Origin of the sequence: Paraburkholderia sp. A1RI_3L (assembly GCF_048957895.1) — a bacterium.
Taxonomy (GTDB): domain Bacteria; phylum Pseudomonadota; class Gammaproteobacteria; order Burkholderiales; family Burkholderiaceae; genus Paraburkholderia; species Paraburkholderia kururiensis.
In genome coordinates, this window is sequence record NZ_JARCHA010000009.1 from 225,256 (window position 1) to 335,124 (window position 109,869).

The window sequence follows — 109,869 nt, forward strand, 5'->3', positions numbered from 1 at the left end:
TCGACGAACTGAGCGAGAACGTGGGCGGCAGGAGCCCTGTGGCGCGTTCGCCGTTGAGCGGAAACGCGAGCCACGGAAACGCGAAAAGCGGTGCGCTGCCGAAAAACAGCACGCCGTTGTACGCCACGCCCTCGTTCTCGCCCTGGTCCAGATCGAGGCGCGAAGCGCGCAGATGCCACGCGGGACTTTCGAGGCAATTGCAGGTGGTGTACGTCGCGTCGTAGGCGGTCTCGCGTTGCGCGTCGATCAGGTCGATTCGCGAAGCGCGGCCCGAACCGTTCGTCAGCGTGAAATGGTAGGCGGGCGTGCTCATCGTGCCCGCCGTCTCGCTTACGTGAAGATGGGCATCCGGCCCGCTGAATACGTTGCCGTCATGCGTGATCTGTACATGGCCGTAGGCATCGGCCATGTCGGTGTCCACGTCGTAGTGGAGCGCGTCGGCCTTGACCACGGACGTACCGCTGCGCAAGTCCGCGTTGCCTTTGAGCGCAAGGTCGGTGTTGCTGGTGCCTGTGGCGCTGCTGCCGTCGGTGAATGTTGCAGCCTGTTCGCCGGGTGCGAGCGGGTGCTCCACGAGTTCGGGCGCGAGCTGCAGGCCCCACGGGCCGTCGATGCGGTAGGGCAGCGCAGCTTGCGCCGCGAGTTGCGCACACGCCGAGCCCGGCAGGCACGCCATGCACGCGGGTGCGGCGAGCAGCAAATCCAGAGGAAGCCGAAGCGTCCAGATTCTGACGTGGATCCTGCGGCGGTGTAACGATGCGGATTGCAAATCAATGGGCGAGGCAGTGGCGGATGAATGAGGTCCTGACGCGTCAGAACGACGTGCCAATCTGGAACTGGAACTTCTGATACTGGTCGCCCGCATGCCGCACCACGGGCAGACCGAAGTCGAGTTTCAGCGGACCGATGGGCGAGATCCATTCGAGGCCTATGCCGTAGCTGTAGCGCAGTCCGTTCGCCCCTGTGCTGTTGCCTTCGGAGCCCCACACGTTGCCGCCGTCCAGGAACGTGAACACGCGCAGCGTGCGGTCGTAGCCTGTGCCTGGCAGCGGGAACGTGACTTCGATGTTGCCCACGATCATCTTCGAGCCGCCAATCGGGTCGCCCGTGCTCGTATCGCGCGGGCCGAGCGAACTGGTCTCGTAGCCGCGCACCGACCCGATGCCGCCCGCGTAATAGTTCTTGAAGATGGGGTACGCCTTGCCGTTCAGACCATTGCCGTAGCCGCCCTGGAAATTCAGGCCCAGCACGAAGCCGCGCGCGAACGAGTAGTAGTACTGGCCCTGCACGTCGGCCTTGTAGTACGGCGTGGTGCCGGCGGGTGTGCCGTACTCCGCGTTGGCCTGCGCGTAGTAGCCGCGGCTGGGTACGAGTGCGCTGTCGCGCGCGTCGCGCGACCAGCCGACCGTGAGCGGGATGTTGTTGGAAACGCGGCCGAAGTCCTTCACGTAATCGATATAGGTTTGCGGCGTGGCCGAGTCCGTATCAAGCCGGTCCTGCTCGAAGCCGAGGCCGAAGTAGATCATGTCCGATTCCGAGAACGGAATGCCGAACTTGAGATCGGCGCCGGCCGCGATGATGCGGAAGCTCGAACTGCTCGAGTAGTAGAGCGGCTCCGTCGTGCGGTAATAGACGTCTGTGATGCGCTTGATGCCGTCCACGGTGAAGTACGGGTCGACCTGCGTGACGGTCAGTGTTCGGTACGACGTGGCCGTGTTGACGTTCACCGAGAGCGTGTTGCCGGAGCCGAACACGTTGTCCTGCGTCACGCCCGCGGAAATGATGGGCCCTTCGCCCGAGCCGTAACCAAGGCCCAGCGAAATGGTGCCCGTGGGCTTTTCTGTCACCTTCACGTCCACGTCGACCTGATCGCTCGATCCTTCCACGGGTACGGTCGTCACGTCGACGTCGGTGAAGTAGCCGAGGCGATTGAGACGGTCCTTCGAAAGCGTCAGGCGCGACGAGTCGAACCACGAGCTTTCGAACTGCCGCATTTCGCGACGAATCACTTCGTCGCGTGTGCGCGTATTGCCTTCGATATTCACGCGCCGCACGTACACGCGGCGCCCCGGGTCCACCTGGAGTGCGAGGGCAACCTTGTGGTGTTCCTGGTCGATCTGCGGCACCGCGTTGACGGTGGCGAACGCGTAGCCGTACTCGCCCAGCTTGTCGACGAGAGCTTTCGTTGCGGCCTGCAGTTTTTCCGACGAGAACCGCTCGCCCGGTTTGATGGCGACGAGCTTGTCGAACTCCGCTTCGCGGCCCAGCAGGTTGCCCGCTAGCCTGACGCCGGAGACCGTGTACGGCTCGCCCTCGTGCACCGTGACGGTGAGGTACATGTCCTTCTTGTCCGGCGAAAGGGAGACCTGCGTGGATTCGATGTTGAACTCCAGATAGCCGCGGTTCAGGTAGTACGAGCGCACGTTTTCCAGATCGCCCGTGAGCTTTTCCTTTGAATAGAGGTCGTCTTTCGTGTACCAGGAGAACCAGTTCGGCGTGGACTCCTGCATCTGATCGCGCAACACGCTGTCGTCGAAGACCTTGTTGCCGATGAAGTTCACCTGGCGGATCTTTGCGCTCGGCCCTTCGATTACGGCAAAGAGAATGGCGACGCGATTGCGGTCGATTGGCGTGACTGTCGTCGTGACCTCTGCCGCGTAGAAGCCGCGCGTGAGGTACTGGCGCTTCAGTTCCTGTTCGGCGCGGTCCACGAGCGCGCGGTCGTAGTTGCGGCCCTGCGAAAGCCCCACCGTGCGCAGCGCTTTCGTGAGGTTGTCCTTGTCGAACTCGTGCAGCCCGGAAAAGTCGATCGTGCCGATGGCCGCGCGTTCCACCACGCGCACGATCACGACATTGCCTTCGGTGGCGATCTTCACGTCGTTGAAAAAGCCGGTGTCGTACAGCGCGCGAATTGCTTCGGATGCCTTGTCGTCGGTGAACGTATCGCCCTGTTTGATGGACAGATAGGAAAACACCGTGCCGGGCTCGGCGCGCTGCAGTCCTTCAAGGCGGATGTCCTGAACGACGAAGGGCGTGGTGGCATGCGCTGCGGGCGCTGTGAGGGCACCGATGGCGCCCGCAATCGCGATGTCGACGCGTGGCGTCATGAACCTGGCTAAGAATCTGGACTTCATGTTGACCGGTAAGAAGGCGGCAGAAGGTTCGGGTGATACCCGACCGTTTGCCGCACGAACGAATACGCCTGAGAGGCGGGAGGAACGCAGTGCGGGCGCGGCGCATAGCGGTCAGCGGGAATCGAATGGCGCATGTGAAAGGTTGCGGCGTGCCAGCGGGTTTCGTTCTCGCGGTTGAACGCATCCCTATGCAGGGCGTCTTTCGTGTTGAGCAGCCACACTGTCAGTACACCGGGAATGACACTTCGCACCATGGTCAACTCCAGCGACGCAACAAGGCACATCACCGGCCGTCCGCCGGGCGTCGGTAGCGGGTGGCAGCGGGCGGCAGCGGACAGAAGCAGCACGGCGGACTTTTCTACGCGCTCATCGCTCGTCATCGCCACGCGTGAACGACCTGCAGCGCTCCAACGCAACAGCACTAATTCATCACGGGGTGGGCGGCGAATGCGGCTGGAGCGGGTTGCATTTCAAGCGCGTCGACGAGCTGGCAAAGGCTCCGCGCAGGCAGTGCATACGCCGTCCAGCCCATGCCGGCGTGGCGCAACATGAGCACGGGGCCATCGAAAAGCGGCGTGCGGTCCACGTGCCAGCTGGGGTCCACTTCGAGCGGATAGTTGTGCGAGGGCACGGGCGTCATGGAATGAGCGGGCGACATGCCGGCCCGCAGTTCGACGAGCTTTTCGATGAGCGTGTCCACGTCGGCGGCGCCCAATACGGAAGACCGGCCTTCTATCGTGAAGCGCACCGCAACCGTGCCGGCTTCGTGCACGGGTTCCATTGTCATCAGGTGGTACATGGCAGATGTTCCTGGACGGGGACAGGTAGTCGGCGGCAGTTCACCGTCGAATGAGGCGCAGCATAGTGAAGTTGTTGTTGTGATCGGTTGCCGTTGCGTTACGCAGCGTTAATCGGTTAATAACGCGGCGCGGTCGGCACAGGACCGGCAGAGGGCGGTGTCGCATGGCCCGGCATGCAGTGGAGAGAGTCCAGCGGGGAAGCAGCGTGACGCCAGCCGGCATCACGCATCGCGCTTCCAGGGTGTGCGTCGGCAAGCACAAGGCATTGCGCGGGGAGGAAAGGTAAGGGCTGGTAAGCGGGGGCGGATGCGCCGCGTGGCGGATGGGCTTTCGTGCGCCTGACGGCGAAGCGGTTATCGGCAGACGAGCCGATCATAGGGCGCTTGCGAGGCGCCTGGCATCCCCGACGTTCAACGAAGGTTCAACGAAGGCTCAACTCGCAGGATTGTCCTCATCGCCTTGCGACGGCCCGCCTTCATCGGGCCCACCGATCACAGAAATCTGAAACGTAGGCGTGCCCGCCAGCGATTCGAGCGACGGGTCTTCGGGAATGCGCGCGAGCAGCGGCAGGATCACGGAGCCGCCAATCACCGCGCGCCGGCTGTTGTCGGCGGGACGCAGGCCCCACACGTCCTGATACACCACAGGCACCGCTTTCCCGTCGCGCGTGGTGTTGCCGAGGTACAGCATCACATGGCCGCCGATGTAGATGAGCGTGCGCATCGGCACGCCGTGATGCGCGAGGTAATCGAGGCGTTCTGTGGGCGAGGCATCGGAAAGGTCCGTCATGCGTCCCGCGCTCATCTGCGTGGACGAATGGCGCGGCAGCCACACGCCGAACGCGGCGAAGATGCTTTGGAGTTCAGAAGAACAGTCGTTATAGAACCCCGTATTGCCCCAGCCATACGGGCGGCCTATCAGGTTCTTGAGCAGCATCGCGAGATTGCGCGGCGTCGCGGCGAGCGGCATGGGCGCGATCTGCGATGCGTCGAGCGTGGCCGTGCGAATCACGGCGCGGCCGTCGACGTCGCGTGCGGGCACGAGCACGTTCCACGTGTTGGCCGACGCTGAACCCGCACCTGAACTCGAAGCAGCGGCTTGCAACGGCAGCAGGCTGCCCGCAGGCGCATTGAAGCGGAACGTGCCCTGGCTGTCGCTCACGGGCGCGGATGCCGCGATCACCGCGCCCCACATCTTGCCCGCAGCGGCGCGCCAGGCCAGCACGAAGGCGTCGTCCACCGTACCCACGTGATCGCTTTGCACCCAGCCTTGCAGGTCGGGTGTCTGCACGTAACGCCACGCGCCGTCGGTGCTGCTGCCGAGCACATAGAGCGGTGTGCCCGGACGCACCGCCGAGATTTGCAGGTTGTCGAAGGGATAGCCTTCGCCCGCGATGTGCCAGTCGTAGAACGACGGGTCCATGGTAGGCAGTTCGCGCACCAGCAGATTGCCCGTCGCGATCGCGCGTTGCGAGCCGGCGTAATGCGGCGCGCCCTCGAACTGCGCCACGTTCATGTTCTTCGCAATGGCATCGATCCAGGCACCCGTATGCGGCCGGAAGTTCTGGCCGTAGCCGATATGGCGGCCCGTGCGCTCGCGGTTGTCGAACCAGCTGAGGCGCCGGCGCTGCAATGCGGCAATGGCGTCGCCGCCGTCGCGATAGACGACCTGTTCGATATACGCAGGGTTCCAGGGCGAGGGCGCAGTGGCGTTGGCGGCACCGCTGCCCGTGCTGTTGCCTGAGTTGGCACCTGAGCTGGCACCCGAGCCTGTGCCGAAATAGCGCGCGTAAAGCGCCTCTTCATGCGCACGTTGCTGCGCGGCGGAGAGAAAGGGACGGTCGTAAGCCGCGTCGTGCGGGTCGATCCAGTGGTCCACGTTCTGGTCGTACGCGTCCATCGGGAAGAGGCCGACCACGTCATGCGCCGGCGCGGCTTCAACGGCTGGCCGGGCAGGCGGCGCCGCGCAACCGGCAAGCGTGAGCGCGAGCCAGAAGGCGAAAGCGGCGGCGGGCAAGCGCGCCATCGAACGTCGGGCCATGCAGCGGGACAGCGGGGAACGCACGAAATCAAGAGACATGATGCACAGCACGACGAGAACGGGAAGGGAACCGCTGGACAGTAATGCCGCACGCCGACAGCCCGACGAAAGCCGGCTGCGGCGGCACGCCCGTGATTGTGAGGCAAAGGGCGGCGGGCCGCCATGTTGCACGGCGTCCACAGCGTGCTGGGCCTGCTTGATCCACGTCAACGGGGACGGAACACGCTCGCGCGAGGCTTGAGTCTGTTCAGATGCGAAAACGATGGGCGCGGCGTGCTGCCGTCCCGCAGACCGCATCGCTCGCATCACGAGGAGGCGGTAGCCATGCGCAATCACACATTACGGGCAGGATTGGCCGCGGCGGCGTTCGCGGCATGGGCGTACGGGGCGCCCGTCCTTGCGCAGCCCATTCCCGTGAGCGGGGCCAGCGCGGCTAGCCTGGCCGACCTGACGACGGCTTACCAGAACGGCGCGGACGAACCCGCCGTTGGCGCAACCGGCGATTCCGCGAAGGTCCGCACGCTCGCGTACTCCGAATTCGTCGTGCTGGTGGAGAAGGGCGGTATTCGCAGCGTGCGTATCGAAGGATCGACGCTGAGCGGCAAGCTCGGCAACGGCGGCTCGTTTCGCACCGTCGCGCCGGCCGATCCCGCGCTGATCGACCGCCTGTTGAGTCATCAGGTCCGCATCGAGGCAGCGGCGAACAACGGCATGGGGTTTCTCGACAGTCCGCTCTTCCAGACGCTGTTGATCGGCGTGCTGATGGTGGGCGCGATCCTCTTTACCTCGCGGCAAGGAACCCAGGGCAGCGGCAGCAACAAGGCCGCGAGCTTCGGTCGTTCGCGCGCCCGCCTGATTTCGCCGGATGCGCACCGCACCACGTTCGCAGACGTTGCCGGCATAGAAGAAGCGGCGGTCGAGCTGGACGAGATCGTGCGCTATCTGCGCGAGCCCTCCGCGTTCCTGCGCCTGGGCGGCCGCGTGCCGAAGGGCGTGCTGCTGATCGGGCCGCCCGGCACCGGCAAGACACTGCTGGCGCGCGCCGTGGCGGGCGAAGCGGGCGTGCCGTTCTTTTCCATCTCCGGCGCCGAATTCGTGGAGATGTTCGTGGGCGTGGGCGCCGCGCGCGTGCGCGACCTCTTTCGCGAGGCACGCCAGCATGCGCCGTGCATCGTGTTCATCGACGAGATCGACGCCGTGGGCCGGCACCGCAGCAGCGGCGCGGGCGGCAACGACGAGCGCGAGCAGACCGTCAACCAGTTGCTCGTGGAAATGGACGGCTTTTCCGGCAGCGAAAGCGTGATCGTGCTCGCGGCGACGAACCGGCCCGACGTGCTCGATGCAGCGCTGCTGCGCCCGGGCCGTTTCGACCGTCAGGTGATGGTGCCGGCGCCGGACACGGCGGGACGCCAGAAGATTCTCGAAGTGCACATGCGACCGGTGCCCGTTGCAACGGACGTGGATTCGGCCGTCATCGCGCGCGGCACGCCGGGCTTCGCGGGCGCAGACCTCGCGAACCTCGTGAACGAAGCTGCGCTCATTGCGGTGCGCCGCGGTCACGCGCGCGTTTCCATGGCCGATTTCGACGAAGCGCGCGACAAGGTGCTGCTCGGTCCTGAACGCCGCTCGCTCGCCGTCACGGCGCGCGAACGCGAAATGACCGCGTATCACGAAGCCGGGCATGCGCTCGTCGCGCTGCGCTCGCCGTATCAGGACCCGCTGCACAAGGTCACCATCGTGCCGCGCGGCCGCGCGTTCGGCGTCACGCTTTCGTTGCCCGAGCGCGACCAGCATTCGTTCTCGAAGCGCCAGCTGGAAGGGCGCCTCGCGATGATGTTCGGCGGGCGCGTGGCCGAAGAACTCGTGTATGGCCGCGAGGAAGTCACGACCGGCGCAAGCGACGACATCCGCCAGGCCACGCAGCTTGCGCGCCGCATGGTGACGGAATTCGGTTTCAGCGACACCGTGGGCGTGGTCTGCTGCGAAAGCGGCGTGGACCCGCATGGCATGCCGGTCGCGATGTCGGCGGCCATGGCGGCGACCATCGACAGCGAGGTGCGGCGCATCACGGGCGAGGCCGAAGCCGAAGCACGGCGCATTCTCGTGGCCGAGCGCGCGGTGCTGGAACGGATTGCTGAGGCGCTGCTGGCGCGCGAAACGCTCACAGGCGAGGAGATCGATGCGCTGCTGGACGGTTCGCGTGAGCCGCAGCGTCAAACCCCGGAGGCCGAACACGCGGAACTGGAGCATGCAGAGGCTGCATGAAAGCGGCTGCATGAAAGCCGCTACATGAAAGTGCCTGCTTGCCGGGGCCGCCAGGGCTAACGGGCTGCCCTGGCGACACAGCTTGCGCGGCCCGAACGCGAAGCATCATGTTGGTCCACAGGACCCAGGCGCGCCGCCTATACTGAACCGAGCCGGCTCCTTTCAACGGGGGCCGTACTCTTTCGAAGGCGCACGTCCACTCCCTTCACAGGTGCTTCCGCATGACCTCGTCATCGTTCGCACATCGCCCGCCTGCTATGCTCGACGCGAAGGGCCTGACGGCGCTTATCCAGGCCCTCGCCGCACGCGCGTATCGCGTAATCGGACCCACCGTGCGCGACGACGCCATCGTCTACGACGACATTGCCAGCGCCGACGACCTGCCCGCAGGCTGGACCGACTACCAGGCACCCGGGCGCTACGAGCTGGAGCGCCGCACCGACCAGGCGCTCTTCGGCTTCGCGGTGGGTCCGCATTCATGGAAACAGTTTCTGCATCCGCCTGTCGAGCGGCTCTTCACCGTGCGCAAAGACAGCACGGGTCTCGCGTTTGTCGAGCCGGGCGAGGCCAGTGTGTTCGAAGGGGCCGACGGGTCTAACGGACGCGCGCCGCAGAAATTCGCCTTCATCGGCGTGCGCGCCTGCGAACTGCATGCCATCGCGATACAGGACCGCGTCTTCCTGGAAGGCTCATGGGTGGATCGCGGCTACGCGTTGCGGCGGCGCGATGCCTTCATCGTGGCCGTGAACTGTTCGCAGGCGGGCGGGACGTGCTTTTGCGCGTCGATGCAAACCGGACCGAAGGCCACCGAGGGCTTCGACCTCGCGCTCACCGAACTGCCTGCCGCCGTGGACGGCACGAGCGGTCGCTTCGTCGTCGAGACCGGCAGTGCGGCAGGCGCCGAACTGCTTGCGCAACTTCCGCACCGCGAGGCAACGTCTGCGGAACTCGACGCGGCCCATGCCGTGGTCGCGCGCACGGCGCGGCAAATGGGCCGCACCATGCGGACGGACAATCTCAAGCCGCTTCTGCAAGAGAACCTGCGTCATCCGCGCTGGGCCGAAGTGGGCGACCGGTGCCTCAGTTGCGGCAACTGCACGATGGTGTGCCCCACGTGTTTCTGCACGACGGTGGAGGACCACACCGACCTGGCGGGCACCACAGCCGAGCGCGTACGCAAATGGGATTCGTGCTTCACGCTGGATTTTTCGTGGCTGCATGGCGGCAGCGTGCGGCAGTCCGGCGAGGCGCGCTACCGCCAGTGGCTCACGCACAAGCTGGCGGGCTGGATCGACCAGTTCGGCACCTCCGGCTGTGTCGGCTGCGGGCGCTGCATTACGTGGTGCCCGGTGGGCATCGACATCACGGAGGAAGTGGCGGCCATTCAGGCCACACCGGGCGCCACGAGCACCGCAGGCCAGGCCAATGGAGACGGCAATGGAAGGCCTTGAGCAGATTCTCGGCGAGCATGCGTTTTTCGCCGGCTTTGCGCCCGCGCATCTGCAACTGGTGGCGGGCTGCGCGCGCAATTGCCGCTTCGACACGGGCGACTACCTCTTTCACGAAGGCGATAGCGCCGACGAGTTCTATCTGATTCGCCACGGCCGCGCCGCGCTCGAAATATCGGCGCCGGGGCAGGCTCCGGTGGTGTTCGAGACGCTGGGCGACGGCGAGATTATCGGCGCCTCGTGGCTCGTGCCGCCGTACCGCTGGATGTTCGACGCACGCGCCATGGCGCTCACGCGCGCGGTGGGCATCAACGCCGCCTGTCTGCGCGGCAAGTGCGAGGCCGATCACGACCTCGGCTACGAGATGATGAAGCGCTTCCTGCCGATTCTCACGAAACGGCTTCACGCCACCCGCCTGCAGATTCTCGACGTCTATGGAAAACGATGACGCTCGCCTGACGCCCGCCACGCTTGCGCCCAGTACGTGCGATGCATTCGATCCATTCGTGCCGCAGGCGTATCGCGTGTCCGCGCGGCACAAAGAACTGCCTGACGTCGTGACGCTCGAACTCGAGCCGCTCGCGGGCGCGCGGCCCGCGTTCGCGCCAGGCCAGTTCAACATGCTCTACGCATTCGGCGTGGGAGAAGCGGCCATCAGCATGAGCGGCGACCCGGCGGCACAAGGCGCGTTCGTGCACACCATTCGCGACGTGGGCGCCGTGAGCCATACGCTCGCGCAACTCGCAGCCGGCGCGACGCTCGGTGTGCGGGGCCCTTTCGGTGCGGGCTGGCCGATGCAGGCAGCCGCGGGAACAGACGTGGTCATTGCCGCGGGCGGCCTGGGGCTTGCACCGCTGCGTCCCGCCATCTACGACATCCTCGCGAATCGCAGCCGCTATGGGCGCGTCACGATTCTGTTCGGCTGCCGCAATCCCGCGGGCATGCTGTATCGCCGCGAACTGGAGCGGTGGCGGCAGCGCTTCGACATCAGCGTGGAAGTGATCGTCGATCACGCGGATGCGCAGTGGTTCGGCCACGTCGGCGTGATGCCGGCGCTCATCGCGCGCGCCGCGTTCGATCCGCGCGACACCACGGCGCTGGTATGCGGCCCCGAGGTGATGATGCGCTTCACCGCGAACGCGCTGCGCGAGCGCGGCGTGCCGGACACGGGCATCTATCTTTCGATGGAGCGCAACATGAAATGCGCGGTCGGCCTGTGCGGCCACTGCCAGTTCGGCCCCACGTTCGTCTGCAAGGACGGTCCCGTCATGCGCTACGACACGATTGCGCGCTATCTCGCCGTGCGGGAGGTATGAGATGAACGCCGACGCCAACCCGCCGCGCAGCGCAACGAACAAACGTCCTCGCCTCGCGGTGTGGAAGTTCGCCTCGTGCGATGGTTGCCAGCTGTCGCTGCTCGATTGCGAGGACGAACTGCTGGCGCTTGCCGACGCCGTGGAAATAGCGAACTTCAGCGAAGCCTCCAGCGCCGTTGTGCGTGGACCCTACGATCTCTCGCTCGTGGAAGGGTCCATCACCACCGAACATGACGCGAAGCGCATTCAGGACGTGCGCAAACAGTCGAAATACCTGGTCACGATTGGCGCGTGTGCGACGGCGGGCGGCATTCAGGCCCTGCGCAACTTCGCGGACATCGATGCCTTCATTGCCGCTGTCTACGCGCGGCCCAGCTACATCAGCACGCTTGCCACTTCCACGCCCATCTCGGCGCACGTGCGCGTGGATTACGAACTGCACGGCTGCCCCATCAACAAGGTGCAGTTGCTCGAAGTGATCAGCGCGTATCTGGCGGGACGCAAGCCCGCCATCGCGGCGCACAGCGTGTGCATCGAATGCAAGCAGCGCGGCAACGTCTGCGTGATGGTGCAGGGCACGCCGTGTCTCGGGCCCGTTACACATGCGGGGTGCGGCGCGATCTGTCCTTCGTATCGGCGCGGCTGTTACGGCTGCTACGGTCCGATGGAAACGCCCAACATGCCGGCGCTTTCGCGCGAGTGGCGGGCGCTGGGCGCAAGGCCGCGCGATATCCAGCGTGCGCTGCGCACGTTCAATGCCGCAGCCGAACCGTTCCGCGAGGAGAGCGAGCGTCATGGCGACTAAGACGATCCGCGTGGATTACCTGGCTCGCGTGGAAGGGGAGGGCGCGCTCGATTTGCGCATCCGCAACGGCAAGGTGAGCGAGGCGCGGCTCAACATATTCGAGCCGCCGCGCTTCTTCGAGGCGATGCTGCGCGGGCGCGGCTATGCCGAGACGCCGGACATCGTGGCGCGCATTTGCGGCATCTGTCCCGTGGCGTATCAAATGAGCGCGGTCCACGCCATCGAGAACGCATTCGGCGTTCGTGTAGAAGGGCAACTGCGTGCGTTGCGCCGGCTGCTCTACTGCGGCGAATGGATCGAAAGTCACGCGTTGCACGTGGTCATGCTGCACGCACCGGACTTCCTCGGCTTTCCCGATGCCATCGCGATGGCGCGCGAGCACGGCGACGTGGTGCGCAAAGGCCTCGCGTTGAAGAAGGCCGGCAACGAGTTGATGCGCGTGCTGGGCGGCCGCGAGATTCATCCGGTCAACGTCAAGGTGGGCGGCTTTCATCGCGTGCCTCGCAAGGCCGAACTGGCGCCCGTGGCCGAAAGCCTGAAACGCGCGCGCGACAGTGCAGTCGATCTTGCCCGCTGGGTCGCGACGTTTGCCTTTCCGGACTACGAGTGCGACTACGAATTCGTCGCACTGCGTCACCGCGACGAATACCCCTTCAACGAAGGGCGAATCGTATCGAGCAAGGGTATCGACATCGGCATCGATGCATTCGAGAGCGCGTTCGAAGAGCGCCACGTTTCGCACTCCACCGCGCTGCACGCATTCGTGAAGGAGCGCGGCGCCTATCTGGTGGGGCCGCTCGCCCGTTACGCACTGAATTTCGACCGCCTGCCGCCCGCGGTACGCGAGCTTGCCGCCCAGGCCGGGCTTGAATCGGTATGCCGCAATCCGTTCAAAAGCATCGTGGTGCGAGCCGTCGAACTGGTCTACGCGTGCGAAGAAGCGTTGCGCCTGATCTCAGCGTACGAACCGCCGCCGCTTTCCGCCGTGCCCGCCGAGCCGCGCGCAGGCACGGGCTTCGGCTGCACCGAGGCGCCGCGCGGCATCTGCTGGCACCGCTACACGTTCGACGCCGAGGGCACCGTCCTGGATGCCCGCATCGTGCCGCCCACGTCGCAGAACCAGCCGAGCATCGAAGCGGATCTCGCGGCCGTGGCGCAGTCCGTGATCGACGCCTCGGACGACGTGATACGCGACCACTGCGAACGCAGCATCCGCAACTACGACCCCTGTATTTCGTGCTCGGCGCACTTTCTCAAGTTATCGGTGGAGCGGTCATGACGAACGCGGCAGAAATACATGCGCCCGCGCGCACCGTGCGTGTGATCGGTATCGGCAACGCCGATCGCGGCGACGACGGTGTTGGCGCACTCGTCGCCGCGGCACTGGCGGGGCGTTTGCCCGCCGACGTCTCGCTGCTCACGCGCGGCGGCGACATGATGAATCTGGGCGACGACATGGGCGGCATCGACGCGTTGATCTGCATCGACGCTGCCGCGCCAATGGGCGAGCCCGGTCGCATCCGGCGGCTCGATCTGGCCGCGCAGGCGCTGCCGCGCGAAATGCCGTTCGCGTCGAGCCATGCGTTCGGATTGGCGGACGCCATCGCACTGGCCGAAGCGCTGGGCGTCGCGCCGAAAGACATCGTGGTGTTCGCCATTGAAGGCGCGTGTTTCGACGTGGGTGCGCCCGTTACGCCCGCGGTGGCGGCGGCCGTTCCCGAAGCGGCGAGCCAGGTGATAGCCGAGGTGGAGCGATTGCGTAGCGCGAATCGCCCGCCCAGGGAGGCATTCGATGCATGAGACGGGAATCGTGCGCGACCTCGTGCGCCGCGTGGTGGCCGCCGCACTCGAAGCAGACGCCGAGAGCGTGAGCGAAGTACACGTATGGCTCGGTGCGCTGAGCCAGTTTTCGCCCGAGCATTTTCGCGAGCATTTCGACGAAGAGGTGCGCGGCACGCTGGCCGAACAGGCGACGCTGAACATCGTGACCTCGCACGATGCCGCGGACCCGAACGCATTGCACGTGGTGCTGCAAAGCGTGGCGCTGAACGTGCCCGACGAGCGGAGCGAGGCTCCGTGAACGGCCCGCTGCGCGCGTTCGCTTGCGCAAACGAAGCCAACGCAGCGATGCGCTTGCGCATCACCGCGACAGGCGCCGTGCAGGGCGTGGGCTTTCGTCCGTTCGTGCATCGGCTCGCGGTGAGCGAAGGCCTGCGCGGATTCGTGCGCAATACGGGCGACGGCGCAGTGATCGAAGTGGAGGGCGATGCGCTCGCGCTGGAACGGTTCCTTGCGCGGTTTGATACGGAATTGCAGCCCCCGGCACAGGTGCGCGAACGCCGGATCGAACGCATCGCGCCTTGCGGCGCCGAGGCATTCTCGATTGCTGCCAGCACGCACGAACGCACGCAGTTCGCCGCCGTGCTGCCCGATCTCGCGACGTGTGCCGCATGTCTCGAGGAGATAAGCGACCCCGCCAACCGCCGCTACCGCTATCCGTTCACGACGTGCGTGCATTGTGGCCCGCGTTTCAGCCTGATCGAGCGCGCGCCGTACGATCGCGAACGCACCGCCATGCGGCGCTTCACGATGTGCGCCGCGTGTCAGGCCGAATACGACGACCCTCTATCGCGGCGCTTTCATGCGCAGACCAATGCGTGTGCGCAGTGCGGCCCTCGGCTCTCGTTGCTCGATGCAAGCGGGCAGCCAACCTGCACGAATGACGACGCGCTGACTCGCGCCGCCGAGGCGCTGCGCGCAGGCGCCATCGTGGCGATGAAGGGTCTGGGCGGTTTCCAGTTGCTCGTGGATGCGCGCAACGACACAGCAGTGCGCTTGCTGCGCGAACGCAAGGGGCGGCCGTCGAAGCCGTTCGCCATCATGGTGCCGGGCTTCGACGCAGCGGCGGCGCTCGCGTATATCGGCGCAGCGGAAGCGGCGTTGCTGCGCTCGGCGGCCGCGCCCATCGTGCTGCTGCGGGCTCTCGAAGAAAGGGCGGGCCTCGCGCCTTCCGTAGCGCCTTCGCTTCCCTGGCTCGGCATCATGTTGCCGTACACGCCGCTGCATCACTTGCTGATGCAGCAACTCGGTTTTCCCATCGTTGCCACGAGCGGCAACCTGAGCGGCGAGCCGATTCTCTGTGACGAGCGCGAGGCTGTGCAGCAGCTTCGCAGCGTGGCCGACCTGTTTCTGGTGCACGACCGTCCCATCGTGCATCGCGTGGATGATTCGGTGGTGCGTGTCATTGCGGCCGAACCCGTCGTTCTTCGGCACGCGCGGGGTTATGCACCGCTCGTGCTCGCGATGCCTGCCGTGAATCAACGCGGCGTATCCCCCGTGCTCGCGCTGGGCGGTCATGGCAAGAGCGCAATGGCAGCGGCAGCAGAATGCCAGATCGTGCTGGGTCCGCATATCGGCGACCTTGACGGCAGCGCGGCGCGCGCAGCGTTCGCGCGTGGAGTGGACGACATGCTGCAGCTGTTCCCGATGCAGTCACCGGCCATTGCGTGCGACGCACATCCCGATTACTACAGCACGCAGTTCGCTGCGAAGCTTGCGGGCGAGGTGCGGCGCGTGCCGCATCACGTTGCGCACGTGCTCGCCGCTATAGCAGACCGCGGCCTGGCGGCGGAACCCGTGCTCGGCATCGCCTGGGACGGCAGCGGTGACGGCGGCGACGGTACCGTGTGGGGCGGAGAGTTCATTGCGGTAGAGCGTAACCGCAACGGTTACGTTTATCGTCGCGTGGCGCATTTGCTGCCGTTCCGCTTGCCAGGCGGCGAAGCCGCGATGCGCGAGCCGGATCGTGCCGCACTTGGCGCGTTGCACGCCGTGTTCGGAGAGGCGATGTGGTCGAAGCGCTCGTTGCCACCGGTTGCAGACGCGACGCCCGAGGCTCGGCGCGTGTTCAGTGTCATGCTCGCGCGCGGCGTGCAGGCGCCGCTTACGTCGAGTGCCGGCAGGCTGTTCGATGCGGTGTCGTCCATGCTTGGCCTAGGCCGGCGCAGCAGCTTCGAAGGCGAAGCCGCGCTTGCGCTGGAAGCGGCGGCGAGCCGGTCGTCGCACGCCTTCGTGCTTGCGCCCGCGGTGCTGCGAACCACCGCGAATGGCGGCACGCTCGTGGCTGACTGGGCGCCAACATTGACCTCGCTCGTCGAAGCGCGTGAAGCGAACATCGATGCCGCTACGCTCGCCGCAGCCTTCCACGATGCCCTTGCGCAACTCATTGCGGATGTCGTGGCACGGGCGGCCGTCTCGCTCGTTGGTACACGCCATGTTTTGCTTACCGGTGGCTGTTTTCAGAACGAACGCCTTGCCTCGCACGCGCTGGCACGTTTGCGAAATGCCGGCTTCGAAGGGTCCACGCATGGCCGCGTGCCGCCGAATGATGGCGGGCTCGCGGTAGGCCAGGCATTGTTCGTGGCGGCGGCACTGAATGCGCTCGATGCAAAGCACGAGGAGAAACGCTGATGTGTCTCGCCGTTCCAGGCCAGATTCTCACCGCCGATGGCGACGACCCGCTGACGCGCCAGGGCCGCGTCGATTTCGGCGGCATCGTGAAAGTGGTGAACTTGGCCTACGTGCCCGAGGCGATGCCTGGCCACTATGTGCTCGTGCACGCGGGTTTCGCGATTGCAGTGATCGACGAGGCCGAGGCGCTGAAGACGCTGGCCTCGCTCGAATCGCTTGCCGACCTCGATGCAGGGGAGCGCGAGGCATGAAGCACGTCGACGAATGGCGCGATCCCTCGGCGGCGCATCACTATGCGGATGCCATTGCGAAGCTCGCCACGCGCCACTGGACCATCATGGAAATCTGCGGCGGGCAGACGCATTCCATCGTGCGGCACAGTATCGATCGCATGCTGCCGCCAGGCATCACGCTGCTGCACGGCCCAGGTTGTCCCGTGTGCGTCACGCCTGCGGGCATGATCGACACTGCCGTCGAATTAGCCAGCCGGCCCGAAGTGATCTTCTGCTCGTTCGGCGACATGCTGCGCGTACCGGGTGAAAGCGGCAGCCTGCTGACAGCGAGGGCGCATGGCGCGGACGTGCGCATCGTCTATTCGCCGCTCGACGCCGTGGCGCTGGCGCGTAGTCATCCTGAACGTGTGGTGGTGTTCTTTGCTATCGGCTTCGAGACCACCGCGCCAGCCACGGCGATGGCCGTGCTTCAGGCCGAACGCGAGCAACTGGCGAACTTCTGTCTGCTCGTCTCGCACGTGCTTGTGCCGCCCGCCATCGAAGCAATACTCACGGAGCCGGACAACGGCGTGAACGGTTTTCTCGCAGCCGGCCACGTGTGCACGGTGATGGGTTACGCCGATTACGAGCCGCTCGCGCAGCGGCATCACATTCCCATCGTGGTGACGGGCTTCGAGCCTGTCGATCTGCTGCAAGGGCTCTACCTCTGCATCCGGCAACTCGAAGCAGGCGAGGCGAAGGTGGAGAACGCCTACAGCCGCGCGGTGCGACGCGAGGGCAACACGGCGGCGCGCGCCGCCGTGGCGCAGGTCTTCAGCGTGCAGGCGCAGCGCTGGCGCGGCCTGGGCGAGATTCCCGCAAGCGGCCTTGGGCTTGCGCCGCGCTATCGGCGCTACGACGCACTGACGCGCTTTGCGGACCTCGCCGTGCCCGACGAACACGCAGGCGAATGCATCGCAGGCGATTTGCTGCGCGGCCGGCGCAAGCCCTGCGATTGCCCCGCATTCGGCACCCGCTGCACGCCGGAGCATCCACTGGGGGCGACGATGGTGTCGTCCGAGGGTGTATGTGCCGCGTACTACCGCTATCGGCGCGGGGGCGATAGCCTGCCTGCGACCGGACATGAAATGCACAAGGTGACCGACACCCTATGAGCGAATCGTCCTTTCTTTCGGCGTCCTGCCCGATGCCTGCAAGCAGCAAAGACGTCGTGGAACTCGCGCACGGCGGCGGAGGGCGTCTTACCCGTGAACTGATCGAGAGGCTCTTTCGTCCCGCATTCGCGACGTGCGACGAAGACTTCACGCACGACGGCGCGACATTCGACGCCGGCGGCGCACGGCTTGCCTTCACCACGGATTCCTACGTCGTGCGCCCGCTGTTCTTTCCGGGCGGAGACATCGGATCGCTCGCCGTCAACGGCACCGTGAACGACCTCGCAATGTGCGGCGCCGAGCCGCGTTATTTGAGCGTGGGGCTCGTGATCGAAGAAGGATTCGCGCTCGCTACGCTGCAACGGGTGGTCGAATCGATGCGCGCGGCGGCGCTTGCCGCGAACGTGCGCATCGTGACCGGCGACACGAAAGTGGTGGAGCGCGGCAAGGGCGACGGGCTGTACGTCAACACATCGGGCGTCGGCCTGATTCGCGCGCCTGCTCCTGTGGTGCCGCAACGCGTTCGCGCAGGCGATGCCGTGATTCTGAGCGGCGATATTGGCCGCCACGGCATTGCGATTCTCGCGGTGCGCGAGGGGTTGGGCTTCGAAACGGAACTCGCGAGCGATTGCGCGCCGCTTGCGGCCACCGTGCTCGCACTCATCGACGCGGGTGTCGAACTGCACTGCCTGCGCGACCTCACGCGCGGCGGTCTCGCAACGGGGCTCATCGAAATTGCGGAGGCCGCGAACGTTGCGATCGATCTCGCCGAAGCCGCCATTCCCGTGCTGGACCCCGTGCGCGGCGCATGCGAACTGCTCGGGCTCGATCCGCTCTACGTAGCCAACGAGGGGCGCTTCGTTGCGTTCGTACCTGCCGATGAAGCGAGCCGCACGGTGGACGTGCTGCGTCGCTTCGATCCGCGCGCGACAGTGATAGGACGCGTGGAGGCCGTGCACAACAACCGGCCTGCCGTGCGACTCAACGCCCTGGGCGGCGCACGCGAACTCGACATGCTGAGCGGCGAGCAGTTGCCGCGCATCTGCTGAATTCACGCGATCAGTAGCAGCAAGCATGCGGCAAGCAGCAAGCAAGCCGCGAGGAAGCGAAACGTCATCTACGTTTCGTTTCGTAAAGTGCCCACGTACCCGCTCTTCCTTTCAAGCCCGTCACTGCAATAGCCGTTCGCGAAGCTGGTGCGAACCTTGCGTTCGATACCGTGTGTTCGTCGGCTCGCGGCCACACGTTCCGTGTTGTCACAGCCTCTGCTTCACCACTGCGTCGCACGCGGTTTCGAACTGGTGCAATGGCATGCCCTTGTTTGCGGCATGGCCGGCGCTATCCATGAAAGTCCGCCAGAATTTGCCAAGATCAAAACGGAGCTTGAAAGCATGAAGAAAACCTTGCTGACGTTGACACTCACCGGCGCCTTTGCCGCTTGCGCGCACGCGCAGAGCAGTGTGACCCTGTATGGTCTCATCGACACCGGGCTCACCTACACGAACAACCAGGGCGGCCACAGCGCCTGGCAAATGGCGACGAGTTCCACGCAGAACACCGTGTTCGGCCTGAAAGGCTCGGAAGACCTGGGCGGCGGCCTGCATGCCAACTTCAAGCTGGAGCAAGGCTTCAACCTGAACAACGGCACCCAGGCGTTCCCCGGCGACGGCTTCGGTTCGCAGGCGTGGGTGGGGCTGCAAAGCGATCCGTATGGTTCGCTCACGTTCGGCCGCCAGTTCGACGTGGTCAACGACCTGCTCGGGCCGCTCTCCGCGGAGGCCAACACCTGGGGCGGCAACATGGCTGCGCATCCGTTCGAGAACGACAATCTCGCGGCCAATTCCGTCGTGATCAACAACGCGGTGAAGTACACGAGCCCCACGTTCTACGGCGCGACCTTCGAAGGCATGTACGCGTTCAGCAACAAGGCGGGCGCATTCGCAGACAACCGCGCCTATGGCTTCGCGCTCTCATGGGCACAAGGCCCCGTGAATCTCGCCGCGGGCTATCTGCAATTCAACAACGCGGGCGGCGGCGTGACGGGCACCACGCCGAACGGCGCGATTTCGCAGGGCGACGGCAGCGCGAACTTCGTGGCGCAGCGTCAGCGCATCTGGGGTGCGGGCGGCAACTACACGTTCGGGCCGGCAACGGTGGGGCTCGTCTGGAGCCACACGCAGATCGACAACATGGCGGGCGTGTTCTCGTTCGGCACGGGCGGCTATCTGCCGCTCGCGGGAACGCTGCGGCTCGACAACTACGAGGTGAACGCCAAGTACGCGATCACGCCGGCGTGGAGCGTTTCGGGGGCCTACACGTACACGGATGGCGCTTACGGCAGCGGCACGACGGTCGCGTATCCCGCGTGGCATTCGGTCATGCTGCAAACCGACTACTCGCTCAGCAAGCGCACCGACGTCTATCTGGAAAGTGTCTATCAACACGTGCGCGGTGCGCCGGCCGGCACCGTGCTGAGCGAAGCGATGATCAATACGCTGTCGCCTTCGTCCACCGGCACGCAGGTGGCGGTAACGGTGGGGTTGCGGCACGCGTTCTAAAGGCGCGGTTTGCAGCCGGACTGCAAGAGAAAGGCTGCAAACGAAGCGACGGGCCTGCACGGTCACTCATGATCGCCTCATGAAGCCGTGCGGGCCGCCGTATATCTTTTTGCCGCAGCGTTACTTATGCAATTCCGGCGCGCCTGCAAGCGAGTCCTGCAGCTTCGTGACGGCGTCCGCGGTAGCCAGTTGGGCTGCCAGGCCGAAGTTGCGGCGGAATTCGCTGAATTCCGCGTGACCCGTGCCCGTGACCTTCTCTGTCACAACCTGTTGGCCCGCCGGGTCCGTCACCGTGCACGTGAGCGTGACGGAAAAGTCGGTCGGCGGCCATGTCACGAGGCTCGGCGACGAAGACGTCGTCACGATAGTCGGCACGACCACGTAATCCAGATGCTTGGCGCGAATGGTTTCGGCGTCCGGTGCAGCTTTCAGTTTGGTCACGTTCTTGAACACGTGGCCCAACCCGACATACAGCGGCAACTCGAGATCGCGGTACGGGTGATAGCTGACCTTGTCGCCGCCACCGCCCGGCGTAATGACTTCGCGGCCGGCCTCATCGTCGGTGATGACGAGCGCGACGGTTTTGTCGAGTGGCGCCGTCTGGAGTGCAGGCAGCCTGGTGGGATCGCCCGTCAACGAAATTTCATGCGCGCAGCCGGACAGCACGGCGATCAGGCTGGCAACGGCCACGGTGCGAATCATCGTCATTGTTTTAATCCTCGTTCGTGTGGTTGGTGTATTCAAAACTCGAAGCGGTGTCTTATTCGATCGCCTTGCGGAAGGCCGGGTCGGCATATAGCGCACCGAGCAGCTTCTGCACGGCGATCGGATATTCCTCTCTCGCTTTTGGTACCGCGATCATGGCCGCGAATGCGGAATCCCATTGCGTCTGCGCGCTTACGACGTTGTCGTAGCGAATGTCGCCACTGCGCGTTACCACAAAGCGCGCGGCGAGCTTCGCGCCGCCTTGGGCAAGACCTGCGTCGATGTCGTTCGTGATCAAGGTGGCCTTGATTTCAACGTCGCTTTGCGGCGAGAGCTTGCCTGCCATCGTGAGTTCTCGTGTCATTGCGTCCGCCAGATAGTCGCCGAACGACTTTCCGACAGGCGAGCGCATTGAATCTGCGCGCAGCGGCACGGGGTAGTAATTGGCAGGACCGGGGTTCGAAGAAAATTCGCCAAGCCGCGCATGCGCAGTCGGCATACTCTTCAGGGACTCGATATTGTCGACAGAGGGGGAGTAAGGCGGGGCAACCATTGAACAGGCGCCGAGCAAGACGGCGGGCGCTGCAAGCAACAGGCGCATGCGGCGAATGGGCATGGAGAATCCCTCGTGCGGTGAGCGGTTATTGTTGATCGCCTTGAGGCCGAGGCCGGCCCTGGCTCTTGTGATTTACCGCCCGTATTACGGCCGCATTGTCCGAATCTTTAGCTTTCGTTCTGGACCACTTCGCATTGCGATGCGAAGTGCATAGGCATGCAAACATGCGGCGTCTGCGTGAGAAATGCCCCTTACTGCTCCGATACTGCCCTCGCCCGCGCCAGTAACGCGGGCAACATCTCGAACGAATCGATGAGTCCGTCGCAGGGCAGGGCCTGCGCGCCATTCGGTCCTGCGTAACCGTAGGTGACGATGAAGACGGGTATGCCCGCGGCCTGCGCGGCCGCTACGTCGACGGGCGAGTCGCCCACGAGCACCGTGTTCGCGGCGTCCGCGCCGAGCAGTTCCGCCGCATGCCATAGCGGCTCGGGCGCGGGCTTCATGTGGGGAATCGAGTCGCCCGCCACGAGGGCATCGAGGTGGCGGGAGAGGCCCGTCAGCGCAAGCAGCGGCGCCGCGAGCGACCGCGGCTTGTTGGTGACGCAGGCAAGCGCATACCCCTCGCGCTTCAGCGCGGCGAGCCCTTCCGTCACGCCGCTATAGACCGTGCCCAGACGCCCGTTCACCTGCGCGTAGTAGTGGTGAAACACGGGCTCGGCGCGCCCTGCGCTCAAACGCCGGTCGAGGTGCGCAGCTTCGAGCGAGCGCCGCACGAGTGCCGGCACGCCGCGGCCAATCAGACCGCGTACCGTCTCCAGCGTCAGCGGTTCGGCGCCGAACTCGGCCAGCATGAAATTGACGGCGGCGGCGATGTCCGCCGCCGTATCGACCATCGTGCCGTCCAGATCGACGAGCACTGCGCGCGTCGGGCCGCTCATCGGCGTACCGCCCGGTTGCCTGTGATTCCAGCGGGCGTGGCAAAGCTCGCGGGCCTGATCGCGGCGCCTGGGAACAGCGTGTTGCCGTGCCAGCGGCGCAGTGTGGCCAGATCGACAATCGTGCACGGCTCGTGCGTGGCATGCAGCGCGAGCGGCTGATCCGGGTCGCCCAGATGCGGCAGCACGCGCAAGGCGTCGTCGAAATCTTGATGGGCCGTGTAGGCCGTAGGCGTCACGATGGTGGGAATGCGCGCGGCGCGGGCGGCACGCAGGCCGTTCACCGAGTCTTCGAAGGCGATGCAGTCGTTGCCGCTCAAGGCGAGCCGTTGCAGCACGTCGAAGTAGACGTCGGGCGCGGGCTTCTTCACGGGCGTGGTGTGGCCGTCGCAGATGGCGGCGAAGCGGTGGCGCCAGTCGGTGCCGAACGGCGTGCTGAGCAACGCGTCCAGATTGCCGGGCGTCGTGGTGGTGGCGATGGCCACGGGCACGCCGGCGGCGTTGGCCTCATCGATGAGCCGCGCAATGCCGGGCCGCAGCGGCAGGCCGCCATCGCGCAGAAGCGCCGCGTAGTGGCGCGTCTTGATGGCATGCACGGCGTCGATCACTTCGCTCACACGCGAGCCCGCGGCCTCTTCAGGGTCGGTGACGCGCCAGTAGTGAAGCAGCCGTTCTTTGCCGCCTGCGACGGAAAGCAGCCGCGTATAGAGCGGCTCGTCCCAGTGCCAGTCCAGCCCGGCCTCGGCGAAGGCCGCGTTGAAGGCCTTGCGATGAGCGGCTTCGGTGTCGGCGAGTGTGCCGTCAACGTCGAAAATGAGCGCTTGCATGGGCTGGTCCTGTGAGGGTCCCGCTGGCAGGGGGGTGGGTAGTCCCGTCGGTAGTCCGGTCGGCAGTGCGCGGCGGCGGCTGCGAGCGTGGGTGCAAGCCGCGAGACATGGGCCGGCAGATGAGCCGGTTCATTGGCCGATTCATTGGCCGATTCATGAACCCGACAATAGCGAAGCAGCGCGGCGATGTGAATTCAGACATTCTTTCGTTGCCGATAAGCCGGGGCTTATTTCGGGAAGTTCTCCCGTTTAGCCTCCATTGCCAAACTGCGTGCCGATGGGCTAACTTGGACCATTGAGCTTCGCCGCGCGCGGTCGCGCCACACAACCGCGCGCAACGCTTCCGATACGGACAAGGAGAACAAGATGCTGGAGACACGCTGTTCCTTCCCTCCCTTGAAACCCGCTGCTGCAGAACGAGCCCATCCCGCAAGGCGCCGCGTGCGTCCGCTGACGCTGGCCGTTGCGTTCGCGCTTGCGGCCGGCACGGCGGTAGGGGCTGCGAGTGCTAACGCAGCCGGTGCAGCCGATGCGTCGGCGCCCACGGCCTACGTCACTTCCGAGAAGGCCGGCGTTGGCGTGATCGACCTGAATCAGATGACGCTCGCGAAGACCTTCCCGGTTGGCGCGGACGGTCCGCGCGGCCTGAGCCTCAACGCGGACGGCACGCGCCTGCTGGTGGCGAACAAGAACACGCGCGACCTTGCCGTGATCGATACGGCCACGGGCAACGTCGTGAAGCGCGTGAAGATCGGCAAAAACCCCGAGTATGTGCGCGTGCACAACGGCTACGCCTACGTGACCTACGAACCGGGCGAGGACGGTGGTCCGCCCAATGGAAAACCCGGCAAACCCGACAACCCCGGAAAAACCGGCAAACCGGCTGCGGAAGACGACGACGCGAACAAGCCGCCCGCCGAAATCGCCATCGTCGACATGAAGACGTGGCGCGTGATCCGCTCTGTCACGAGTGGCCACGAGACCGAAGGCATTGCGTTTTCGCCGGATAGCGACGCGATGCTCGTCACCAACGAAGGCGACGACACCGTGTCGGTCTACCACGCCCGCACGGGTCAACCCATTCGCACGGTGAAGCTCACGGCGGGCGGCCGGCCGCGCGGCATCACGGTGTCGCCGGACGGCAAGTATTACGTGGTCACGCTCGAATCGCTGAGCAAGTTCGTGGTGCTGGACGCGCACGACTTCAGCGTGGTGAAGACCGTGGACACGAAGCTCGGGCCATACGGCATCACGTTCGGCCCCGAAGGGCAGCGGCTTTTGGTGGCCGCCGCGCGTGACAAGACGCTGCAGGTGTTCGACGGCCACAGCTTCGAGCACGTTACGGACGTGCCCATCGGGCAGCGCTGCTGGCACTTCAGCTTCACGCCGGACGGCACGAAGCTGATGCTGGCCTGCGGGCGCTCGGACGCGGTCTACGTGCTCGACGCGAAGAGCTATCAGCCCATCAAGCAGATCGGCGACCTGCCGCTTGCCTGGGGCATCGTCACGTGGCCGCGCAGCGACGGCACGATCGACTGAAGACGCATCACGGCATCAAAGCTCACGCGTGCCTCACACGCGTGAGCTTGTCGCTCCACGCATGCAAGGCACGCATGCGCCTGCCGCCTACTTCCACGCGTATCGCAGTCCCACCCACATGCCGCGCGGCGCGCCGGGTCCCACGAACTGTTCGTTCACCGGGTTCGCACCGTCGAACGTGTGGCCGGGCCCGTTGAAGAAGTTTTCGCCCAGCACGCCGTAGCTCGCGTAGCGCTTGTCGAGCAGGTTCGTCACCGTGGCGAACAGTTGCAACTGCTTCGTGGCCTGCCAGGTCGTATCGAGGTCGATCAGGAAGTAGCCCGCAATCTTGCCGTTCACGTCCTGGTTGTTTTCGTCGCCCTGCGCGTAGATGCTGCCGCGCCACGTCAGGTTCGTGCCGATGTTCCACTTCGGCAGCGGCTTGTAATCGAGCCGCAGTTTCACGGTATTTTGCGGAATGCCCGGAATATGGTCGCCGGACTTCACGGTGATGTTGCCCGACGCATCCGCGCTCGAATTGCTCGCGCTGTTTTCAGTCCACGTCGAGCGATAAGTGGCGTTCACGTAGCTGTAGCTCGCGGTCACGGCGAACGGGCCGAACTCGCTGCGCCCCGCGAGTTCCAGGCCTTGGCGCCGCGTTCTGCCGACGTTCTGGAAGAAGCCCTGGTTGCTCGATGCGCCGTTGCTGCTCACGAACTGGATGTCGTTGTCGAGCGTGGTGCTGTAGACGGCCGCACTCCACGTGGTGCTCGCGCCGATGCGTCCGCGCGCGCCCACCTCGAACGTCTTCGAGATCACAGGCTCCAGCGCCGGGTCCGCCACGAATTCGTTCGGCAGCGAGCAGGGCGCGGCAGGGTCCGCGCAGGCGAGTTCGATGGCCGTAGGCGAGCGCATGCCTTCGTTGTACGTGGCGTAGGCCGTGAAGTTGCGCGTGGGATTCCAGTTGATGCCCACGGCCGGGTTGAAGCGTGAAAACGTGTGGTGGCCGTCGAGCTGCGGCTGGATGCCGCTTTCGTCGCCGATGGTGGCCGACGCCCAGTTGTAGCGACCCGCCAACGTCAGCGCCCATTGCTTCGTGAGCGAGAGCGTGTCGCTGAAGTAGACGCCGTAGTTGGCCGAATGCGTTCGCGCGTCGGTCTGCAGCGCGAAGTCGCCAATGCCCACTGTCGCACGCGTCGACGTAAACGCGGCGTCCTGAGACGAAGACGTGTAATGCGAGTTCGAGAGATCGGCCGACACACCCGAAACGAACTGGTTGTCCATGCCCGCGAGCTTGCCGAGCAGCGTGAGTTGCAGACTGCCGCCGTAGCTGCCCGTGGAGACGATGGATTGGACGTTTGTGGCCTCCAGCGTGTTGACAGTGCCGTCCGCGTTCAGCGACCCGAAGTCGGGGTTGTTGTTGCTGCTGAGGTTGCTGTTGCGGAACTGGCGGAAGTAGGCGTTGCCGCTCAGCTCCACGTTGTCGTTGAAGAAGTGATCGCCCGAAAGCGTGGCGTAGCCCACGCTGTTCTTGTTTTCGTCCGGGAACGTGTACGGTTGCGCGGGGTTGCTCAGGAACGAGCGCGGAATCGTCTGGCTGCCGTGCAGGTCGTTGTCCGCGCCGCCAGCGGAAAACGAGAGCGTGGTGTCCGCGTCCGTGTAGCGCAGCTTGCCGAAGGCCTGGCGCACGCGGCTGGCATTTTGCGCGGCCCAGCCGTTGTCGTTTGCGGCGCCGGCGGTCACGTAGTAGTCCAGATTTTGGCCGATGGTGCCGCCCTGTTCGATCTGCGCGGTCTTGCGGCCCCACGAGCCTACCTGCACTTCGGCTTCGCCGCCGGGGCTCGTCTTGCCGTTCTTGGTGGTGATGGCAATGGCGCCGCCCAGCGTATTGAGCCCGTAGGTGGGATTGGAGCCGGGAATGAGCTGGATGGTATCGATGGCCTGCGACGGAATCAGGTCCCAGTTCACGATGTCGCCGAAGGGCTCGTTCACGCGCACGCCGTCCACGAATACCGAGAGCCCTTGCGGCGTGCCCAGCAGCGGCGACGCCGTGAAGCCGCGGTAATTCACGTTCATTTGCCAGGGGTCGCCCTGGGCGTCGGAGATATCGACGCTCGGCAGGTTCTTCGCGAAATAGTCGATCAGCGTGTTGCGATGCTGTGCGTCGATGTCTTTGGCGTGCACCGTTTGCACGTTGGCGGGCACCTGGGCAAGCGGGGTGCCGATGCCGAGCAACGGCGTGGTGCCCACGACGACGACGGGTGCGAGCGTGGTTTCGGGGAGCGGTGTGTTTGCCGCGCTGTTGCCAGCGTCGTCGCCAGCGCTATTGCCCGCGTTGTTGCCCGATGCGTTTGGCGCCTCAGCTGCGGCAGCGGGCCGAGAAGCAGCGGGCTGAGAAGCAGTCGTTGCAGCCGCGGGCGTGGCCTGCGCCCACGCCGCCCCCGGAAGACCCGTCAGCGCACCCGTGATGCACGCACCAAACACACCAAGGCCGGCGCGCCGCATGCGCAGACGCCTGCGGCGCAAATGGATGGGAATGCTCATTGTCTCTGCTCCACCTGTTCGATGTCTTTTGTTGTTCGCCACAGATCATTGCCACGCGCGATGTCTGCGTGCTGAAAGCTTCGCACAAGGCATGGCATGCAGAACCGGGAGCTTTTCCTGATCTTGCCCGGAACCCTTCCCGAAGCCATAAAAGGCCGCTAAAAGACGTCGAAAGCGCCTGTAAAACAGTGCTCGCGCGCGCATGGGCTGAGTACAATCGAGCGGAATGGCACACGACCCAACCGACCTGTCTAGCGTTCCCAAGGCTCCTGATGCGAGCCCGCAGCCGTCACGTTCCGTTGCGTGGCGCGATCTGCTTTGCGTTGTCGTCATCACGGTGGTCGCGTGGCTGCTCGCCATGATGTTCGACTTCAGCGAACTGACCTACCGCTTCACGCGCCACCTCGAACGCTTTCAGCTGGACGAATTGCCCGCCACGTTGTGCGTGCTCGCCGTGGGCCTGGCGTGGTTCTCGTGGCGACGCTATCGCGAAACGCAGCGCGAACTGGCGCGCCGCCGCATGCTGGAAGAAGAGGCCGAACGGCTGCTCGCGGACAACCGGCGTCTTGCGAATCAGGCATTGGACGCGCAGGAACAGGAACGCCGGCACCTCGCGCGCGAACTGCACGACGAGTTGGGGCAATACCTGAATGCGATGTCGCTGGACGCCTCGCGCGTGCGCGACCTCTCAGGCGAACGCGAACCCGAGATTCATCGCATTGCGCTCGCGCTCGTGCAAAGCGCGGGTCACGTCTACCGGCAGATCGGCGGCATGATCCGCAGGCTGCGGCCTATCGGGCTCGACGAATTCGGCTTGCCGAGCGCCCTCGAACATTGCGTGGACGGCTGGCGCGAACGGCTGCCGGACGCGTCGTTTTCGCTCACCATCGAAGGCGATTTCAGCGGACTCTCCGACGTGCTCAACATCACGCTCTACCGGCTCGTTCAGGAAGGGCTCACGAACGTGTCGAAATTCGCGCGCACGTCGCGCGTGGAGATCTTTCTCGTGCGGGCGCCGCGCGATGCGGCGGCGGGACAGGTGAGCGAGGGCGCGCAGGGCGACGACGAGATCATCGTCTCGATGGCGGACAACGGTCCGGGCACGGACCTGGGCGAGCCGCGTGCGGGGCTCGGGCTCATCGGCATGCGCGAGCGCGTGGAAGCGCTGGGCGGCGAGTTTCAGCTGGCGAGCAAACCCGGCGAAGGCTTTCTGTTCTGTGCGCGTCTTCCGGCTCAGGCGGGGCTCGCAGGCCCCGTGAATTGAAGGCCCTGAAGGCCTAAACGGCTCGCCATCTGCGCGAGCTGTACGCCGTTGTCCGCGCCGAACTTCTGGCGAATTACCGACTGGTGATTCGCCACGGTCTTTTGCGAAAGCCCCAGCTTTTCCGCGATGCTCTGCAACGTGTAGCCCTGCACGAGCAGCCGCAGCACTTCGAATTCACGCGCGGATAGTTGGCGTCCCGGCGGACCTTCGCTGAATGCGTGGCGCAACGCGAGTGTTTGCGAAATATCGGGGCTCAGGTAGCTCGCGCGCCTCGCCACTGTGCGCACCGCTTCCACCAGCACGTCCGGTGCGCTGGCCTTCGTCACGTAGCCGAGGGCGCCCGCGTCCAGCGCGCGGCGCACGAAGATGGCTTCCTCATGCACGCTGAAGATCAGCACGCGCGCGTGCGGTTCGCGTGCCAGCATGCGGCGCATGGCTTCAATGCCGCTTGCACCCGGCAACGACACGTCCATCACCACCACGTCCGGTTGCAGCGTGCAGAAGCGTTGGTAGGCCGCAGCGGCGTCGGCCGCTTCGCCGCATACGTTCACGTCGGCGTTGAGTTCGAGCAGACGCCGGTAGCCCTCGCGCACCACGGCGTGATCGTCGACGAGCAGGACGGAAATGGCGTTCTCGGTCATCGCACGGCTCCCGCGGTATCCGATGTGTGGTCGGTGTGCTCTGTCTGCGCGGCCAGCGCCCGCGAGTTGGCGTCGTTGCGAAACAGGATGGGCTGCTCGCGTAAAGACGACGGAGGTGCCGATCGAGCCATTGCCGCCTCGCGCACCACGCTCACCACTTTTTCATGCATAGGCGACTTGTCGCAGACAGGGTCCGCATTGGCCGCGTCGCCCGTGAGCAGATACGCCTGGCAGCGGCAGCCGCCCAGGTCTTTCTCTTTTTCGTCGCAACTGCGGCACGGCTCTTTCATCCACGACGTGCCGCGATAGTGATTGAACGCGTCGCTCTCATACCAGATGCTGCGCAGCGGTTGTTCGGTCACCTTCGGGAAGACGAGCCCCGGCAGGTCGCGGGCCGCGTGGCAGGGCAGCGCGGTGCCGTCCGGCGCCACGCCCAGAAACACCGCGCCCCAGCCGTTCATGCAGCGCTTGGGGCGCCGCTCGAAATAGTCGGGCACCACGAAGAAAATCTTGCAGAGGTCGCCATGCGTTTCGCGATAGCGCTGCACCACGGCCTCCGCCTCTTCCAGTTGTTCGCGCGTGGGCATGAGTTGCGCCTGGTTCGCCTTGGCCCAGCCGTAGTACTGCGTGTTGGCGAGTTCCAGGTACTCGGCACCCATTGCAAGCGCCATCTCGATAATGCGGTCCACGTGCGGCAGGTTGTAGCGATGCAGCACGCAGTTGAGCACCATCGGAAAACCGTGTGCCTTGATGAGGCTCGCCACGCGCCGCTTCAGATCGAACGTGCGCGTGCTGGAGAGGAAGTCGTTGAGTTCCTGCGTGGAGTCCTGAAACGAAAGCTGGATGTGATCGAGGCCCGCGGCCTTCAAATTGCCGATGCGCTTTTCCGTGAGCCCGATGCCGGAGGTGATGAGGTTCGTGTAGAAGCCCAGCTTGCGCGCTTCGGCCACGAGCACTTCGAGGTCGTCGCGCAGCAGCGGCTCGCCGCCCGAGAAGCCCAGTTGAGCCGCGCCCAGCGCGCGCGCTTCGCGCAGCACGTCGAGCCATTGCGCCGTATTCAGTTCGCGATTGTGTGCCGCGTAGTTCACCGGGTTCGAGCAGAACACGCAATGCAGCGGGCAACGGTAGGTGAGTTCGGCAAGCAGCCACAGCGGCGGCGGCACGTCGGGCGCCGCGGTTTGCGAAGCGGCGGCAGCGGGAGAGGCAAAGGCAGCAGCAGGTTCGTTCATGGCACTACTCCAGCCAGCCGCGCCGCTGCGCTTCGGCCACGAACGAGCGGACTTCGCCGCCGATGTCCGTGGCGTTGAAGGCCTGTTCGAGATCGGCGATCAGCGTGTCGATGTTGCGCGTGCCGTCGCAGCGCTTCAGGATTTCGGCGGCGCTCTGGTTCAACTTCACCATGCCTTCGGGGTACAGCAGCACGTGCGCGTTTTGCGCCGGCTCCCATTGCATGCGGAACAGCGTTTTCAGCTTCAGGTTGTGCGCTTCGTCAGTCATTGCGGGAAGGCCTTTTCGATCGAGTCCAGCATCGTCCAGAGAATGTCGAGCTTGAATTGCAGTATCTCGAGCGCCCGTTCCTGCTGGTCGCGCCGCGTGAAGTGGTCGAGCGTGACTTCGAGGCCATGCTCCACGTCGCGCTGCGCACGCGTGATGCGCGAGCGGAAGTAGTCGAGACCCACGGCGTCGATCCACGGGTAATGACCGGGCCACGTGGCGAGACGGTCGCGATGGATCTGCGGTGCAAACATCTCCGTGAGCGACGAGCACACTGCTTCCTGCCACGGCGCGCGGCGCGCGAAATTCACGTAGGCGTCCACGGCGAAACGCACGCCCGGCGTGACGAACCGCAGCGACCACAGGTCGTCGCGCGAAATACCGACGGCGTCTGCCAGGCGCGCCCACGTTTCGATGCCGCCTTCGTCTTCGCCGTAGCCGTCGTGGTCCAGAATGCGCTGCATCCAGCGGCGGCGCGTGGCGCGGTCGGGGCAATTGGAGAGAACGGCGGCGTCTTTGAGCGGAATGTTGATCTGGTAATAGAAGCGGTTGGCCACCCAGCCGCGAATCTGCGTGGGCGAACAGCCGCCGCTGTTCATCTTCACGTTGAACGGATGATGAATGTGGTACGACGTGCCCTTCGCGCGCAACTGTTCTTCGAATGCCTCGCGGCTCCAGGCCGGCAGCGTGGGATCGACCTCGCGTACCGGCGCCGTGCCGTAGGTGTCGTTGATGTTCATGCCGTCTCCGTTTGATTTCGTCTGGTCAGGGCGCTCAACACATTCAAACCCTCAAAGCTCGAACGCCATGCCGTCATACGCGACTTCGATTCCGTGGTCCGCAAGCTCGCGCCGCTCCGGGCCGTCTTCCACCAGAATCGGGTTCGTGTTGTTGATGTGGATGAGCACCTTGCGCGGTTTGCCCGTGTCGCTGCCGATCGAATCGAGCACCTCGATCATGCCGCCCGGCCCCGATTGCGGCAGATGGCCCATGTCAGCCGAAGTCTTCTTCGAAAGCCCCAGCCGGATCATTTCGTCGCCGGTCCACAGCGTGCCGTCCACGAGCAGCAGGTCGGCTTCGCGCATGGCGGCCAGCACGTGCGGTTCGATTGCGCCCAGCCCCGGCGCATAGAACGCCCGCTTGCCCGACTGCGGATTGATGAACGTGAGGCCGATGTTGTCGCCGCGTTCCGGCGCATTGCGATGCGGCGAGTACGGCGGTGCCTTGCTCGAAAGCGGCAGCGCTTCGATCTGCAAGCCGGGCAGCGCCGCGACGGAAAAGGCGGCACCGTCCAGCGCGATGGGGTGATGCTCCACGCCGCAGTAATGCGAGAGCATGGGGCCAATCGGAAAGCCTGTGCAGAGGTCTTGCCACACGGCCTGCGTGGCGTAGAGCGGCAGCGGCGTATCGCGCTCGCGCAACATCACGAGGCCCGTGACGTGGTCGATCTGCGCATCGATCACGAGCGCGGCGGCAATGCCGCTGTCGCGCACACGGCGCGCCGGTTGCAGTTCGGGATGCGCCGCGATCTGCGCGAGCAGGTCCGGCGACGCATTCACGAGCAGCCAGTCTTCGCCGTTCGCGCTCACCGCAATAGACGACTGCGTGCGGCGCGTCGCCTTCACCGTGCCGCGTCGCACGCCGTCGCAATTGCGGCAGTTGCAGTTCCATTGTGGAAAGCCGCCGCCTGCGGACGATCCGAGCACCTTGATTTTCATGTGGCGTAGCGCAGCGTGCGCTCCTCGCGGTTGGGTTCGGCAAACAGGCGTTCGATCGCGCGCGCCACGCGCCGGTGCAGCGCAGGGTCGCTCGCGAGATGGCCCGCGCCCGGCACGCATTCGGTCTGCGCATGCGGCACGGCACGCGCGAGACGTTGCAGATTCTGCGGCGGACACACGGGGTCGCGGCTGCCATGCACGGCGGCAATCGGCACACCGGCCTGGCCCGCGCGACGCGCCAGCGCCAGCAGCCGCGTTTCGCCCAGCCAGCAGCGATGTACGAGATAGTGCGACTGCACGCGGTACTTCGCGACAAGCCGGTCTGCACGAGCGGGCGTGACGCGAGGCGTTCGCGTGGCCGAAGCCACGGCGCCGCGTCCGCACGAACGCGCGAGCACGACGTTTTCGTAGTCGCGCCATGCGAGCGCCACGGCGCGTTGACGTGCGTGGCTCACGCCGTATTGAAGCAACGCGTGGCAACGACGCAGCAACGCGTGAGGACGCGCGCAATGCGCAGCGGACGCGAGCTTCGTCCACTGACGCGGAGCACGATGGCGCGAAGTCACGAAGAGTCCGCGCACTTCGCGTTCCGACGCGAGAAAGAGCCCGCGCAGCACGACCCCACTTAGCGATTCGGGATGCCGCCCCGCGTAGGCGAGCGCCAGCGCCGCGCCCCACGATCCGCCCAGCACGCCCCAACGTTCGATGCCAAGGCGCACGCGAATGGCTTCCATGTCGGCGATCAGCGCGTCGGTGCGGTTGTGGCGCATGCTGCCACGCGGCTTCGATGCGCCCGCACCACGCTGATCGATCAGCACGATGCGATGGCGCGAGAGATCGAAGAGCCGCAGCGCGCCCGGCTGGCTGCCGCTGCCGGGGCCACCATGCAGCACGGCCACGGGCAGTCCATCAGCTGCGCCCGCAACGGCATAGCGCACGCGGTGCCCGTCGCGCGTGCGCAGTGTTTGCGACACCTGCGACGATGGCGACCGTGAACACGGCATCATGGCGGCCACGCTCATGGCAGCATTCTCGCCATCAGGTTGTCGCGATCGACGAACTGGTGCTTGAGCGCGCCTGCAATATGCAGCACGACGAGCACGATCATCGCGTAGGCGATGTAGCGGTGCGCGCCGAAGAAGAGGTGGCGCAGGCCCGCGTCGTCCCAGCCCCAACGCGGCAGCGCGAGGCCCCAGAAGCGCGTGCCGTAGCTGTTGAACGACGAGCCCAGATAACCGGTGACCGGCATGGCCACCATCCCGACATATAAAAGAACCTGCGTGGTGCGCGCGGCGGCGCGTTGCCACGGTGGCATCGGCGGAAGCGGCGGCCGGTTACGGGCCGCGCGCACCAGGATGCGCAGAAGCACCAGCAGGAAAACCGTCAACCCGAGCGACTTGTGCAAGTTGATCAGCGTGGCCTTCACGGGCAGCCCTTTCGGCAGGCCGACCATGTACAAGCCCAGCGCGAGCAGGGCGATGATGGCGAGCCCGATCAGCCAGTGCAGCACGATCAGCGAGCCCGCGTAGCGACGCGGTTCGCGCAAACCGGTGGATTGGCGTGCAGCGGGAGAATGCGCCGTCGTCATCCCGATGTCTCCTATCGTTTTTGGGTTGTGCTTTCGTTGTCGAGGTGTTCTGCCGAACACCCTCCTTTACCGCGCGCAGGCTCAGCCGGGAATCAGTATTTCTCCCCTGCCGTCCACGGCGAGGTCGCCGGTGTAGCGCGCCGGCAGCCGCGCGGCGCTCCACGCGGAAAAAGGCGCCATTTCGCCAGCGAGGCTGCGCACGAGCAGCGACCAGAACACGCCGAAGCCGCGCCCGCCGCCCGCAAAAGTGGGTGGCAAACGCTGCGGTTCGCGTGCGAGCAGCAGCGTGCCGCGCCGCATACCGTACGCATAATGCGGGCCCAGTTCGCCCGCTATGCAGACGGTGCCCGCCACGAGCCGCGACGCTGCAAATTCGCCTGCGTTGCCGCCCACCAGCACAACGCCGCGCCGCATGCGGTCGGCCAGGCGCGCGCCCGCGTTGCCGTGAATGGCGAGCGTGCCGCCCGTCATGCCGTCCATGTCGCCGGGCAGCGCGCTGGCCGCGAAGTCACCGGTGTTGCCGCTCACGGTGAGCCGGCCGCCACGCATCTCGCAGGCCGTGAAGTGACCCGCATCGCCGCCGACGCTCAGCACGCCGCCCGCCATGCGGTGGCCCGCGTAGTCGCCTGCCGCGCCCTGCACGACGAGGTGCCCGCCATTCATTGCGACGCCGAGCCTGTCGAGCCACGGGCCTGCGCCTTCGATCATCAGCGTGGGGCCGCCTGCATCGCTTTCGCTGCGCGCCACGTCGAACAGATCGCCTACGGCGCACGCTTCGTTGCCCGCATGCAGCACGATGCGTTCGATCTCGGCGAGCGGTTTGCCGTCGAGTAATTCGGGCAGCAGCGGCGATGCATCCACGCGAAAGCCAGGCGCCTTCTTCACACGCAGGGTCGTGGTGCTCATGCGTGGCTCCCGTCCAGTCCCGCTGCAAGGGCGTGCAGATGGAAGTGATAGGGCCCGAGCTTGCCGCCGTAGTTGCCCGCCGAAATGCGCAGCATGCCCGCCGCGCGGCCACGCGCGGTGGCGGCTACGATGCCCGTCGTCATTGCGGCGGCCACGTCGGCTTCCGTGAGCCCATCGATCACGATTTCGAGCACGCAGCCCACTTCGTCCGTGAGTTCGCTGCGCGGCGAGAGCCCGACGAGCGTGGGACAAAACGCGTCGTTGGTGGAGGCAGTCGCGCCCCGATACTTCGAGCCCACCTTCGACCCCGACCGGACCACGCCGCCCGGAAACGGCATCACGACGTTCGGCAGCTTGCACATCGCGGCCACGGCGGCTTCGGCGGCGGCGAGGGCGGCGTCGGTGTCGGTGGCGAGCAAAAGCAGATTGCCGCCGCCCACGGCTTTCACGGTGGGCGCCGTCTCTTCGCAGACGAACTCGCCATCCATCACCGGCACGCGCCAGTAGCGCGTGGTGCCGATCATCTTCGCAATCTGCCAGCCGTCGCCGAAGAAACGCAGCGTGCTGCCAAGCGCCGCGTTGTCCGAAAGCGGCGCGCGGCTCGTGGCGCGGTCGATACCGCCATACACCGCCGTGGTCGGGCACGTCAGCACGCATTGGCCCACGCGCCGCTCCACCTGCTTCGCCAGTTCCTTCGACGACACCGCGAACAGCAGCACGCTCACGCCCGGCCGCCCGTCGGGCGTTTCGTCGGGCGCGAGTTCGCGTTCGATACCGGCCTCGCAGCCGCAGCCGATCACCGACGTCGCGAAGCCCGTCATGGAATGCGCGGCGTGGTGCGCCCACTGCGGCGTGTGCGCCGTCACGACGAGCCGCGTGGCCTTCATCGGGAAGGCTTCGGCGAACGTCCTGTCGATCAGCGTGCCGTTGATCGTAAGGGGCGCGGTGTCGGTCGTCGCGGGCTGTTCGTGCTCCATCTCTCGGCGCCTGGTTGGTTGCTTGATGCTTACGTGAGGTTGCGCTTGCTGCGCGTTCAGCGCGGGTTCGCGGGGTTCAACGCGTAGTTCACCGGTTTTCCGCCTCCTCTGCGGAGAAGCATTCGACCGGCAACAGCCTGCCTCCGCGGCAGCACGCACACGCTTCGTCGTTGCTGATCGCGGCGTGCGCGAAGTTCGTGGTGAGATTCGCGTCGCTCCACGCGCGCAGGGTCTTTTCGATGCCGCGGTCGTAGTCGGGCGTCACGAAATGGATGCCGCCCGTGGGCACCGAAACGAGCGTGCCGTCGCGCGCTACGAGATGACCGTCCTTGAACACGTAGGCCGGCGACGTGAACATGCGTTCGCGGTCGTCCTGGTTGCGATAGACGGCGATATCCGCCGCCGCGCCTTCGCCCAGGTGGCCGCGATCGCGCAGGCCCAATAGCTTCGCGGGGCCGGCGCGCGTGATGATGGCGATCTCGTACAGCGAGAATTCGCGCTTCAGTTCGCGCAGCGCGCTGGCCACCTGCGCCTCGGGGTGCAGTTTCGCGAGTTGCTCGTCGCGAAACGACTTGTCCATCAAGAGGCGAATCAGATGCGGGTAGCTTGTGAACGGGCCGCCGTTCGGGTGGTCCGTGGTCATCGAAACGCGCCACGGGTCGTCCACGAGCAGGAAGATTTCGAGCCCGATGATCCATTGCAGCGCGTTCACGTAGCTCTGCTCGCGATAGCGGAACGGCACTACGCCGCAGCCCGCATCGCATTCGATGTCGCCCATCACCCACTTGTGCGGCCGCGCGAACGGCGCGTTGCGGAACTGCATCATGGTGTCGCCGGAAGCGGTGACGGTCTGCCCGAAGATCACCTGGCCCACGTCGATGGTCACGTTGGGCCGCGCGTTCACGGCCTCGGCAATTTCGCGCGCGCCCGACGAAAACTTCTGCGGCCCTTCGGTGCCGTAGCTGTGAAACTGGATGTGCGTGAGGTGGATGGGCAGGCCGTCCGCCGCGTCCATGGTCTTGATGGTGGACGTGAGATTACCCGGCACGCCCAGGTTGCTCGCGTGCACGTGCAGCGGATGCGGCACACGCAGTTCAGTGAGCGCGCGCGTGAGCGTGCGCAGCACGTCGCGCGGCGTGATGCCGTAGTGCACGTGCGCTTCGTCCACGTCGAGTGCGCGCTGGTTGAACTTGAACGCCGAGATGCCGCCGGGGTTGACCACCTTCACGCCGAGCGCCTTGCTTGCGTTCAGCGTCCAGCCCACGTAGTCGCGAATGCGTTCGGTGCCGGCGCCGGAGGCCAGCAGTTGCAGGAACAGTTCGTCGTTGCCGAGCATCACGTAGGCGCCATGATCGATGATCGGCGTGTCGCCCATTTCCAGATGCGCGTGGCGCGCGTTCGAGGCCATCATGGCGGGCTCGAACGCCGCCGTGTAGCCCATTTCGGCGTAGCGGTAGCCGGTGGCGAGCGTACCCGGCGTGCAGACGCCGCACGAGGGCAGGCGCAGGTAGCGACCTTCGGCATCTCGTGTTGGCGTAGGCGGTTCGAGCACTGCACCGCCGTTCGCCTCACACGCGCGCGCACGTTCGGCTTCGCGCGCAAGGTCGGTGCGATGGTCTTCGGGCAACAGCAGGCGCGAGATGTTCGTCTTGCCGCCGCCGATGTGCGAATGCAGGTCGATGCCGCCCGCCATCACCACCATGCCTTCGGCGTCGTATTCCACGTCGGCGGGCACGTGGTCCGGCACGTTCACGATGCGGCCGTCGCGAATCGCAATGTCGCGGCGCTGGCCGTTCACCCCGTTGATCGGGTCGTAGACCGTGCCGCCTTTGAGTCGGATGAGGCTCATGAGGCTTCCCCGTCTGCGGACGCGGCGAGTTTTGCCAGTAGTTGTGTCGCCACGGCATGCACCGAAGGCAGCGCGGCGCCCCGCGCGGCGGCAAGCGGCATGACCACGGAACTATCCACACGAAAGAGATGCCCCGTGTCGTCGATGCCCGGCGTCGCGACCGGAATGAACACCGTGGCGGCACCGCGCGCCTTCGCCTCCTCCGCCAGCGCCGGGTGCCCGAGCACGACGGCGGGCACGTCGGCCTTCAGCGTGGAAGGCAAGGCGTGCATCGCGAAGCTCGTCACCCACAGCAGCGCATCGGCCTCGTTGGCGGCAAGCAGCGTTTCGGTGCGATAGCGGTACGGGTCGTAGTCGAGCGAGGCGCCCCCTGTTTGCGAGGCCGCCGCCGAAACGCGTAGACGCAGCGGCAAGCCCGAAAGCCACGTCACAGCCTGGTTCACGGTGAGCGCGCCGTCGTCGCCGCCGAGAGGCAGGCAACCCGCGCGCGTGGTGAGATTCGCGGCCTTCGCGATGCGGTTCAGCGCTTCGATCAGCAGCGCCGCATGCGGGTGTGGCAGCGTGGCGGGCTCGTAGACGAACACGGTGTAGCGGGCCGCTGCAATGCGTGCCTGCAATGCGGCGAGGGCGTTGGCGGCGGCGCGGGCGTCGGCCGGAAAGGTTTCGGGGCGACGGCCGTTCACGAGCGCGGACCAGATGGCGAGCGTATCGAACGGGTCCGCGTTGGCGAGCAGCGTTTCGCTTTGCGTGTGCGTGAGGCCTGCCGCGGCGGGGTCCGGCGCGCAGCCTGCGAACACGAATTCGCGTGCCGTCGAAGTGCCGCCGAATGCGCGCGCAAAGAACCGCGGATAACGCTGCGAGGGCTCGCACGCGAAGAACACGATGAGGTCAGCTCGTGCGCGCACTTCCGAGAGCGTGGTGAAGAACGCGCCGCGGTCCTGAAATGCGAGCGTGGCGGGCGTGAGCGCGTCGCCGTGCAGATGATCGAGCGTGGCGCCGCAGTGGGCCGCGAGCGTGTAGAGCGCGCGTGCGCCGGCTACGTCGGTGGCGAGCCCGCCGAAGAGCGGACGGCGCGCGGTGCCGAGCACCGCCGCCGCACGTGCGAGCGCGGCATCGAGCGACGTTTCCTGGCCGTCCACGATGGCCGGTGTCGTTGCGTCGCTCGCGCCATAGGTGGCGAGCGCCTGCGCAAGCCGCGGACAGTCGTGACCGGACACGGCGAGCGTGCCGTCGCGCTGCGCGCTGACCGTGAGGTCGTCGCAGAGCAGCGGACAGAACGGACAGGTCCAGTCGTGCGTGTCGTGAGTGACGCGAGTGGGCGACGCGGCAGACGGCCCGCCCGCATCGGCCGACGAAGATTCGTTGGGCGAAAGAGGCATGGCGCCGTTTTAGCAAGGTCCATGCCGAAATGTGTGCTTTCGAACTGAGCGCGCTGGGGGGCGTAGGCAACGCTGCGCAGCGTTGCGCATGAAATCGCGCGGACGTGCCTCGTCTTATGTGCTGGCGAGGTATGTGCGGGCAAGGCAATGCCCCGGCACCCGATGCGCCGCGAATACGCGTTTTGCAGGGCCGTTTTGCAGTGCATCACGTCGCCGCGTCTTCGAGCGGGTGTTTCTGGAATGAGCAGCCAGGGCGCGTGCGTTCCAGCATCGAACAGGTTGTGTGTCGTTGCGGCACACAGTGTCACTGCAAGGGCACGCGCTGACTCACCGGCTTGCCGTCTCCTTACAGCGCAACGCGTGTGTATGCGCTTCGTCGTCTGGCATGGAATTTGTGTGATCTGCCCGCGCGCAGGTGGCAGGCGTGCATGGCGCGAGATCGCGGGGCTGTACGCGGCCATCGTGAAGCGCGGACGCGACGAGCCACGCAGTGGCACCCGCGCGTTCGGCGCGCACGAGGTCTTGCGCATCGCGAATGCCACCTGCGCCGATGACCGTGGTGTGCGCCGGTACGCTCGCGCGGATGCGCTCGAAGGTGCGCAGGTCGGGGCCTTCATAGCTGCCGACCTGATCGAGCGTCATCGCGATCACGCGCTGTGGCCACCAGGTTGTGGTGGTGTGGGCAGCGTTGGGTGGGAATAAAGCGGATTCCGAAGTGGTTTGCGAGAGATGTTCCGCGCCGGCAGCGAGCAGTTCCCCTGCGCGGTGATCGAGCGAAAGGATGGGCGAGTGCCCGGCGTCTTCGGCTTCGCGTAATGCGTGGATGTCGCGCAGCGACTCGGAGCCGAACACGGGCACGAGGGCGGCGGGTGTGGTGGTTGTGGCCGGCGACGTGGCGGCCGTGTTGTGCGCAGCGTCTGCGTGGTGAATGGCCGCGAAGAGGGCGCGCATCGCGGCGTAGTCTGCGTAGCCCGCGTCGAGCCAGATCTCGGTGCCGGGCAACGCGCGGCGCAGCGCGGCAAGCGTTTCGACGTGCGCGCCGTGCCCGAGGATGGCGCCGAGGTCGGCCACGTAGAGGGTCTGCGGGGTCTGCGGGGTCTGCGGGGTCTGCGGGGTCTGCGCGCCGCTCGCGGCGAGCAGCGCGCGAGCCACGGCAACGGGCTCGCTGGTGGCGGCGAGCGGCGACTCAATGGGCCGATAGGCACTGCGTTCGCCGCGCACGGCGCGCACGGCATGGCCGTCGAGCAGATCGAGAACCGGTATCACGAGCATAGGGGCGTATTCCTTTGACCAGCATCTTTGTCTACGAGTATCTCACCGGCGGCGGTATCGACCCCGAGCTGGCCGGCGCAGGCAGTCTCGCCGATCTGAGCGCGCTGATCGTGGAAGGCCGCGTGATGCGCGACGCGCTTGTGGCGGACCTGCACGCGCTGGGCGGCATCGAGGTGACCTTCGCGAGTTCGCCGTTCGAGAACGTGGCGCCGGGGCACGCGCATTGTATGGCGCGGTCCGGCGAAACGATGACGGACTTCGTGGCCCGCGTGGCGCGCGACCACGACTACACCTGCGTGATTGCGCCCGAATGCGACGGGCTGCTGCTGGGGCTGCACGACGCCGTGAGCGCAGCGGGCCGCGCGCGCTGGCTGGGCTGCACGCCGGAGGCCATTGCGCTCGCCACCAGCAAGCGGGCCACCGCGGCGCGCCTTGCCGCGCACGGCATTCCGGCGACGCCGGCTATTGAACCAGGCGAACCGGGCGAACCAGGGGAACCGGGCGAAACTTCGCATCTCGCATCGACCGATGCCGGCCACGCAGACGCTGGCCGCTGGGTCGTGAAGCCCGACGACGGCGCAGGCGGACTCGACACCTTCGTCTTCGACCGCTTCAGCAACGCGCGCACCGAATACCTGACGCGCCTTGCCGACGGACGCAACCCCGTGCTGCAGTCGTGGGTGGAAGGCGAGCCGCTCAGTCTTTCGCTCGTCTGCAGCGAGCACGGCACGGAGCTCATCAGCATCAACCGCCAGCGCATCGGCCTCAACGAACGCGGCGCCGAGGCGCACACGCCGCAAATCGTGGAGTTCGACGGCGTGCAGGTGGACCGCATCGACCGCTCCGGCGAGCGCGGCCGGCAGCTTGCTGCGCTCGCGCGTCGTGTGGGGCAGGCCGTGCCGGGGCTGCGCGGCTTCGTCGGCATCGACGTGGTGTGGAACCCGGAGCGCGGGCCCGTCGTGGTCGAGATCAACCCGCGCCTCACGGTGGCCTATGCGAGCCTGAGCGACGCGCTCAATCGCAACGTGGCCGCCGAACTGCTCGCGGCGCACGGCGTGCCCGTGAGGCGCGGCGCCGCGCGGCAGCCGTCGCGCGCGCAACCGTGCGGAGTGCAGCCTTGAGCGCCGTGCGCGACATGGTGGCGGTGCTGCGCGGCGCCGTATTCGGCTGGGACGTGGGCGGTGCGCACGTGAAGGTCTGCGCTGTGGATGCCGCGGGCGCAGTGCTCGACGTCGCGCAATGGGCCTGCCCGCTCTGGCAGGGGCTGGACCATCTGGAACACACCATCGGCCTCGTGCTCGAACGCTGGCCCGAGGCGGCCATGCCCGCTGCACGCCACGCGGTGACGATGACGGGCGAGATGGTCGATCTCTTTCACGACCGCGCCGAAGGCGTGCGCGAGATTGCCGGCACGATGGCGCGCCGGCTGGGGCGCAACGTGCGCTTCTACGCGAACGACGCCGGTTGGTTCACCGAAGCGCAGTGCGCGGCGGGCTGGCGCAGCGTGGCCTCCGCGAACTGGTTGGCGACTGCGCGCTGGGTGGCCACGCGCGTGCCGGACGCGGTGCTGGTCGACGTCGGCAGCACGACGACGGACATCGTGCCCATCGCGGGCGGCCACGTAGCGGCGCGCGCCACCACGGACGCAGGCCGGCTGGAAACCGGCGAACTCGTCTACCAGGGCGTGGTGCGCACACCGCTGTGCGGCGTGGCACATCGCATCGAATTCGGCGATGCGCGCGTGAACGTGATGAACGAATGGTTTGCGACGACCGCGGACGTCTATCGCGTGACGGGCGAACTCGAACCGCTCTACGACCTGCATCCGAGCGCGGACCACGGCCCCAAAACGGTGGCCGCAAGCGAGGCGCGGCTTGCACGCATGATCGGCCGCGACGCGCACGAGGCGACGCACGAAGCGTGGCGCCGCTTCGCGTTGCAGTGGCGCGAGCTTCAGTTGCGCGAAATAGGTGCGAATCTGGCTCGCGTGGTAGCGCGTGTCGTGGCATCACAGCCCGGGCTCGCGAAGGCGCCGCTGGTGGGCGCGGGCTGTGGGCGCTTTCTCGTGGCGGCGCTCGCGCGCGACGAGGCGCGCTCCTATATCGATTTCGGCAGACTCGCGGGCGTGCCCGAGCATTGCGCGGATTGGGCCGCGACCTGCGCGCCGAGCGTGGCGGTGGCGTTGCTGGCCTCGCAGGGCATGGCAGAGGCATCGGAGAACACAGAGGAACACGAGCGCCTGCGCGGCGCAGCATGAGCCGCGGCGACAGCCCAACGTTGGGGCAGAGGCCGGGACAGAGGCCGGGGCAGAGAAGCGCAGCAATCAGATGAATCGAACGCGAATGCGAGGACAACCGTCATGTGGGTGGTCAAGATCGGGGGCAGCCTGAGTCACGAGCCGGCGCTGCGCACGTGGCTCACCGAACTGTGCGAGCTGGGCGGCGGGCGGGTGGTGATCGTGCCCGGCGGCGGCGATTTTGCGGACAAGGTGCGCCAGTACCAGGGCGAGTGGCATTTCGACGACCTCGCCGCGCACAACATGTGTCTGCTCGCCATGACGCAGTACGCCATCCTGATGCAGGGCGTGCTGCCTGAACTCGTGCTGGCGTCGAGCGAGGCGAAGATCCGCCGCGCGCTGCGCGACGGGCACGTTGCCGTGTGGGTGCCCACGGCGCTCATGCGCGACACGCCGGACGCCATGAGCAACTGGGACACCACGTCGGACAGCCTCGCCGCGTGGCTCTCCACCATGCTGAACGCAGAGCGGTTGATCGTGGTGAAGTCGTGCCCGATAGGCGATGGCGAACCGCTCGAAACGCTGGCTTCGAGCGGCGTGGTGGACCGGCGTTTTCTGGACTACGTGAACGAAGCCAACTACGTGGTTGAGCTTTTCAACAAGGACAACGCCGCGCTCATGCGCGAACGTCTGCTGAATGTGCCGGTGAGTTGAGGGGGCGCGTCATCTCGGCGGGGCGATGCAGCGCGCTCGCCCATTGCGCGACGCGCTGCGGGTCGAGGCGCGAGCGCCGCCCGTCGGCGCAGAGCGCGGTGCGAAAACCCGCTACGTCAGGCGCGAGTTCGCGAATCTGCGCAAGCTGCGCCCAGCCCAGCGCGCCCGCAATGCCGCACAAGGCACCGCGCGAACGCGCAAGCCGCAGCCAGCGCGCGAGCGTGCCGGTGTCCACGTGGTCGAACAGCGTGAGGCCGTCTTTTCCAGCGGTGTCGAACATCAAGCCCGTGAAGCCGAGCGTAGCCGCGTGCTCCACCAGTTCGTTATCCACACTTTCCACGCCGCCGTCGCAGAGCAGCACGGGCACCACCGTGGCGGGCAGCGACGCAAGTTCGTCGAGGCAGCGGCGTGCGGCCGGCCCGGGCGTCACGCCCACCTTCACGTAGTCCACGCCGGCGTCGGCCACGTCGATGACGCGCGCGGCGATTTCATCGAGCGCGTCGGGCGGCACGTCGCCAATCGTCGCGCTGATCGGCTTCACCGGATACTGCGCGCGCAGCCGGCTCGCAATGCGCGCGATGGCACTTGCGGGCAGGCCACCCAGTGCGCCGTCGTTCGGCTCCTTGAGGTCGATCAGTTCCGCGCCGGCGCGGGCAGCTTCAAGGGCCTCGTCTTCCGAGCGGACGCTCGCGAGCAATGCGGTCATTGCAGTTCTCCGTGGTGCGGGTGGGGATCGAGATTGCCCGCGGGTTCGGGGGTGTTGCTGCCGGCCTCGCGCGCCGCGTTGGCCCGGTGGCGTGCGACGGCCGCCGTGAGCCAGGCCCAGGCGGCGCGTTCGGTATCGCCGGCGGTTTTGTCGATGGCGATTTGCAGGTACGCCATTTCGCGGTCCACCTTGTCGGCGGGCAGCATGGCAAGGCGGCTCACCAGAATCGCGCCTTCCACCACGGCGGCCTGCGCGCGGTTGAAGCCTTCGAACGGCGCGTGTTCCTCGCGGTGCACGCAACGCATGCGCAGCACGGGGCGCGTGGGGTCGTCGCTCATGTCCTCGAGTTCGAGTTCGGCATGCGAGAGCGAATCCGCCAGCCGCACGCTGTTCACGCGGCTCGCGGCAACGGTGGGCCAGTCGGTAGCGAAACGCGTGACGCAACCGGCGAAGACGCGAACGTCGGTTGTGAAATTCACGACTGCCGCGCGCGTGGCGACGATGTTCTCGAGCGTGGCGGAGGGCCGGAACGGGGCGAGAATCACGAAGCCGCCCTCGTAGCGGATGCCCATGGGCGCAACGTGAGGCCGGCCGTCGGGCGCCGCCGTGGTGACGATCGTTTCGAAAATCATGTGGGAACGTATGTCCAGGCGGAGCCTGCGCCGGCGGCGGCACGATTCAAAAAATAGAAAGCCCGCGAAAAGGGCCGCAGAAGGGGTACAGAGACCCGTTACGCGGCCCGTGCGGGCTTATCGCGTAGCGATATACATCGTGATTTCAAAGCCTAGACGCATATCGGCGTAGCTGGGGGTGGTCCATTGCATCCTTGTATCCCTCCATGTGAATGATTCAGGGAAATCACCATGTGCCGGCGTGATGCCGGACACCACGGCATGCGGCGTCACGCAAGCTCCGTGCCGGAAACCCTGACAGTACGCCTGCGCTGCCAATCGCCCGTGGCGACACGTGGCGATATGCAACGCACGGCATCTGCCGGCGTAAGACAACACAAGAGCTAGCCAGACCATAACGTTATAGCCCATTTGCGGCGGTGTGCCGGAAACGCAGCAAAGTGCTCCATCGTTTTTTTGCGGCGCATTTTTACGCTGTCACGCCGGCTTTCATTCACATACCAAAAATCCATTTGGCGATGCGAGATCAATAAGGGATCGCTTAACCCTGGCGAATTAAATCGTGAATTTTCAATGCGTGCGCGGTTGCCTACAGTGCGTCCCATGCGCTGCGTTTTTTTCGGAGCGCCTCGCCAACCAGGCAACCAGGGATACGCCATGAACGACTTCAGTCAAGCAGCGATCGAGTCCGCACGTGAACCACGCAATGCGCGCAATCCGCGCGAACGGTACGCCGCGGGCGTCATGAAATACCGCGAGATGGGTTACTGGCAACCCGACTACACGCCGAAAGATACGGACGTGATCGCGCTCTTTCGCATCACGCCGCAGCCGGGCGTGGATCCGGAAGAGGCTGCGGCGGCCGTGGCCGGCGAATCGTCCACGGCCACGTGGACAGTGGTGTGGACGGACCGCCTCACCGCCTGCGACATGTACCGCGCCAAGGCGTTTCGCGTGGAGCCGGTGCCCGTTTCGCGCGCCGACGAACCGCAGTACTTCGCGTACATCGCCTACGAACTCGACCTGTTCGAAGAGGGCTCCATTGCGAACCTCACCGCGTCGATTATCGGCAACGTGTTCGGCTTCAAGCCGCTCAAGGCGCTGCGTCTGGAAGACATGCGCATACCGGTGGCGTATCTGAAGACCTTCCAGGGGCCGGCTACCGGCATCGTGGTGGAGCGCGAACGGCTCGACAAATACGGTCGCCCGCTGCTGGGCGCCACCGTGAAGCCGAAGCTGGGTCTCTCGGGCAAGAACTATGGCCGCGTGGTGTACGAAGGGCTCAAGGGCGGGCTCGACTTCCTGAAGGACGACGAGAACATCAACTCGCAGGCCTTCATGCACTGGCGCGACCGCTTCCTCTTTTCGATGGAAGCCGTGAACCGCGCGCAGGCCGAAACGGGCGAGGTGAAGGGCCATTACCTCAACGTCACGGCGGGCACGATGGAAGAGATGTACGAGCGCGCCGAATTCGCGAAGGAACTGGGCTCGTGCATCGTGATGATCGACCTCGTGATCGGCTGGACCGCGATTCAGTCCATGGCGCGCTGGGCCCGCAAGAACGACATGATCCTGCACCTGCACCGCGCGGGGCACAGCACCTACACGCGCCAGCGCAATCACGGCATCTCGTTTCGCGTGATTGCGAAGTGGGTGCGCATGGCGGGCGTGGACCATGTTCACGCGGGCACCGCGGTGGGCAAACTGGAAGGCGACCCGCTTTCGGTGCAGGGCTATTACAACGTGTGCCGCGAAGCGCACAACGAGGTCGATCTGTCACGCGGGCTGTTCTTCGATCAACCGTGGGCGGGGCTGCGCAAGGTGATGCCGGTGGCTTCGGGCGGCATTCACGCGGGGCAGATGCATCAATTGATCGACCTCTTCGGCGACGACGTGGTGCTGCAGTTCGGCGGCGGCACGATTGGCCACCCCGGGGGCATTCAGGCCGGCGCGACAGCCAACCGCGTGGCGCTGGAGGCCATGGTGAAGGCGCGCAACGAAGGCCGCGACATCCTCAACGAAGGGCCCGACATTCTGGAAGCCGCTGCGCGCTCATGCACGCCGCTCAAGCAGGCGCTGGATACGTGGCGCGACGTGACGTTCAACTACGCGTCCACCGACACGCCGGACTTCGCCGCCACGCCCACGGCGGCATGAATCGCGCGAGCGACGTTCGTCACCTGACGCGGTTCTTGCTTCATCACTTCATCTGCACACGAGGTTTGCCATGCGCATCACACAAGGGACGTTTTCTTTTCTGCCCGAACTGACCGACGAAGAGATCAGCGCACAGATCAACTACGCGCTGGGCCAGGGCTGGGCGTGCTCGGTGGAATACACGGACGACCCGCATCCGCGCAACACCTACTGGGACATGTGGGGCCAGCCCATGTTCGACCTGCGCGACGCGGCCGGCGTGATGCAGGAAGTGAAGGCGTGCCGCGCCACGTTCCCGCAGCACTACATCAAGGTGAATGCGTTCGATTCGGTGCGCGGTTTCGAGACCATGCGGCTCTCGTTCATCGTCAACCGGCCGGCGCATGAGCCTGGCTTCCGCCTCACACGCCAGGAGGCACAGGGTCGCGTGCAGCGCTACGTCATGGCGAGTTATGCGAGCGAGCGGCCCGAGGGCGAACGCTATGGCGCGCAGGAGTGACGTGACGGTTCGGGTTTGCTCCGAACGCGGCGGCAACGCGACGTACCGCTGAACAAAGAACCTCTCAGGGAGACAGCAATGACGGTGGAGGCAACCATCGAGCAGCAGGCCGGGCAGCGGGTCGGGCAACACGGCGAGGAGCGCAGCATTTCGGCTGCGGGAGCGCAGATCGCGCGTCATGAACCGGCTGAAGCCGCGCAGGCAGCCAACACCGCGAATGCCGCGGAAACCGCCCGCGTAGACCTCGCCGCGCTCTATCGCGATTCGGGTATTGGCGACGTGCTGGCCGAACTGGATCGCGATCTGGTCGGCCTCGTGCCCGTCAAGACGCGCATTCGCGAAATTGCGGCGCATCTGCTCGTGGAACGCGCTCGCGATGCGCTGGGGCTTGCCGGTTCGCCTCCCACGCTGCATATGTGCTTCTCCGGCAACCCCGGCACGGGCAAGACGACCGTTGCCATGCGCATGGCCGAGGTGCTGCACCGGCTCGGCTACATTCGCCGCAACCATCTGGTGTCCGTGACGCGCGACGACCTGGTGGGTCAATACATCGGCCACACCGCGCCGAAAACGCGCGAGGTGCTCAAGCGCGCGATGGGCGGCGTGCTGTTCATCGATGAAGCGTATTACCTGTATCGCCCCGAAAACGAGCGCGATTACGGGCAGGAGGCCATCGAGATCCTGCTGCAGACCATGGAGAACCAGCGCGACGACCTCGTCGTGATTCTCGCGGGCTACGCCTCGCGCATGGAAGTGTTCTTCGAGAGCAACCCGGGCTTTCGCTCGCGCATTGCACACCACATCACGTTTCCTGATTACGACGAGGCCGAACTGCTCGAAATAGCAGACCGCATGCTCGCCACCATGCATTACCGCTTCGACGCCGATTCGCGTGAGGCCTTCGCCGACTATCTCGCCATCCGCACACGCCAGCCGGCCTTCGCGAACGCGCGTTCCGTGCGCAACGCGCTGGACCGCGCGCGCCTGCGCCAGGCCAACCGTCTTTTTGCCGCCGCCATGCAAACCGATGCGCCTCTCGATGCTTGCGCGCTCACGCTGATTGCCGCCGCCGACGTGCGTGCGAGCCGCGTGTTCAGCGAGCCGATGTCAGCCGCTCACGGTGAAGGCCATGCCGGCGCGCCCCCGGGTTAACGACACCATCAGGAGAGCGCCATGCTCGACGGACGAACCACCCTCTCGAAGTTTCTGATCGATACGCTGGACCGCGAGCCTTGCCCGGCGCAGGAGGCCGGCCTCTCGGCTTTGCTCATCGACGTGGCTGCTGCCATCAAGGCGATTTCGGCGGTACTCACGCGCGGCGCGCTGGGCGGCCAGTATGGTTCTGCGCAAAGCGTGAACACGCACGGCGAAGAGCAGAAGAAGCTCGACGTCGTCACCAACGAGATTTTCGTGCAGCAATGCGAGTGGGACGGCCTGCTTGCGGGAATGGTCTCCGAGGAAATGGAAGAGGTCTACGCCATTCCGAAGGTGTACCCGCGCGGCGAGTATCTGCTGGCGTTCGATCCGCTGGATGGTTCGTCGAACATCGACATCAACGGCGTGGTGGGCTCCATCTTCTCCGTGCTGCGCAATACCGGCGAGCCGCAGGCGCAGGTGGGCGAAAGCGCATTCCTGCGGCCGGGCTGCGAGCAGGTGGCAGCGGGCTACGCCATCTATGGACCCTCCACGATGCTCGTGCTTTCCGTGGGCACCGGCACGCATGCGTTCACGCTGGAGCGCGACGTGGGCAACTTCGTGCTCACGCATTCGAACATACGGATTCCGGAAGAAACCGCGGAGTTCGCCATCAACGTGTCCAACGAACGCTTCTGGGAGCCGCCCGTGCGCCGCTACGTGCAGGAATGCAAAGACGGCCGCACAGGCTGCCGCGAACGCGACTTCAACATGCGCTGGATCGCGTCGATGGTGGCGGAGGTGCATCGCATCCTGATGCGCGGCGGGGTGTTCATGTACCCGCGCGATTCGAAGACCTCGGCCATGGAAGGGCGTCTGCGTTTGCTTTACGAAGCCAACCCCATGAGCTTTCTCGTGGAGCAGGCGGGCGGAAAAGCCATTACGGGCCGCGAGCGGATTCTCGACGTGCAGCCGCGCCGGCTGCACGAACGCGTGCCGGTGATTCTGGGCTCGAAGCAGGAAGTGGAGCGCATTGGCCGCTACCACGGCGAATACGACCGCGGCGAGGACAAGCCTTTCACGTCTCCGCTCTTCGGCACGCGCTCGCTGTTCCTGCCGGATTTCACGGCTTGAGCCTGTCTTGAGCGCGGCTTGAGCCTGAGCGTGAGCCAGGCCCGCCGTCGTCGCGGCTTGCCGCTGCATGGCACATGCGGTTATGCAGCGCGGCGCGAGCGCGCCATCCGCCGAATCGAACAACACTGCTATCCGGAGACAGGCCCATGTCGGTCAAACATCCCATCATCGCGGTGACGGGCTCCAGCGGAGCCGGCACCACGACCGTAATGAAGAGCTTCGCCCATATTTTCAGGCGCGAACACATCCAGGCGCAGATCGTGGAGGGCGACGCCTTCCACCGTTACGACCGCAACGGCATGCGCGAGGCCATGAAGCAGCGCGAGCACGAGGGCATGCTGAACTTCAGCCACTTCGGGCCGGAGGCGAACCTGCTCGAAGAACTCGAGTCGCTGTTCGTGAGCTACGGCGAGAACGGCACGGGCAAGCTGCGCCACTACGTGCACGACGAAGGCGAAGCGCACCTCTATCAGCAGGACGCCGGCACCTTCACGCCGTGGGAAGACGTGGAAGTCGACACGGACCTGATGTTCTACGAAGGCCTGCACGGCGCGGCTGTGACGGACAAGGTCGACATAGGACGCCATGCGGACCTGCTGGTGGGCGTGGTGCCCATCATCAACCTGGAGTGGATCCAGAAGCTGCATCGCGACCAGAACATGCGCGGCTATTCGCACGAAGCCGTGGTGGACACCATCCTGCGTCGCATGCCCGACTACGTGAACTACATCTGCCCGCAGTTCTCGCGCACGCACGTGAATTTCCAGCGCGTGCCCACGGTGGATACGTCGAACCCCTTCATCGCAAGGGAGATTCCGCAGCCCGACGAGAGCTTCGTGGTGATTCGCTTCGCGCGGCCGAAGGGCATCGACTTTCCGTATCTGCTTACCATGCTGCACGACTCGTTCATGTCGCGTCCGAACGTGATCGTGGTCCCCGGCGGAAAGATGGGCCTTGCCATGCAGCTCATCTTCACACCGATGATTCTCCAGTTGCTCGACCGGCGCGCGCGTGCTTGAGGGTGCATGAGCGCGCCTTCAGGCATGCAAAAACTCAGGGAGAACTCCGATGAGTGCTGTTGCAGAACCCGTTGCTGCCGCCGCGCAGCAACAGATGGCCGACGCGCTGCGCTTTCTCGCCATAGACGGCGTGGAGGCTGCGAAGTCGGGCCACCCCGGCATGCCGCTCGGCATGGCCGAGATTGCCGTTGCGTTGTGGCACCGGCATCTCAAGCACAACCCGCACAACCCGGCCTGGCCGGACCGCGACCGCTTCGTGCTCTCGAACGGGCACGGCTCCATGCTGCTTTACGCGCTGCTGCATCTGACGGGCTATGACTTGCCTGTCGATGAATTGAAGCGCTTCCGCCAGTTGCACGCGAAGACGCCGGGGCACCCCGAGGTGGGCGTGACGCCAGGCGTTGAGACCACCACCGGGCCGCTCGGCCAGGGCCTTGCCAACGCCGTGGGCATGGCGCTGGCCGAAGCGCTGCTTGCGCGCGAGTTCAACCGGCCGGGGCATGCGATTGTCGATCACCGCACCTACGTGTTCGTCGGCGACGGTTGCCTCATGGAAGGCATCTCGCACGAGGCCGCGTCGCTTGCGGGCACGCTGCGGCTCGACAAGCTCGTGGTGCTCTACGACGACAACGGCATTTCCATCGACGGCCACGTCGTCCAGTGGTTCGCCGACGACACGCCCGCGCGTTTCGCCGCCTACGGCTGGCACGTGGTGCGTGACGTGGACGGTCACGACATCGACGCCGTGGACGACGCGCTGAACGAAGCGGCGAAGGCGGGGCGTCCCACGCTGATCTGCTGCAAGACGCTGATCGGCAAGGGCTCGCCCTCGAAAGCGGGCACGCACGACGTGCACGGCGCGCCGCTGGGTGCCGACGAGGTCGCGGCCACGCGCCGCGCGCTCGGCTGGCCGCATGCGCCCTTCGACGTACCCGGCGACATTCGCGCGCGCTGGAACGCATGCATGCGCGGCGAGGCTGCGGAGGCCGACTGGCGTCGCCGTTTCGAGTCGTATCGCCAGCACTATCCGCACGAGGCCGCCGAATTCGAGCGCCGCGTGCGTGGTGAGCTGCCGGCGCAATGGCGCGACGTGGTGCGCGCGATGCTGCGCGACACCGACAGCGCGGCACAGACGGTGGCCACACGCAAGGCCTCGCAGCAGACCATCGCGACACTCGCGCGCGTACTGCCTGAATTGCTGGGCGGCTCGGCCGACCTGACGGGCTCGAATCTCACGGACTGGAAGGGTGCGGTCGACGTGCGTATCGAAGCGAGCGGACCTTCGGCGGAGCTGAAAGGCGGCAACTATATCCACTACGGTGTGCGCGAGTTCGGCATGAGCGCGGTGATGAACGGCGTCGCGCTGCATCGCGGCTACCTGCCGTTCGGCGGCACGTTCCTCACGTTCTCGGACTACGCGCGCAATGCGCTGCGAATGGCTGCGTTGATGAAGACGCGCGCCCTCTTCGTGTTCACGCACGATTCCATTGGTCTGGGCGAAGACGGACCCACGCACCAGCCCGTGGAACACGCGGCGAGCCTGCGTCTGATTCCAGGCCTCGACGTCTGGCGCCCCTGCGATACGGTGGAAACCGCGCAGGCGTGGGCGAGTGCCGTGGAGCGAGAAGGGCCTTCGTGCCTGCTGCTGAGCCGCCAGAACGTGCCGTTCGTTTCGCGCAGTGCGGAGCAGATCGAAGCCATTGCGCGCGGCGGCTACGTGCTGCGTGACTGGTCTGCGCCTTCCACGGCGCAACGCGTCGTCCTGATTGCTACGGGTTCCGAAGTAGCGCTCGCGCTGGATGCTGCCGCGCAACTCGCCAACGCCGGCTTCGCTGCACGCGTCGTCTCGATGCCAGCTACCACCGTGTTCGACCGTCAGCCTGCCGCGTGGCGCGATGCCGTGCTGCCGCCCGGCGTGCCGCGCGTAGCCGTGGAGGCCGGCGTGCGCGCGTTCTGGCGGCAGTACGTGGGCCTCGAAGGCGGCGTGGTGGGCATCGACTCGTTCGGCGAATCCGCGCCGGCTGCGGCGTTGTTCGCGCATTTCAACCTCACCGCGCAGGCCGTGGCCGACGAAGCCCGCCGCGTCGTGCACGTCGTGCGCCGCGCGCCATGATCCGCTTCCCCTATCCCTGAACTTCGACGAGGAGTGAATGATGGCTCTTATCGCATTGCGCCAGCTACTGGACCACGCAGCCGAGCACGGCTACGGCGTGCCCGCCTTCAACATCAACAACATGGAGCAGATTCACGCGATCATGGCCGCCGCGCAGTCCACGGCGAGCCCGGTGATCCTGCAGGCGTCGTCGGGCGCGCGCAAGTACGCGGGCGAGCCGTATCTGCGGCACCTCGTGCACGCTGCCATCGAAGCGCATCCCGACATTCCCGTCGTGCTGCATCAGGATCATGGCGCGAGCCCCGCCGTGTGCCAGCAGGCCATTCGCTCGGGCTTCACGTCGGTGATGATGGACGGCTCGCTGCTGGCCGACCAGAAAACGCCGGCCACGTACGACTACAACGTGGACGTGAGCCGCCGCGTGGTGGAAGCCGCGCACGCCGTGGGCGTTTCGGTGGAGGGCGAACTGGGGTGCCTGGGTTCGCTCGAAACCGGCGAGGCCGGCGACGAGGACGGCGTGGGCGCACAGGGCAAGCTCTCGCGCGAACATCTGTTGACCGACCCCGAGGAAGCGCGGCAATTCGTGGAAGCAACGGGCGTGGACGCACTCGCCATCGCGATCGGCACTTCGCACGGTGCGTACAAGTTCACGCGCGAACCCACGGGCGACATTCTCGCCATGGACCGCATCGCCGAAATTCACGAGCGCATTCCGAACACGCATCTGGTGATGCATGGTTCCTCGTCGGTGCCGCAGGAGTGGCTTGCTGTGATTCGCGAGTACGGCGGCGAGATTCCCACCACGTACGGCGTGCCTGTGGAAGAGATTCAGCGCGGCATTGCGCACGGCGTGCGCAAGGTCAACATCGACACCGACATCCGGCTTGCCATGAGCGGCGCGATGCGCAAGTCGATGGCGAGCGCGCGGTCCGAGTTCGATCCGCGCGTGGCGCTGAAAGCTGCCACGGCTGCGGCTGCGGCGGTGTGCGTGGAGCGCTTCGAGGCGTTCGGCTGCGCCGGGCAAGCGGCGCGCATCAAGCCGTTGACGCTCGATGCGATGGCGCGCCGTTATCACTGAGGCGCGCACGTCGGGCGTCGCATCCAGCGTTCGTTTCATCCATCAACCGAAAGAGGCCGCACATGCGCGAATTCCTGATTGCCCCCTCGCTGCTCTCGGCGGACTTCGCGCGTCTGGCCGACGAGATTCGCGACGTGACGGCCGCCGGCGCCGACTGGATCCATCTCGACGTGATGGATAACCACTACGTGCCCAACCTCACGGTCGGGCCGCTCGTGTGCGCGGCGATTCGCCCGCATACGCGCGTGCCCATCGACGTGCATCTCATGACGTCGCCCGTCGATCCGCTTGTCACGGCGTTTGCCGAGGCGGGCGCGGACACCATCAGCTTTCATCCGGAGGCTTCGCATCATGTGCACCGGACCATCGAGCTCATCAAGGCAAGCGGGGCGCGCGCGGGGCTGGCGCTCAACCCGGCGACGCCGCTTGCGGTACTCGACCACGTGCTGGAGCGGCTCGACGTGGTGCTCGTCATGTCGGTCAATCCGGGCTTCGGCGGCCAGGCATTCATCCCGCAAACGCTCGACAAGCTGCGCAGCCTGCGCGAGAAAGTGGCGGTGACGGTGGCACGCACGGGGCGGCCCATCGCCATCGAAGTGGACGGCGGCGTGAAGGCCGCGAACATCGCGGAAATTGCGGCGGCGGGCGCGGATGTGTTCGTGGCAGGTTCCGCGGTGTTCGGCGCGGACGATTACGCGAAGGCGATGGGCGAAATGCGGGCGGCGCTGGCTGGCGTCCAGGAAGGCGAACGGATGGGCGGCATAGCGAACGAAGTGCTCGAACCTGCCGTGCGGTGATGCGGCTGTACCTGGCGATGCGCGAGGCGTTGGCTTGGGCTTAAGCGAAGCCCCGTGCCGCCTACGCCTTCTTCCTCGTGCTTCCCGGCTCCTGCCACACGCATAGATCGTCTTCTGGCTTGTCTACTGCGCAGCCCCAGTCGAGCGGCTGGTCCTGGTCGAAGCGCTTGCCCAGTTGCCAGGCAATCTGCGCGCGCGCCAGCTGCACGCCCATATAGAACGCGTGGCCGCCGTCGGTTTCCAGACCAAGCTGCGGATACAGATCGAACGGGTCCACAGCGCGCCGCTGCCCGTCGCGGTTATAGACGTGGATGCCTTGCGTGCTCACCTGCACGCGGAAGTTCGGATCGCGTACGCCTTGCGCGATTTCGTCGATTTCCGCCGGGCTATAGGGAAAAGGGCGTTTTTCATGCACGGTGGCGAGCCGTGCGTCGATTCCCTTGGGCAACACCTGCGCCGTGCGTGCCGCGTGCATCACGCGCCGCGCCACGTCGGCTTCGCGCACGGCGCGCCGCGCGTGCTGGCTCACTGATGTAGTGAGCACGGCAGCGATGCGCAACTCTGCCGCCATGCCGAGCAGCACCGCGTTGATGCCGCTCGTGTCGGCCTCGGTGAGTTCCGTCACGTTGCCGATGCCCATCATGATCGCCACCTCGGGGTGCCGCTCTCGCAGCCGCACATAGCGCGCAATGGACGTGGCGAGGCCGAACGGAATGGGATCGAGTATCGGATCGGCGAGAAACGGGCGGCCACGTGCGGTCATCGCTTCGATGGCGGCGTCGAGCGAGGCTTCGTCAGCGGGCTCGCGCGCCACGAGTATCGGCGTGGACGGCACTTCGTCTGCCACCCAGAGCGTGTCCGCGTTCAGGCTCATCAGGTAGTCCGCGCCGGCGCGGCCGCCGCGCACGAGTTCTTCGGTGCGCATGGAGTCCACGCTCACGCGATAGCCCTGCGACTTGAGTAGCCGCACCGCGTCTTCCAGATGCGGAAACGGCGTTTCGGGCAGGCAGCCGATGTCGATAACGTCCGCGCCCTGCGCCGCGTACTCCTTCGCACGCGCGGCGATGCCGTCCAGATCGAGGCGCGGCGCATCCACGATTTCCGCGAAGATTTCGGTCTCGTAGCGCGTGAGGTCGAAGGGCTGAGCCTTGCGGCCGAAGAACTGCGGCAGGTCTTTCACCTCTTCGGGGCCGCGCTCCACGGGCACGCCGTAGTGCTGCGTCAACACATCGAGGTCGCCGCGGCAGCGGCCCGGCACGATCACGCGTTGCGCGGCAATGGGCGCGGGCACGCGGCGCAGGATCAGGTCGGCCGTCATGAGCGCGGCCACCTGTAGCCCGATTTCTCGCACTTCCCAACTGAACGGCGCGGGCGTCATGCTTTCCAGCACGTTCGTGAGGCTCTTTTCGGCGAGCCGCCCGGTCAGGAAGACGATGTGTTCCATGCGAGGTCGAGCGTGGCGAGGCGGGCGTCGAGCGCTATCTTCAATTCGTCGAGCGAGCGTGCCACAGTGGTGAACTCGAAGCGCGAGAGGCGCTCAACGTTCTCGAGTTCGATGGCGCGCGGCCGCAATTCGACCCATTCCGTGGGGCTTTGCGTGATCACCGTGGGTTCGGTATCGCATGCAAAGACAATGCCCGGAATGCACTGCTTGCCCGCCTGCGCAAACATGTTGGTGGGCAGCGTGTCCGAGATGCCGAAGGCGCACTTGGCCACCGTGTTGCTCGTGGCCGGTGCGATCACCACGGTGTGGTATTCGCCGTGATAGAGCATGCCCACGGGCACGCCGCTCGCGCTGTTGTCGCGCAGTACGCGGTGAAAGTGCTCGCGCAGCTTCGGCACGGTCCAGCCGTAGAGCGGCAGCACTTCCTCGCCCGCGGCGGAAAGAAAGATGTCCACGCCCGGCAACTGCTGCGCGAGCGCGATGGATTCCTGAAGCATGTGGCCCGAGCCGGTCACGCACCATGCGAAGCGCGAGTCCGGCGCGAAGGTGGCAAGGTCGCGCGTGGAAGGGCGACTCATGCGTTGCCAGGGGGCATCGAGCCGTCGTGCGACAGCGGAATGTGCAGCCTTCGCATCTTGCGATACAGCGTGTTGCGGCTGATGCCCAGCGACCGCGCCACGTTGCTCACGTTCCAGCGGTGTTTCTCCAGCAGGGAGAGCACGGTTTCGCGTTCGTTCAACTGAATGGCGTTGAGGGCGGAGAGGTCCAGCACCTCGTCGGGTTCCGCATCGAATTCTGGCTCGACGGCGCGCCTCAGCACGGCAGGCTCCGCACTGGGCGCGCGCTGCGTGACTTCGGCGGGCAGGTCGGCCAGCCGGATGCACTTGCCGTCGCACAGCGCGATGGCCATTTGCAGCACGTGCCGCAACTGCCGGATGTTGCCGGGCCAGTTGTACGAGAGCAGGGCCTGTTCGGCGTCGGGCGCGAGTTCGGGCGGGTTGTCGGTTTCGCCTGCGAGCAGGTGGTGGATCAGCGGCAGTTTGTCGAGCCGCTCGCCCAGCGACGGCAGCGTCAATTCCACGCCCTTCAGACGATAGTAGAGGTCCGCGCGGAACTGGCCTTCCTGCACGAGTTCGAGCAGATTGCGGTGGCTCGCGCTGATGAGCTGGAAGTCCACCTTCACGGTGGTTTCGGCGCCAAGCGGCGTGACTTCCTGCTCTTCGATCACGCGCAACAGGCGCGCCTGCAACGCGAGCGGCATGTCGCCAATTTCGTCCAGAAACAGCGTGCCGCTATTGGCCTGCAGAATCTTGCCGCGCCGGCCTTCGCGCTGTGCGCCGGTGAAAGCGCCCGCGCGATAGCCGAACAACTCGCTTTCGATCAGCGTTTCAGGCAGCGACGCGCAATTCACCGGCACGAACGGCCCCGCTGCATGCGGGCTCACGCTGTGCAGCGCATGCGCGAACACTTCCTTGCCGCTGCCCGTCTGGCCGCGCAGCACAATGGGAATCTTCCGTTGAATCACGCGCACACCCAGTTGCACCTGCGACGCCATACGCGGGTCGCCGAATTCGAGGTGCGCCACTTTTTCGAGATGCGGCTCCGGTGCCGTGCGGTTTCCGGCGCTTTGATTGCCGCTTGTACCACCGCTTGCGCCACCGCTTGCGCCACCGCTTGCATGGCTCGCACTCGCCGCGGGGCGAGCGTTGGGATCGGTCATGAGTACGCGCGTTGCGCGCGCCGCGTTGCTCTGCGGGCTTTGCGCCACGAGGAAGAAACGGTTGGTGGCGTTCGCGCTGTACACCGTGACCGGATGGAACGAGCCGCGAATGCTGCGCGCAATCATGTCTTCCAGCGACGCGTTGAACGCTTCCTCGATACGCTTGCCGCGCAGTTCGTCGAGCGAGCGGAAACCCAACTGGAAGAGCGCGCTGCGGTTGGCTGCGAGCACGGTGCTGTCGTCGGCCACGGCGAGTTTGCCCACGTGCAGCGTGCCCACGAATTCGGGCCGGCTGTGGAAGTGGATCATGTTCGCGTGCCGATAGCGCGCGTCGAGCAGACGGTTTTCGATCATCTGTCGCGACATGCCCACGAGCACGAGCGAATGCTGCTGCAGCAGCCGCGAGCGGCTCGTCACGTCGAGCACACCGGCCACTTCGCCCTTGTCGTCGAAGATGGGCGCGGCCGAACACGTGAGCCCCGTGTAGCGCGGATAAAAGTGCTCGTGCTGGCACACGGCAATGCAATCGCGTTCTGCGAGGCACGTACCCATGCCGTTGGTGCCCGCTTCGCGCTCGCTCCATAGCGCGCCCACGCGAAAGCCGTCCGCGGCGACAGACTCCGCGAACGGCACGGAGGACACCTGATGAAGAATGGCCCCTTGCGCATCCACGAGTACGACGGCGAGTTCGGGATCGGCAAGCTGCTGGTAGAGCGTGGTCATCTCGAGCTTCGAGCACGCAATGAGATCGCGCAGCGCTTCGCGGCGCGAGCGCAGTTCGTAGTCGGTGAGCACCGGCGGGGTGACGAAGCGGGACGGGTCGAGGTGGTACTCGTTCATGCAACGCGCCCACGATTGCGCCACGGACTCGCTCATGGGCCGTGTAGGCAACTGGTGGTTGACGACGTTGAGAACTTCGCGGGCGTGCATACTGCTGTCGGCAAGCAACGGCATGGGACTTGTCTCCGTGGCGTACGCACTCATGCCGGCTGGTGGAGCCGCCGCGCGCGCCGCCTTATCGATAATGTTCGTCCACTTGTTGCACTGCGGTTTCTCGCGCCCGCATGCGCAGCCAACGGCCATGCATCATGAATCTGGGTTCTATCTGTACATGGCCGCTTAAAAAACTCTACGCCGGATGGCGCTCCCGTTCAATAAGCAGTCGCACGGGGACGCACAGTGTGCCCGGTTTTTGCTCTTTGCTGTTCAGCCCATAGTCGGGCCTGCAAAACGAAAGTCGCTGTGCCAGGTTTGGTACAGAGTGCTTCGCTTTTCCGGGAACTGTCCCTTTTCAACGAGCCGCGCGCGGCGGAGCAGCACAACATGAATCGTATCGAAAGCCTTCGCCTCGTGAATCTTGCCGACGCCGCAACGGACAGCCACATGCACCTGCGCTCGCAGGCGACTGAGGCGATGCCAGAGCAGATGGACATTGTGTTCGTCGAAAACTTCGTGGCCCCAACCATTATTGGAATAGACCGCGAGGAAAAGGATGCTGCCCAACCGGTACGCATCAACCTTGCCATCGGGCTGCCGCGCATTCGCGCGTGCACGACGGACCGCATAGAAGACACCGTGAATTACGCAGCGGTGCGTGAGGCGCTGCTCGCGCTGCTCGCCACGCATCGTCTGACGCTGCTCGAAGCGCTCGCAGAGGCCGTGGCGCAGCTGTTGATCGGCGAATTCGGCGCAGCGTGGGTGCGCGTGTCGATTGCCAAGCCGGCCAAGTTCGACGACGTGACGGCCGTGGGCGTGCAGATCGAGCGGCGGCGCAGCGGTTCGGATGCGCCGCGCATGAGTCTGGAAGGTTTCGCGTCGCTTGGCGCGGGGCTCGTGCCCAACTGAGGCGGGCGAGCCGCGCACGGAATACAGGGCCGGCTCGCCGCATTTCGGCACGTGTTAGCAGACACGTATCAGCAGGCACGCATCAGCGCGCCTCGTCCGCTGCGTTGCAGCAGTACGCGCCGGCAATGAGCGCCGACAATGCGGCTCACGCGGGGCGTCCCTGCATTTCGCCCCGCAGTGCGTTCTCCGCAGTGAGCCCTCGCAGTGGTCTTCGCAGTAAGTCCTGCTACTTCGCCGTGGCCCCTGCGGCAGACGCCGTGGTCTGCGAGCCTAGCCCGCAGGCGTGATAGGCGTTGGCCTGTAGCGTGCGGAATTTCTTCGTCTGGCGCTTCGCTTCATCCACGCGAAACTCGGCGCCGCCTTCGCCACCCAGCGTGGCGTACTTCGCGAACGTGGACTGGTCGATGAAGTCGTTATACGGCAACGCGGTCGCCATCTTGTCGATCACGCACGAGCACTTGTAGACGTTCACGAAGTCGTGCCCGTTCTCGTCCATGCAGGAGAGCACGTATTCCACGCGGCCTTCGGTCGGGTAGTCGTAGCCGCCTGCCGGCGCCTTTGCTTGAGCCTGTGCATCCTGCGGCGGGGCTGCGGCCTGCTGGGCAGCGCCGTTCTGCTGTGCCCATGCCAGCGGTGCGAAGAGCGTCACGCACGCGCCGGCCAGCAACATACGGGATCGTCTCGTCATCTGTTCCCCCTCAATGGCTGGCGTGCCGGCTTAAGCAACGTGCAGCCGCACCGGCAACGCAACATGCCGGGAACCGTGGCTGGACGTGGCCCAGGCGGTTCCCGGCTTCTCACTTTCTGACTTCCACCACGTGCGTGGCGGGCGCGGTTCGCTTCAACCCGCTGCGAACGGATGCGCCACGCTCGCCTTCTTCGACACCACCTCCGCCGCTGTGGGCTGCCCGGCCACGGCACGCTGGATCGCCTCGCGGGTGGCCTTGTAGTTGAACTCCTGGATCTTCTTGTCGTCGTCGGCGAGCCAGTGAATGAACACGCCCACGCAGATGAACAGATCGTCCGCTTCGTCCTGAGGAATCGTGCCGTCCTCCACGCTGTCCGCCACGGCGAGCGCCACCGCGTGCTGTGCCGGGCCGAACATCTGCACGGCCTGCTTCGCGCCCTTGATCGTCACCTTGTTGAACATCACCGTAGGCGGCTTGGTCACGAGGTTCGGCGCAACGACGGCGAGCAGCGACGTGAAGCCGTCCTTGTTGTTGGTCAGCGCGTTGCAGAACGCCGTTTCTGCAGCTGAACCTCGCGGTCCGATGAGCAAGTCGATGTGCGCGACTTCGTTACCGTCGCCGACCAGCGACTCTCCTATCAGGACGCGATTGATCTTGGCCATGCTGTTCCTCCATGAGTGAATGGATCTGCTGACTGCGTGGTTGCCGTCTGCATCGTTGGTTTGAGGTCCCCGAGCGTGCAGGAGCGTGGTGAAGAACGGTGGCTTTAGCTATCACTTTCCGTGCCAGTTCGCGCGCCGCGACGCTCATGTCTCGTCGCCGCGCGCAGCCGGTGCACGCACCCAGCCTTGCGGCGCGAGACGGCCCGCTACGAACAGCGTGGCGACAGTCAGGTCGGCGCTCGTGCCGGGATTGATGCCGCGCGATTTCAGTTCGGTATCCCATGCATAGAGGTCACGCAAGGCGCTCTGGTCTGGCGTTTGAGTGGCCGCCGCGCGCCAGCGGCCGTGCTGCGCGCGTGCCGCAAGCGTGACACTCTGCGCCAGCGCCATGCCGTGTTTGCGCACAATGTGCGAATCGGGATGGCTCGCGAGGAACGTGAGGAACACGTTGAGCGTGACCAGACGCGGTGCCTCGGCGGGCATTTCGTCTACGGCGGCAAGGCCCGTTTCGAAGATGTCCGCGAAGCCGTTCGCGTACTGCCGCGCAATGCTGTCGCGCTGCGCGGCCAGTTGCATGGCGGCGCGCAAATCGACGGTGGGGGCGTCGTGGACGGATTGCTCCGGCGCGTCGCCCAGACCACCGGGATTCGCAAGCGCGATGGCGCGATAGGCGTCGCGTGCGTCGTCCACGGTGAGGCGAGCGAGCACGCGTTCTGTTGCAGCGCGCCAGCGCTGTGCGGTGAGCGCTTCGCCAATGCGCTCTTTGAGTTCGTCCAGCGAGGCAGCAAGCGGCGCGACGAGCAGCACGATGCCCAGGTTCGTGTTGCATCCCGCCACTTCGCGCGTGCGCGCCACTGCGTCGAGAATCCGCTTGCCCACAGGCGCGCCGTGCGCGAACAGCGGACCGGCGGCGGCTTGCGCGCTGGCCAGAAACTGCGCGGCCGTCATGCCGTGTCCCGCGCTTTCCACGCTGACGTTGCCGGGCTTCGGCGTTTCCACGTCGAGCCGGCACGCGGCAAGAAACGCCTCGCGCGCAAGGTCGAATGGCGTGGGCGGTGGGGTCATGGCGTGTTTGATGGCGCGTTATGTGGCACGTGGTGGCACGGGGTGGCACGTGCAGTGGCGCGCACCCTCACGCGGCCGGCGACGCCGCCAGCGGCGGCGCGTCGCCTGGCTCGTTTGCACGCGCGAGCGCGGCGCGGCTCGCGGCGAGCTTGCGGTCGAGCAGGTCGTCGACGAGCGCTGCCGCGAGGTCGACCGTGGTGACCGATTGCAACCCGCGCCACGCCGCCACGCCGTTCACTTCGAGCACGAGCGGGCGGTTCGCGTCGTCGGGATTCGGGATGAGATCGACGCCCGCGTAGTCGAGGCCGAGCGCATCGGCCGCGTGTATGGCGGTGCGCGTCAGCGCCGGGTCGAGCGATTCGGGCTCGCAGCGTCCGCCCTGCGCGAAGTTGTGGATCCAGCCGCGGCCGCCCACGCGCCGCATCGCGGCCACGGCCCGCCCGCCGATCACCATCACGCGCCAGTCGTAGCCGGGCCGCGCGCCTTCCACATAGCGCTGCAGATACGCGACGTGCTGATAAGGGGCCAGCGACGGCAGCGGCGTGAGCGCTTCCACCTGCGTGCCTCGCGCACCTGACGTACGCTTCGCGCCCAACCGCTTGAGCCCGCGACCCTGCGATCCGAACAGCGGCTTGAGCACGACCTGGCGCCCCGCGGCCGCCTCGCGCATCAACACGCGCTGCGCAAACGCCGTGGATTCGCCGGCCCACGTCGCGGGCGTCGCGATGCCGTTGCGGTGCAGCAGAAAACTCGTCATCGATTTATCGACGCTGCGCTCGATGGCGCGCGCGTCGTTGTACACGGGCACGCCGCTTTCGCGCAGCGCGTGCAGAATGCCGAGCCGCAGCGTGACCTGCTCGAAGCTGCCGCCCGCAATGCCGCGCACGAACACCGCGTCGGGCAGCGTGTGGCCGTAGCCGGGCAGTGCGAGGCCGTGCGGCGCCCACGTGGTGTCGATGCGGCATGCCGCGAGGTCGATGCAACGCGCCTCCACGCCGCGCGCGCGGAACGCGCTCTTGAGGCGGCCCGTGTGCCAGCCGGTCTCGTCGGTCATGATCGCGACGCGCACGCCGTGATGCCCGCCATGCGTCAGCCGCGGCGGTTCGGAAAGATTTGTCGTATCGGAATCGCTCATGCTGTCTTGCTTTGCCTGCGTCATTGTTCGCGCCATTGCTCGGTGAGCACGGCGGCATCCACGCGTCCGCCGCGATACGTGGCGCCGCTTTCCAGGCTGCTCACCCACGCTTCGGCGGGCGCGAAGAGGGCCGGGTCGATCTGGTAGAAGTCGTAGTTGAAGGACTTAAAGACTTCCGCGAACGGGCGGCCGTAGTCGCGCGAGCACGACGACGGCAATTCGGCGGCGAGGCGCTTCGCCACCGCGTCGTGTTTCACCGTGAGATGCACGCGGCCGCCGTAGAGAATGGCGTCGTTGGTGCGGCCCATGGCTTCGATGCCGTCCGACGCGGGCGGCGGCAATGGCGCGCAGCCGCTGCCTTCCACCACTTCGTCGAGCGGCACGCCGAGCACGTGCACCTTGTGCATTGCCACTTCCACGACGCGTGCAATCACCTGCACCGTTCCCGCCGCGGACGAAGTGGGCGTGACGATGAGCGTGAGCCGGTCAGAGGCGAGGCCGCAGTCGCGCAGCACCTTGTCGACGATCACCTTCGGCGGCAGGCGGTCCACTTCGAGCACGAGCACGCCGCGATCGTGCCGGTCGCGATAGCCGAGTTCGCCGAAGAGCGGCTCTTTCACCGCCAGCGCGCGCGCCGGGCCCGAGCCGAGCGAGAAAAACTTCTTGCCACCCGTTTCTTCCTTCGACGCCGCAAGGCTCCACCCCGCGTACTGGCTGCCGAGGCACGCGAGCACCGGCGACGACGTGTGTACGTCGATCATCGTGGGCCACAGCGGTTCGCTGCCGAAGTCGCCGTGCACCGCCACGCGGCCGAGGCCGCCCATGCAGATGCGCGCCACCAGCACGCCCGCTTCCACGCTGCCGCGCGCATCCACGCCGGCATCCACGATCACCGTGCCGTCGTCGGTCTGCGAGACGGCCACGCCGTAGTACGCGGCGTCGCCCACCAACTGCGCGACGAGCGCTTCGCTGCGGGCATTGACGCTCAACGCGGGCGCCGCCGCGGTGCCGGCCGTTTCAGGAGTGGCAGTGGATGAAGGCATAGTCGGGCTCGTGGCAGGTTTCGATACGTTCGAGAACGGCGTCACGCTGAAGCGTCAGCGCGCGATGCACCTCGGCAAGCGCGGGCGCGCGCACGACCAGCGTGCAGACCGGCTGCCCGGCTTCGACGAGCGTGCCGGGCATCGGCACGTCGCGGCACGCGGGGTCGTGCAGACACGCGTCGCTGAACGCCTGGGACGCGACGAAGCGGCGCGGGGAAAACAGCACCTGTTGCCCGGCGCGCCAGGCGGCATGCGCGGGTGCGGGGTCGGGCAGCTTTCCACGCCGGCAGGCGTCGATATGACAGGCGAGCAGCCCGCGCGGCCACGCGTGCGGCCAGACGGTTTCGTAGAGCGTCATGGTGGACGAGGGGCGCGCGTTGATTTCGAGCACCTGGATGGCGTCGCCGTCCAGCAGGAAGTCGCAGCTGTTGATGCCGGTGAGGCCCGCGTGGGCGCACAGCGCGCTCACGGCCTCGTGCACCTGGGCGGCCACGCGCGGCGGCAGATCGATGGGGCCGATGGAGCCCGCATGCACGAACGGCAGGTTGTCCAGCGCGCAGGTGAGCTGCTCCGCGAAGCCGAGAATGGACACCTCGCCGCGCGCGCCGATGAAAAGCACGGAGAGCGAACGCCCCGCGCTGTGCCGCTGGAAATAGCCGCGCTTCTCGCTGCTGAGACGAAAAAGCGCGCCGCGGTCGAGCGAATCCGCCGCTTCGATGTGCGTGCCGCCGCAACCGTGCGCGCGCTTGAAGAGCCACCCGTGCAGCACGTCAGGCACGGTAAAGGAAACGGCGGGATGTGCAATGTGCAGCGCGTCGAGCAGCGCGAAGAAGCGTTCGGGCTCGCGCACGGCGGCCGTTGCCTCGGCGCTGTTGCCGATCAGGCGCGGCAAGCCGGGCGCATCCAGAAGCTCGCGCGCAAGCGGTTCGACGCCGCTCGTGCCGATCCAGCCCAGCAGATTCGGCAGCCGCGTGACGCGTTGCAGCGCATCCACGAGCCGCGCGCCGTCGATGCACAGCCCGTTGCTCGCGGGGCCGCTCACGTCGAACCAGATTGCCGATGCCTCGCGCGTGTCGCGGTCGCCGAAGAGGTCGAGCGCGGCCACGCGCAGCCCGGCGCGCGCCGCCGACTGCGCGAGCATGCGCGCCGACAGCCCGGCCACCGCCACGAAGGGCGCTTGCGAGGACGAGGGGCGCGCAGTCATATGAGCCATATCGGGCGTTGGTGCGTTCCGGGTGAGCGCGGCGTTCAGCCCAGCTCGCCTGCCACCGCGCGGGCCTCGGCGAATGCTTCGGGAAAACCCAGATATACGGGCTTGCCGGCGGTGCGCATCCGCACGAACAGACGGTGCTCCACCTGGTACTTCACGTTGCCGATGGCGAGTGCGCCGATGCCGATGGCGCCGTCCGGGGTTGCGCCCGGTGCGGACGCGAGCGGCTTGCCGTCGTTCATCACGTTGACGCCCGCAATGCCTTCGGGCGGCACGGCGTTGACGTCCGCGGCGATCAGGAGACGCTTCGCGTGCCCCAGGTCTTCGGCGCTCACCACCTGGATGCCCGCAATCGCGGTGGCGAGCAGGATTTCGGTATCGGCCAGCGCCTGCCGCAGCGCCTGCGGCGTCGCGGTGGAAACGCCCGTGGTCTTGATGCCGAAGCGTTCGTTGATCTCGTCGCTCACGCGCGTAGCGCGCGCGGCGTCCACGTGGCTCGCGATGGCGACGTCCGCGCCCAGCGACGCGGCCATTGCCGCCGCCACGCGGCCCACCGCGCCGGTGCCGCCCGCAATCAGCACGCGCTTGCCGCCCAGCTCCATGCCGGACTCCTTGCGCAGGTGCCGCTCCACGAGCGCGACGAGCGCCGCGGCCGTGGTGTACGAGCCGCTCGGGTCGGCGAACACGGAGACTTCGAACGGCGGCACCATCGCCTTGCGCGCGGTGTCGAGCATGTCGGCGGCGAGCATCACGTCGCGTCCGCCAATGAAAATGCCGGTGCGCGACACGCCCTTCGGGCCGCGCGAAAAGATGGCGTCCTGCGTCAGGTTCGTGACCATCGTGCCGTCCACGTTGCAGTACGGGACGATGACCTGGTAGCCGGCGTCGGCGGCCATGTTCACGTCGAACGGGCTCATTTGCGGCGTGGCCGTGAACATGTGCAGGATGTAGGGCCTTTCAATCGGGTCGGACATGGCAGCGGGCTCGTTGGAGTGTTGAATTCGGTGTCTGGCCGCGGGGGCGGGAGGGCGTTGTCATGCCGCGTCCACGCGCGGTTGCCGGGATTCGGCGGCGCGTACCGTGGCCCCGCGATTGCGTCCGCTCACGATCGCGCAGTCGATGTGCGGCATGCCGCGCGTCGCCTCGCGCGCCGTGGCGAGCGCGAGTTCCGCGTCGCGCGCGGAGCCGACGATCGCGAAGCCCGTGGGACCCCACGACGTCTGTCCGATGCCGGCCGGGCGTTCCGCGGCCACGGCGCGAACGGCGCGCTCCACGTCGGGGCTCGTGAACACGCCGCCTTGCACGGGCGCGAAGTATTCGCCGATGGTCTGCTGCATGTCCGTGACGCCGCGCGCGAAGGGCGCGAAGTTGGCCTCGGCGGCGCCCGGCAGGATCTGCATCAGCACGACGTGGCACAGGTGCGCCGCAAGTTCGCGCGGAAACGGCGCGAGCGCGGCAAGCCCGCGGCGCTCTTGCGCGCCGTGCAGGCCTTCGCGCGAATGGTCGGTGACGAGCAGCACGCGCCAGCGGTCCGGAAACGGCTGGCGCGAGATCAGCGGCGCAACGGCGTTGCGCGGCGGCTCGCCTGGGCCCGCGTCGAGCAGCAGGCCGCCGGAATCGAAACCCAGCACGCCGATGCCCGAGCGCATGCCGCGTCCCAGCAGTGTCGCCAGCTCCGCGCTCGTCGCCTCGCGCCCGGCGAGGCGGACGAATGCGGTACCCACGGCGAGCGCGAGCTGGGTGCCCGAGCCGAGACCGGTATGCGCACGCGGTGTGCGGCGCACGTGGATGGCAAGCGTGACGGGTCCATAGGCGGCCTTCAAGCGTTCGAGACAGATGGCGATGCGCTCGCGTTCGGCTTGCGTCGCCGCGCCTTCTATCTGTTCGTGTTCCGCATGCCGTGCCTCGATCTGCGTCCCCTCGCCGTCGATGACGAGCCCGAGACTGCCGAACGCGCGCCCGAGCGAAGCGCTCGGGTCCAGGAAGCCCAGATGCAGACGCGCGGGCGCATCGACCGTCACGCAGGCCTGGGGTGGAAGGCGGCGAATGTGAAGCGGCATCGCGGGTGTCCTGAGAGGGGTTGCAGGGCGGCTGGCGACAGCTCTGCCGCAGAACGGCCATCGCGCTGCGACAGGCACCGCGCCCGGGGGCTCGTGGCCGACGCGGGCGCGGCGCGGCTGGCGACCCCCGAAGCAGAACGCGTACCAGCGTGCTCGCGCCCGTCTGGCGGGGCGCGAGCGGCAGGCCGGCGGGCGTGCCGGTGTGCTCAGGTGTGAGCGGGGCTCGACGCTTTGCGTCGGGCGAGGCGCACTATGTCACCTGGGTTTGAGCCTGGTGGACGCGCACCTCGCATCTGGCGCGTGGCGGGTTGAGGCTGGCTTGAATCAGGCCGGACCCAGGCCGGACCCAGCCATCGCTCACTCAACTCCCAGCCTTCGGCGCGTCGTACTTGATGTAGCGGAAGCGTTGATCGTCGGCGGGCGTGCCTTCCAGCGGACCGCCTTCCAGTGCCGGCTGCCACTGGATGAACGACTCCATCTTTTCGGCGAGCGCGAAGTCCTTGTCCGTGATTCCCTTCGCGCTATGCGTCTTCAACTTCACGGTGACGAACGCATAGGAGACGGTCAGGTCGGGGTGGTGCCACGCCGCTTCGGCCAGATGCCCGACGGCGTTCACCACCATCAGCGTGCCCTTCCACCCTTCGGTGCGGTATTTGCGCCGCAGCCATCCGTCTTCCAGATACCAATGCTGCAGTGTGCCAACGAGGCGCTGCTGCACTTCCTCGTCGCTATAGACGTGCTCTGCTTTTGCCATGACGGTCGCTCCACGAAAGGTTGAACGGACTGCTCCGGCAGCAGTGCAAGCGCCACGCCACGATGCTTCGCGCATCGCACCGGGAGGTGGCGGGGCAGGCGCGCCGCACACGTATGCCGGAATTGACACAGTATGTGCCGCGCACTGCGTCGCAGCCAGGCGAGCACGTGACAGGCGCGCGTTCCCTTCGCCGCGTTCTGCCGATGCGATATGAAGACAATGTGCCCGCGCGGCACGCAGCAGCGGCCTTGCCGCGCGGACCGCGTGGGTTACGTCGGCGCCACCGCGAAATCGCGCTCCATTTCCGGCATGGAATATGCGTCGGGCCGTCTCGCGTGTTGAAGCCCGGCATCGATCGGGCGCGCTCGCATATCGTTACCCCCATCGAGAAGGCGCGCCGATGCGACCAGGTAGCGTGGGCCATTCTTGAGTTCAGTGAACAGCAAGACAATTCTGGAGGGGACATGAACTTACGCACCTTGGTTTTGGGGCTTGCCGTCGTAGCATCGGCGGCCCTGAGCTCTATCGCTGCAAATGCCGATCCGCAGCTGGACGGCCTGATCAAGAACCCTGCGAACTGGGCGGCTCAGGCGGGCGATTACGCCAATCACCGCTATAGCCCGCTCAAGCAGATCAACGAGAACAACGTGGGCAAGCTGCAGGTCGCGTGGACCATGTCCACTGGCGTGCTGCGCGGTCACGAAGGCTCGCCGCTCGTGATCGGCGACACGATGTACATCCACTCGCCGTTCCCGAACAAGGTCATCGCGATCAGCCTGAAGGACCAGACGTTCCTGTGGCAATACCAGCCCAAGCAGGACGATCAGGTGGTGTCCGTGATGTGCTGCGATACGGTGAACCGCGGCCTCGCCTACGGCGACGGCAAGATCTTCCTGCAACAGGCCGACACCAAACTCGTCGCGCTGGACGCGAAGACGGGCGACGTCGTGTGGACGGCCACGAACGGCAATCCGAAGGCGGGCGAAACCAACACCAACGCGCCGCACGTGTTTGGCGACAAGGTGCTCACCGGCATTTCGGGCGGCGAGTTCGGCGTGCGCGGCCGTCTGATCGCGTATGACATCAAGACCGGCAAGATGGTCTGGACGGCGTACTCGACGGGCCCGGACAACGAGATCCTCGTGAACCCCGACAAGACCATGACCTGGGCGGACGGCAAGATGGTGCCGGTGGGCGCGGACTCGTCGGTGAAGAGCTGGAAGGGCGATCAGTGGAAGCTGGGCGGCGGCACGACGTGGGGCTGGTATTCGTGGGATCCGAAGCTGAACCTGGTCTACTACGGCACCGGCAACCCCGGCACGTGGAACCCGACGCAGCGGCCCGGCGACAACAAGTGGTCGCTCTCCATCTTCGCGCGCGACCTCAATACGGGCGAAGCGAAGTGGGTCTACCAGATGACGCCGCATGACGAGTGGGACTACGACGGCGTGAACGAAATGATCCTCGCGGATCTCACGATCGACGGCAAGAAGGTGCCCGCCATCGTCCACTTCGACCGTAACGGCTTCGGCTACACGCTGAACCGTGCCACGGGCCAGCTGCTGGTCGCGCAGAAGTTCGACCCGGCCGTGAACTGGGCCGACCGTGTGGACCTGAAGACCGGTCTGCCGGTTCGCAACGTGGCGTACTCCACGCAGCAGGCAGGCGCGGATCACAACGTGAAGGGCATCTGCCCGGCCGCACTCGGTTCGAAGGACCAGCAACCCGCAGCGTTCGATCCGTCCACGAGCCTCTTCCTCGTGCCGACCAACCACGTCTGTATGGACTACGAGCCGTTCGACGTCGATTACGTGTCCGGCCAGCCGTACGTGGGCGCCACGCTCTCGATGTACCCGGGCCCGGGCGAGAAGGGCGCGATGGGCAACTTCATCGCGTGGGATGCGGCGAAGGGCAAGATCGTCTGGTCGAAGCCGGAGCGTTTCTCGGTGTGGTCCGGCGCGCTGGCTACCGCAGGCGGCGTCGCGTTCTACGGCACGCTGGAAGGCTACATCAAGGCCGTGCGCATCAAGGACGGCAAGGAACTGTGGCGCTTCAAGACGCCGTCCGGGATTATCGGCAACGTGTTCACCTACCTCTACAACGGCAAGCAGTACGTGGGCGTCTACTCGGGCATTGGCGGCTGGGCCGGCATCGGCATGGCAGCGGGCCTGCAGAAGTCGACGGAAGGCCTCGGCGCGGTGGGTGGTTATCGTGAACTCGCGAAGTACACGGCGCTCGGCGGCACGCTCTTCGTGTTCGCGATTCCGGGCGGCGGCACGACGAGCGAGTAAGCGGCGTGCCTTTGCATGAAGTCGAAGTAAGTCAGTCGAAGTAACTCAGTTGAAGTAAGTCAGACCCGCGGGGCAGACCCCGCGGGTCACGAGCAAAGACGGGAAGCGGACGCCGCCGGCCCGCTGCGCAGCGGGCGGCCGGCGGCACGCCGCGAGACCCACGTCCCATCATCACATCGAGCAGTTGCATAGACGGCTGCATCAAGGTGTTTAGAGAGAACCAGGAGACATACGCATGAAAGGAAGATCAATCTTGTTGCTGGCAGCGGTTTCTTCCGCAGCAGTCTTGCTACCGGTTGCATACGCCCAGAACAACAGTGTTCAGGTTGCCCAGGTGGCGTACAAGGTGGTGGATGGCAACAAGGTCGACAGCAATACGCTGCAGGGCTGGAAGACCTGGCGCGCGCTCGACTGCGAACGCTGTCACGGCGCACAGCAGCAGGGGCTCGTCGGACCGTCGCTCGTGGATGCGTTCAAGACGCTCGACAAGACCGAATTCCATCGCACTGTATTCGGCGGCCGCGTCGACAAAGGCATGCCCGATTTCAGTTCGAGCCAGATGATGCAGAAGAACTGGGAGAACCTCTACGCGTATCTGAAAGGGCGCTCGGACGGCCAGATCAAGCCCGGCGACCTGAAAGCCATCGATTCGAACTGACGGCCGCAAAACGGCGACCTCGTTTCCATTCACCGGAGGTTTCGATGCGTCATGGCAAACGGATGCAGCTGCACGCCGCGCTCACGGCGGCAGCCTTGTGTTGCGCTGCGCTCGCGAGCGCAGCGGTGCGTGCCGATGGGCCCGCGTTGCCCAACAACGACGGAGCGGACGGCGTGCTGAGAGTGTGCGCCGACCCGAACAACATGCCGCTCTCGAACAACAAGGGCGAAGGGTACGAGAACAAGATCGCGAGCCAGATGGCGAGCGACTTCGGCTACAAGCTCGAGTACACGTATTTCCCGCAGCGCATCGGCTTCGTGCGCCATACGTTGCGCGAGAAAGACGACAATACGGGCCGCTTCAAATGCGACCTCATCATCGGTGTGCCGAAGGGGTATGACATGACCTCGACGACGCAGCCGTACCTGCATTCCACCTACGCGATGGTGTTCGCGAACCGGCCGGAACTGGCGAACATCCACACGCCTGACGACCTGCTCAAGCTGCCGCCCGACGAACTGCACAAGCTGCGCTTCGGCATCTTCACGCAGACGCCCGCGGTGGACTGGCTGCTCGCGCACAACCTGATCGACCAGGCGGTGTCGTACCAGGTGCAAAGCGGCGACCCGCAGAACTACCCCGGCGAAATGATCGAACACGACCTGCGCGCAGGCAACGTGGACGTGGCGTTCCTGTGGGGGCCCATTGCCGGCTACTTCGCGAAGCGCGCCGGCGACACCGTGAAGATCGTGCCGTTCCCGGCCACGCCCGGTATCCGTTTCGACTACGAAATATCGATGGGCGTGCGTTACGGCGAAAAAGACTGGAAGGACAAGATCGACCAATGGATCGGCGCGCACCACGACAAGATCGACCAGATTCTCACGAGCTACGAAGTGCCGCTACTTAAGCCCGCCGGCACCCAGGCGGGCAACTCGACCGCGTCGCCATGAGGGCGGCGCGAGTGGGGGCGTTGGATGCTTCGTTGCGCGACTCGTGGCGTGACATGATGCGTGGGTTGCGGGTCGCGACAGTGGCGATGGCGGCCGTCTTCGCCGCGCCGCTTCTCATTACGGCGAGCACGGCGCAGGCGGCGCAGGGAGGGAAGTCGGACCCCATCACGCCCGCGGAGCGGCTCATCTTCATGACGGGCCATATGCAAGGCATCGCGCCGCAAACGGAACTCGACTACACGATGGCGAGCCCGGATGCGAAACCGTCTGGCGAAGATCGCGTGCGCGTGCTCGTGACGAGCCCGAACAACGCGAAAGGCGACGCGCAGGTGTCCGACGGCACGGGCGCCGTGCCGCTGCCGAACAGCGGGCTGGAGTGCAACCCCGTGATCATCTATTTCCTCGAACACGACATTGCGGAAATGGAACGGCTCACGGGCGGCAAGAAGCGCTACTTCCAGAAGCGCTTGCGCCTCGCGCTTGCCGCGGGACCAAGCGTCGAGACCGTGAAGCGCGAAGTGGACGGCAAGCCTGTTACTGCGCAGCAGATCGTCGTGCAGCCGTATCTCAACGATCCGAACGCGGCGCGTTTTCCCGAGTACACCGGCAAGCGCTACACGTTCCTGCTGGCCTCGGCGGTGCCGGGGCAGGTGGTGCAGATTCGCTCCGAAGTGCCCGGTAACAACAACGACTTCGCGCATCCGGTGCGGGTCGAGACGCTCAGTTATCAGGCGGAACTGCACAAGCTGGCGCCAGCGCCCGGCGCGCCGGCCAGTGGCACGAGTACTACACCGACCGCCACGCCAACTGCCACGCCAACCGCCGCACCCGCCAAGCCGCAGGCGAATGTACCCGCCGATGCAACTCACGCCAGCCGCTAGAGCTTCGGCGCGCGTCATTGCTCCACTGAACGCCTACTGGAAAGGTCTCGCATGCTGATCGACACGAAGGACTATGCAGCGAAGCTCACCGCCGCACTGGGCGCGCTGGGCAGCACGGTGCCCGCTACGATCGCAGGTTTCGAAGCGCTGGACGGCGCCCCAGCCCGCAAGGGCGTGCTCGACGCGAAGACGCGTGAGCTGATTGCACTCGCCGTTGCCGTCACCACGCGCTGCGACGGCTGCATCACCGTGCACAGCGCCGCGGCCGCGAAAGCCAGCGCGACGAAGGACGAAGTGGCCGAAGCGCTTTCAGTGGCCATGGCGCTCAATGCAGGTGCCGCACTCGTCTACTCGGCTCGCGCATTCGACGCCTTCGATCAGCAGGGCGGCTGAATCACGGGCCGATCCAAGGGTTGATCTGCGCGCCGCCGTTCATCCACAGCTTCATGTCTCGCAGCGGACCGTATCGTCGTGAATTTCGTTCGTTCGCTGACCTTGCGTCAGCTGCAGATCTTCCTCGTGGCGAGCCGCTACGCAAGTTTCGCGCGCGCGGCGGAAGAGCTGCATCTCACGCAGCCCGCCGTGTCCATGCAGATTCGCCAGCTGGAAGAAACGGTGGGCCTGCCGCTCTTCGAACGGATTGCACGCAAGCTCTCGCTCACGGAAGCCGGCGAGAAACTCACGCATCACGCGAGCCGCATTCTGGGCGCCATCAAAGACGCCGAAGACACGATGACCTCGCTCAAGCAGGCCGACAGCGGGTCGATCGCCGTGGGTATCGTGAGTTCGGCCACGTACTTCGCACCGAAGCTGCTCGCGCTCTTTTCGCACCGCTACCCGAAGGTGGACGTCAACTTTTCGGTGGGTAATCGCGATGCGCTGCTGCGCATGCTGCAAGACAACGCCATCGACCTCGCCATCATGGGCCGTCCGCCCGCGGAACTCGACGTGGTGACGGAGCCGCTTGCCTACCATCCGCAGGTCATCATCGCGCCGCTCACGCATCCGCTCTGCGAAGCGCGGCGCTTCGATCTGCAGGAGCTGCGCGGCGACACGTTCCTGTTGCGCGAGCCCGGCTCGGGCACGCGCATGGCCGCAGAGGAGATGTTCCGCAAGCACCTCTTCACGCCGCGCAAGGTCGTGACGCTCGGCAGTAACGAAACGATCAAGCAGGCCGTGATGGCGGGCATGGGCGTGAGCCTTATCTCGCTGCATACGCTCGCGCTGGAATTGCGCACGCGGGAAGTGGCGACGCTCGATGTGAACGGCACACCGATCGAGCGCACCTGGCATGTCGTGCATCTGCGCTCGAAGCAGCTTTCGCCCACCTGCACGGTGTTTCGTCATTTCCTGCTGGAGCACGCGGCGCAGTGGCTCGAACACGAATTCGCGCCGCTCTCATCCTTCACGAACGCGCCGGCGAAACCGTCGGCGCGCGTGAAGTCGGAAGAAGCGTAGCCGCCGCGTTATTCCTTTCGCTTACCGGCTCTGCAAGCGGATGTCGCGCGAGGAGGCACCCACGTACACGGCGCTGCCCGGCACGTACTTCCACTTGTTGCTGGACGTGTCCCAGATGCTCTGGAAGCGTTCCGGAATCACGACGTTCACCTGACGTGCTTCACCCGGGTTCAGATAGACCTTGTGCCAGCCTACGAGGCGCCTGGGCGGCTCGCCGTTGTAGTTGACGCCCAGATACACCTGCGGCACTTCCGCGCCCGCCATGTGGCCGTCGTTCTTCACGGTGAAGCTCGCAATGAGCGTATGGTCAGGCGCCTTGCGCACGGAGAGGCCCGAGTACGAGAAGTGCGTGTACGAGAGGCCATAGCCGAACTCGAAGAGCGGGGCGATGTTCTTCGCGTCGTACCAGCGGTAGCCCATGTCGAGCTTCTCGGCGTAGACCGGGTCGTTCGGGAACGTGCCGTCCTGGCCCCACGTCGGCGTGTCCTGATCGCGCACGGGGAACGTGACGGGCAGCTTGCCCGACGGATTCACCTTGCCGAACAGCACGTTCGCAATGGCCTGACCGCCACCTTCACCCGGATACCAGGCTTCCACGATGGCCTGCACCTGGTCCTTCCACGGCATGAGCACCGGGTTGCCGCTCTCGATCACGACGATGGTGTGCGGGTTCGCCTTCGCCACCGCTTCCACGAGCTGGTCCTGGTTCGACGGATTGCTGAGCGCGAGGCTCTGCAGTTCGCCGAAGTCCTCACCCGAAGGCTGCGTGACGACGACGATTGCGACGTCGGACTGTGCCGCCAGTGCCGTGGCCTGATCGATTTCCTGCTGCGTATAGGCACGGAACGGCGACTGCTGATCGCTGTTGCCCGCGAAGCTGACCTGCGCCGTGGGCGCAAGCTGCTGGATCGCCTTCACGATGGGCACGTTGAGCGTGATCCACGGGTTGGGCCACCAGTTGCAGCCCGTCGACGTGCCGAACGTGAGCCCGCCGCAGCCTGCGAACGCGCCCGTCACCGGATGCCGCGTATCGCCGGAACCGCCGCCCGTGATAACCGCTGCGTCCGCGTGACCGCCAATCACCGCAACGCGCTTGAGGCTTGCCGCCGCGAGCGGCAACTGTGCGTTGTCGTTCTTGAGCAGCACCATCGACTGTTCCTCGGCAGCCTGGGTGAACGCCGTGGCCGCGGGGAAGTCGATTGCGCCGCCGGCCTTGGGCGGATCGTCCATGATGCCGGTGCGGATCATCACGTAGAGCTTGCGGCGAACCATGTCGTCGAGACGCGCCTCGGTGATCTGATGGCTCTGCAGCGCCTGGCGAACGAGCGCGGGCGTGAGGTAGACCGTCGGCCCCACGTCCTCTTCTTCGTCCAGACCGGCGTTGATCGCGGGCGCCGTGCTGTGAGCCGCACCCCAGTCGGACTGCACCTGGCCCTGGAAGCCCCACTCGTTCTTCAGCACGTCGGTGAGCACGTGCGGGTTCTCGCAGGCATAGGTGCCGTTGATGCGGTTGTAGCTGCACATCACGTTGCCGGGACGCCCTGCGCGCGCCGCGATTTCGAACGGCAGCAGATAGAGTTCGCGCAACGTGCGCTCGTCGATCGTGTCGTTGCCGCCCATGCGGTTGTGTTCCTGCTCGTTGCCCACGTAGTGCTTGATCGTGGCGATGACCTTGCTGTTCTGCGTGGCGATGGTGCGTGACGCGAGCATTTCGCCTGCGAGCACGGGGTCTTCGCCGAGGTACTCGAACATGCGGCCGCCGCGCGCCTCGCGGGCGAGGTTGGTGCCGCCGCCCAGACCCATGCCGAAGCCCTGCGCGCGCAGCTGTTTCGCGATCTGCGCGCCGAAGGCGTAGGCAAGGTGACGGTCCCAGCTTGCCGCTAATGCGATGGTGGCGGGGAACGTGGTGCTGGGTAGCTGCGTGCTGCCGGAACCCGTGGCCGAATCGACCATGTTGAGGTCAGGAATGCCGAGGCGCGGCACGCCCTGGATGAAGCCCGCGCCGCCATTCGGCACGTCGCTCATCTGATATTCGGAGTGAATGAGCTGAAGCTTTTCGTCGAGCGTCAACTGCTTCAGCAAAACTTCGGCGCGCCAGTGCGCGCCGTTGTCGGCGATTGCTGCGGGAAACGATGCGGTGAACGGATTCGTTGCGATGTCGAAGTCGTTCTGGCCCGCGTGGGCGCCAGCGGTCGCCATCGCCAACAGCAGCGCCATTGGCCAACGTTTGACCTGCATGTCTCTCTCCATGAGTGTGAACTACGGTGGTACCGATCACACCGATCCGGCTCGTATCCGGACAACTTTTTCGAGACGCGAGACAGTACCGGCGACGTTGATGCCCCGTGAATCGCGACAGTGCCGCAGCGCTTTTATGCGTGCGGCCCGTGGCGGCCGGCGATGTGGCTACGGTATTTCATGTAGCCAAACTCCGTGTTTACTCATGGTATGGAAGTAAGCTCACTACAGGCTCACTACGTGGTCGGGGTTTACCCGGCGCGTCAGGTACGCAGGTCGGGGTGCGCGTGGGCGAGGTCGGTCACCCATTCCGTGAAGGCACGAATGCGCGAATTGAGGTTCTGCCGATGCGGGTAAAGAATGGAAAGCGGCGTGGAGGGACAACGGTAATCGGTCAGTATTTCCCGAAGATGCCCTTGCGCGAGCAGTTCCGTCACCATGAAGCGCGAGGGCTGGATGATGCCGTAGCCTTCCACGCCCGCGGCGATATATGCAGAGCCGTCGTTCACGGCGAGCAGGCTTTCCATCTGCACGGTGATGGTCTCAGGGGCATTCAGGTCCTTCGGGTTCTTCAGGAATTCGAAGGGAAACGTGCGGCCCGTGCTGGACGATATGTAGTTCACCGCACGATGTTGCGCGAGGTCTTCGAGCGTAGCCGGCGTGCCGTATTCCTCGAGATAGGCGGGAGACGCGCACACCACCATGCGCGCATTGCCGATGCGCCGCGCCACGAGGCTCGACTCTTCGAGCGAGCCCATGCGGATCACGCAGTCCACACCGTCCTGGATCATGTCGATGTTGCGGTCCGAGAGCCCGAGGCGCACGTTGATGTGCGGATACGCGCGGTAAAACTGCCCTAGCGCGGGAATCAGCAAGGTGCGCGCGATGGTGCCCGAGGTGTCCACGCGCACGGTGCCCGTGGGGCTGGACCGTTTGTTCGAGAGCGACGATTCGGCGTCCGATATCTCCGCGAGAATGCGCACGCAGCGTTCGTAGTAGAGCGCGCCGTCTTCGGTCACGTTCACCGAACGCGTGGTGCGATTGAGCAGGCGCACGCCCACGTGTTCTTCGAGCGAGCGGATCAGATTGCTCACGGTGCCGCGCGGCAGGTCCAGCATGTCGGCGGCCTTCGAAAAGCTTTTGGATTCGACGACGCGGGTAAAAATTTCCATTGCCTGGAGACGGTCCATGCAGGTTCCTCGAACAGTGACGGGGTGCGTGATTGTGCGGTCCGCCTTGCATGCCGTGCGGTGGACGGACGCGCACATTGTACGGGGCCGGAACTGCGAGGCGCTCAAATGCGGGATGGCCCGGATTTGAATGACGTTTGAGCGGCGTTCGAGTGGCGCAATAGCAGCATCTCCTCAAGTTTGCGGCCGTTTCTGTCGATATCCCGGACAGAGACAGAACAACCTTCCGTAATCCCAGGCGATGCCCCACGATTCCACAAAACTCCGCATAGTCATCGCCGCGGTATGTTGCGCTACACACATCTTCCTGGTGAATGACAGCAGGGCGGAGGAGTCGGCGACTCCTCCGTCGGGCGACGCTTCGGCCGTGCTTGCAACGATGCCGCTCGAAGCGTTGATGCAGATGACGGTGACGTCGGCATCGAAGTTCGAACAGCGAGTGAGCGATGCGCCCGCCGCGGCCGTGGTGCTCACCGCAGCCGACATCCGCGACTTCGGGTGGCGCACGCTGGGCGATGCGCTGGCGTCGCTGCCGGGCCTTTACGTGAGCTACGACCGCAACTACGCGTATCTCGGCGCACGAGGTTTCTTGCGGCCTGGCGACTACGACAGCCGCTTTCTCGTGCTGATAGACGGCTATCAGGTCAACGACGCTGTCTACGACGAAGCGCCCATCGGCACCGAGTTCCTGATCGACATGGACCTCGTGGAGCGCATCGAGTACGTGCCGGGCCCAGGCTCTGCCGTGTACGGATCGAACGCGTTCTTCGGCGTGGTCAACGTCATCACGAAGAAGGGCAGTGACATCAACGGCACGCAGGTGGCCGCCTCAGCCGGCAGTTTCGGCGAAAAGCGCGGACGCGCGACCTGGGGCTGGCATGGCGTGAACGGCGCGGACATTGTGCTGTCGGCGAGCGCCTACGACCGCAATGGCCAAAGCCTCTACTACCCCGAGTTCGACACGCCCGACCAGAACCACGGCGTGGCAGTGGGACTCGACTACGACCGCGCGCAGCAGTTTCTCGCGAAGTTTGCGTATCGCGAGTTCTCGCTGGAGATCGCACACAGCAACCGCACGAAGGGCGTGCCCGATGCGCCGTTCGGCGCGCAATTCAACGCGCCGTACAGCCTCACGGACACGCAGAGCTTCGTCAACGCGGCCTGGCATCATCCGCTTGCGACAGGCGTGGAGTTGAACGCATCGGCGTACTGGGGACGTTACGACTACCGCAGCCCCGTGTACGTGATGGGCGACCCGCCGGAACTGAACATCGACGGCGATCATGCTCTCTGGTACGGCACCGACGTTCATACGGTCGTCACGACGATTGCGCGCAACAAGATCGTGTTCGGCGCGGACTTTCGCCGCAACGCGCGGCAGGACCAGTACAACTTCGACGTGAACCCGTACCAGCAGGTGCTCGACGATCACCGTTCGAGCAACCGCGCCGGGACTTACGTGGAAGACGAAGTGCAGTTGCCCGCGGGTTTCGAACTCAATGCGGGCTTGCGCTACGACTACGAAACGATAGCGAAAGGCAACCTGAGCCCGCGTATTGCGCTCATCTACAAGCCCACCAACCGCGATACGTTCAAGGCCATTTATGGTCGTGCCTACCGTGCGCCGAATGCTTACGAGCTCTACTACGCCACGTCCGGCGACGGCGGGCAGCTCGCGAATCCGTCGCTGAAACCCGAGCACATCACGACCACGGAGCTTGTCTATTCGCGCGACCTGGGATCGTCGGCGCGGGCCACGCTTTCGCTCTTTCACTACGACATTGCCGACCTGATTTCGCAAACCACGGATGCGGGTACGGGTCTGCTCGTCTTTCGCAATCTGAATCACGTGGAGGCGAACGGCGCGGAACTCAGCTACGAGCAGCAGACCGCGGGCGGCATTCGCGTGCGTACGAGCTATTCGTGGCAACTCGCGCGTGACGAGGCCACGGAAAGCGTGCTGCAAAATTCGCCGCGCCATCTCGGCAAGCTCAATATCGTCGTGCCGCTGGCGAGCGACCGGGTACGGGTGGGCGTGGAGGCGCTCTGCAGCGCGTCGCGTCTCACGCAGGCGAGCCGCACAGGCGGCTATTGCATCGGCAACGTCACGATCGGCTCGTCGAAACTCGTGCCGCACAGCACGGTGTCGTTTTCCGTCTATAACGTGACGGACAAACGCTACGCGGATCCGGCCGGACCGGCGTTCACGCAGCAGGCCATCGCGCAGGAAAGCCGCACGTTCCTGTTCAAGCTGGTGTACGGGATGTGACATGCGCAAGACTGTCCGAGCCCTGCTGATCGCCTGCGTATTCGGGAGCGCGTTGTTCTGGCGGTCGGAGAGCCACGCCCAGGTCGACGAAGCTGCGTTGAAGGCTGCGTTCATCTTCAACTTCACGGTATTCGTGACGTGGCCGCCAGGTGCGCTCGCCGATGGGCACGTCGTGGTCTGCGCGGGCGCGGGCGGCAGCATTACCCCCGCGTTGCAGAAACTCTCGGGCCGGGCGGCCAACGGTGTGACGTGGGTGGTGCGGGTGATCGAGCCTGGCGAGAGCGGTGCGAACACCTGCAACGTGGTGGTAGTCTCGGGCGCTGATGCGGCCACGCGGGCGTTGCGTTCGCTCGCCGCAGCGCGCCAGCCGGTGCTCGTGATCGGCACCGACGAAGAGGCGGCGCAGGCGGCCCCCGGCATTCTGTTGTTTCGCGAGGGTGACCACGTGCGGTTCGATATCGACAACAGCCAGCTTGTGCGGCGTAACCTCATGGCGAGTTCGAGGCTGCTTTCGCTGGCAAGGAGCGTTCAGTGACGACGCAACCGGAGGTTCGTCCCACGGATTCAAGCTGGCGTGTGCAACTCGCCGGTGTCGTCACGGCGCTCGTCATCGCGATGATTGCGCTTGCGTTGTACCAGGGCCTCTCGATGGAGCACGAGCTGCGCGACAACGCGCGCCTGCAGGCGGCCATCGTTGCGCAGAACGCCGCTGCGCCCATGATGTTCAACGACCGTCAGGCCGCGCAGGAAACGTTGAGCGCGCTGCGTATCCTGCCGTACATCCGCAGCGTGGCGATTCTCGACAAGGACGCGCACGTGTTCGCCTCGTACGGCCCCGAGGTGACGGTGCCGCGCACGCTGCAACCCTTCATCGCGGCCGAACGCGACGGCAGCACCTTCGGCTTACGGTCGGTCACGGTCAGCGCGCCCATCACGTACAACAGCGGACACTTCGGCGACGTGGTGCTGGTGGCCTCCACGGGGCAGATCCTCTCGCGCTTCGCGAGCTACGTGACGCTGCTCGTGCTGGTGTGTCTCGCATCGGTGGCGGCTTCCGGCATCGTGATGCGGCGGCTCAAGGAACGCATGTCGAGCGCGGAAAGCCAGCTTGCGTGGCTCGCCAATACGGATCCGCTCACGCATCTGCCCAATCGCCGCGCGTTCTACGACGAACTCGGCACGCGCCTTGGCGTGCCGGTGCGGCAGCGCACGCCGCTCACGCTGATGCTGGTCGATCTCGACAACTTCAAGATCGTCAACGACACGTTGGGGCACGGCGCAGGCGACGAACTGCTCGCCGCGGTGGCGCGCGAACTCAAGGCGGCGGTGGGCCGCCACGATCTGGTGAGCCGCATCGGCGGCGACGAGTTCGCAATTCTCGCCGTGGATCGCGGCAGTGCCCAGCGCAGCGCCTCGCTTGCGGTACGCGTGGTCGAACACACACGGCGCGCTTTTCGCGTGGCGGACGTGGAGCTGCACGTGAGCGCGAGCGTGGGCTACAGTCGCTATCCAGACGACGCGCAGCGTCTCGCCGACCTCGTGAGCAGCGCGGACACGGCGCTTTACGTCGCGAAGAGCCAGGGCAAGGGTCAGGCTGTTGCGTTCCGGCCGGAGATGACCGAGGCCGCGAAACGGCGCGCACGCCTCGAGCGCGAACTGCGCGATGCGCTCAACACCGACGCGTTCTACGTGGTCTATCAACCGAAGTTCAGCTGCGGCGCCGGTGCGATGACGGGCGTCGAGGCACTCGCGCGCTGGCATCACCCGCAGGAGGGCGAAATCTCGCCGGCCGAATTCATCGCGGTAGCGGAGATGAGCGACCTGATCGCGACGCTCGGGCTGCACGTGCTGGAAACGGCGTGCAACGACATCGCGCGGCTCAATCGCGACACGGGTGTTGCGCTCGAAGTGTCCGTGAACGTGTCGGCACGGCAGTTCAGGCATCCGCAGTTCGCGGAGCACGTGTTTTCGGCGTTGCAGGCGAGCGGCCTGGATTCGTCGCTGCTCGAACTCGAACTCACGGAAAGCATGCTGATGACCGACGTGGACGACAGCGTACGGCTGCTGCGCGAATTCCAGTCGAACGGCGTGCGCGTTTCGATTGACGACTTCGGCACGGGGTATTCGTCGCTCTCGTATCTGCGCACGCTGCCCATCGATCAGCTCAAGGTTGACCGCAGCTTCGTCAAGGGGCTGCCGCGCGAGGGCAGGGAGATCGTGGAGGCCATCATCTCGATGGCGCACAGCTTCGGCCTCGAAGTGGTGGCCGAAGGCGTGGAGACGTGGGAGCAGTTCGCGTTGCTGCGCGACATTGGCTGCGACCTCGTGCAGGGTTATCTCACCGGCAGGCCCGTGCGGCTGGACGTGCTCACGGCCGACATCGTGCGCGAAAGAGCGAACCCGCCGCACCGCGCGAGCCGCGACTTGCGCGTGGGAGCGCAAGTCGTTGCGAAAGCTGCGGATCGTACGCCGCCGCTTCCTGAACAGCAGAACTGAATTCCATCAGTTTCTTGTCCGGACACAAGCTTACTGTTTGCTGTCATCTACAAGACTTGACGTTTTCTTGTTGGACGTCAAGGTAATTTCCCGCCCGTTTCAATAGAATCCGCCCCTTACGACACGGGCGCGTTCGCGCACGCGCAACGTGTGGCGTACCCGCTGTCGTTCCCGCCGATCCGACCAGATCACCCAATCAGACCATACAAAATTCCAGGCATATCCGATGGCCAGAGCTATCTTGAAGCGGGCGTGGACCTTCGCTGCAATTGGAGTGGGCACCTGCCTTGCCGGCTGCAGCAATCTCGATGTTCTCGATCCCAAAGGCAGCGTAGGTGCTGCGGAAAAGTCTCTCATCAGCACGGCCACGTTCACGATGCTCATCGTCGTCGTGCCGGTCATTCTGCTCACGCTGCTGTTCGCATGGCGCTACCGCGCGTCGAACCGCAATGCGACCTACGCGCCGAAGTGGGCGCATTCCACGGCCATCGAAGTCGTCATCTGGACCGTGCCCACGATCATCATTCTGTTCCTCGGCGTGCTCACGTGGCGCACGACGCACGAGCTCGACCCGTACCGGCCGCTCGAATCGTCGGTGAAGCCGATCAACGTGGAAGTGGTCGCGCTGGACTGGAAGTGGCTCTTCATCTATCCCGATCTGGGCATCGCCTCGATCAACCAGCTGGCCTTCCCCGTCAACACGCCCGTGAATTTCCGCATCACGTCGGATTCGGTGATGAACTCGTTCTTCATCCCGCGGCTGGGCAGCCAGATCTATGCAATGGCGGGCATGCAGACGCGTCTGCACCTGGTGGCCAACGAGGTGGGCGACTACGCGGGCGTGTCGGCCAACTTCAGCGGCAAGGGCTTTTCGGACATGAAGTTCCGTGCGCTCGCCACCACGCCCGAGCAGTTCAACGCGTGGGTGGAGCAGGTGAAGCACGCGCAGGGGCGTCTCGACATGAACGCCTACGGCACGGTCGCGCAGCCTTCGGAGAAGAATCCGGTCGAGTACTTCTCGTCCGTGGATCCGAGGCTCTTCCATAACATCATCGCGAAGTACAACAACGGCCACGTCCTCGACACGAAGGACGAGGCCTGCGGGACGAAGGGGTAAAGCATGTTCGGAAAACTCACGCTCGAGGCGATCCCGTTCGATCAGCCCATCATCATGGGTGCAGGCGCCTTCATGGGCCTTGCGGTGATCGTGGTGCTGGCTGCGCTCACCATCACCAAAAAATGGACATGGCTGTGGACCGAGTGGATCACCACGGTGGACCACAAGAAGCTCGGCATCATGTACATCATCGTGGCCACGCTCATGCTGCTGCGCGGCTTCGCGGATGCCGTGATGATGCGTCTGCAACTGGCGCTCGCCTATCATTCGCCGGGCTACCTGCCGCCGCATCACTACGATCAGGTGTTCACGGCGCACGGCGTCATCATGATCTTCTTCATGGCGATGGCGCTGATGGTGGGCCTCTTCAACCTGATCGTGCCGCTGCAGATCGGCGCGCGCGACGTGGCCTTCCCGTTCATCAACTCGCTGAGCTTCTGGATGACGGCGGTGGCCGCCATCCTGATCAACGTCTCGCTCGTGATTGGCGAATTCGCACAGACGGGCTGGCTCGCGTATCCGCCGTTGTCGGAGCTGCAGTTCAGCCCCGGCGTGGGCGTGGATTACTACCTCTGGAGCTTGCAGCTTTCAGGTGTGGGCACGCTGCTCACCGGCATCAACTTCTTCGTGACCATCGTGCGCATGCGCGCGCCCGGCATGACGTTCATGAAGATGCCCGTGTTCACGTGGACGGCGCTGTGCTCTAACGTGCTGATCATGGCGACGTTCCCGATTCTGACCGTCGCGCTTGCGCTGCTGGGTCTGGACCGCTACCTCGGCATGCACTTCTTTACGAACGATGGCGGCGGCAACGCCATGATGTACCTGAACCTGATCTGGGCGTGGGGCCACCCCGAGGTGTACATCCTCGTGCTGCCCGCGTTCGGCATCTACTCCGAGGTGATCGCCACGTTCGCGAAGAAGCCGCTCTTCGGCTATCGCACGATGGTGTACGCCACGTGCGTGATCATGGTGCTCTCGTTCCTCGTGTGGCTGCACCACTTCTTCACGATGGGTTCCGGCGCCGACGTGAACGCGTTTTTCGGCATCATGACGATGATCATCGCGATTCCAACGGGCGTGAAGATCTTCAACTGGCTCTTCACGATGTACCGCGGGCGTATCGAGTTCACCACGCCCGTGCTGTGGACCATCGGCTTCATGATCACCTTCACCATTGGCGGCATGACTGGCGTGATGATGGCGATTCCGGGCGCGGACTTCGTGCTGCACAACAGCCTGTTCCTGATCGCGCACTTCCATAACGCGATTATTGGCGGCGTGGTGTTCGGTTACCTTGCCGGCTTCCATTACTGGTTCCCGAAGGCCTTCGGCTTCAAGCTGGACGAGAAGCTCGGCAAGCGCGCGTTCTGGTTCTGGTTCACGGGCTTCTATGCCTCGTTCATGCCGCTCTACGTGCTGGGCTTCATGGGCATGACGCGACGCCTCAACCACTACGACAATCCCGCATGGCATCCGTGGCTGATCGCAGCGGCATTCGGCGTGGTGCTCGTGGCCATCGGCGTGCTGCATCAGATTGCGCAGGTCGTGCTTGCCGTGCGCAACCGCAACCGTCCCGACTATCGCGACGCGACGGGTGACCCGTGGAATGGCCGCACGCTCGAATGGGCCACGTCGTCGCCGCCGCCGGTCTACAACTTCGCGGTGATCCCGACGGTGCGTGAACTGGATGCGTTTGCCCACATGAAGGAAACGGGGCATGGCCTCGGCGTCAAGGCGTCGTCGTATCGCGACATCCACATGCCGTCAAACACGGGCGCGGGCTTCTTCGTCGCCGTGTTCAGCCTCGCACTCGGCTTCGCGCTGGTGTGGCACATCTGGTGGCTCGTGATCGCGTCGCTCGTCGCAGTGGCGGCAACCGTCATCATTTACAGCTTCGGCGACAACGACGGCTACATCATTCCCGCGGCGAAGGTTCGCGAGATCGAAGATGAAATCCGCCGCCGTGCGGAAGGTGAAGAACGCGGCCTCGTGCCCGAATCCGTGGAGGCCTGAGCATGGCACACAACACGCTTGTCAACGGCGCGCACGATCTGGCCGCCGACCATCCGCCGTCACACTCGGTGTTCGGCTTCTGGCTGTACCTGATGACGGACTGCGTCATCTTCGCGTCGCTGTTCGCGGTGTTTGCCGTGTCGTCGCAGCAGTTTGCGGGCGGCCCGAGCGGCAAGGACCTGTTCGACATTTCGGGCGTTGCGCTGGAAACGGCCGCGCTCCTGTTGAGCAGCATCACCTACGGCTTCGCGATGCTGGGCGCGCACAAGCAGCAACGCGGCGCGGTGCTGGGCTGGCTCGCCGTCACGTTCGTGCTGGGCCTCGCGTTTCTCGGCATGGAAATGCGCGAGTTCTCCGCGCTGATCGCAGAAGGCAACGGACCGGGCCGCAGCGCGTTCCTGTCGTCGTTCTTCACGCTGGTCGGCACGCACGGCCTGCACGTGTTCATGGGCCTCGTGTGGATGGTGGTGCTCGCCGTGCAGGTCATTTCGCGGCCCACGCTGAACGAGCGGGAGATCCGGCGTCTTACGTGCCTGAGCCTTTTCTGGCACTTCCTCGACATCGTCTGGATCTGCGTTTTCACCTTTGTCTATCTCGCGAGCGTACTTTAAATGGCTCATTCGCATTCGGCTCATACGGAAGGCGGGCACGGCAGCTTCGGCAGCTACGTTGCCGGGTTCGTGCTCTCGGTGTTGCTCACGGCAGGAGCGTTCGGCATCGTCATGAAGGGCGCTCTGCCCGCCCATAGCGCGCTGATCGCGCTTGCGGGGCTCGCGCTGGTGCAGATCGTCGTGCACCTCGTGTTCTTCCTGCACATGAACGCGTCGTCGGGTCAGCGCTGGAACGTGATGGCGTTCAGCTACACGGTGCTTACTGCGGTCATCCTCGTGTTCGGCACGATGTGGGTGATGCACAACGTCAGCGTCAACATGATGTCGCGATAAGCGCATCGCAACCGGAGGGCCTTTGTAGAAGGCTCTCCGGTTTTTTCCTCTTCTTCCTCTCCGTCTCTTCCCCCCTTTCCGCGTCTTCGCCAGCTACGCGAAGAAGCGCGTGAGTTCCGAGGCAACGGCCGCGGGCTGCTCTTCGGGCAGGAAGTGCCCGCAATGTCCGATGGTCACGCCCTCTACGTTCGCGGCACAGGCTTCGAGCGGAGCAGCCATGTTCGGAATGGAGCCCTGATCGGCGCTCAGTGCGAGCACGGGCATCTGCAGCTTGCCTTTCGCACTGAGTACGCGATTCTGGTGTGCCGATTCATCCGCCGCGCGATAGTAGGCGAGCCCCGCACGCAAGCCGCCTTCACGCGTAAAGACGCGCGCATATTCGTCCATGTCGGCTTCGGAAAACGTCTGTGGGTTTGCGGTCTTGCGGCGCAGAAACCAGTCGAGGTAGGCGCGCTCTTTTCCTTCGATCAGCAACTCCGGCAGGTCCGGTATGGCATGAAACGCGAAGTGCCAGGTGCGCCACGCGCGCTCGGGTGCAATGGGCAGGGCGTCGGGCAGCGTGATGCCGGGAATGCCGGCGTCCAGCAGCGTGAGACGCATGACTGTGTCGCCGAACAGCGCGGCATAGGGATACGCGACCCACGCGCCCACGTCGTGTGCCGCGAGGTAGCAGCGCTGCACATCGAGCTTGCGAAGCAGCGCGTGCAATCTCGTGGCGAGTGTTTGCGTGTCGTAGCCATCGAGTGGGCGATCGGAGTCGCCTTGGCCCGGCAGATCCGGCGCGACGACTCTGTAGCGCGCGGCCAGCAGCGGCATGACCTTGCGCCATGCGAACCAGCTTTGCGGATAACCCGCGAGCAGGACGACCGTCTCGCCATCCACCTTGCCGCCGGTGACGTAATGAAGCCGGATGCCGTCGACCATTTCGAAGCGATGCTCGAACCCATCGAGCTGTGCGTCCGGCAGCGAAGCAGGACCGGGGTCGACGATACGCGCTGAGGTAGACATGATGGACTCTCCTGATGGTTGCGTGAGTGGTGCGTCTGTATAGGAAATGAACATTTCCAAATAAGGCAAAAAAATTTCAGGCCAACAGCTTCAGCGCCTGATCGGCTGCTGCCAACATGTCGTTGCGCGTGCGCCCCGACTTGCCGATCAACCGGAAGCCCTGGAGCACGGCAAGCAGCACGCGAGCCATGGCCGTCACGTCGATATCCTGCGCGACCGAGCCGTCTTCCTGCCCCTGCCGGAGCAACTGGCGCAGCAGGTCTTCGCTACGTCGCATGGCGGCTTCGACCTGTGCCGCGATTTCATCGTCGAAGGTGGCGAGCGCCGTGGCACTGGAAACGACGAGGCAACCGCGCCGGCCTTCGCTGCCGTGCGACGACTGCGCGTAGAAGTGCAACACCGCGCGAATCTTCTCGTACCCGCTCGGTTGCCGGTCGAGCAGCCTGCGCAGCCCAGCATTGCGTGCCTCTACGTAGTGCGCGAAGGCCGCGAGGAAAACGCCGCGCTTGTCGCCGAATGCCTTGTAAAGACTGCCCGCGGTGAGTCCGGTCGCCTCGCTGAGGTCGCCCACGGAGGTGGCGTGATAGCCGCGCTCGCGAAAGACGCGCACGGCGCCGTCGAGCACCGTGTCCATGTCGAATTCGCGCGGACGGCCGGGGCCGCGCGAGGAAGTGGGGGAAGGGGACGGGGAAGTCATGCGGCGATTATAGGAAATGATTGTTTCCGAAACAACACATGAACTGGCGTGGGCCTGCTCCCATTCGTGCGCGCAGGACGATTACGCCGCGTGACCGTCGGCCATCTGGCTCATCGCCACGTTGACCTGCCAGCCGGCGCACGCGGTTTCGACGGCTGTATTGAGCGCGAGAATATGGGGCTGGAAGGCGATGCCTTCGATCACCTGGAAAGGGCGATCGTCATCGCTTTATTGAAGCCGTGAATAACGGCTGGCTGTGTTCAAACTTGAGGGCCGTGCAATGCAATAACGGATTATTTTTTCAGGGCGATATCGTTTTAAAGTGGCGATATGCAGCAGCGTGAAGCTGCAACCGAAATAGCGCCAGACATTTAAAATCGCGCCTGATCCACGGCCCTGCGACCATTGAGCCCGAACGTTGGAGCGCGGGGTGTTGCTTGATTCAAGTCAATCGCCCGGGTTTTCTGGCTGAAATAATCCAGTGCGGAACACTTCGCTGCCTTGACTCATGAAGCATAAAGATTTGATGCAGGAAAGCGGATCCAATATCGATATCGCAAGATAAGATCCGGACGCGAAACGGACAGAACATCTTCGAAACTACGGCGGAATTCAGCATGTATCTGGGAAATATGAGAATCGGAGTGCGCCTTGGCGCGGGCTTCGGCTTTGTCCTGTTGCTCATGACGGCTTTGATCGTGGTGGGACTCGTTCGGCTGACGGGCATCGGCAATATCAACGACAGACTGGTAGGCACCGAATGGGTCAAGGCCGACGCGGCCCACACCATCGATGTGCTCACACGTGCGAACGCTCGCAGCACCATGGAGCTGTTCGTCACGACGGACGCGAGCAAAGTTGCCGCGATATACGAGCGCATCGAAGGGAACAAGAAAGCGATTACCGATGGGCTGAATACGCTCGGCACGCTGGCCCAAGGGCCCGAAGAGAAGGCGCAGCTCGAAGAGACCACTGCTGCGCGCGTCGCCTACGTGAAGTCTTTCAGCGAGGTCGCGCAGCAGCTCAAAGACGGCAAACGCGACGAAGCTACCGCGACCTTGAACGGCGCAACGCTGCCCGCGCTGGATACGCTCCAGGCGCACATCAAAGACATGGTCGACTGGCAGACCAGACTCGTCAAAGCGAGTGCCGAGCGTGGCCGGCAAGACATCGACTCGGCACGGCATCTGATGGTCGAACTGGGCGTGGCGGCTGTCTTGATGGGCATTGGCTTCGCATGGGCCATTACGCGCTCTATTACGCATCCGTTGGGCGAGGCGGTGCGCGTGGCGCGTACCGTGGCCTCGGGCGATCTTACGAGCCACATCGAAGTGAGGACGAACGACGAGACCGGCCAGTTGCTGCACTCGCTCAAGGACATGAACGAAAGCCTCAAGCAGATCGTGCGCAAGGTGCATCACGGCGCGGACACGATCGCCTCTGCGTCGAGCCAGATCGCGAACGGCAACCTCGATCTGTCTTCGCGCACGGAAGAGCAGGCGAGTTCGCTCGAAGAAACGGTGGCGTCCATGGAGCAGCTCACCAGCACCGTCAGGCAGAACGCAGACAACGCACGGCAGGCCGATCATCTGGCGCGGTCCGCGTCCGAGGTCGCGGTGAAGGGCGGCACCGTGGTTCGTCAGGTGGTGGATACGATGAACGACATCAAGGTGTCGGCGGGCAAGATGGTGGACATCATCGGCGTCATCGACGGCATCGCTTTTCAGACCAACATTCTTGCGCTGAACGCGGCAGTGGAAGCGGCACGCGCGGGCGAAGACGGACGCGGCTTCGCCGTTGTGGCGGGCGAAGTGCGCAACCTGGCGCAACGCTCCGCGGCGGCGGCGCGGGAAATCAAAGACCTGATCGGCGGTTCAGTGGCCAACGTGGATATGGGGGGCGAACTGGTCGCCCAGGCCGGTGCGACGATGGACGAAATCCTGCACAGCGTGCAGCGTGTGACCGACATCATGGGCAACATCACGGCGGCGAGCGAAGAGCAGAGCCTTGGCATCGAGCAGATCAACCAGGCCATGGGCCAGATGGACCAGGTAACGCAGCAGAACGCCGCGCTCGTGGAAGAGGCTGCTGCCGCAGCGGGCTCCTTGCACGAGCAGGCGAACCAGCTTGCGCTCACGGTGGGCGCTTTCAAGGTGGAGAGCGGCAACCCAGTGGTCGCTTAATCAGCGCGTTTCGCGGGCCGCATTACATCGACCCAACACTGGTTCGATACACAAGTTTTTCCCCTTCGTGCCGATAAACCGTCCGGAGATCTTGTTTCCGGTAGTCAGTCACCCATCGTCACGAATAAGAAAGGAAAAACTCAGCATGCTTGCATCGATTCGAGCACGTATTCTCGCGACCTGTGTCGCTATCGTCGCCACGGCGCTCATTGTTACCGGCGGTCTTGTCTATGTCGTGGTCAAGCACCACAACGACGAGACCATCAACGAGAACCTGAAGTCGACGCTCGCAGGCCAGGCGCTCGCCATCGACCAATGGATCGCAAGCCGCGCGAAGCAGATCGGCGTGCTGGCCGACGCCGTGCCCGTGGGCGAGGGCGACCCGATGCCGTCCCTGCGGCTCGTCATGCAGTCCGGCGGTTTCATTGCGGTGACGCTGGGTCTGGCCGACAAGACGGCTTACTCGCCCACGCCGCTGCCGGCCGGCTACGATCCCACGGCGCGGCCCTGGTACAAGCAGGTGGTGGCCGCGGGCCATCCCATCGTGACCAGCATCTATCGCGATGCCGTGACGGGCAAGCCCACGTTCTCGTTCGTTGCGCCCGTCATGCGTGACGGTTCGATGAAAGGCGCCATCGCCGCGGGCGTGCTGCTGGAGGGCGTGAGCGGCATCGTGGCCGCCATTCATCCCACGCCGGCCAGTTCGGCGTTTCTCGTCGACAAGAGCGGCAATCTGCTGGCCCTCGGCAAGACCGATCTCATCATGAAGCCGGCCACCGATCTTTCGCCGGACCTCACGGCCCAGGCGCTCGATTCGCTGCAATCGGCGGACGCACCCATCGAAGTGACCATCGACGGCGCAACGAAGCTGCTGCGCGCCGAGCCGATTGCCGGCACCGACTGGCGCCTCGTGTTGGCGCTCGACAAGTCGGACGTGACGGCTGGCATGCGCGCCGTGGCCGCCACGACGCTCGTCTGCATCGTCGTCGTCGTGCTGGTGGCGGCGGCGCTGGTGGGCGCGCTCACGAATGCTGCGTTCCGGCGCATCCTGCTCGTGCGCGACGCGCTCAACGACGTGAGCAGCGGCAGCGGCGATCTCTCGAAGCGCCTGCCCGCAGAGGGTAACGACGAAGCCGCGCAGATCGCGCGCGCCTTCAACCTGTTCACCGGAAAAATCAGCACGACGCTGTTGCAGATTCGCGAGAGTAGCGAGTCGGTGCGCGTGGCCAGCTCGGAGATTGCGCAGGGCAACCAGGATCTGTCGAGCCGTACCGAGCACACCGCGTCGAGCCTCGAGCAAACCGCTGCCGCACTCGAAGAGATTGCGGGCACCGCACGCAACTCCGCAGATGCGGTGGCGCAGATGAGCCAGCTCGCGGCATCGGCCTCCGGTGTCGCGATGCGCGGCGGCCAGGTGGTGAGCGAAGTGGTTTCCACGATGAACCAGATCACCCAGGCCTCGACGGAGATTGCGGACATCATCGGCGTGATCGACGGCATCGCCTTCCAGACCAACATCCTCGCGCTCAATGCGGCGGTGGAGGCGGCGCGCGCCAGCGAACACGGCCGCGGCTTCGCGGTGGTGGCCGGCGAAGTGCGCGCGCTTGCGCAGCGCAGCGCGCAGGCGGCGCGGGAAATCAAGACGCTGATCGAGTCGTCGGTCGGGAAGATCGAGGCGGGTTCGCGCCTCGTGCAGACAGCGGGCACGACGATGGACGAGATTGTGGAAGGCGTGCGCGGCATCACGAACGTGATCGGCGAAATCAGCGTGGCGACGAACGAGCAGAGCACCGGGCTCGGTCAGGTCAACCAGGCGCTTTCGCAGCTCGATCATTCGACGCAGCAGAATGCGGCGCTGGTGGAGCAGTCGGCGGCATCGGCGGCGCTCTTGCGCGAAGAGGCCGAGAGGCTCGCTCAGGCGGTGGGTGGATTCAGGCTTGCGGGGGCGCGGGGTTAAGCGAACGGCCAACGTATCGCTGACGGATCACTAACGGATCACGGAGCACGCGCGGTGCTTCCAGGGCTCAAGGGCGGCACAGGCCGCCCTTTTTCATTCCTCGCTCTCGAACAAATCCACGTGTGCATCGAACACACGCTGCTGGCGCTGTAGCGCATCGTCGAGATGAGCGAGCAGGGCACGCTCGGCGGCATCGGGATCGTGCCGCACGAGTGCGTCGATCACCTGCTGGTGTTGCGCGAGCGTGAGCGCGCCTTCTTCGGGCTCGCGGGCCGTGACGTAGCGCACGCGGTCAATCGGCGCGCGCACCAGTTCGATCAGCTGGAGCGCTTTCGGCAACTGCGCTGCACTGCCCACCGTCGTGTGAAAGCGGTTGTCCTGGCGGATCGATTCCACCGAATCGCCGCGTTCCACGGCGCGCCGGTGCATTTCCTGAATGTCGTGCAGCAGATGCAGTTCACGGTCGCTGATGCACTCGGCAGCACGGCGAATGCTGGCGCTTTCCAGCACGCGCCGCAGCAGTGCGCTTTCAGCGAACTGTTCGCGGCGCACGGGTGCGACGAACGTGCCGGACTGCGCGGCAATCGTCACCAGTTCTTCCCGTGCGAGCTGCTGAAGCGCTTCGCGCACGGGCGTGCGGGAAATACCGAGCGTCTCGCTGAGCGCGCGTTCGAAGACCACGTCCCCCGGCAGGATCGCCATCGTCACAATGGCTTCGCGCAACAGCTTGTAGATTTGCGTGGAAAGCGGCTGCGCGCGGTCGAGGGCCGGCTTGCCGGGCAGCACGCGCGCGATGAACTGCTGTGGATCGTTACGTTCTGATTTCATGGGGTCAGGGTAATGCGGCCGGCGGCGGAAGACAAAAAAATGCTCGTGGAAATGCTCACAGCGAGCCGTTCAACTAGTATATTAGTTGCCTGCTGCGACCGTTAGTGCCATCGGCACAGTCGCCGCCACCGGTCACGCCTTCCCGCCGCGTCGCCATCCGCTGCCGGCCTGGCCAAGCTTCAACAGGCATCGCGGCTGGCAACACACGCGGCAATGCGCGTGTCCGCACATAACAGAAAGGAGACAGCAAGTGCGTTCGTTACTCGCTTCAGCAGTTCTCGGACTCTGCATGGCCGGCGCTGTCGGCATGGCGTATGGGCAGGCCGCCACCGGCAACACCTCATCCATGAAAATCGCGCTTTCCAACAACTACGCGGGCAACAGCTGGCGGCAGACCATGTTGAAAAGCTGGGCCGGGGTGGCAGACCCGGCCGTGAAGTCCGGCGTCGTGGCGGCAGCGCCCACCTTCACCACCGCGGAGAACCAGGCCACCGAGCAGGCGCAGCAGATCCAGAACCTGATCCTCCAGGGCTACAAGGCCATCGTGATCGACGCCGCGTCGCCCACCGCGCTCAACGGTGTCATCAAGCAAGCCTGCGGAGCCGGCGTAACGGTGGTCACGTTCGACGGCATTGCCACCGAACCCTGCGCCTATCGCATTGCCGTGGACTTCCACAAGCTCGGCTCCATGCAGGTGGATTACATGGCGAAGCGCCTGAACGGCAAGGGCAACCTGCTCGAAATTCGCGGGCTGGCGGGCGTTTCGGTGGACGACGAAATTCATCGCGGCATCGTGGACGAACTCAAGAAGTATCCGAGCCTCAAGGTTGTCGGCTCGGTGCATGGCGACTGGACGCAGACGGTGGCGCAGAAGCAGGTGGCCGGCATTCTGCCCACGCTGCCGAAGATCGACGGCGTCGTGGCGCAAGGCGGCGACGGCTACGGCGCGGCCAACGCGATCAAGGAAGCCGGCCGACCCACGCCCATCATCATTCTCGGCAACCGCCAGGAAGAACTCGCCTGGTGGGCGGCGCAGCGCAAGACGGGCAACTACGACACGCTTTCCGTCACCATTCCGCCGGGCTGTTCGACCTTCGCGTTCTGGGTGGCGCAACAGCTGCTCGCGGGCAAGAAGCTGCCGCACGACATCCAGATGCCGCTGCTCGAAGTGCAGGCCGACCAGCTCGACAGCGTGCTCGCGAAGACCCCGCAAGGCGGGCTCGCGAACAAGCTCTATACGCGCGACGAAGTGCTCAAGGTGGTGGACGCGAAGTAGGTTGCCGTCAGGCGCGAAGCGCGGCGCGCAGTGTTCGTCATGCGCGCCGCGGCATCGTAAAACACGTCGCAAAACGTTGCAGGCGGCACCGCGAAAGACACGACACCAGGGAGTCGGGCATTGAACGATCCAGCTGTATCGAACGCCACGCCGCAGCACGCCGAGGTGCTGATCCGCCTTGCCGGCATCGGCAAGACGTTCGGGCGCGTGAAGGCGCTCTCCAACGTGAGCTTCGATTTTCGCGCGGGCGAGTGCGTAGGCATTGCCGGCCACAACGGCGCGGGCAAGTCCACGCTGATGGCGGTGCTGACGGGCGTGTTCCTGCCCGAAGAGGGCACCCTTGCCATTGATGGTCGCGAGGTGAGCCACTACGATCCGAACGCCGCGCGTGCCGCGGGTGTGCGCTGCGTGTTTCAGGAGTTATCGCTCTGCGCGAACCTGAGCGTGGCCGAAAACATGACCATCGTGCATCCCGGGCTGCGCGGCGGCGACTGGCGCAAGCGCGCCACGCGCCTCATGCGCGAACAGCTCGACGCGATCTTCCCGGGCCACGGGCTGAAGGGCCATGAACTGATCGGTGACCTCACGCTCACGCAGCGCCAGATGGTCGAAATTGCGCGCGCCTTCACGGTGACGGGCGACCCCGTCAAGCTCGTGATTCTCGACGAGCCTACCTCGAGTCTGGACGCGCACACGGCCCAGCAATTGCTCGCGTACATCCGCCGTGCGGGCGAGCGCGGCATCGCCACCATTCTCATTAGCCACATGCTGGGCGAGATCGCCGAAGCCGCGCACCGCGTGCTCGTGATGCGCGATGGGCGCGTGGCCGCCGTGCTGCCGCGCGAGTCGATCACGCACGACGCGATCATTCGCGCGATGGGCCAGCACGTGGACGTCGAGCCCGATGCCGCCGCCGCGCAAGGCGCACGCAGCGCCGCCTCGCAGGGCGTGGCCGCCTGGCGCTGGGCGCTCGGCGCGCATCGGCAATGGAACATCGAAGCGCCGCGCGGCGAGGTGATCGGCCTCGCGGGTCTGGCGGGCCAGGGGCAGAGCGAGGCGCTGCTCTCCATCTACGAAGCGGCCACGAAAAGCCATGAGCGCGTGGCGTTCGTAGCCGGCGACCGCGCACGCGACGGCGTGTTTCCGCTATGGTCCATCGCGCAGAACCTCGACATTCGCTGGCTGCTCGACCGCATGAAGAATGGCACTGCGCGGCGACCGGGCTTGCCCAGTTTGATCGACGGACGCGCCGCGCAGGACGTGGCCGACGCATGGCGCGAACGCATCGGCATTCGTGGTGCGCCGATGAAAGCCAACATCCTTTCGCTTTCGGGCGGCAACCAGCAGAAGGTGCTGTTCGCACGCGCACTCGCTTCGGATGCCCAACTGATTCTCATGGACGACCCCACGCGCGGCGTCGACATCGGCACCAAGCGCGACATCTATCAGCTCGTGCGCAACGAGGCCGCGCGCGGCCGCACGTTCATCTGGTACACCACCGAGAACGACGAATTCGCCTACTGCGACCGCACCTACGTGTTTCGCGCGGGCGGCATCACGCGCATGCTGCTCGCGCACGAATGCAACGAGCAGTCGCTGCTGGCGGCCAGCTTCGAGGAGGCCCACGCATGACGCTCACGCTCGACCGGGCGCGTCTGCGCGCGTTGCTGCCCGCGTTCTCGCTGGTGGCGGTGCTCGTGCCCATCTTCTTTCTGCAGCCGGCTACGTTCAGCTACTTCGGCCTGGGGCTGTTGCTGAATCTGGCCGTGCCGCTCGTGCTGGCCACGCTCGCGCAACTCGCCATCATCACGGCGAACGACCTCGATCTTTCGATTGGCCCGTTCGTGAGCCTCGTGGCCTGCATCGGCGCTACGTTGCTCGTGAACCAGCCGCTTATCGGCGTGGCGGCGCTCGCGGGCTGCGTGGTGCTCTATGCCGCTGTGGGCGCACTCGTGGAGATGCGCCAGATTCCGTCCATCGTCGTCACGCTCGGTCTTTCGTTCGTCTGGAACGGCCTGGCGGTGCTGCTGCTGCCTTCGCCGGGCGGCACGAGCCCGGCGTGGATCAGCACGGTGATGGGCTATCAGACGCCACTCGTTGCCGCGCCCATTCTGTGGTCCACGGTGATTGCCGTGGTGGGGCATCTGCTCTTGATGCGCTCGTCGGTGGGTGTGCGTTTGCGCGGCGCGGGCGGCAATCCGCGCGCGATGAGCCGCTTCGGCTGGTCGCTTGTGCGCAGCAAGGCCACGCTCTATGCGGTGGCGGCGCTCTTCGGCGTGCTTTCGGGACTGTGTCTGCTCGGGCTCACCACGTCCGCGGATGCCAACCTCGCGTTGCGCTACACGTTGATGTCCATTGCCGCGGTGATTCTGGGCGGCGGCGAATTCGTGGGCGGCCGCGTTTCCGTGATCGGCGCCGTGCTGGGCGCGGTGACGCTTACGCTGGCGGCGTCGTTCCTCGCCTTTCTCAATGTGTCGTCGGATTGGCAGATCGCCGTGCAGGGCGCGATTCTGATCGTCGTGCTCTCGCTGCGCGTGCTGCTGCAACAACGGGGAGGCGAACAATGAGCGGCGCCCAGGAAACCCGCCGTGAGGTGGAGCCCGTGCCGGCTGTTCATCGGCACGAGCGCGATGAATCCAACGCAGGCACGCCTCTCTCGCAACTGGCTTCTCGCTTCAAGCCATCGCAGGCGCCGTGGCTCTGGTCCGTGGTGGGCGCGGTGCTCGTGTGGCTGGTTACCGCGGGCGTGTTCGGCTTCGGGATTGCGGGCAACGTAGTCGCAACGGCGCTCGTGTTCGCCATCTTCATGGTGTTCGTGGGCCTCGGCCAGATGCTCGTCATCACGGCGGGCCCCGGCAACGTCGATCTTTCGATCCCGTCGGCCATCGCGTTGAGCGGTGTGGTGGGCGTGCAGGTCATGAAGAGCCAGGACAGCATGATCGCGGCGGGCATTGGTGTGGCGCTCGCCGTGGGCGTGCTGATCGGCCTGGCGAACTATCTGCTGATCCGCCTGCTGCGTATTCCGCCCATCATCGCCACGCTCTCGTCGAGCTTCATCGTGCAGTCCGTCGCGATTACGCAAAGCCGTGACATGCCGCCTCCGCCGCCCGCGCTGCAGGCTTTCTCGCACGATCGCTTCATCGGTTTGCCGAACGTCGCGTGGCTCGTGCTCGTCATTTCGATCGTGCTGGCGCTGCTGCTCTATCGCACGGTGTTCGGCCGCGGTCTCTCGGCGCTTGGGCAGAACGCGCGTGCGGCCTGGCTTGCCGGCGTGAAGGTGGAGCGCGTGCGCTGCCTCACGTACATGCTGTGCGCTACCTTCGCCGCGCTCACGGGCCTGCTGCTGGCTGCCGTGTCGGGCGGCGCGGCGCTCGACATGGGCGTGGAGTACATGCTGATTTCCGTCGCGGTGGTGGTGATCGGCGGCACGCTGGTGACGGGCGGCCGCGCATCCGTGGCGGGCGTGTGGGGCGCTTCCATGTTCCTTTTTCTCACCAACGCCATGCTCAATGCGCTGGGCGCAGGTGCCGGCGTGCGCTCGGTGGTCTACGGGCTTCTGATCATCGCGGTGGTGGCGCTGGCGGGCGGCCGGCCCGCGCGCTAGCCATTTTGTATGCACGCTGTTTTGCCATTTGCGACAGAACGACAGAACGAGGGTCCAACAATGCAACCCAACGAATACGAAGTCCACGACGCCCGCTTTCGGGCGCTGCTGCAACCGAACGCGCAGTTCGAAAAGCTCGCAGGCGGCTGCATGTGGGCCGAAGGGCCGGTCTGGTTTCCCGCCGCCGAATTCCTCGCGTGGAGCGACATTCCGAACAACCGCATGCTGCGCTGGGTGCCCGGCGCAGGCGTGGGCGTGTTCCGCGCGTGCTCGAATTTCAGCAACGGCAACACGCTGGACCGCGAAGGCCGTCTCGTCACCTGCGAGCACGGCACGCGGCGCGTGACGCGCACGGAGCACGACGGCCGCATCACCGTGATCGCGGACCGCTACGAAGGCAAGCGGCTCAATTCGCCGAACGACGTGATCGTGCGCTCGGACGGCTCGATATGGTTCACCGACCCCGACTACGGCATTCTGAGCGACTACGAGGGTTACCGCGCGGAGAGCGAAATCGGCAACTGCAACGTGTACCGCGTGTCGCCCGATAACGGCGCGGTAACGCCCGTGGCCGACGACTTCGCCAAGCCCAACGGCCTCGCGTTTTCGCCCGACGAAACGCGGCTCTACGTGGCAGATTCGGGGTCGTCGCATATCGAAGGCGGCCCGCATCACATCCGCGTATTCGACGTGGACGCGAACGGCACACTGCGCAACGGGCGCATCTTCGTCGACGTAGCCCCCGGCGTGCCCGATGGCATGCGTGTGGACGAGCACGGCAACGTCTGGACCAGCGCGGAGGATGGCATTCACTGCTACGCACCGGACGGCACGCTGCTCGGCAAGATTCTCGTGCCCGAAACGGTGGCGAACCTCGTGTTCGGCGGCCCGAATCGCAACCGGCTGTTCATTGCGGCGAGCACGTCGCTGTATTCGCTTTATGTCGGCGTGCGCGGCGCGGCAACTTATGGAGACCGGTCATGACGCCCTCTGAAATCGCTGCGCCGCGCAACCTCGCGAAGGCGCTGATCCTGCTCGACGCACGCGACGACGTGGCGATTGCACGCGAGCAACTCTTGCCCGGCACGCGCCTAGACGACGAAGGCAACGTGGCGGGCCTGATTCCGCCGGGCCACAAGGTGGCGCTGCGCGACATCAACGCGGGCGCGCCGGTGCGCCGCTACGGCCAGATTATCGGCTTTGCGAGCAAGCCGATTCGCCGCGGCGAACACGTGCACACGCACAATCTTTCGATGGGCGACTTCGAGCGCGACTATGCCTACGGCGAGGAAGCGCACGAAACCGCGATGGCCGCGCAGCCCGCCACCTTCCTCGGCATTCGCCGCGACGACGGCCGCATTGCCACGCGCAATTACGTCGGTATCCTGACTTCCGTGAACTGCTCGGCCACGGTGGCGCGTGCCATTGCCGATCACTTCCGCCGCGACATTCACCCTGAAGCGCTCGAACACTATCCGAACGTGGACGGCGTGGTGGCGCTCACGCACGGCCAGGGCTGTGCGCTCGACGCCGAAGGCGAGCCGCTCGCCGTGCTGCGCCGCACGCTTGCGGGCTATGCGCGGCATCCGAACTTCTACGCGGTGCTGATCGTGGGGCTGGGCTGCGAGACGAACCAGATCGACGGGCTCGTCGCGTCCGAGCATCTGGAGCGCAGCGCGCGGCTGCGCACGCTGACGATCCAGCAGACGGGCGGCACGGCGCGCACGGTGGCCGCCGGCATCGAACAGGTGCAGGCGCTGCTCGCGGACGCGAATCGCGTAACGCGCGAGCCCGTGGAGGCGAAGCATCTGATGGTGGGTCTGCAATGCGGCGGCTCTGACGGCTACTCGGGCATCACGGCGAACCCCGCGTTGGGCGCGGCCGTGGACCGGCTCGTCGCGCACGGCGGCACGGCCATTCTTTCGGAGACGCCTGAAATCTACGGCGCGGAGCATCTGCTCACGCGCCGCGCCATTTCGCGCGAAGTCGGCAAGAAGCTGATTACGCGCGTGCGCTGGTGGGAAGCGTATTGCGCGCGGCTCAACGCGAACATGAACAACAATCCGTCGGCGGGCAACAAGGCGGGCGGGCTCACCACGATCCTCGAAAAGTCGCTGGGCGCGGTGGCGAAGGGCGGCACGACGCGGCTGGTCGAAACCTACGAATACGCCGAACCCGTACGCGCGCATGGACTCGTGTTCATGGACACGCCGGGCTACGACCCCGTCTCCGCCACGGGCCAGGTGGCGGGCGGCGCGAACCTCATCTGCTTTACGACCGGGCGCGGCTCGGCCTATGGATGCGCGCCGTCGCCGTCGCTGAAGCTGGGCACCAACAGCACGCTGTGGCAGCGCCAGGAAGAGGACATCGACGTGAACTGCGGCCGCATTCTGGACGGCGAACAGACTGTCGATCAGGCCGGCGAAGAGATCTTCCGGTTGATGCTCGCCACGGCGTCGGGGCAACGCACGAAGAGCGAACTGCACGGGTACGGACAGAACGAGTTCGTGCCCTGGCAGTTGGGCGCGATCATGTGAGCGTGAAGCGGCGCTATGTTGGGGCCTGCGTTGAATCTGCGCAGGCCTGTCTTCGCGAGTTTCGCTCACTCCACTGCGCCGTAGACCGCTTTGCCCTCGAACACCGTCATCGCGACATCCACCTGCGCGACTTCGTGCGGCGCCACCGTGCGCAGGTCTTGCTCCAGTACCGCGAACGATGCCGGTCGGCCTGCGGCCAGCGTGCCCAGTGCATCGTCAAGGCGCAGGCTGAACGCCGAGTGGTACGTATGGGCCTGCAACATCGTGTCGAGGTTCACGCACTGCGCGGGCAGAAACGCGGCGGCGCGCGGGTCGCCGAGCGTCGCGCGCCGCATGGCGCTTTCGAATGCCACGAGCGGATTCTGCGTGGAGACCGGCCAGTCCGAACCACCCGAGAGCATCGCGCCCGCACGCTGCAATTCCGCGAATACGTACTGCCGGTTCATGCGCGCATCGCCCAGCAGCGACGTATAAAGCTGCCTTAACGCAGGCTCCATGTTGGCCCAGACCGCCTGAATGGACGCAATTGCACCGGTCTCGCGAAAGCGCGGCACATCGCTCGCGTCGATGAGTTGCACATGCGCGAGCTGCGCACGGCGGTCACGTAGATGGGCTGGGCCGCGCTCGCGGTTCAGCGCATCGAGCACGTCGAGCGCCATGCGCACCGCTCGATCGCCCACGGTGTGGAAGTGCAGATCGAAGCCCGCTGCGTCGGCGGCGAACACCGCTTCGCGCAACTGCGCGGGCGCCCAATGCGCTTCGCCTGCGTGCGGTGCGTCGGCGTAGGGCGCGAGCAGCGCCGCGGTATGGCTTTCCAGCACACCGTCGATGAAGATCTTCGCCGTGTGGGCGCGAACGCGGCGTGTCGAGCACGATGCGCGCCAGTGCTTCATCTTCTCGATCTGCGGTGCAAGTGGCAGCGTGGGCGACACGAGCAGACCAAGGCTCACGTGCGCGAGCAGTTCGCCTGCGTCGTCGGCACGCTTATAAGCCTCGACGAGACGTTGCCCCACCATCGCGTCGAACCATCCCGTCACGCCGAAGCGGTGCGCCTGCTGCAATGCCTTGCGCAACGCCGTGGCAGATTCCGTCGGGCTCATTTGCGGCAGGTAAGAGAAGAGCCGGTACAGCGCGGCTTCATGCACGAGACCATTCGGCTCGCCGTTGGCGGCGCGGCCGTAGATGCCGCCTTCGGGGTCGGGCGTGGAGGCATCGATACCGAGCAGGCGCAGCGCCGCCGTGTTGAGGCAGCCGGAATGCACGTCGTAGCCGATCAGCAGCAGCGGACGGTCGGGCACCATCGTGTCCAGCGCTTCACGGTTCAATCGCTCGCCGAGTGCTTCCAGCACGACGTTGCCCGCCACCACCCACGTGCGCTGCGGATGCGTCTGCGCGCAATGCTGTACGGCGGCTCGGATGCCCTCGAAGGTCTGGATGCCGCCCAGGTCGGCGTCGCAGGTCAGCTGGAAACCGTCTACCGGATGCGCGTGCGAATCTGTGAACGAAGGCACCACCATACGGCCGCGCAGGTCGGTGGCCGCGCCGCCGCGAAACGCGTCGGGTAGCTGCGCGTGCTCGCCCACCCAGGCCACGCGGCCCGCGCGCGTCACCATGCAGTCCACGTAGCGAGGATGAGCGCCGCCCGTGTAGACGGCGGCGTTGTAGAAGGTGTGATCGCGGTAGCGGGAGCCTGTGGCGTCGAGTTCGGAAACGAAGGTCATAAGCGATAGCGGTTAGAACGAATCAGCGCAAATCAGAACGAATAGAGGAACTGCGCGGCGAGCAGGTCGTTGCTGCGCGAATAGCTGCCGTCGTTCATCAGGAACACGGGGTGATTGGCCTGGTCGTGGCGATATTCGAGCTTCACGGTGATCTGGTCGGTGGGGTAGAACAGCAGGTCCGCGGTGAGGTCGTAGCGGCGCGCGCCCTTGCATTCCGTGCCGTTTGTCGTGGAGGCGCGCCAGCACGCCGGGTCGAGGCCGAAGCCGCTCGTCGGGTTCACGGACGGCACGGACCCGGAGAGCCCGTAAGCAATGTTCGGCGCGCCGCCGCCGTTGGCGGAGTTGTCGAGGTAGTCGAAGCGAAGCGTCGCGCCCATGTGGCCCAGCCACGCGCTTGTCCACTTGCGATGACCCTGCAGCGACAAGCCGTACCAGCGCGCGGTGCCGCCGTTCCATGCGCCCTTTTGCTGCTCGCCGTAATCGAGCTGTGCGTTGAGTTGCAGCTTGTCGCGTGTGTAGGTGAGGTCGGTTTCGATGTAACGCATCATCCCGAACGGCGACGACGAGTTGCACTGGTAGCCGTACCCGCTCGTGCACGGCGAGAGCAGCGTGCTGCGGCCGACCATGCCGGCCACGCCGATGTCGAGCGCCGTGGAAGGCACGCTGTCGTAGCGCACCACGAGCGAGGGCAGCCAGTTGCTGTGCGACGTGTTGTTCGGGCCGGAGGCCACGGTGCCCGCCGTGTGCAACTGCTCGTTGGCAACGAACACCTGCCAGAAGCGCGTCATGGTGGCGTTGTTGCCCTTTACGCCCACGCCCAGGATGCTGCCGGGCTCGCTGAAGTCGAACAGCAGGTTGTGCGTGAGCGTGACCATCTGGTTCGAAGGCTGGAACTCGTAACCGATGGGGCTCGGCACGAGGCCCGCCACGAGCGTGGTGAGCGAATTGAGCGGCACGGTGGCGTCGGCCTGCGTCACGATGTTGTTGCCCACGCCGCCGCGCTCGTTGGTGAGGCCATTGCCGGCACCGCGATTCGGCTCGATCACGAGTTCCGCGGCAGGCGCGAGCGGTCCCACGCCGAAGGTCTTCTTGATGTCGAGATACACGTCGCCGATCGTGCTTTCGTAGTAGTCGTAGACGCCCGCGTTGTGGTTCAGGAACTGGAAGCTGCCCGCGCCGCGCGCACGGTTGTAGAGGTAGACCGGGTCGATGTAGCCCGTCACGCTCAGGCCCGCAATGGGACCGTGCGTGGCGGCGTCTTCGAGTGCGTCGGTTTTCAGCGAGAGGTTGTTGATCTGCTCGCGCATCTGGCGCACGTCGTCGTTCGCGAGCGTGGGCGTGGGCTGGGCGGTGGTGTCGGCGGACGGCTGGCTGGTCGCCTGCGTCGTGGTTACCGAAGCCGTGGGCGCGGCGGCGGCTGCCTCGCTGCGCGTATTCGCCTTCGATTGTTTGGCCCGCTGCTCGGCCTTCAGCGTTTTCACCTCGGCCTGGAGTTCGGCGATCTGTGTGCGCAATGCGCCAAGCGCTGCGTCGAGCTTGTCTGCCTTGCCGGTGGTGTCGCCCGTGCCGGCCGCGTGTGCCGTGGCCTCGAATGCGAGGGCGGCGATGAGTGCCATTGCCTTGAGTTTCACGGTAAAGGTCCCGTAGAAATGAGCGTAAATGAGCTGTGGAAAATGAGCCGTAGAGACGAGCCGGCCCTGGCCGCGTGCTGGCGCAGGCGGCAAAGGGAAGGCGAGGAGGAATCGGAGGCGGGTGAGGCGCTGTGTGTCGTGTTGTCAGCGCCTCGCGCCATGCGCCGGCGCTAGTCGGCCTTGTACTGCTGCCAGAGCCGCGTGATGAGGCGGTTGAGGTCCGTGGGCAGCGGCTTGACGGGTTGCAGCTGCGCGAACCGCTCGGCGGTGGGGAACACGGCAGGGTCGGCCAGCACCTCGTGCGGCACGAGGCGGTTCGCGGACGGCACGGCCGTGGGGTACGACGTGTCGTTGGTCAGGTTCGCGCTCTCCTGCTCGGAGATCACGAAGTTGATCCACTTGAGCGCGGCCTCGGGATGCGGCGCGTCTTTCGGAATGGCCATCACGTCGAACCAGATGGGGCTGCCTTCCTTCGGCAGCACGTACTGAATGTGATACGAGCGATGCGAGTCCAGTGCCGCGCGCCGCGCGACGTTGACGTCGCCTGACCAGCCGAACGCGATGCAGACGTCGCCGCCCGAGAGGTCCGAGATATAGCTGCCGGTGCTGAACTGCGAGACATAAGGGCGAATCGCCTTGAGCACGCCGAGCGCATCCTGATAGTCGCGCGGATTGGTGCTGTTCGGGTCGCGGTGCATGTACATGAGCGCGGCGCCGAACATGTCGCGCGGCGAATCGAGCAGCGAGATGCCGCAATGCTTGAGCTTCGCCGCATTGGCCGGATCGAACAGCAGCGCGAGGCTGTCGAGCGGCGCGTCTTTGCCGAGCGCTGCTTTCACGCGCTCCACGTTGATGCCGAGGCCGTCGGTGCCCCACGTCCACGGAATGCCGTAGTGGTTGCCGGGGTCGTCGGCGCTGAGCATGGTCATGAGCCTGGGGTCGAGCAGCGTGTAGTTCGGCAGCTTCGTCCGGTCGATAGGGCGGTAGACGCCGGCCTGCAGTTGTTTCGTCCAGAACGCGTCGGAGGGCACCACCACGTCGTAGCCCGAGTTGCCCGAGAGCAGCTTCGCCTGCAACGTTTCGTTGCTGTCGAACTCCTGGTAGACGACATGGATGCCGGTCGCCTTCTCGAAGTTGGCAACGGTTGCCTTGCCGATGGAGTTACCCCAGTTGTAGACGTTGACGACTTCGGGCTCGGCATGCGCGGCCGCGCCGAGCGTGGCGGTGAGCGCCAGTGTGACCGTTTTGAAGCGCACTCCGAACAGATTTTTCGCTTTCACTTTTTTCTCCATCCCGCGTTGACCGGCTGCGTGGTTGACGGTGTGCTTGACCGTTGAATGCAGTGTACGAACGCGAAAAAGGCACGTCTGTCCCCGTCACGGGGGGACAGACGTCATGGGTCGTCCTGCCTTCTCAGGCGGCGTCCTCATAGGCGACCCGTTTTTGTCGTGGTATGCATGCGCGAAACAACGCTGGATCAAGAGGCATTCCTATGAATTGTGCCGACGCGCAGGAGACCGGCTCGCCCACGAGCGCCACCATTGCGCTGCCGCGCTTGCCCGAACTGCCGCAGCTCGTGAACATGGTGGACGCGCTTGCGCCCGTGCTGAGCGCGGTGGGCACGCCGGAGTTCGTCGCGAGCCTGTACGAGTGCGTGGTGCGTTTCGTGGACTGCGACGCGCTGCATCTGGAGCGCAGCAGCGCCGATTCGCCCGCCTTCGAGGTGGACTGGATCGGCAGCCACGGCACGCGTCCCGACGACATCCGCCGCATCATGCAGGTCTACTTCGAGCGCTTCGTGCAGCGCGACAAGGCCGTCATGCGGCAGGAGCGCGGCGAAGACATCACGCTCACGCAGATCTCGGTGTACGGCATAGAAGACGGCGAGCTACGCCACAAGGTCTACGACGCCGGCGACATTCACGATGAGTGCATGCTCGCACGCACCGCGCAGGGCGAAAGCTATCTGATCTCGGTGTGCCGCTCGCGGCGGCTGCCCGCGTTTTCGATTCGCGAGCTGAGTGTGCTGCGGCAATTGGGTCATCTGCTGTTGCCGCTGGCGGCGCTGCATGGCCGTGTGCCCGACGCGGCGCAAGGCGGCGCGCCGGCCCGCTCCACGGGCTCGGATGCGCTTGCCGCGTATTTCGCGCAGCAGCGCGTGAATCTCTCGTCGCGCGAGGCGACGGTGTGCCGCGCGTTCCTGCAGGGCATGACTACGGATTCGGTAGCCCGCGCGCTGGGCGTCAAGCAGTCGACCGTGGAGACCTACGCGCGGCGCGCGTTCGCGAAGCTCGGCGTGGCCTCGCGGCGGGAGTTGCTGGCGTTGGTTTATGCGTGAATCGAGGGAGGAGCCGGTGCTTGGGGGAACGCGTGATCGAAACCGGGTCGCCGGTATGCGCGCAGGCGATCATCGAAGACGATGGGATTTTTACGTGCGCTCGTAGCGAGAAGACGATTGACTAGCCGCAATTTGCCTGCGGCAGCCCGCCGTTCCCGTTTGGTCGCGTTCCCGTGCAGGCACAGGCTGTGCCGGTAAAAGCGGCGTGGGACGCGCATCAATACATATCCTTCCCCACACGCCTCGTTGCATGTCGATGCCTCGCAGATTGTTTACGCGTCCCACATTACATTGCAAACAATAGTCAAGCCCCATAGACGCGTGGCGCCCTGTTCCGGTATGACTGGCAGCTGATCTGTCATTCATTTCCTGCCGGACAGGGAGAGCACCGTTGACTCCTGCAACAGCGTATTCCGATGCCGCCGCACGTGCGGGCATCAACATCCACCCGTTCTACAGCCTGGACCTGAAGGGCACACCAGCCGCCGCGCTCGCGGACGTCTACACGTTCGACGGCGAGCGCGGCATCGGCGAGCCGACGAAGTACACGATCCAGTTCACCCATCCCCGGCACGACCTGTCGCGTAGCGATTTCCTGCACCGTGTGGGCGCGTTCGTGATCCAGCCGCCACCCGTGGACCGCTGGAGCCAGCCCGAAGAGGCGCGGCGCGTGCAGGGCGTCGTCACGGCCTTCGCGCTGAAGGCCAGCAACCGCGACCAGTCGCTCTACGAGATCGTGCTCGAATCGCGTCTCGCGCTGCTGCGCAACGCTCCGAAATGCCGGTTCTTTCTGGACATGTCGGTTCCGGAGATCATCGAACAGGTTCTTCGCGAACATCACTTCGACAGGCTGCTCGCCGGTTTCGAGTTCCGGCTGCACCGCACGTACCGCAAGCGCAGCTTCGTGATGCAGTGGGGCGAAGACGATCTGGCATTCATCACTAGGCTGTGCCGCCGCTCTGGCATCTGGTTCGTGTGCGACACCGGCGAGCGCTGCGAGATGGTGCGCTTTGGCGATGACTACGCGTTCTACCGCAGGGACCCCGCCCGCCTGACCGCTGCCTACCGGCCCCTGAGCGGACTGGAAACCGGCGGCGTCGAGTCGGTCAGCACACTCGAAATGCGCGCGAAGAGCGTGCCCGCAAAACACACGGTACGCACGTTCAGCACCGAAACGCCGGTTTCGGAGCCGGTGGAGGCGGCCAGCCCCATCCACAATGACCCCACCACCTACGGCGAGGCCTATACGTGGGGCACACCGGACCTGAGCGAACAGGAAGCGAAGGAAGAGGCGCAGCTACGGCGCGAGGCGTCGCTGGCTGAACAGATCGGGTACCACGGCCAGTGCGACATGCTGGACCTGACGCCCGGCAGTGTGCTCAAGCTCTCGAACCACACACTCCCCGACGCGAAACACGGGCTGCTCGTGGTGCGCACGACGTGCCGGGCCGCGCGCAGCGAACCGTATCACGTGAAGTTCGACGCGATTCCGTCCGACCGCCAGTACCGGCTGCCGCTGAAGGAAGAGACGTGGCCCAGGATTCACGGGGTCATCACAGGCACGGTTGCCTCGTCGGGCGGCTGGCGCGACCCGTATCTGGGCGGACAGGGCGACTACATCGTCCATATCCATTCAGACCGCGACAGGCGTGTTCCTGGCCTGCAAAGCTGCCCGATGCGGCTGGCGAAGCCCTTCGCCGGGCCAGACCAGACCGGCTTTCACTTCGGTCTGATCGAGGGAACCATCGTCACCATCGGCTTTCTGTGGGGCAATCCCGATCTGCCCTATATCAGCCAGGTGCTCCATACGGCACAGCACACGGACCCGATTGTCGCGGGCGTGCCCTGGGGCACGCGCAACACGATCCGTACGCGCTCGAACAACACGCTGGAGATGGACGACCGCGAGAACCGCGAGCGTATCAAGCTGGCAACCGAGCACGGCAAGACGCAGCTGAACCTCGGCTACACGGTTGACCGTAACCAGAAGGAAAGAGGAGCGGGCTTCGAACTGCGCACGGACCAGAAAGGACACGTGCGCGCGGGCGGCGGTGTGCTGGTATCGGCCGACATGCAGGAGAAGGCGCTGGGCCTTCAGACCGACATGACGGCCGCGACGAACCAGTTTGCGCTCACGCAGGCGCAGGCCCAGGGCATCGCCGACGCGGCCACGGTGGCGAAAGCGGACGTGGCGGACCTGATGGCGGAAAACGCGTGGCTCAAGGAGGAACTGGCGGACCTGAAGAAGGCGGTCATTGCGCTGTCCGCGCCGCACGGCATTGGCCTCGCGACGCCTGACCGCGTGATGGTTTCGGCAGGCAAGGACGTGAGCGTGGCCACGTCTTCACGATTCAACGTCACGGCGCTGCGCAACGTGGCGGTTGCGGCGGGCGAGGTGCTGTCACTGTTCGCGCACCGGCTCGGCATCAGGATGTTCGCGGCGCGCGGGAAGGTACAGATACAGGCGCAGTCCGACGCGATGGAACTGGTGGCGCAGAAGAACGTGCAGATCACGAGCGCGGACGGCACGGCTACGGTCAATGCGGCCAATGGTGTGGTGTTGAGCGGCGGCGGCACGGCCTATATCAAGGTGCACGGCGACCACGTGGAGATCGGCGGGGCGGGCAGCCTGATCCTGAAGGTGCCGGACATCAGCAAGCAGGGGCCGGGGGCGCTGTCGCTGCCGGTGCCGAAGTTTGGGCAGATGGATGTCGCAAACGACGAGCGGTTCATCCTGAGCGACGGCATCACGGGCCGCCCTGTCGCGAACCGCCCCTACAGGATCGAGCTTGCCGATGGGCAGATCGTTGAGGGCGTCACCGGCGAACAGGGCGAAACCTCACTGAGCCGCAAGGACGTTGCCCAGGGACTCAAGCTCACCCTGCCGAACCACAAGGAAGTCTGATTCATGAACGACAAGACCAATCCGCACGATAGCGCGGCAGACAGTGCCGATGCGCCGAAGCCCTACCGGCATTCAACCGCCACGCGCGTCGTGCCGATGCAACGCGATCACCTGGGGCGGCCGTACTGGGAGTCCTATCACACGCCGTCGAGCTTCGAGGTGCGCGCCGAGTGCCGGATACCGCCGCACATGCCGGGCGTCATCATCTTCGTGCATGGCGTCAATTCCACGGGCGAGTGGTCTGACGCGGCGGAACAGGCGTTGTGCCAGGGGCTAAACGAACGGCTGAAACGGAGCGATCTGAAGGCCAATACCTACAGCACCGTAGACGGTGACCGTCCGGTACCCAGGCACATCAAAAAAGGGGATGAGGGAAACTCGCCCGTGATCCGCTTCTACTGGGGCTACAGTGCGGCTTCGGGTACCGAACG

Annotated in this window: 98 protein-coding genes (1 of these 98 only partly in view); 52 read left to right on the plus strand and 46 right to left on the minus strand. The window is 65.5% G+C overall.

The genetic code is table 11. The features are described 5' to 3' along the window. From PXJ20_RS23300 to PXJ20_RS23320, 5 genes are all read right to left on the minus strand, one after another. Positions 1 to 676, minus strand: partial view of an LPS-assembly protein LptD gene (locus PXJ20_RS23300; RefSeq protein ID WP_421031688.1) — the 5' portion only. The gene continues 1,586 nt to the left of window position 1, outside the view; the window shows 676 of its 2,262 coding nt (coding positions 1-676); its start codon is at positions 674 to 676; its stop codon lies off the left edge, out of view. Between the two features lie 136 nt (positions 677 to 812). Beyond that, entirely contained in the window at positions 813 to 3,107 is a 2,295-nt protein-coding gene (gene bamA, locus PXJ20_RS23305; RefSeq protein ID WP_421031689.1) for an outer membrane protein assembly factor BamA, read from the minus strand. 23 nt (positions 3,108 to 3,130) lie between these two features. Next, positions 3,131 to 3,514, minus strand: coding sequence for a hypothetical protein (locus PXJ20_RS23310; RefSeq protein WP_421031690.1), 384 nt, complete (start codon positions 3,512 to 3,514; stop codon positions 3,131 to 3,133). 41 nt (positions 3,515 to 3,555) lie between these two features. Continuing rightward, positions 3,556 to 3,933, minus strand: a complete 378-nt coding sequence (locus PXJ20_RS23315; protein WP_017774726.1) for a hypothetical protein — start codon at positions 3,931 to 3,933, stop codon at positions 3,556 to 3,558. A gap of 433 nt (positions 3,934 to 4,366) precedes the next feature. Continuing rightward, a complete protein-coding gene (locus PXJ20_RS23320; protein ID WP_421031691.1) occupies positions 4,367 to 5,974 on the minus strand; it encodes an SH3 domain-containing protein in 1,608 nt (535 codons plus the stop codon). A 324-nt stretch (positions 5,975 to 6,298) separates the two neighbouring features. Between PXJ20_RS23320 and ftsH the strand changes: the two genes are divergently transcribed. From ftsH to PXJ20_RS23385, 13 genes are all read left to right on the plus strand, one after another. Continuing rightward, the gene (gene ftsH, locus PXJ20_RS23325; protein WP_421031692.1) at positions 6,299 to 8,239 is read left to right on the plus strand and encodes an ATP-dependent zinc metalloprotease FtsH; all 1,941 of its coding nucleotides are present in this window, start codon (positions 6,299 to 6,301) and stop codon (positions 8,237 to 8,239) included. Positions 8,240 to 8,460: 221 nt separating this feature from the next. Further along, positions 8,461 to 9,690, plus strand: coding sequence for a 4Fe-4S dicluster domain-containing protein (locus PXJ20_RS23330; RefSeq protein ID WP_421031693.1), 1,230 nt, complete (start codon positions 8,461 to 8,463; stop codon positions 9,688 to 9,690). After that, positions 9,677 to 10,135: a cyclic nucleotide-binding domain-containing protein gene (locus tag PXJ20_RS23335; protein ID WP_017774730.1), complete on the plus strand. Its 459-nt coding sequence runs from the start codon at positions 9,677 to 9,679 to the stop codon at positions 10,133 to 10,135. Before PXJ20_RS23330 ends, PXJ20_RS23335 begins: the two co-directional genes overlap by 14 nt. Next, a complete protein-coding gene (locus PXJ20_RS23340) occupies positions 10,122 to 11,003 on the plus strand; it encodes an FAD/NAD(P)-binding protein (RefSeq protein WP_421031694.1) in 882 nt (293 codons plus the stop codon). Before PXJ20_RS23335 ends, PXJ20_RS23340 begins: the two co-directional genes overlap by 14 nt. A 1-nt stretch (position 11,004) precedes the next feature. After that, positions 11,005 to 11,808 (plus strand): oxidoreductase, encoded by an 804-nt coding sequence (locus PXJ20_RS23345; RefSeq protein ID WP_421031695.1) that lies wholly within the window; start codon positions 11,005 to 11,007, stop codon positions 11,806 to 11,808. Beyond that, the gene (locus PXJ20_RS23350) at positions 11,798 to 13,087 is read left to right on the plus strand and encodes a Ni/Fe hydrogenase subunit alpha (RefSeq protein ID WP_421031696.1); all 1,290 of its coding nucleotides are present in this window, start codon (positions 11,798 to 11,800) and stop codon (positions 13,085 to 13,087) included. The genes PXJ20_RS23345 and PXJ20_RS23350 overlap by 11 nt, the downstream gene beginning before the upstream one ends. After that, complete coding sequence (locus tag PXJ20_RS23355) at positions 13,084 to 13,608, plus strand: hydrogenase maturation protease (protein WP_421031697.1); 525 nt, start codon at positions 13,084 to 13,086, stop codon at positions 13,606 to 13,608. Before PXJ20_RS23350 ends, PXJ20_RS23355 begins: the two co-directional genes overlap by 4 nt. Then, on the plus strand, positions 13,601 to 13,888 hold the full coding sequence (locus PXJ20_RS23360) for a hydrogenase maturation nickel metallochaperone HypA (RefSeq protein WP_042300827.1): 288 nt from the start codon (positions 13,601 to 13,603) through the stop codon (positions 13,886 to 13,888). The genes PXJ20_RS23355 and PXJ20_RS23360 overlap by 8 nt, the downstream gene beginning before the upstream one ends. Beyond that, positions 13,885 to 16,278 (plus strand): carbamoyltransferase HypF, encoded by a 2,394-nt coding sequence (gene hypF, locus PXJ20_RS23365; RefSeq protein ID WP_421031698.1) that lies wholly within the window; start codon positions 13,885 to 13,887, stop codon positions 16,276 to 16,278. The genes PXJ20_RS23360 and hypF overlap by 4 nt, the downstream gene beginning before the upstream one ends. Next, on the plus strand, positions 16,278 to 16,529 hold the full coding sequence (locus PXJ20_RS23370) for a HypC/HybG/HupF family hydrogenase formation chaperone (protein WP_421031699.1): 252 nt from the start codon (positions 16,278 to 16,280) through the stop codon (positions 16,527 to 16,529). Before hypF ends, PXJ20_RS23370 begins: the two co-directional genes overlap by 1 nt. Further along, a complete protein-coding gene (gene hypD, locus PXJ20_RS23375) occupies positions 16,526 to 17,665 on the plus strand; it encodes a hydrogenase formation protein HypD (RefSeq protein ID WP_421031700.1) in 1,140 nt (379 codons plus the stop codon). The genes PXJ20_RS23370 and hypD overlap by 4 nt, the downstream gene beginning before the upstream one ends. Then, entirely contained in the window at positions 17,662 to 18,714 is a 1,053-nt protein-coding gene (gene hypE, locus PXJ20_RS23380; protein WP_421031701.1) for a hydrogenase expression/formation protein HypE, read from the plus strand. The genes hypD and hypE overlap by 4 nt, the downstream gene beginning before the upstream one ends. 342 nt (positions 18,715 to 19,056) lie before the next feature. Then, a complete protein-coding gene (locus tag PXJ20_RS23385) occupies positions 19,057 to 20,223 on the plus strand; it encodes a porin (protein WP_026121423.1) in 1,167 nt (388 codons plus the stop codon). Between the two features lie 120 nt (positions 20,224 to 20,343). Here the strand turns inward: PXJ20_RS23385 and PXJ20_RS23390 are convergent, their stop codons facing one another. From PXJ20_RS23390 to PXJ20_RS23405, 4 genes are all read right to left on the minus strand, one after another. Further along, positions 20,344 to 20,931 carry a hypothetical protein gene (locus tag PXJ20_RS23390; RefSeq protein ID WP_421031702.1) on the minus strand — a complete coding sequence of 196 codons (588 nt, stop codon included), beginning with the start codon at positions 20,929 to 20,931 and terminating at the stop codon, positions 20,344 to 20,346. A gap of 52 nt (positions 20,932 to 20,983) precedes the next feature. Then, on the minus strand, positions 20,984 to 21,529 hold the full coding sequence (locus PXJ20_RS23395; RefSeq protein WP_421031703.1) for a hypothetical protein: 546 nt from the start codon (positions 21,527 to 21,529) through the stop codon (positions 20,984 to 20,986). 206 nt (positions 21,530 to 21,735) lie between these two features. After that, on the minus strand, positions 21,736 to 22,422 hold the full coding sequence (gph, locus tag PXJ20_RS23400) for a phosphoglycolate phosphatase (RefSeq protein WP_277598852.1): 687 nt from the start codon (positions 22,420 to 22,422) through the stop codon (positions 21,736 to 21,738). After that, entirely contained in the window at positions 22,419 to 23,246 is an 828-nt protein-coding gene (locus tag PXJ20_RS23405) for an HAD family hydrolase (protein WP_421031704.1), read from the minus strand. Before PXJ20_RS23405 ends, gph begins: the two co-directional genes overlap by 4 nt. Before the next feature lie 441 nt (positions 23,247 to 23,687). On the opposite strand from PXJ20_RS23405, the gene PXJ20_RS23410 reads away from it, so the two are divergent. Then, positions 23,688 to 24,785 (plus strand): beta-propeller fold lactonase family protein, encoded by a 1,098-nt coding sequence (locus PXJ20_RS23410; protein ID WP_277598850.1) that lies wholly within the window; start codon positions 23,688 to 23,690, stop codon positions 24,783 to 24,785. Between the two features lie 87 nt (positions 24,786 to 24,872). On the opposite strand, the gene PXJ20_RS23415 is transcribed toward PXJ20_RS23410, so the two are convergent. Next, entirely contained in the window at positions 24,873 to 27,308 is a 2,436-nt protein-coding gene (locus PXJ20_RS23415) for a TonB-dependent receptor (protein ID WP_421031705.1), read from the minus strand. 226 nt (positions 27,309 to 27,534) lie between these two features. On the opposite strand from PXJ20_RS23415, the gene PXJ20_RS23420 reads away from it, so the two are divergent. Further along, a complete protein-coding gene (locus tag PXJ20_RS23420; protein WP_017774747.1) occupies positions 27,535 to 28,572 on the plus strand; it encodes a histidine kinase in 1,038 nt (345 codons plus the stop codon). On the opposite strand, the gene PXJ20_RS23425 is transcribed toward PXJ20_RS23420, so the two are convergent. The 12 genes from PXJ20_RS23425 to PXJ20_RS23480 form a co-directional block, all read right to left on the minus strand. Beyond that, positions 28,542 to 29,213 (minus strand): response regulator, encoded by a 672-nt coding sequence (locus PXJ20_RS23425; protein ID WP_017774748.1) that lies wholly within the window; start codon positions 29,211 to 29,213, stop codon positions 28,542 to 28,544. The two genes, PXJ20_RS23420 and PXJ20_RS23425, sit on opposite strands and share 31 nt — an antisense overlap. Next, positions 29,210 to 30,442 carry a pyrroloquinoline quinone biosynthesis protein PqqE gene (gene pqqE / locus PXJ20_RS23430; RefSeq protein ID WP_421031706.1) on the minus strand — a complete coding sequence of 411 codons (1,233 nt, stop codon included), beginning with the start codon at positions 30,440 to 30,442 and terminating at the stop codon, positions 29,210 to 29,212. The genes PXJ20_RS23425 and pqqE overlap by 4 nt, the downstream gene beginning before the upstream one ends. A 4-nt stretch (positions 30,443 to 30,446) precedes the next feature. Further along, positions 30,447 to 30,710, minus strand: a complete 264-nt coding sequence (pqqD, locus tag PXJ20_RS23435) for a pyrroloquinoline quinone biosynthesis peptide chaperone PqqD (protein WP_017774750.1) — start codon at positions 30,708 to 30,710, stop codon at positions 30,447 to 30,449. Next, positions 30,707 to 31,447: a pyrroloquinoline-quinone synthase PqqC gene (pqqC, locus tag PXJ20_RS23440; RefSeq protein ID WP_017774751.1), complete on the minus strand. Its 741-nt coding sequence runs from the start codon at positions 31,445 to 31,447 to the stop codon at positions 30,707 to 30,709. Before pqqC ends, pqqD begins: the two co-directional genes overlap by 4 nt. Positions 31,448 to 31,498: 51 nt before the next feature. After that, positions 31,499 to 32,425: a pyrroloquinoline quinone biosynthesis protein PqqB gene (gene pqqB / locus PXJ20_RS23445; protein ID WP_421031707.1), complete on the minus strand. Its 927-nt coding sequence runs from the start codon at positions 32,423 to 32,425 to the stop codon at positions 31,499 to 31,501. Next, complete coding sequence (locus PXJ20_RS23450; protein ID WP_421031708.1) at positions 32,422 to 33,447, minus strand: alpha/beta fold hydrolase; 1,026 nt, start codon at positions 33,445 to 33,447, stop codon at positions 32,422 to 32,424. Before PXJ20_RS23450 ends, pqqB begins: the two co-directional genes overlap by 4 nt. Further along, complete coding sequence (locus tag PXJ20_RS23455) at positions 33,444 to 34,013, minus strand: cytochrome b (RefSeq protein WP_421031709.1); 570 nt, start codon at positions 34,011 to 34,013, stop codon at positions 33,444 to 33,446. The genes PXJ20_RS23450 and PXJ20_RS23455 overlap by 4 nt, the downstream gene beginning before the upstream one ends. A gap of 81 nt (positions 34,014 to 34,094) precedes the next feature. Beyond that, positions 34,095 to 34,919: a formylmethanofuran dehydrogenase subunit C gene (locus tag PXJ20_RS23460; RefSeq protein WP_277598846.1), complete on the minus strand. Its 825-nt coding sequence runs from the start codon at positions 34,917 to 34,919 to the stop codon at positions 34,095 to 34,097. Next, complete coding sequence (fhcD, locus tag PXJ20_RS23465; RefSeq protein ID WP_421031710.1) at positions 34,916 to 35,896, minus strand: formylmethanofuran--tetrahydromethanopterin N-formyltransferase; 981 nt, start codon at positions 35,894 to 35,896, stop codon at positions 34,916 to 34,918. The genes PXJ20_RS23460 and fhcD overlap by 4 nt, the downstream gene beginning before the upstream one ends. Positions 35,897 to 35,984: 88 nt before the next feature. Beyond that, positions 35,985 to 37,745 (minus strand): formylmethanofuran dehydrogenase subunit A, encoded by a 1,761-nt coding sequence (locus PXJ20_RS23470; RefSeq protein WP_421031711.1) that lies wholly within the window; start codon positions 37,743 to 37,745, stop codon positions 35,985 to 35,987. After that, positions 37,742 to 39,124, minus strand: a complete 1,383-nt coding sequence (locus PXJ20_RS23475) for a formylmethanofuran dehydrogenase (protein ID WP_421031712.1) — start codon at positions 39,122 to 39,124, stop codon at positions 37,742 to 37,744. The genes PXJ20_RS23470 and PXJ20_RS23475 overlap by 4 nt, the downstream gene beginning before the upstream one ends. 327 nt (positions 39,125 to 39,451) lie before the next feature. Then, complete coding sequence (locus PXJ20_RS23480; RefSeq protein ID WP_421031713.1) at positions 39,452 to 40,396, minus strand: HisA/HisF-related TIM barrel protein; 945 nt, start codon at positions 40,394 to 40,396, stop codon at positions 39,452 to 39,454. 14 nt (positions 40,397 to 40,410) lie between these two features. On the opposite strand from PXJ20_RS23480, the gene PXJ20_RS23485 reads away from it, so the two are divergent. From PXJ20_RS23485 to PXJ20_RS23495, 3 genes are all read left to right on the plus strand, one after another. Then, a complete protein-coding gene (locus tag PXJ20_RS23485) occupies positions 40,411 to 41,517 on the plus strand; it encodes an ATP-grasp domain-containing protein (RefSeq protein WP_421031714.1) in 1,107 nt (368 codons plus the stop codon). Positions 41,518 to 41,531: 14 nt separating this feature from the next. Continuing rightward, on the plus strand, positions 41,532 to 42,653 hold the full coding sequence (locus tag PXJ20_RS23490; protein WP_421032627.1) for a hydantoinase/oxoprolinase family protein: 1,122 nt from the start codon (positions 41,532 to 41,534) through the stop codon (positions 42,651 to 42,653). Positions 42,654 to 42,755: 102 nt separating this feature from the next. Beyond that, on the plus strand, positions 42,756 to 43,346 hold the full coding sequence (locus PXJ20_RS23495; RefSeq protein ID WP_017774762.1) for an aspartate/glutamate/uridylate kinase: 591 nt from the start codon (positions 42,756 to 42,758) through the stop codon (positions 43,344 to 43,346). Here PXJ20_RS23495 and PXJ20_RS23500 read toward each other — a convergent pair. The 4 genes from PXJ20_RS23500 to PXJ20_RS23515 all read right to left on the minus strand — a co-directional run bounded on the left by PXJ20_RS23500 (position 43,309) and on the right by PXJ20_RS23515 (position 45,343). After that, complete coding sequence (locus PXJ20_RS23500) at positions 43,309 to 44,052, minus strand: (5-formylfuran-3-yl)methyl phosphate synthase (RefSeq protein WP_413215591.1); 744 nt, start codon at positions 44,050 to 44,052, stop codon at positions 43,309 to 43,311. The genes PXJ20_RS23495 and PXJ20_RS23500 overlap by 38 nt on opposite strands. Further along, positions 44,049 to 44,684 carry a DUF447 domain-containing protein gene (locus PXJ20_RS23505; RefSeq protein WP_421031715.1) on the minus strand — a complete coding sequence of 212 codons (636 nt, stop codon included), beginning with the start codon at positions 44,682 to 44,684 and terminating at the stop codon, positions 44,049 to 44,051. Before PXJ20_RS23505 ends, PXJ20_RS23500 begins: the two co-directional genes overlap by 4 nt. Before the next feature lie 117 nt (positions 44,685 to 44,801). Further along, a complete protein-coding gene (gene pqqA / locus PXJ20_RS23510; protein WP_081601853.1) occupies positions 44,802 to 44,876 on the minus strand; it encodes a pyrroloquinoline quinone precursor peptide PqqA in 75 nt (24 codons plus the stop codon). 191 nt (positions 44,877 to 45,067) lie between these two features. Then, positions 45,068 to 45,343 (minus strand): hypothetical protein, encoded by a 276-nt coding sequence (locus tag PXJ20_RS23515; RefSeq protein WP_126875359.1) that lies wholly within the window; start codon positions 45,341 to 45,343, stop codon positions 45,068 to 45,070. Between PXJ20_RS23515 and PXJ20_RS23520 the strand changes: the two genes are divergently transcribed. The 8 genes from PXJ20_RS23520 (at position 45,342) to rpe (ending at position 54,615) form a co-directional block, all read left to right on the plus strand. Continuing rightward, positions 45,342 to 46,841 (plus strand): form I ribulose bisphosphate carboxylase large subunit, encoded by a 1,500-nt coding sequence (locus PXJ20_RS23520; protein ID WP_017774765.1) that lies wholly within the window; start codon positions 45,342 to 45,344, stop codon positions 46,839 to 46,841. The two genes, PXJ20_RS23515 and PXJ20_RS23520, sit on opposite strands and share 2 nt — an antisense overlap. Before the next feature lie 70 nt (positions 46,842 to 46,911). Beyond that, complete coding sequence (locus tag PXJ20_RS23525; protein WP_017774766.1) at positions 46,912 to 47,340, plus strand: ribulose bisphosphate carboxylase small subunit; 429 nt, start codon at positions 46,912 to 46,914, stop codon at positions 47,338 to 47,340. A 78-nt stretch (positions 47,341 to 47,418) separates the two neighbouring features. Continuing rightward, positions 47,419 to 48,492, plus strand: a complete 1,074-nt coding sequence (gene cbbX, locus PXJ20_RS23530) for a CbbX protein (protein WP_421031716.1) — start codon at positions 47,419 to 47,421, stop codon at positions 48,490 to 48,492. Between the two features lie 21 nt (positions 48,493 to 48,513). After that, on the plus strand, positions 48,514 to 49,608 hold the full coding sequence (locus PXJ20_RS23535; RefSeq protein WP_421031717.1) for a class 1 fructose-bisphosphatase: 1,095 nt from the start codon (positions 48,514 to 48,516) through the stop codon (positions 49,606 to 49,608). Positions 49,609 to 49,754: 146 nt separating this feature from the next. After that, the gene (locus PXJ20_RS23540; protein ID WP_421031718.1) at positions 49,755 to 50,627 is read left to right on the plus strand and encodes a phosphoribulokinase; all 873 of its coding nucleotides are present in this window, start codon (positions 49,755 to 49,757) and stop codon (positions 50,625 to 50,627) included. 49 nt (positions 50,628 to 50,676) lie between these two features. Then, entirely contained in the window at positions 50,677 to 52,740 is a 2,064-nt protein-coding gene (tkt, locus tag PXJ20_RS23545) for a transketolase (RefSeq protein ID WP_421031719.1), read from the plus strand. 40 nt (positions 52,741 to 52,780) lie between these two features. Next, positions 52,781 to 53,818, plus strand: coding sequence for a class II fructose-bisphosphate aldolase (fba, locus tag PXJ20_RS23550; protein WP_199540711.1), 1,038 nt, complete (start codon positions 52,781 to 52,783; stop codon positions 53,816 to 53,818). 62 nt (positions 53,819 to 53,880) lie between these two features. Next, complete coding sequence (gene rpe, locus PXJ20_RS23555) at positions 53,881 to 54,615, plus strand: ribulose-phosphate 3-epimerase (RefSeq protein ID WP_421031720.1); 735 nt, start codon at positions 53,881 to 53,883, stop codon at positions 54,613 to 54,615. A gap of 61 nt (positions 54,616 to 54,676) precedes the next feature. Here rpe and PXJ20_RS23560 read toward each other — a convergent pair whose 3' ends face one another. Genes PXJ20_RS23560 through PXJ20_RS23570 form a run of 3 tightly spaced genes read right to left on the minus strand, consistent with a single transcriptional unit; the run spans position 54,677 to position 58,733 of the window. Beyond that, positions 54,677 to 56,059: a DUF6513 domain-containing protein gene (locus PXJ20_RS23560; RefSeq protein ID WP_421031721.1), complete on the minus strand. Its 1,383-nt coding sequence runs from the start codon at positions 56,057 to 56,059 to the stop codon at positions 54,677 to 54,679. Further along, positions 56,038 to 56,637 carry a flavoprotein gene (locus tag PXJ20_RS23565; protein ID WP_042300860.1) on the minus strand — a complete coding sequence of 200 codons (600 nt, stop codon included), beginning with the start codon at positions 56,635 to 56,637 and terminating at the stop codon, positions 56,038 to 56,040. The genes PXJ20_RS23560 and PXJ20_RS23565 overlap by 22 nt, the downstream gene beginning before the upstream one ends. Next, a complete protein-coding gene (locus PXJ20_RS23570) occupies positions 56,634 to 58,733 on the minus strand; it encodes a sigma-54-dependent Fis family transcriptional regulator (RefSeq protein WP_421031722.1) in 2,100 nt (699 codons plus the stop codon). Before PXJ20_RS23570 ends, PXJ20_RS23565 begins: the two co-directional genes overlap by 4 nt. Before the next feature lie 369 nt (positions 58,734 to 59,102). Between PXJ20_RS23570 and PXJ20_RS23575 the strand changes: the two genes are divergently transcribed. Continuing rightward, positions 59,103 to 59,624: a dihydroneopterin aldolase gene (locus PXJ20_RS23575; RefSeq protein ID WP_421031723.1), complete on the plus strand. Its 522-nt coding sequence runs from the start codon at positions 59,103 to 59,105 to the stop codon at positions 59,622 to 59,624. 226 nt (positions 59,625 to 59,850) lie between these two features. Here PXJ20_RS23575 and PXJ20_RS23580 read toward each other — a convergent pair whose 3' ends face one another. From PXJ20_RS23580 to PXJ20_RS23620, 9 genes are all read right to left on the minus strand, one after another. Then, positions 59,851 to 60,312, minus strand: a complete 462-nt coding sequence (locus PXJ20_RS23580) for a hypothetical protein (protein WP_126875351.1) — start codon at positions 60,310 to 60,312, stop codon at positions 59,851 to 59,853. Positions 60,313 to 60,465: 153 nt separating this feature from the next. Continuing rightward, positions 60,466 to 60,975 carry a formaldehyde-activating enzyme gene (gene fae, locus PXJ20_RS23585; protein ID WP_017774778.1) on the minus strand — a complete coding sequence of 170 codons (510 nt, stop codon included), beginning with the start codon at positions 60,973 to 60,975 and terminating at the stop codon, positions 60,466 to 60,468. A gap of 144 nt (positions 60,976 to 61,119) precedes the next feature. Beyond that, entirely contained in the window at positions 61,120 to 62,040 is a 921-nt protein-coding gene (locus tag PXJ20_RS23590) for a triphosphoribosyl-dephospho-CoA synthase (RefSeq protein ID WP_421031724.1), read from the minus strand. A gap of 67 nt (positions 62,041 to 62,107) precedes the next feature. Then, positions 62,108 to 63,094 carry an ATP-grasp domain-containing protein gene (locus tag PXJ20_RS23595; protein WP_421032628.1) on the minus strand — a complete coding sequence of 329 codons (987 nt, stop codon included), beginning with the start codon at positions 63,092 to 63,094 and terminating at the stop codon, positions 62,108 to 62,110. A 101-nt stretch (positions 63,095 to 63,195) separates the two neighbouring features. Beyond that, positions 63,196 to 64,218 (minus strand): methenyltetrahydromethanopterin cyclohydrolase, encoded by a 1,023-nt coding sequence (gene mch, locus PXJ20_RS23600; protein ID WP_421031725.1) that lies wholly within the window; start codon positions 64,216 to 64,218, stop codon positions 63,196 to 63,198. Next, positions 64,193 to 65,422 carry an ATP-grasp domain-containing protein gene (locus PXJ20_RS23605; protein WP_421031726.1) on the minus strand — a complete coding sequence of 410 codons (1,230 nt, stop codon included), beginning with the start codon at positions 65,420 to 65,422 and terminating at the stop codon, positions 64,193 to 64,195. The genes mch and PXJ20_RS23605 overlap by 26 nt, the downstream gene beginning before the upstream one ends. Positions 65,423 to 65,466: 44 nt before the next feature. Beyond that, complete coding sequence (locus PXJ20_RS23610) at positions 65,467 to 66,402, minus strand: NAD(P)-dependent methylenetetrahydromethanopterin dehydrogenase (RefSeq protein WP_421031727.1); 936 nt, start codon at positions 66,400 to 66,402, stop codon at positions 65,467 to 65,469. A gap of 60 nt (positions 66,403 to 66,462) precedes the next feature. After that, positions 66,463 to 67,488: a beta-ribofuranosylaminobenzene 5'-phosphate synthase family protein gene (locus PXJ20_RS23615; RefSeq protein WP_042300866.1), complete on the minus strand. Its 1,026-nt coding sequence runs from the start codon at positions 67,486 to 67,488 to the stop codon at positions 66,463 to 66,465. 361 nt (positions 67,489 to 67,849) lie between these two features. After that, positions 67,850 to 68,242 (minus strand): 4a-hydroxytetrahydrobiopterin dehydratase, encoded by a 393-nt coding sequence (locus PXJ20_RS23620; RefSeq protein WP_017774785.1) that lies wholly within the window; start codon positions 68,240 to 68,242, stop codon positions 67,850 to 67,852. A gap of 464 nt (positions 68,243 to 68,706) precedes the next feature. Here PXJ20_RS23620 and PXJ20_RS23625 point away from each other — a divergent pair, with 464 nt between their 5' ends. The 6 genes from PXJ20_RS23625 to PXJ20_RS23650 all read left to right on the plus strand — a co-directional run bounded on the left by PXJ20_RS23625 (position 68,707) and on the right by PXJ20_RS23650 (position 74,483). Further along, entirely contained in the window at positions 68,707 to 70,533 is a 1,827-nt protein-coding gene (locus PXJ20_RS23625; protein WP_026121427.1) for a methanol/ethanol family PQQ-dependent dehydrogenase, read from the plus strand. A gap of 235 nt (positions 70,534 to 70,768) precedes the next feature. Further along, positions 70,769 to 71,191 (plus strand): c-type cytochrome, encoded by a 423-nt coding sequence (locus PXJ20_RS23630; RefSeq protein WP_026121428.1) that lies wholly within the window; start codon positions 70,769 to 70,771, stop codon positions 71,189 to 71,191. Positions 71,192 to 71,235: 44 nt separating this feature from the next. Then, entirely contained in the window at positions 71,236 to 72,144 is a 909-nt protein-coding gene (locus PXJ20_RS23635; protein ID WP_026121429.1) for a substrate-binding domain-containing protein, read from the plus strand. A gap of 86 nt (positions 72,145 to 72,230) precedes the next feature. Next, positions 72,231 to 73,025 (plus strand): hypothetical protein, encoded by a 795-nt coding sequence (locus PXJ20_RS23640; RefSeq protein WP_421032629.1) that lies wholly within the window; start codon positions 72,231 to 72,233, stop codon positions 73,023 to 73,025. 51 nt (positions 73,026 to 73,076) lie between these two features. Beyond that, positions 73,077 to 73,418 carry a carboxymuconolactone decarboxylase family protein gene (locus PXJ20_RS23645; RefSeq protein ID WP_421031728.1) on the plus strand — a complete coding sequence of 114 codons (342 nt, stop codon included), beginning with the start codon at positions 73,077 to 73,079 and terminating at the stop codon, positions 73,416 to 73,418. A 78-nt stretch (positions 73,419 to 73,496) separates the two neighbouring features. Continuing rightward, positions 73,497 to 74,483 (plus strand): LysR family transcriptional regulator, encoded by a 987-nt coding sequence (locus tag PXJ20_RS23650; protein WP_421031729.1) that lies wholly within the window; start codon positions 73,497 to 73,499, stop codon positions 74,481 to 74,483. 21 nt (positions 74,484 to 74,504) lie between these two features. Here PXJ20_RS23650 and PXJ20_RS23655 read toward each other — a convergent pair whose 3' ends face one another. Together PXJ20_RS23655 and PXJ20_RS23660 are read right to left on the minus strand one after the other, a co-directional pair. Beyond that, positions 74,505 to 76,721, minus strand: a complete 2,217-nt coding sequence (locus tag PXJ20_RS23655) for a glycoside hydrolase family 3 C-terminal domain-containing protein (RefSeq protein WP_126875344.1) — start codon at positions 76,719 to 76,721, stop codon at positions 74,505 to 74,507. Positions 76,722 to 76,984: 263 nt separating this feature from the next. After that, positions 76,985 to 77,911 (minus strand): LysR family transcriptional regulator, encoded by a 927-nt coding sequence (locus PXJ20_RS23660; protein ID WP_277598824.1) that lies wholly within the window; start codon positions 77,909 to 77,911, stop codon positions 76,985 to 76,987. A 241-nt stretch (positions 77,912 to 78,152) separates the two neighbouring features. Between PXJ20_RS23660 and PXJ20_RS23665 the strand changes: the two genes are divergently transcribed. The 7 genes from PXJ20_RS23665 (at position 78,153) to cyoD (ending at position 86,753) form a co-directional block, all read left to right on the plus strand. Beyond that, complete coding sequence (locus tag PXJ20_RS23665; protein WP_421031730.1) at positions 78,153 to 80,180, plus strand: TonB-dependent receptor plug domain-containing protein; 2,028 nt, start codon at positions 78,153 to 78,155, stop codon at positions 80,178 to 80,180. 1 nt (position 80,181) lies between these two features. Then, positions 80,182 to 80,715: a YfiR family protein gene (locus PXJ20_RS23670; protein ID WP_421031731.1), complete on the plus strand. Its 534-nt coding sequence runs from the start codon at positions 80,182 to 80,184 to the stop codon at positions 80,713 to 80,715. Continuing rightward, positions 80,712 to 82,676, plus strand: coding sequence for a putative bifunctional diguanylate cyclase/phosphodiesterase (locus tag PXJ20_RS23675; RefSeq protein ID WP_421031732.1), 1,965 nt, complete (start codon positions 80,712 to 80,714; stop codon positions 82,674 to 82,676). Before PXJ20_RS23670 ends, PXJ20_RS23675 begins: the two co-directional genes overlap by 4 nt. Positions 82,677 to 82,902: 226 nt before the next feature. Then, entirely contained in the window at positions 82,903 to 83,793 is an 891-nt protein-coding gene (gene cyoA, locus PXJ20_RS23680) for a ubiquinol oxidase subunit II (RefSeq protein WP_033350867.1), read from the plus strand. Between the two features lie 3 nt (positions 83,794 to 83,796). Then, positions 83,797 to 85,809 carry a cytochrome o ubiquinol oxidase subunit I gene (gene cyoB, locus PXJ20_RS23685; RefSeq protein ID WP_017774798.1) on the plus strand — a complete coding sequence of 671 codons (2,013 nt, stop codon included), beginning with the start codon at positions 83,797 to 83,799 and terminating at the stop codon, positions 85,807 to 85,809. A 2-nt stretch (positions 85,810 to 85,811) separates the two neighbouring features. Beyond that, on the plus strand, positions 85,812 to 86,420 hold the full coding sequence (cyoC, locus tag PXJ20_RS23690; RefSeq protein ID WP_126875337.1) for a cytochrome o ubiquinol oxidase subunit III: 609 nt from the start codon (positions 85,812 to 85,814) through the stop codon (positions 86,418 to 86,420). Continuing rightward, positions 86,421 to 86,753, plus strand: a complete 333-nt coding sequence (gene cyoD, locus PXJ20_RS23695) for a cytochrome o ubiquinol oxidase subunit IV (protein ID WP_017774800.1) — start codon at positions 86,421 to 86,423, stop codon at positions 86,751 to 86,753. A 93-nt stretch (positions 86,754 to 86,846) separates the two neighbouring features. On the opposite strand, the gene PXJ20_RS23700 is transcribed toward cyoD, so the two are convergent. Next, positions 86,847 to 87,761, minus strand: a complete 915-nt coding sequence (locus PXJ20_RS23700; RefSeq protein ID WP_421031733.1) for an alpha/beta fold hydrolase — start codon at positions 87,759 to 87,761, stop codon at positions 86,847 to 86,849. A gap of 76 nt (positions 87,762 to 87,837) precedes the next feature. After that, a complete protein-coding gene (locus PXJ20_RS23705) occupies positions 87,838 to 88,395 on the minus strand; it encodes a TetR/AcrR family transcriptional regulator (RefSeq protein ID WP_277599875.1) in 558 nt (185 codons plus the stop codon). 153 nt (positions 88,396 to 88,548) lie between these two features. On the opposite strand from PXJ20_RS23705, the gene PXJ20_RS23710 reads away from it, so the two are divergent. The 3 genes from PXJ20_RS23710 (at position 88,549) to PXJ20_RS23720 (ending at position 92,598) form a co-directional block, all read left to right on the plus strand. Continuing rightward, positions 88,549 to 88,701 (plus strand): hypothetical protein, encoded by a 153-nt coding sequence (locus tag PXJ20_RS23710; protein WP_421031734.1) that lies wholly within the window; start codon positions 88,549 to 88,551, stop codon positions 88,699 to 88,701. Positions 88,702 to 89,090: 389 nt separating this feature from the next. After that, a complete protein-coding gene (locus PXJ20_RS23715; RefSeq protein WP_421031735.1) occupies positions 89,091 to 90,641 on the plus strand; it encodes a methyl-accepting chemotaxis protein in 1,551 nt (516 codons plus the stop codon). Between the two features lie 145 nt (positions 90,642 to 90,786). Continuing rightward, entirely contained in the window at positions 90,787 to 92,598 is a 1,812-nt protein-coding gene (locus PXJ20_RS23720; RefSeq protein WP_421031736.1) for a methyl-accepting chemotaxis protein, read from the plus strand. Positions 92,599 to 92,691: 93 nt separating this feature from the next. On the opposite strand, the gene PXJ20_RS23725 is transcribed toward PXJ20_RS23720, so the two are convergent. Further along, positions 92,692 to 93,426, minus strand: a complete 735-nt coding sequence (locus PXJ20_RS23725) for a GntR family transcriptional regulator (RefSeq protein WP_199540478.1) — start codon at positions 93,424 to 93,426, stop codon at positions 92,692 to 92,694. A 307-nt stretch (positions 93,427 to 93,733) separates the two neighbouring features. On the opposite strand from PXJ20_RS23725, the gene PXJ20_RS23730 reads away from it, so the two are divergent. The 6 genes from PXJ20_RS23730 (at position 93,734) to PXJ20_RS23755 (ending at position 100,843) form a co-directional block, all read left to right on the plus strand. Further along, on the plus strand, positions 93,734 to 94,702 hold the full coding sequence (locus PXJ20_RS23730) for an ABC transporter substrate-binding protein (RefSeq protein ID WP_421032630.1): 969 nt from the start codon (positions 93,734 to 93,736) through the stop codon (positions 94,700 to 94,702). A 120-nt stretch (positions 94,703 to 94,822) separates the two neighbouring features. After that, positions 94,823 to 96,334 carry a sugar ABC transporter ATP-binding protein gene (locus tag PXJ20_RS23735; RefSeq protein WP_421031737.1) on the plus strand — a complete coding sequence of 504 codons (1,512 nt, stop codon included), beginning with the start codon at positions 94,823 to 94,825 and terminating at the stop codon, positions 96,332 to 96,334. After that, positions 96,331 to 97,269 carry an ABC transporter permease gene (locus PXJ20_RS23740; protein WP_017774807.1) on the plus strand — a complete coding sequence of 313 codons (939 nt, stop codon included), beginning with the start codon at positions 96,331 to 96,333 and terminating at the stop codon, positions 97,267 to 97,269. The genes PXJ20_RS23735 and PXJ20_RS23740 overlap by 4 nt, the downstream gene beginning before the upstream one ends. Beyond that, the gene (locus tag PXJ20_RS23745) at positions 97,266 to 98,306 is read left to right on the plus strand and encodes an ABC transporter permease (RefSeq protein WP_421031738.1); all 1,041 of its coding nucleotides are present in this window, start codon (positions 97,266 to 97,268) and stop codon (positions 98,304 to 98,306) included. Before PXJ20_RS23740 ends, PXJ20_RS23745 begins: the two co-directional genes overlap by 4 nt. 60 nt (positions 98,307 to 98,366) lie before the next feature. Continuing rightward, positions 98,367 to 99,290, plus strand: a complete 924-nt coding sequence (locus PXJ20_RS23750; RefSeq protein WP_413215567.1) for an SMP-30/gluconolactonase/LRE family protein — start codon at positions 98,367 to 98,369, stop codon at positions 99,288 to 99,290. Continuing rightward, on the plus strand, positions 99,287 to 100,843 hold the full coding sequence (locus tag PXJ20_RS23755) for a UxaA family hydrolase (RefSeq protein WP_126875331.1): 1,557 nt from the start codon (positions 99,287 to 99,289) through the stop codon (positions 100,841 to 100,843). The genes PXJ20_RS23750 and PXJ20_RS23755 overlap by 4 nt, the downstream gene beginning before the upstream one ends. A gap of 65 nt (positions 100,844 to 100,908) precedes the next feature. Here PXJ20_RS23755 and PXJ20_RS23760 read toward each other — a convergent pair whose 3' ends face one another. The 3 genes from PXJ20_RS23760 to PXJ20_RS23770 form a co-directional block, all read right to left on the minus strand. Next, on the minus strand, positions 100,909 to 102,564 hold the full coding sequence (locus PXJ20_RS23760) for an amidohydrolase (RefSeq protein ID WP_421031739.1): 1,656 nt from the start codon (positions 102,562 to 102,564) through the stop codon (positions 100,909 to 100,911). Between the two features lie 32 nt (positions 102,565 to 102,596). After that, on the minus strand, positions 102,597 to 104,195 hold the full coding sequence (locus tag PXJ20_RS23765) for a DUF3138 family protein (protein ID WP_421031740.1): 1,599 nt from the start codon (positions 104,193 to 104,195) through the stop codon (positions 102,597 to 102,599). Positions 104,196 to 104,365: 170 nt separating this feature from the next. Continuing rightward, positions 104,366 to 105,487 carry an extracellular solute-binding protein gene (locus PXJ20_RS23770; protein ID WP_421031741.1) on the minus strand — a complete coding sequence of 374 codons (1,122 nt, stop codon included), beginning with the start codon at positions 105,485 to 105,487 and terminating at the stop codon, positions 104,366 to 104,368. 200 nt (positions 105,488 to 105,687) lie between these two features. Here PXJ20_RS23770 and PXJ20_RS23775 point away from each other — a divergent pair, with 200 nt between their 5' ends. The 3 genes from PXJ20_RS23775 to PXJ20_RS23785 all read left to right on the plus strand — a co-directional run. Further along, entirely contained in the window at positions 105,688 to 106,533 is an 846-nt protein-coding gene (locus PXJ20_RS23775; protein WP_421031742.1) for a helix-turn-helix transcriptional regulator, read from the plus strand. A gap of 391 nt (positions 106,534 to 106,924) precedes the next feature. Beyond that, positions 106,925 to 109,438 (plus strand): type VI secretion system Vgr family protein, encoded by a 2,514-nt coding sequence (locus tag PXJ20_RS23780; RefSeq protein ID WP_421031743.1) that lies wholly within the window; start codon positions 106,925 to 106,927, stop codon positions 109,436 to 109,438. 3 nt (positions 109,439 to 109,441) lie between these two features. Next, positions 109,442 to 109,869: T6SS effector phospholipase Tle3 domain-containing protein (locus PXJ20_RS23785; RefSeq protein WP_421057441.1), on the plus strand; the 428-nt coding region annotated here is incomplete at its 3' end.

Bases quoted from the DNA above. Each gene is read 5' to 3' on its own strand.
- bamA (WP_421031689.1), bottom strand. From the start codon at position 3,107: ATGACGCCACGCGTCGACATCGCGATTGCGGGCGCCATCGGTGCCCTC.
- PXJ20_RS23310 (WP_421031690.1), bottom strand. From the start codon at position 3,514: ATGACGAGCGATGAGCGCGTAGAAAAGTCCGCCGTGCTGCTTCTGTCC.
- PXJ20_RS23315 (WP_017774726.1), bottom strand. From the start codon at position 3,933: ATGTACCACCTGATGACAATGGAACCCGTGCACGAAGCCGGCACGGTT.
- PXJ20_RS23320 (WP_421031691.1), bottom strand. From the start codon at position 5,974: ATGGCCCGACGTTCGATGGCGCGCTTGCCCGCCGCCGCTTTCGCCTTC.
- ftsH (WP_421031692.1), top strand. From the start codon at position 6,299: ATGCGCAATCACACATTACGGGCAGGATTGGCCGCGGCGGCGTTCGCG.
- PXJ20_RS23330 (WP_421031693.1), top strand. From the start codon at position 8,461: ATGACCTCGTCATCGTTCGCACATCGCCCGCCTGCTATGCTCGACGCG.
- PXJ20_RS23335 (WP_017774730.1), top strand. From the start codon at position 9,677: ATGGAAGGCCTTGAGCAGATTCTCGGCGAGCATGCGTTTTTCGCCGGC.
- PXJ20_RS23340 (WP_421031694.1), top strand. From the start codon at position 10,122: ATGGAAAACGATGACGCTCGCCTGACGCCCGCCACGCTTGCGCCCAGT.
- PXJ20_RS23345 (WP_421031695.1), top strand. From the start codon at position 11,005: ATGAACGCCGACGCCAACCCGCCGCGCAGCGCAACGAACAAACGTCCT.
- PXJ20_RS23350 (WP_421031696.1), top strand. From the start codon at position 11,798: ATGGCGACTAAGACGATCCGCGTGGATTACCTGGCTCGCGTGGAAGGG.
- PXJ20_RS23355 (WP_421031697.1), top strand. From the start codon at position 13,084: ATGACGAACGCGGCAGAAATACATGCGCCCGCGCGCACCGTGCGTGTG.
- PXJ20_RS23360 (WP_042300827.1), top strand. From the start codon at position 13,601: ATGCATGAGACGGGAATCGTGCGCGACCTCGTGCGCCGCGTGGTGGCC.
- PXJ20_RS23370 (WP_421031699.1), top strand. From the start codon at position 16,278: ATGTGTCTCGCCGTTCCAGGCCAGATTCTCACCGCCGATGGCGACGAC.
- hypD (WP_421031700.1), top strand. From the start codon at position 16,526: ATGAAGCACGTCGACGAATGGCGCGATCCCTCGGCGGCGCATCACTAT.
- hypE (WP_421031701.1), top strand. From the start codon at position 17,662: ATGAGCGAATCGTCCTTTCTTTCGGCGTCCTGCCCGATGCCTGCAAGC.
- PXJ20_RS23385 (WP_026121423.1), top strand. From the start codon at position 19,057: ATGAAGAAAACCTTGCTGACGTTGACACTCACCGGCGCCTTTGCCGCT.
- PXJ20_RS23390 (WP_421031702.1), bottom strand. From the start codon at position 20,931: ATGACGATGATTCGCACCGTGGCCGTTGCCAGCCTGATCGCCGTGCTG.
- PXJ20_RS23395 (WP_421031703.1), bottom strand. From the start codon at position 21,529: ATGCGCCTGTTGCTTGCAGCGCCCGCCGTCTTGCTCGGCGCCTGTTCA.
- gph (WP_277598852.1), bottom strand. From the start codon at position 22,422: ATGAGCGGCCCGACGCGCGCAGTGCTCGTCGATCTGGACGGCACGATG.
- PXJ20_RS23405 (WP_421031704.1), bottom strand. From the start codon at position 23,246: ATGCAAGCGCTCATTTTCGACGTTGACGGCACACTCGCCGACACCGAA.
- PXJ20_RS23415 (WP_421031705.1), bottom strand. From the start codon at position 27,308: ATGAGCATTCCCATCCATTTGCGCCGCAGGCGTCTGCGCATGCGGCGC.
- PXJ20_RS23420 (WP_017774747.1), top strand. From the start codon at position 27,535: ATGGCACACGACCCAACCGACCTGTCTAGCGTTCCCAAGGCTCCTGAT.
- PXJ20_RS23425 (WP_017774748.1), bottom strand. From the start codon at position 29,213: ATGACCGAGAACGCCATTTCCGTCCTGCTCGTCGACGATCACGCCGTG.
- pqqE (WP_421031706.1), bottom strand. From the start codon at position 30,442: ATGAACGAACCTGCTGCTGCCTTTGCCTCTCCCGCTGCCGCCGCTTCG.
- pqqD (WP_017774750.1), bottom strand. From the start codon at position 30,710: ATGACTGACGAAGCGCACAACCTGAAGCTGAAAACGCTGTTCCGCATG.
- pqqC (WP_017774751.1), bottom strand. From the start codon at position 31,447: ATGAACATCAACGACACCTACGGCACGGCGCCGGTACGCGAGGTCGAT.
- pqqB (WP_421031707.1), bottom strand. From the start codon at position 32,425: ATGAAAATCAAGGTGCTCGGATCGTCCGCAGGCGGCGGCTTTCCACAA.
- PXJ20_RS23450 (WP_421031708.1), bottom strand. From the start codon at position 33,447: ATGAGCGTGGCCGCCATGATGCCGTGTTCACGGTCGCCATCGTCGCAG.
- PXJ20_RS23455 (WP_421031709.1), bottom strand. From the start codon at position 34,013: ATGACGACGGCGCATTCTCCCGCTGCACGCCAATCCACCGGTTTGCGC.
- PXJ20_RS23460 (WP_277598846.1), bottom strand. From the start codon at position 34,919: ATGAGCACCACGACCCTGCGTGTGAAGAAGGCGCCTGGCTTTCGCGTG.
- fhcD (WP_421031710.1), bottom strand. From the start codon at position 35,896: ATGGAGCACGAACAGCCCGCGACGACCGACACCGCGCCCCTTACGATC.
- PXJ20_RS23470 (WP_421031711.1), bottom strand. From the start codon at position 37,745: ATGAGCCTCATCCGACTCAAAGGCGGCACGGTCTACGACCCGATCAAC.
- PXJ20_RS23475 (WP_421031712.1), bottom strand. From the start codon at position 39,124: ATGCCTCTTTCGCCCAACGAATCTTCGTCGGCCGATGCGGGCGGGCCG.
- PXJ20_RS23480 (WP_421031713.1), bottom strand. From the start codon at position 40,396: ATGCTCGTGATACCGGTTCTCGATCTGCTCGACGGCCATGCCGTGCGC.
- PXJ20_RS23490 (WP_421032627.1), top strand. From the start codon at position 41,532: ATGGTGGCGGTGCTGCGCGGCGCCGTATTCGGCTGGGACGTGGGCGGT.
- PXJ20_RS23495 (WP_017774762.1), top strand. From the start codon at position 42,756: ATGTGGGTGGTCAAGATCGGGGGCAGCCTGAGTCACGAGCCGGCGCTG.
- PXJ20_RS23500 (WP_413215591.1), bottom strand. From the start codon at position 44,052: ATGACCGCATTGCTCGCGAGCGTCCGCTCGGAAGACGAGGCCCTTGAA.
- PXJ20_RS23505 (WP_421031715.1), bottom strand. From the start codon at position 44,684: ATGATTTTCGAAACGATCGTCACCACGGCGGCGCCCGACGGCCGGCCT.
- PXJ20_RS23520 (WP_017774765.1), top strand. From the start codon at position 45,342: ATGAACGACTTCAGTCAAGCAGCGATCGAGTCCGCACGTGAACCACGC.
- PXJ20_RS23515 (WP_126875359.1), bottom strand. From the start codon at position 45,343: ATGGCGTATCCCTGGTTGCCTGGTTGGCGAGGCGCTCCGAAAAAAACG.
- PXJ20_RS23525 (WP_017774766.1), top strand. From the start codon at position 46,912: ATGCGCATCACACAAGGGACGTTTTCTTTTCTGCCCGAACTGACCGAC.
- cbbX (WP_421031716.1), top strand. From the start codon at position 47,419: ATGACGGTGGAGGCAACCATCGAGCAGCAGGCCGGGCAGCGGGTCGGG.
- PXJ20_RS23535 (WP_421031717.1), top strand. From the start codon at position 48,514: ATGCTCGACGGACGAACCACCCTCTCGAAGTTTCTGATCGATACGCTG.
- PXJ20_RS23540 (WP_421031718.1), top strand. From the start codon at position 49,755: ATGTCGGTCAAACATCCCATCATCGCGGTGACGGGCTCCAGCGGAGCC.
- tkt (WP_421031719.1), top strand. From the start codon at position 50,677: ATGAGTGCTGTTGCAGAACCCGTTGCTGCCGCCGCGCAGCAACAGATG.
- fba (WP_199540711.1), top strand. From the start codon at position 52,781: ATGGCTCTTATCGCATTGCGCCAGCTACTGGACCACGCAGCCGAGCAC.
- rpe (WP_421031720.1), top strand. From the start codon at position 53,881: ATGCGCGAATTCCTGATTGCCCCCTCGCTGCTCTCGGCGGACTTCGCG.
- PXJ20_RS23560 (WP_421031721.1), bottom strand. From the start codon at position 56,059: ATGGAACACATCGTCTTCCTGACCGGGCGGCTCGCCGAAAAGAGCCTC.
- PXJ20_RS23565 (WP_042300860.1), bottom strand. From the start codon at position 56,637: ATGAGTCGCCCTTCCACGCGCGACCTTGCCACCTTCGCGCCGGACTCG.
- PXJ20_RS23570 (WP_421031722.1), bottom strand. From the start codon at position 58,733: ATGCCGTTGCTTGCCGACAGCAGTATGCACGCCCGCGAAGTTCTCAAC.
- PXJ20_RS23575 (WP_421031723.1), top strand. From the start codon at position 59,103: ATGAATCGTATCGAAAGCCTTCGCCTCGTGAATCTTGCCGACGCCGCA.
- PXJ20_RS23580 (WP_126875351.1), bottom strand. From the start codon at position 60,312: ATGACGAGACGATCCCGTATGTTGCTGGCCGGCGCGTGCGTGACGCTC.
- fae (WP_017774778.1), bottom strand. From the start codon at position 60,975: ATGGCCAAGATCAATCGCGTCCTGATAGGAGAGTCGCTGGTCGGCGAC.
- PXJ20_RS23590 (WP_421031724.1), bottom strand. From the start codon at position 62,040: ATGACCCCACCGCCCACGCCATTCGACCTTGCGCGCGAGGCGTTTCTT.
- PXJ20_RS23595 (WP_421032628.1), bottom strand. From the start codon at position 63,094: ATGACCGACGAGACCGGCTGGCACACGGGCCGCCTCAAGAGCGCGTTC.
- mch (WP_421031725.1), bottom strand. From the start codon at position 64,218: ATGCCTTCATCCACTGCCACTCCTGAAACGGCCGGCACCGCGGCGGCG.
- PXJ20_RS23605 (WP_421031726.1), bottom strand. From the start codon at position 65,422: ATGACTGCGCGCCCCTCGTCCTCGCAAGCGCCCTTCGTGGCGGTGGCC.
- PXJ20_RS23610 (WP_421031727.1), bottom strand. From the start codon at position 66,402: ATGTCCGACCCGATTGAAAGGCCCTACATCCTGCACATGTTCACGGCC.
- PXJ20_RS23615 (WP_042300866.1), bottom strand. From the start codon at position 67,488: ATGCCGCTTCACATTCGCCGCCTTCCACCCCAGGCCTGCGTGACGGTC.
- PXJ20_RS23620 (WP_017774785.1), bottom strand. From the start codon at position 68,242: ATGGCAAAAGCAGAGCACGTCTATAGCGACGAGGAAGTGCAGCAGCGC.
- PXJ20_RS23625 (WP_026121427.1), top strand. From the start codon at position 68,707: ATGAACTTACGCACCTTGGTTTTGGGGCTTGCCGTCGTAGCATCGGCG.
- PXJ20_RS23630 (WP_026121428.1), top strand. From the start codon at position 70,769: ATGAAAGGAAGATCAATCTTGTTGCTGGCAGCGGTTTCTTCCGCAGCA.
- PXJ20_RS23635 (WP_026121429.1), top strand. From the start codon at position 71,236: ATGCGTCATGGCAAACGGATGCAGCTGCACGCCGCGCTCACGGCGGCA.
- PXJ20_RS23640 (WP_421032629.1), top strand. From the start codon at position 72,231: ATGGCGGCCGTCTTCGCCGCGCCGCTTCTCATTACGGCGAGCACGGCG.
- PXJ20_RS23645 (WP_421031728.1), top strand. From the start codon at position 73,077: ATGCTGATCGACACGAAGGACTATGCAGCGAAGCTCACCGCCGCACTG.
- PXJ20_RS23655 (WP_126875344.1), bottom strand. From the start codon at position 76,721: ATGCAGGTCAAACGTTGGCCAATGGCGCTGCTGTTGGCGATGGCGACC.
- PXJ20_RS23660 (WP_277598824.1), bottom strand. From the start codon at position 77,911: ATGGACCGTCTCCAGGCAATGGAAATTTTTACCCGCGTCGTCGAATCC.
- PXJ20_RS23665 (WP_421031730.1), top strand. From the start codon at position 78,153: ATGCCCCACGATTCCACAAAACTCCGCATAGTCATCGCCGCGGTATGT.
- PXJ20_RS23670 (WP_421031731.1), top strand. From the start codon at position 80,182: ATGCGCAAGACTGTCCGAGCCCTGCTGATCGCCTGCGTATTCGGGAGC.
- cyoA (WP_033350867.1), top strand. From the start codon at position 82,903: ATGGCCAGAGCTATCTTGAAGCGGGCGTGGACCTTCGCTGCAATTGGA.
- cyoB (WP_017774798.1), top strand. From the start codon at position 83,797: ATGTTCGGAAAACTCACGCTCGAGGCGATCCCGTTCGATCAGCCCATC.
- cyoC (WP_126875337.1), top strand. From the start codon at position 85,812: ATGGCACACAACACGCTTGTCAACGGCGCGCACGATCTGGCCGCCGAC.
- cyoD (WP_017774800.1), top strand. From the start codon at position 86,421: ATGGCTCATTCGCATTCGGCTCATACGGAAGGCGGGCACGGCAGCTTC.
- PXJ20_RS23700 (WP_421031733.1), bottom strand. From the start codon at position 87,761: ATGTCTACCTCAGCGCGTATCGTCGACCCCGGTCCTGCTTCGCTGCCG.
- PXJ20_RS23705 (WP_277599875.1), bottom strand. From the start codon at position 88,395: ATGGACACGGTGCTCGACGGCGCCGTGCGCGTCTTTCGCGAGCGCGGC.
- PXJ20_RS23715 (WP_421031735.1), top strand. From the start codon at position 89,091: ATGAGAATCGGAGTGCGCCTTGGCGCGGGCTTCGGCTTTGTCCTGTTG.
- PXJ20_RS23720 (WP_421031736.1), top strand. From the start codon at position 90,787: ATGCTTGCATCGATTCGAGCACGTATTCTCGCGACCTGTGTCGCTATC.
- PXJ20_RS23725 (WP_199540478.1), bottom strand. From the start codon at position 93,426: ATGAAATCAGAACGTAACGATCCACAGCAGTTCATCGCGCGCGTGCTG.
- PXJ20_RS23730 (WP_421032630.1), top strand. From the start codon at position 93,734: ATGGCGTATGGGCAGGCCGCCACCGGCAACACCTCATCCATGAAAATC.
- PXJ20_RS23740 (WP_017774807.1), top strand. From the start codon at position 96,331: ATGACGCTCACGCTCGACCGGGCGCGTCTGCGCGCGTTGCTGCCCGCG.
- PXJ20_RS23745 (WP_421031738.1), top strand. From the start codon at position 97,266: ATGAGCGGCGCCCAGGAAACCCGCCGTGAGGTGGAGCCCGTGCCGGCT.
- PXJ20_RS23750 (WP_413215567.1), top strand. From the start codon at position 98,367: ATGCAACCCAACGAATACGAAGTCCACGACGCCCGCTTTCGGGCGCTG.
- PXJ20_RS23755 (WP_126875331.1), top strand. From the start codon at position 99,287: ATGACGCCCTCTGAAATCGCTGCGCCGCGCAACCTCGCGAAGGCGCTG.
- PXJ20_RS23760 (WP_421031739.1), bottom strand. From the start codon at position 102,564: ATGACCTTCGTTTCCGAACTCGACGCCACAGGCTCCCGCTACCGCGAT.
- PXJ20_RS23770 (WP_421031741.1), bottom strand. From the start codon at position 105,487: ATGGAGAAAAAAGTGAAAGCGAAAAATCTGTTCGGAGTGCGCTTCAAA.
- PXJ20_RS23775 (WP_421031742.1), top strand. From the start codon at position 105,688: ATGAATTGTGCCGACGCGCAGGAGACCGGCTCGCCCACGAGCGCCACC.